Consider the following 115,343-nt stretch of genomic DNA (forward strand, 5'->3'; position numbering starts at 1 on the left):
CGGCGAACAGGCAGCCATTGTAGCGCGTCACGAGGCTGCGAAAGCGATCCCAATCGACCTCGCTGCCGGCGCTTTCCAGCACATGCACCACTTCGAGCGCCCGGAACACCATCTCCTTCTGATCGGCCGGCTCAGGGCGCATCGCCGCGATCGCGAGATGCTCGGCAAGGCCTGGGATCAGCAGCTCATGCGTCAGCAGCGTCGCGGTCTCGGCCGTGCTGAACAGCGTCTCGGTAAACCCCTCGTCGTCGAGCCAGAACAGCGCGCGCCAGTGCAGATCGATGGCGCGGCCGAGGCCGGCGCGCGACATCGCGACGGCATGGATATCACGGTCGAAATCGGACTCCGAGAACAGCTCGACCTTCATGCCGTGGCTGCGGAACGCAGCCTGCCGCAACATCGCGATCGCGCGCGGCGCATCGCTGCGGCGAACCAGGAGATCGTAATCTCCGGTCATCCGCTTCGCCATATAGCTCGCGTCGCGCGCAAACAGCGCGCCGCCCTTGATCAGCAGTGACGCGATGCCGGCTTGCTTCAGCGCGGCACAGGCCTCGACGACGTCGCGCACGCGCGTCGCGTTCGACAACCAGACATGCTTGACGACGCCGCGCATGCGTTTGGTGTCGGCATCGGCGATCCCGGCCTTGTCGGCGGTGGCGACCAGCAGCGGCATGGTGCGATAGACGACCTCGTCCGCCGCATCGAGCGGCTCGGAGGCGCGCCAGGCCTGATAGGCGTCAATCGCCGTCTGGCCCTGGCCGAGCGCGGCCCTGAACAGCGTCAGAAAGCGCGGCTTCAGCGCGGCCGGCAGTTTCGATCTGGTGGCCATCTCAACCGAACGGTTGAGATGCGGGGCCCGCTGCGGCTGGCCCTGTGACATCAGGTGTCGAAACGATCAGCCGCAATCGCGCAAAAAAACGACACCCCATCGTGACGCACTTCCAATTCCCAGCCGGCGGCAAAGGATGCGGGCGCGATCACATCGTGTCAATTGCAAAGGGCAGGCCTCAGGCGCCGCCCTCCTTGCGCTTCGGCCGTGCCGGCCCGTCCACCGGCGGCAGCGATTTGAGATAGTCCGCCATCGCCGCGAGATCCTCGTCCGACAATTGCGAGGTGTTCTTGATCACGCGCGTCATCGCGCCGCCGACGCTGTCGCCGTCGGGCAGTTCGCCGGTCTTGAGGAAATAGGCGATATCCTTGGCGCTCCATTCGCCCAAGCGCTTCTGTGTGATGTTGGGCACCCAGCCCTCGCCTTCCGGATTGGGGCCGCCGGCAAAACGCTCGCCCCGGATGATGCCGCCGAGCGAATTGCGCGGGCTATGGCACTCCGCGCAATGGCCAAGACTGTTGACGAGATAGGCGCCGCGATTCCACTGCGGCGACCTGGTGCCGTCGGCGACGAACGGCTTGCCGTCCATGAACAGGAATTTCCAGATGCCGATGTTGCGGCGGATGTTGAACGGAAATCCCACATCGTGGTCACGCACTTTGCCTGCAACCGCCGGCAGCGTTTTCAGATAGGCGAAGAGATCGAGAACATCGTCGCGCTTGGCATGCTGATAGGACGTGTAGGGAAAGGCCGGAAAATAGTGCTGTCCGTCCGGCGACACGCCGTGCATCACCGCGTTGAGGAAATCAGTGTCGCTCCATCTGCCGATGCCATAGGTCGGATCGGAGGAGATGTTCGGCGCGTAGAACGTTCCGAACGGCGACTTGATCGCGACGCCGCCGCCGAGCCGCGTGCGGTCCGGCTGATCGGGCACGGCGTGGCAGGAGGCGCAGCCGCCGGCGTTGAACACCGCCGCGCCGTTGGCAAGGTTCGCGACATGGGCAGGCGCGGCGCCGGCGGCCGCCACCACGGGCGCGCTGAGCCACCAATAGACACCGCCGGCAACCACCGCGGCGAACAGCGCCACAAAAATTGTTCGTTGCAACATTCCGTCCATCCACGCGTTGGAACGAACTTATGATCGATATCCGCGCGGCTCCAGCCACGAAGAATTTAGCCCGCCTGGGCTCGATACGGGAATAAACTGAAAAGCGGACTGTTGGAAGTTTGCCAGCCCGAACGGGTTTTGCAGGGAGAATGTCATGAACAAGACCGTCATCGCCATGGTCGCACTCGCCACCATGGCTTTTGCAGCCCCCGCCAGCGCCGAAAAGCTGAAAGCAACGCTCGACGGCAAGTCGGAGGTGCCCGCGACCACCAGCAGCGCCACCGGAACCGCCGATCTGGACTATGACGCGGCCAGCAAGAAGCTGTCCTGGAAGCTCAGCTATTCCGGCCTGTCCGGTCCCGCCACCGCCGCCCATTTCCACGGGCCCGCCGAGGCCGGCAAGAACGCCGGCGTCGCGGTCCCGATCCCCGGCGCCGCCAACAGCCCGGTCGAGGGCTCGGCCACGCTGACCGACGCCCAGGCCGCCGACCTGCTCGGCGGCAAGCTCTACGTCAACATCCACACCGCGGCCAATCCGGGTGGCGAGATCCGCGGCCAGGTGATGAAGTAGCGCCTCGGTCGGCCTGACAAAAGGGCGGCTGCCTGCGCGGCCGCCCTTTTGCGCGACCGCGCTCAAGCCGCGTTCAGCGCCTGCGTGAGATCTGCGATCAGGTCCGACGGATTTTCGATGCCGATCGACAGCCGGATCGTTGAATCGAGGACGCCGATTTTTTGGCGGATGTCGGCGGGAACGCCGGAATGGGTCATCGTCGCAGGCAGGCTCGCAAGCGATTCCGTTCCACCGAGACTCACCGCCAGCTTGAGGATTTGCAGCGCGTTGAGGAATTTGACCGCGGCGTCCTTGCCACCGGCAATGTCGAACGAGAACGTCGAGCCCGCCCCCAGGCATTGCCGCGCGAACACGATGCCGGCCGGCGAACCCGGCTCGTGATGGCCGAGATAATGGACCTTCGCCACCTTGGGGTGATCACGCAAATAATCCGCGACGAGGCGGGCATTCGCATCGGCCTTTTCCATGCGCAGGCTCAGTGTCTCGAGCGACCGGTTGATCATCCAGCAGGAATGCGGATCGAGCTGGGTGCCGATGGCGCCGCGGAGCTGCTTGATGCCCTTCATGATGGCCTTCGCGCCGAGCGCGGCGCCCGCGATCAGGTCCGAATGCCCCCCGACATATTTGGTCAGCGAGTACAGGGAAATATCCGCGCCGTGCTCGATCGGTCGCTGAAACACCGGACCTAACAGCGTATTGTCGCAAGCAATGATCGGCGTATGGCCCTGCGCCTTTCCGATCGCGTCGGCGATACGCCGGATCATCGCGACATCAACGAGGCCGTTGGTCGGGTTTGCCGGGGTTTCGATCAGGATCATCGAGACCCGCCCCTTGCCCAGGGCCTCGTCCGAGGCCTGCTTCACCACGGCTTCGTCGACTCCATCGGCGAAGCCGACCGCGCCGATCGACAGACGCGCCAGCGTGTTGGTCAGCAGGGTTTCCGTCCCGCCATAGAGCGGCTGGGAATGCAGAATCACATCGCCGGGGCGAACGAAAGCCAGGATCGTGGTGGCGATCGCCGCCATGCCGGACGAGAACAGCGCACAGCTCTCGGCGCGCTCGTAGATCGCGAGCCTGTCCTCGACGATTTCGCTGTTGGGATGATTGAAGCGCGAATAGACCAGACCCGCACCCATGCCTTCCGGCGGCTCGCGCCGGCCGGCGACAAAATCGAAAAAGTCCTGCCCATCGTCGGCGGTCTTGAACACGAAGGTCGAGGTCAGGAACACCGGCGGCTTGATGGCGCCTTCCGACAGTTGCGGATCGTAGCCATAGGTCAGCATCAGCGTCTCCGGATGCAGCATATGGTTGCCGATGTGAGTCTTCGACGGAAACGGTTTTGCCATGGCGTGTCTCGCTGTTCTTGATTCATGTCTCGCGGCGCCGGAGCTCTCGCGACGATAAAGCAATCAGAAACGGACGCGACGGTTCCGACGGCTCATATCAACTCCGCCGCGGTCGGCATGAAGATAGCTGCTCCAGCGGCGATCCGTCAGGGCGTGCGAACCGAATTTCCAGACGTTGGCGCAACAAAAAAGGCGGCTGCTTTCGCAACCGCCTTTTCTCAACTCTGGTAGCCCGGATGGAGCGCAGCGCAATCCGGGCTACGAAAGCCTCCGCCTCAGCCGTTCTTCACGCGGAAGGTCTCGTGGCAGCCGCCACATTCCTTGCCGACGGCAGGGAAATTCGCCTTGAGCGAGTCGAGATCCTTGATCTTGCCCTTGGCCTCGCTAACGACCTTGGCGAAGCTTGCGATCTTGGCGTCGAAGCCGGCCTTGTCCTCCCAGACCTTCGGCGAGGTCGAGTAATCGCCCTCCGGCTTCATGCCCTTCGCGCTCGCCGGAAACAGGTTCGGCAGCTTCTTGGCGGTGTCCTCGAACTGCGCCAGCGCGGTATCCACCGTGGCCTGATCGTAGGGCTTCTCGCCCTTGACTATCGCCGCGACTGCGCCGGCGTTCTTGCCGTTGCCCTTCATGAGGGTCTGGACCTCCTTGACGGAGTCCTGTTGCGCCCAGACCGCGCCCATACCGAGCAGCAGCACTCCCCCGACAACCAAAACTCGCTTCATTCGCAAAATCCTTTTCGCTGAGACAGGATCGTGCCGACCCCACATTGGGGCCAACACCGGTTGGCCAATTTCATTCCCGGCAAGATTGTCACAGGCTGTGACGGCGGTGGTGCTCGTTGATGGCGATCCATACCCGCTCCGGGGTTGCCGGCATGTCGATGTGGTCGATCTTGTATTCGCGCCAGAGCCCGTCGACGATGGCGTTGACCACCGCCGGACAGGAGCCGATCGCACCGGCCTCGCCCGCGCCCTTCACGCCCAACGGATTGGTCGTGCAGGGAACGTTGGCGGTCTCGAACACGAAGGCCGGTCCATCAGCGGCGCGCGGCAGCGCATAGTCCATGAAGGTCGCGGTGATGAGCTGGCCATCGCCCGCGCCATAGACCACCTGCTCCATCAGCGCCTGGCCGATGCCCTGCATGGCCCCGCCATGCACCTGGCCCGCCAGCAGCAGCGGATTGAGCGTCTTGCCGAAATCGTCAACGATCACGTAGTTGACGATTTTGATGATGCCGGTGGCCGGATCGATCTCGACCTCCGCGACGTGGGTGCCGTTGGGATAGGTGCCGTCGGCACTGGCGAAGGTCGCGCTCGCATTCAGCTTCGACGGATCGGCGCCCGGGCGCTTGGCGAGATCGGCGAACGAGATCGAACGGTCGGTGCCGGCGATCCGCACGATGCCGTCGGTGATCTCGAGATCGCCGGCGCTGGCTTCCAGCGCCTGCGCCGCGATCCCCTTCAGCTTCTCGCCGAGCTCGCGCGTGGCGCGCTCGACACTGACACCGCCTGACGGAATCGACGCCGAGCCGCCGGTGCCGAGGCCGGTGGCAATCATGTCGGTATCGCCCTGGTGGACGTGCACGCGCTCGGGCGCGACGCCGAACTGCTCCGCGACGATCTGCGCGTAAGCCGTCTGGTGGCCCTGTCCGCTCGACTGCGTCCCGATCAGGACAGTGATGTCGCCATTGGGGTCCATCCGCACATTGGCGGTCTCTTCGCCCATGGTGCCGCAGACCTCGACATAACTCGCCAGCCCAATGCCGCGGATCAGGCCGTTCTTTTTGGCCGCCTTGGCGCGCTTTCCGAACTCCTTCCAGTCGCCGATCTCCATCGCGCGCTTGAGATGCGCGGCGAAATCGCCGGAATCGTAGACCTTGCCGGTCGCGGTCTTGTAGGGCAGCGCCTTCGGCTGGATGAAGTTCTTGCGACGCACCGCGTCCGGCGTCATGTCGAGTTTGCGCGCGCACGCGTCCACGAGCCGTTCGATCACGTAGGCAGCCTCGGGCCGCCCCGCGCCGCGATAGGCATCGACGGGCACGCTGTTGGTGAAGACGGTGCGCACGCGGCAGTGGAAGGCCTGGATGTCGTAGAGGCCCGGCAGCATGCCGGCGCCGCCATGCGGAATGTAGGGGCCGAAGGTCGACAGATACGCGCCCATGTCGCCCATCAGGTCGCAATCCATCGCGAGGAATTTGCCGTCTTCAGCCAGCGCCATCTTCGCGGTCGTGACGTTGTCGCGGCCCTGCGCGTCGCCCATGAAATGCTCGGTGCGGTCGGCCGCCCATTTCACCGCCTTCTTCAGCTGTCGCGCGGCGACGGCCAACAGGGCGTATTCCCGGTAGGGAAACAGCTTTGTGCCAAAACCGCCGCCGACGTCGGGGCAGATCACCCGCATCTTGTCGGTGGGGATATTGAGCACGTTCTGGCAGAGGATGTCGCGCAGGCGGTGGCTGCCCTGGCTGCCGACCGTCAGCGTCAGATGGTCTCGCTTGGCGTCGTATTCGCAAACCGCGGCGCGCGCTTCCATGAAGCTTGCGACCACGCGCGGATTGACGATGGAGATTTCAGCGACCGCATGTGCTTTCGCAAACGCAGCCTCGGTCGCCGCCTTGTCGCCGATCGAAACGTCGAACAGCACATTGCCAGCCTTGTCGGGCCACACCTGGGCTGCGCCTTTCTTCACGGCGTTGACGACGCCGGTCACCGAAGGCAGCGGGCTCCATTTGACATCGATCGCCTCGATCGCGTCGCGGGCCTGGTCGATGGTCTCGGCGACCACGAAGGCAACGGAATCGCCGACATGGCGCACCTCGTCCTTGGCAAGGATCGGATAGGGAGGTCCCTTGAACGGATCGGTCTCGAGATTGAACAGGCACGGCAGATCGCCGAGGTCCCCGACTTCGGCCGCGGTCAGAATCAACGCAACGCCGGGAAGCCCGCGGGCGCGGCTCGCATCGATGGTGAATTTGGCATGCGCGTGCGGCGAGCGCAGCATCAGGCAGCGCAGCGCGGCCTGCGGCGCGTAATCGTCGGTATAGCGGCCCTTGCCGCGGATGAGCGCGTCATCCTCCTTGCGCAGCACGCTTTGGCCAACGCCGAACTTGATGGGAGCCGCCATTTTCTTATCCCGTCCTATGGTTGTTTTGCCGGCATATTGCCGTGGAAAAAGTGGCAAGGCAAACGGGTTTAGGCCTGCCCATGCGTCGCAGGCCGGGGAACGGGACGCATTCCCGTCACCAAGGGTTGAACACTGCGCCTCGAATCGCGGCCTCATCTTGAAGAGCCCGCCAAAGGCGGGTGTCTCGAAGGATCGGCCGCACATTGGCAACCCGCCAAGCTACATCCAACCTCGGCCCGATAGATCCGCGGCGCGATTTCGCAGCGCATCGATAGCGCGCTCGGGCGTGAGGTAGTCGATCTCGCCGCGCGTCAAGCCGATATCCATCAGTTCTCTATCGTTCAGGTCCTGCAAGGAGCCGCGTGAGCGCAGGCTCCGCGCCTGAAACGCACGCCAAAATCGCTTGAGCAGGCTCAAGACAACGGAAAGGTCGAGGCCACGCCTTGCGGCGTCACCCTCAATCCCGGGTGAGATGTCAGCTATTTGAGGTGGCATCGTATGCTCCTGCTGTTGTGCCGGCAGGGAGCGTGGCCAAACAAAAGGCCCCGTCCGATGCCGGCGGGGCCTGATGGAAAAGATGTCGACGACGAAATCCTAGCGCGCGACTCCTTCCACGGCCCAGCCGAAGCGGGTCATGTGGTTGAAGTTGACTTTGCGCGAGCACTTGATCATGAGGTGCGAATAGCACGACATTCGCGCAAAATCAAGAGATGCGCGAAGGTCGGCTGCATCCTGGGGGCGAACTGCTCGCGCGCCGGCACTCTCCGAAGCTATGTGGACACGCCCCGAATTCTGCCCGAATGTTCACTTCCACTCGTGGAGATTGTAGTCCGGAGGCATCATGATCAGCTTTCGAATAATCGCTGCCAGCTTTGTCATTACGGTCAGCGCGCCCGCATCCGCCGATCCTCTCCTTCAGCGCCCAGTTTTGAGAATCATTCAGCCAATGCGGATAGCGTTGCCTGACTTTGTTACAGCCGATCCTTCGGAGACTGAACTCGCCCGTTCGCTCTCGCGGGTCATCGCTTCTGACCTCAAGCCAACCGGCGCCTTCGAACTGGTTGATCAGGTGGCGTTTCCCAGAAAGAATTTAAGCGTCGACTTGCCGCCTGAATTTTCCGATTGGCGCAGAGCCAGCACGCACGCATTGGTCGCCGGTCGTATCACCCGCCAACCCGATGACCGCATCAAGGTCGAGTTTCGGCTTTGGGATGTCTCCAGCGGCGCTTACCTTGCGGGCCAGCAGTACATCGGCGACCCCGGCGATATCAGCGGCATTGGCCACATGATTTCCGGCGACATCTACGAGCGCATCACGGACGAGAAACGTACTTTTGAATAGAGTTCTGCGCGTGCTCACCTACCCCCGCACCAGCGACACCAGCCAGCGCCGGCCGAACAGCAAGAGGATCGCGAGCGCGTAGACGAGCGTGCCTCCGACAGCCAACAGTGCCAGCGTCACTTCGTCCCGGAAGTGCATCGAGCCCAACACAGAACCGCCGAACCGCGCGATCAGCCAGAACGCGGCCGCCATGATGGTGCCGGTCAGCAGGAACTTGGCGAGCGACATCAGCCAGGCGCGGTCCAGCACGAGAAAGCCTCGCCGCACGGCGAAGAACAGCACCAGCAGCAGATTGGTCCAGACACCGATCGCCGTTGCCAACGCGAGGCCGACCTGGGCGAGCGATCCCATCAGGGCGACCTTCAGGGCGACGTTGACCGCGATGCCCGTCAGCGATGCGCGCACCGGCGTTGCGGTGTCCTTGCGCGCGTAGAAGGTCGCAACCGCGCTGCGGATCAGCACGAACGGGATCAAACCAATGGCATAGGCCGCGAGCGTGGCACCTGCGGCGGCGGCGTCGGCTTTCGAGAACGCGCCGCGGGCAAACAGCGCGCGCATGATCGCGTCGGGCACGGTGATGAAGGCGGCGACGAATGGGATCGAGAACAGCAGCGTGAAATCGAAGGCGCGGCGCTGCGCCTTCATCGCGCCGTCGTGGTCGTTCGCCGTGATCCGCCGCGACATCTCAGGCAACAGCACGGTGCCGATGGCGATGCCGATGACGCCGATTGGCAACTGGTTGAGGCGGTCGGCATAATACAGCGCGGACAGCGCGCCGGCGGGTAGGAAGGTCGCGATGATGGTGTCGGCGAACAGCGCGACCTGCGTGCCCATCGAGCCCAGCGTCGCCGGTCCCAACGCCCTAAAGAAGCCGCGCACGTCTTCGTCGAGCTTCAAGGGTGCAAAGCGCGGCAGGCCGCCATGGCGCGCGAGATCGCAGGCAAGCAGGAAATATTGCAGGAAGCCCGAGATCAGCACGCCCCAGGCGGCGGCATGGCCCGCGGTCGGAAACCAGACGGCAACCGCCAGCGTCATCATCATGGCAACGTTGAGAAAGATCGACGCGGCCGCGGCGCTGGCGAAGCGCTGCATCACGTTGAGCATGCCGCCATAGAGCGTCACCAGCGTGATCAGCAGCAGATAGGGAAAGGTGATCCGGGTCAGCTCGATCGCGAGCTTGCGCTGCTCGGCGTCCTCGCTGAAGCCGGGCGCGAGTAAGCTCATGGCCTGCGGCATGAACAGCCAGGCCACGATCAGCAGCACGATCTGCGAGGCCAGCAGCAGCGCGAAGATGCGGTCGGCGAACAATTTTGCGGCGCCCACCCCGCGCTCGCCATGAACGTGGGCGTAGGCCGGCACCCAGGCGGCGTTGAAGGCGCCCTCGGCGAAGATCGCGCGAAAATGATTGGGCAGCCGCAGCGCCACGAAAAAGGCGTCGGCCACGGGGCCGGCGCCAAGGATCGCCGCGAGCATGATGTCGCGGGCAAATCCCGTCAGCCGCGAGAGCAGCGTGTATCCGCCAACCGTGAAAATGCGTCCGAGCATGCGTCTGTTTTAGAGCATGGCGCGATTAGGTCTAGGTGCTAGCCGCGAGGAAGGTCTACTCCCTCTCCCGCTTGCGGGAGAGGGTTGGGGAGAGGGTGTCTCCGCAAAGGGACACTCCCCCAGAGGAAAGAACCCTCACCCGCGCCTTCGGCGCGACCTCTCCCGCAAGCGGGAGAGGTTAAACAAAATCAACCCGCGATCGCGCCGCGGACGGCGGCGATGATTCGCTCCTGGTCGGCTTCGGTCAAATAGGCGTGCATCGGCAGGCTGATGACGTCCTGCGACAGGCTCTCGCAGCCCGGCAGGCCGCCGTCGGCGACCGGATACTGCTTGTAGGCGGTCTGCTGGTGCATCGACTTGCCGTAATAGATCGCGGTCGGCACGCCCTGGGCCTTCAGCGCGGCAGCGAAGCCGTCGCGATCGGTGCCTTCAGGGAGACGGATCGTGTACTGCGCCCAGACCGAGGTATTGCCCGGCGCCAGACGCGGCACCGTGACAACGTTGGACAGGCCGCGCGCGTAGCGTTCCGCGACCTTGTTGCGCGCGGCGATCTCGTCGTCAAAGATCTTCAGCTTCTCGATCAGGATCGCGGCCTGCATGGTGTCGATGCGACCGGTCAGGCCGAGGCGGACGTTGTCGTATTTGTCGACGCCCTGCCCGTGCACGCGGATGCTGCGCAGCGTCGCGGCAAGCTCGTCGTCATCGGTGAAGATGGCGCCGCCGTCGCCGAAGCAGCCGAGCGGCTTTGCCGGGAAGAAGCTGGTCGTGGTGGCAAGCCCGAAGGTGCCGAGCTTGCGGCCCTTGTAGCTCGCGCCAAAGCCCTGCGCGGCGTCGTCGATCACGAACAGGCCTTCCGCGTTGGCGATCTCGGCGATCGCATCGTGGTCGGCGGGCTGCCCGAACAAATCGACCGGAATGATCGCAACCGGCTTCAGTCCGGCCTTGCGGGCGGCCGCGATGGCGCGCTTGAGCGACTCCGGGCTCATGTTGAAGGTGGTCTCGTCGACATCGACGTAAACGGGGGTCGCGCCCATCCGTGCCGCCGGCGACGCGGTCGCGATGAAGGTGAACGACGGACACAGCACGGCATCGCCGGGACCGACATTCCTCGCCATCAACACCATCAGAAGCGCATCGGTGCCGCTGGCGCAGCCGATCACGTGCTTGGCGCCGCTGTAAGCCGCGAGTTGCTTTTCGAGCTCGGCGACTTCAGGTCCGTTGACGAACTGGCAATGGTCGAGCACGCGCTTCACAGCGGCATCGAGGGAGTCGCCGAGCCGGCGACGCTGCGAGGCGACGTCGATGAAGGGAATGGGGTCGGAACGCAGATGCTGGTTCATGGCCTGGCTCTTGGCGCCTTGCTGATTTTGATCGGTCGACATGGGAAAGAAATCAGCCGGCAACGCGGCGCGGGCCCGAGCGGGCGGCAGCCTTGGCCGCGGGCCGCGACGGTGTTTCCAAACACTGCGTGGCGATCTCGAGGCTGGCGACGCCTTCGTCGCCTGTCACTGCCGGCGTCTCGCCGTTGCGCACGGCCTTGAGAAACGCAAGCAGCTCGGCGCGGAGCGGCTCGTCATGACCGACCGGCAGATGCCGCATCGAATAGCTACCGTCGGACTTGAAGCCGAAGCACTCGGTGACCTGACGCGTGAGCAGATCGCCCATCACGTATTTGCCGCGGGTCGCGACCGTGACGCTGCGCGCCTTGAACGGCGTCAGCCAGTTGGTGTTGATGTGCGCGAGCACGCCATTGGCGGTGCGGAACTGCAAGAGCGCGATGTCCTCGCGCTCGGCGATCGCGCTCGACAATTGCGGCTGCACTTCGACGATGTCGGATTCGGTGAACCAGCGGATCAGATCGATGTCGTGCACGGCGAGATCGATGACGACGCCGACATTGGACATGCGCGGCGGGAACGGGCCGACGCGCGTGATCGCGATCGACAGAATGTCCTCGCCCGCGATCGCCTGCTTGACGGCGGCGACGGCCGGATTGAAGCGCTCGACATGGCCGACCATCAGCGTGACGCCGGCCTTTTGCGCGGCGGCGACGATCTCGCGGCCCTCCGCGACGGTGGATGCGATCGGCTTCTCGACCAGCACGTGGATGTTCTTGGCGATGCAGGCCAGCGAGACCTCGTGATGCAGATGGGTCGGCGCCGCGATGGTGACGGCATCGACGCCCGCGGCGAACAACTGCTCGATGGTCTCGAAACCCTCGCAGCTCGCAAGCTCGGTGGTGCGGGCCAGGTGCGCCGGCGACGGATCGACCACGCCGACAAGGGTGACGCCGGGAAGACCGCTCAGCACGCGTGCGTGGTTGCTGCCCATCACGCCCGCGCCAATGACGCCGACGCGCAAGCCGGCCTTTGCCGGTGCAGACACTTTGGAACTCATCTGAGCAAACCCCGATTCAACGCAAATCCCCGGCCGCTTCTAGCACGGACGCCACATTTGTGGCGAATGCCGCCCCAACGGGCCGGACACGATTTGATTCAAAAAGTTACACGTTCCCCGGGCCTTAAGCCGCTGAAAGAGTGCGCTCTTTCAGCCCGGGTGACGTGATTCGGAGCCTGCTGGTTACGACCTTTGATAGTCGTCTTCAATCCGGATGATGTCGTCTTCCCCGAGATAGCTTCCAGTCTGGACCTCGATGAGTTCCAGCATGATCTTGCCGGGGTTCTCCATCCGGTGCACCGCGCCCATCGGAATGTAGATGGACTCGTTCTCGTGCACCGTCTTGACGGTCTCGTTGACGGTGACCCGGGCGGCGCCGCGAACCACGATCCAGTGCTCGGCGCGGTGATGATGCTTCTGCAGCGACAGGCGCCCGCCCGGCTTCACCACGATGCGCTTGACCTGATGGCGCTCGCCATTGTCCACGGACTGATAGCTGCCCCAGGGCCGATGCACCTTGAGATGCTCCTCGGTGACCTTCGGCGCGACCGCCTTCAGCTTCGTCACCAGGCGCTTGAGGCCGTTGGCATCCTTCTGGCGCGAGACCAGCACCGCGTCCGCGGTCGCGACCACGACGAGATCGTCGACGCCTTCGAGCGCGACCAGCGCGGAATCGGTGGTGACGTTGCAGTTGCGGGAGTCCTCGAACACGGCGGTGCCGTGCGATGCATTGCCTTGCGAGTCCTTGTCCGACAGCTCCCACACCGCGTGCCATGAGCCGACGTCGGACCAGCCGCAGGACACCGGCACGACGGCTGCGCGCGAGGTCTTCTCCATCACGGCATAGTCGATCGAGATCGCCTTCGCCGCAGCAAACGCTTCCGGCTCGAGCGTGACGAAGCCGAGATCGCGGCCGGCATTGGTGACGGCGTTGGAGATGGTCTCCACGCTCGAAGCATCAACCTTGCGGTATTCGTCGAGCAGGACGCTCGCCGGGAACATGAAGTTGCCGCTGTTCCAGAGATAGCCTGAACTGACATAGTCGGCGGCCTTCACCGCGTCGGGCTTCTCGACGAAGCGCGCGACCGCGTGCACCTCGCCGGAGATCACTTCGCCCGGGCTGATATAGCCGTATTCGGTCGCCGGCCGCTCCGGCTTGACGCCGAAGGTGACGATGCGCCCGGCGCTCGCGGCGGTGAGGCCCTCGCGGCAGGCGGCGACGAAGGCGGCGTTGTCCTGCACCACGTGGTCGGCGGCGAGCGCGAGCACGATCGCGTCACTGGCGCGGTTCTGCGCAAACACCGCGCCCGCGGCGATCGCAGGGCCGGAGTCACGGCGCATCGGCTCGAGGATGACGTCGGCCTCGATGCCGATCTCGGCGAGCTGCTCCAGCACCATGAAGCGGTAGGACGCGTTGGTGATGACGATCGGACGATCGAACAGCGAGGCATCGGAGACGCGCAGCAGCGTGTCCTGGAAGGTCGAGCGCGTGCCGAACAACGGCAGGAATTGCTTGGGGCGCACCTCGCGCGAAGCCGGCCACAGCCGCGTTCCGGCACCGCCGCACATGATCAGGGGGATAATGCGTTTGTCCATCGTCATTTCAAACCTTGAAGTAGTCCCGATACCAGGTGACAAAATTACGAACTCCGAGCGCGATCGGCGTTGACGGTGCAAAGCCGGTGTCGCGCATCAGATCCTCGACATCCGCGAACGTTTCCAAAACGTCTCCCGGCTGCATCGGCAGCAATTCTTTGATCGCCGTCCGACCCAGCTCCTGCTCCAGAAGTCCGACGACATGCATCAGCTCTTCCGGATGGTGGTTGCCGACATTGTAGACCTTAGACGGCGCATTTGCGGCAGCAGGGTCATCCGCGGGCACCAGATCAATGAGCTTTGATACGACACGGGTGACGTCGTCAATATAGGTGAAGTCGCGACGCATTTGGCCATGGTTAAAGAGCCGGATCGGCTTGTTCGCCATGATGGCGTTCACAAACAGAAACAGGGCCATGTCCGGCCGTCCCCACGGGCCGTAGATGGTGAAGAAGCGCAGGCCCGTCACCGGCAGGCGGTAGAGATGGCTGTAGGACTGCGCCATCACCTCGTTCGCCTTCTTGGTCGCGGCGTAGAAGCTCACGGGATGGTCGGTGCGGTCACCGACCGCAAATGGCAGTTTTGTGTTGGCGCCGTAAACGGAGGATGACGAGGCGTAGACGAGATGACGACAACCGTTGTTGCGGCAGCCTTCGAGCACGTTGAGAAAGCCCGCCAGATTGGAATCTGCGTAAGCCTGCGGCTGCTCGATCGAGTAGCGCACACCTGCCTGGGCCGCGAGATGCACGACTTTGGCAAATCGGTGTCGCGAAAACAGCGCAGCCATCGTCTCGCGATTGGCCAGATCGGCCTCGACGAAGGCGAAGCGGGAATCGTCCCCGAGCAGCGCCAGCCGCGCCCGTTTCAGCGCCGGATCGTAATAATCGTTGAGATTGTCGAGCCCGACGACCGGCCGGCCTTCGCCAAGGAGCTGCCGGGCGACGTGAAAACCGATGAACCCGGCGGCGCCCGTGACCAAAATCGCCTGATCCGTCATCCTGTTCCCAAGCGATCTGTTCCCGCGCGGCCCCCAAAAGCCGGCCCGCGGCGCTTCTTTAGCCGGTATCGAGGGGCGCGCAATAGGCCCATAACCGCCCGATAACTGCTATTGCAAGATCGGCGCCAAAACCATACCAAAGCGGCCGAATTCGGCGCCCTGCGTCGGGTTGCCTCGAATCTTCGCAAACCCTGACCATACGGGCGAGATGCGCCGAATCCTGCTGTCGACGGCCAAAATCCTGATTTCCGCAGCGCTGCTCTATCTGGCGCTGCGCAAGGTGGATCTGACCGAACTGTTCTCGCGCTTCACCGCGACCAGCCTGTTCTGGATCGCCATGGCGATCGCGATCACGTTCCTGCAGATCTTCGTCGGCGTGCTGCGCTGGCGCGAGGTCAGCGCCGCATGCGGCGCGCCGCTCGAGCTCGCCCGGGCCATGCGCTACAACGTGATCGGCGCCTTCTTCAACCAGACCCTGCCGTCGGCGATCGGCGGCGATGCGGTGCGGTTGTGGCTGGTCGCGCGCGCCGGTGCCGGCTGGCGTGCGGCCACCTACTCCATCTTCGTCGATCGCGCGATCGGCCTCGTCGCACTCGCGATCGTCATCGTCGCGAGCCTGCCCTGGAGCTACGAGCTCATCACCGATCCGCACGGACGCTCGGCGCTGCTGCTGGTCGATTTCGCCGCGCTCGCGGGCGGGCTCGGCTTCCTGATCTTCGGCGCGCTGAAATGGCCGTGGCTGAAGACCTGGTGGGCCACCCATCACATCCACGCCTGCGCCGTGATCGCCAATCGCGTGATCTTCAACGTCAGGCGCGGCCCCATCATCGCGATCCTGTCGCTGCTCGTTCACGTGCTTGCCGTCGTCATCGCCTGGTGCGTCGTGCAGGCGATCGCAGCGCCCGTCAGCTTCGCCCAGGTCTTCCTGCTGGTGCCGCCGGTGATGCTGATCACCCTGATGCCGATCTCGATCGCAGGCTGGGGCGTGCGCGAGGCGACCATGGGCCTCGCGTTCGGCTTCGCCGGGCTCGCCGCCAATGAGGGCGTCAACATCTCGCTGCTGTTCGGCGCGGTCTCGTTCATCGTCGGCGCGTTCGGCGGCCTGGTCTGGATCCTCAGCGCGGAGAAAGCCGCCCAAGGCTCGGCGCAGCTCGGAGTGCCGGAGTGAGCCCGGCTCCCGACGCCGTTGCCGCCCTGCCCTCGCTGCTTGCTCTCGCGGTCGCCGCGCTTGTCTCGGCGCTCGTCACCTGGACCAGCCGTCCCCTGCTCCAGCGCTACGCGCTGGCGCGCCCCAACGCGCGCTCCTCGCATCGCATCCCGACGCCGCAGGGCGCCGGCATCGCCGTGATATCAGCGACGCTGCTGGTCGCATCCGTGTGGGCAGCCTGGGCGGGCGTCGCAATCCCGACGGCGCTGGTCATTGCCACAATCGTCATCGCGCTGGTCGGCTTCGCCGACGACATCGTGTCGTTGCCGGTGCTGGTGCGGCTGGTCTTGCAGGCCGCCGCGGTCGGTGCGGTGGTGTTCACCGCGCCCGACACCGCGCGCATCGTGCCGGCGCTGCCGCTGGCGCTGGAGCGCGGCCTCATCCTGCTCGCCGGTGTCTGGTTCGTGAACCTCGTCAATTTCATGGACGGGCTCGATCTGATGACGGTCGCGGAGGTGGTGCCGGTCGCAGCAGCGTTGTTGTTGCTGGGGGTTCTCGGCGATCTCTCCTGGCCGGCCGTGCTGATCGCCACCGCGCTGTGCGGCGCCATGCTCGGCTTTGCGCCGTTCAACAAGCCGGTCGCAAGAGTTTTTCTGGGCGATGTCGGCAGCCTGCCGATCGGCCTTTTGCTCGGCTGGTGCCTGCTCGAGCTCGCCTGGCACGGACAGCCCGCCGCGGCGCTGCTGCTGCCCGGCTATTATCTTGCAGATTCCACCATCACGCTGTTTCGCCGCATCGCGCGTCGCGAGCAGTTCTGGTCGGCGCACCGCTCGCATTTCTATCAGCGCGCCACCGACAACGGGTTCACGGTCCCGCAGGTGATCGGCGAGGTGTTCGCGCTCAATCTCCTGCTTGCAGCGCTTGCCGTCCTCACCATTCGCGCCGGTTCGGCGGCGATCACATGGCCCGCGCTTGTCGCAGGCGCGATTGCGATCGCGTTCGTGCTGCGCCGCTTCGCCCGCCCTCAAAAATCCTGAGCCGACAGCGCCAGCCGCAGGCCCTCGTCGAGGGAGATCTGCGGCTGCCAGCCGGTTGCGATCGCCTTGCCGAGGTTGAGCTCGAGCGAGCCGATCAGACTGTCATGCGTATCCTGCCGGCCCATCACGCTGAGCAGCGTCGAGAGCAGGTCCGGCGGCATGCCGAACAGCCGCGAGTTCTTGCCGGCCGCCTTGGCCAGCCGATCGATGAATTCGGGCGTCGAAACCTGTTCCGTGTCGGCCACCAGGAAGATCTCGAAATTGCTGGCGGGATCAGGATGCGCCAGCCGGCGCTGGATGAACGATGACAGGTTCTGCACGGCCAGGAACGCGCGCTGATTGCGGATCGCGGCAAAGGGCAGCGGCATCCCCAGATTCACCGCGCGCGTCAGCAGCGCGAAATTGCCCTTGGCGCCCGCGCCATAGACCAGCGGCGGCCGGATCACCGAAATCTTCATGGCGCTGTCGCGCGCCAGCGTCCGCAAGCCCGCTTCGGCCGCGGCCTTGGACATGCCGTAGAGGCCGCGCGGCGTCAGGATGTCGTCCTCGCTGAAAGGCGCACGGCCCTCATTGCTGCGGCCGTGCACGAGAACGGTGCTGACGAAGATGAACTGGCGCACCCCCGCCGTCGCCGCGGAGCGCGCCAGATGCAGCGTGCCGGCGATGTTGACGTTGCGGTAGAGCTGGACCGCGTGCTCCTCGTGCTTGTGATGCACGCGCGCGGCAAGATGGACCACGGCGTCGACGCCTTCGAGCGCGGCCGTCCAGTCGGTATCGGGCCCGATCGATTCGATCACGACCTCGTCCTCGACCCCCTCCGGGCTGCGCACCGCGCGGCGGACCGACCATCCCTCGCGGGCCAGCGCGGGCACGACATGACGGCCCACGAAGCCGCTCGCTCCCGTCACCAGCACGATCGGTTTCCGCTCGCTCATCGTTGCTCCGCCAAATCGGGGTTGCGCAGCAATTCGTCGATCAGGCCGGCATAGGCGTTCATCGCGACGGTCCGGTCGAACTTTGCAGCGGCCTTCACCGCGCGCGCCGCCATGGCGCCGTCATCGGAACGTGATGCGGTGCGGATCGCCTCGGCAAGCTGGTCCGCGCGGCCCGGCGTCACGACCCAGCCGAGCCCGTTCTCCACCACCGTCAACGCGGCCTCGGCCTCCGGCTCGGAGACCAGCACCACCGGACGGCCGACCGCCAGCAGATTGTAGAACCGGCTCGGCACCGACACGCCCGCAACATCCTTCCGGTACGGAATGATCCAGAGATTGGCGGACGCCAGGAACGCCTCGAGCTCGGCATCCTCGACCCGCGCCACGAAGGTGACATTGGGCAAGTTCGCCTCGGCCTGCAACTGCTTCAGACGTTCGAAGCCGATCCCCCAGCCCGACAGCAGGAAGTGGATGTCCGCCTCGTCCTTCAGAAGCCGCGCCGCCTCGAACACGATCTCCGGATCATGGGTGAAGCCGAGATTGCCCGACAGGCCGACGATGAAGCGCGCGGGGGTGGCCTTGCGGAACGGATTGTCCGATGTGAGCGGGCGTGCCGCGGGCACGAGCGTCGCCCAGTTCGGGATGAAGCGGATCTTGTTCCGCGTCATGCCGGAATAGCTCAGCAGCGGCCGCTCCGCATCGCGGCCGATGGTGATGACGGCATTGAGCGCACGGAACATCAGGCTGTTGGCGAAGCGCATCGTCCGCGTCACGAACGAGGAGGGCCTGAGGAGCCCCGCCATCACGAGAACGTCGGGAAAGAGGTCGTGCATGATCAGCGCGGAGCGCGCGCCCCTCAGCCTTGCTGCCGCGGCAACGGCATAAGGCAGCATGAACGGCGCGGTCACGGTGAGCACGACGTCGCCTGCCCTGAGCTCGCGGATCAGCGCGACGAAGGTGCGGCCTGCGAACAGCAGCTCGGACACCCCGCGCCGCACCAGCGCCGCCTTTCCCGCCATCCGGTTCTTGACGGCCACGATTCGCGGCTTGCCCGGGCCTACCTGCGAGGCCGGCAACGCGCCTGGCGAGCCCGACAGCACGACGACCTCGTGATCCCCGGCGACGCGGCAGGCGATCTCCGCCATGATCGATGCGGTCGTGCTCGGGTCCGGCGGGTAATGCTGGCTCGCGACGACGATCTTGCCTTTTGACTGCATGGTCAGGCCGCGGTCGACCCGAATTCCGGAACCGCGTCCTTCAGGATGGTCCTGATGGTGGCGCGATCGTCGCGCGCGATCGCCTGCTCCAGCGCCGCGATCCATTTGCGCAGCGTCTGCATCGGCGGCTCGTTCGGCTGCGCGGCCATGATGCCGGCGACACCGATCTCGCGGGTCGGCTCCTCGGAGGCGAACAGGATTTCGTGCAGGCGCTCGCCGGGCCGCATGCCGGTGAACACGATCTCGATGTCGTAGCCGGGCTGGAGGCCGGACAGGCGGATCATCCGTTCGGCGAGATCGACGATCTTGACCGGCTGGCCCATGTTGAGCACGTAGACCGAGACGTCGGGACGCTGCGTGCCGAGCGCATGCGTCGCCGCCGTGATGACGAGATCGCAGGCCTCGCGGATGGTCATGAAGTAGCGGACCATGTCGGGATGCGTGACGGTCACAGGGCCGCCGGCCTCGATCTGCGCCTTGAACTTCGGCACCACCGAGCCGTTCGAGGCCAGCACATTGCCGAACCGGACCGAGATCAACCGCATCGGCGGTTTGACGCTACCGCTGCCCGCAGCGAGATCGTGATCGAGCGCCTGGCAATACATCTCGGCGAAACGCTTGGTGAGGCCGAGCATCGACACCGGCTCGATCGCCTTGTCGGTCGAGATCATCACCATGGCTGCCGCGCCGGCGCTGTGCGCGGCGTCGGCCACGTTGATCGAGCCGAAGATGTTGGTCTTGACGCCCTCGCTCCAGTCGCGCTCCAGGATCGGCACGTGCTTGAGGGCTGCGGCATGGAACACGATATCAGGCTTGAACTCGGCCATCAGGCGCATGATGCGCTCGCGGTCGCGGATGTCGGCGATGCGCCCTTCGATCTCGGCTCCCGAGCCGTCCGCAGAGAGCGCCTCGGTGACCGCGTAGAGCGCCGGCTCGGAATTTTCCACGATCAGGAGCCGCGCGGCACCGAAGGCGACGACGCGCTCGCAGATCTCCGAGCCGATCGAGCCGCCGCCGCCGGTGACGATCACCGCCTTGCCCCTGATCAGGGCCTCGAGCCGCGCATAGTCGATGGTCTCGCTCGGCCGCAGCAGCAGATCCTCGACCGCGACGGCGGTGAGGCGCGGCGTATCGCCGCTCTCCAGCGAAGGCATGCGGTTGACGATCACACCGAGCTTGCGCGCCCGCATCAGGATCGATTCCGGATGGGCCTCCGGCTCGAACGCCGACGGCGTCATCACGATGCGCGCGATCGCCTTGTTGCGCTTGGCGAAGTCGGCAACGACGTCCTCGATGTCGTCGATGCCGCCCAGCACCGGCACGTTGCGGATGAACTGGCCGAGATCGGAAGTCGAATGCGACAGGACACCCACCGGCCAGATCCGCTTGATGGCTCCGCTCTCGATGCCGCGCAGCAGCACCTCGGCATCCGCGGCACGGCCGACCAGCAGCGTCGGCGCGGCATCCCCGCCTCGCGCATGACGCCGCACCCGCGTGTAGCGGAAGTAGCGATAGGTCATGCGCAGCGCGCTGAGGAAGGCGATCTCGAGGAACCAGTAGAGGACGATGGTCACCTTGCCGAGGAAGAAGGCGCCGCGGACGTTGGGGGCGACGAAGATGTAGTCGAGCACCAGCAGGGCAACCGTCAGCACGCTTGCCACGCGGATGATGTTCAGCGCGTCAGGCAGCGAGATGAAGCGCCATTTCGTCGTGGTCAGGTTGAACAGGAAGAACACGACCACGCTGAAGGCGAGGAAGTAGGGCAGGATCTGGAACAGCAGCGGCAGGCGGTCGTAGAAGCCCTCGCCGCCCTCGAAACGCAGATAGAACGCGACAAACAGCGCCGCCGTGGTCGCCAGCAGGTCGTGGAGCGCGATCAGAAAATTGCGCAAGGTGAGATGCGAAAAACGCGTCATCCGCCGGCCGATGATAATCCAGTGATTGCAACCTGACCGCGCTGATAGCCCATCTGGCCCGGACTTGCCAGCCGCGCGGTCGTTCAGGAACCGGCTTCCCCCACCTTCGCCGTCCGCTGTTGTGCCCGGATCACCATGCCGCCGGCAACGCCGACGCCGATGACGTACATCCAGCCCTCATGGAAGTCGAACAGATGGGAGTTGAACAGCGAGGTGAAGACGTTCTGCACCACCACCAGCAGTCCGACCCAACAGGCCAGCCCGTCGCCGCGAAACAGCAGCAGATGCAGGATCCAGATCGCGTAGAGAACGACGATGCCGATGATGCCCCATTGCACGGCGACGTTCAGCGTCTGGTTATGCGGATTGCCGATCACCTCGGCGGAGGCCTGGTAATGGCCGCTCGGAGTTGCGACCGCTTCGAACAAGCCGCGCGTCGAGCCTGTGCCATGCCCCTTGATCGGTGCCTCCGCGAAGAAGCCGAGCGATTTCCGCCAGAATTCGAGCCGCAGGCCGAGCGAGGTCGGCTCGCCCTTTTCCACGTAGCGGGTGTAGTCGCTGGCGAAGGTGTCGGCAGTCTTGCGCAAATACGGCGAAGCCTGCCAGGCGAGAGCTGCACCGACGAGCAGCGTGACCGAAATGATCGCGATGCTGCGCCCGCGCAGATGCAGCAGCGCGAACACGCCGAACATGATCGGAACGGTGACGAGCGCGGTGCGCGAGACCACCACGAAGGCCATATTGACGAAGAAGCTCAGCGCCAGCGCGACGAGCAGCCCGGCGAGCCAGTAGCGCTTCTCGCGCAGCAAAGACACGATCGGATAAGCCAGCGCGACCGCGCACAGCGTGAATTCCTGGCTCTGGTTGATGTAGTTCTTGACGAAGATGCCGCGCTCGAGGTGATCGGATTTGAGCGTCAGGTCGGGATAGAAGGCGACCAGCCACGACATCACCGACAACAGCGCGCAAGACACCAGGAAGGCGATGAAGACCCAGTGCCCGCGCGGCGAGCGCTCGAAATGGTAGAGCAGCACGGGCAGCACGAGCAGCTTGACGGTCGGACTGAGTGCATAGAGCCGCGCGCCCCAGGCCGCATCCGACCACAGCGTTCCCACCAGCGCCAGCAGGACCAGCGCGATCGGCGCGGCAGCGATCGGACGCCTCAGCGATTGCAGGAAGGCCCTGATGTCGAGGAACGGCACCATGCAGACCAGGAACGCTGCGTTGAAGATCGCCGCGAGCGAGGTCGACCAGGGCAGCGTGGCCACGGTCAGGATCGCGAACAGGTCGACCGTCTCCCCCCACGCCACAGGGCTGCGAAAGCGCCGCCACAGCATCTGGGCGGTCGTCTCCTGGGCAAGTGCCGTCACTTGCCCCCTCCCCGCGCCCGATGGACCAGCGCGGTGGTGCTGAAACCCTGGAGGATGTCGACCAGCACGACGGTCCCGCCGGCGGCCTCGACGACCTCGTGGCCGACCACCTGCTCGCGGGTGTAGTCGCCGCCCTTCACCAGCGCGCTCGGCTTGATCCGGGTGATCAGACCGATCGGCGTGTCCTCCTCGAAGATGACGACGAGATCGACGGCCTCCAACGCCGCGAGCACTTCCGCGCGTGCGCGCTCGTCCTGCACCGGACGCTCCGCGCCCTTCAGCCGCCGCACCGAGGCGTCGCTGTTGAGGCCGACGATGAGGCGGTCGCAGGCGGCACGCGCCGCGGTGAGTACTTTCACATGGCCGGGATGCAGGATGTCGAAGCAGCCATTGGTGAAGCCGACCCGCAGGTCCTGCCGCTTCCATTCGGCGAGCTGCGCGTCGAGCGTGTCGGGCTCGCGCACGATCTTCTCCTCGGCCGCGAGATAAGCGTGCGGGAGGATCTTTCGGCGCAGCTCGGCCGCGCTGACGCTGGCGGTGCCCTGCTTGCCGACGGCAACAGAGGCCGCCGCACTCGCCATGCGCAGCGCCGTGTCCCAGTCCGCGCCCGTGGCGAGCGAGACCGCAAGCGCGGCGGCGACAGTGTCGCCGGCGCCGGAGACATCGCGCACCTTCACGGGGAAAGCCGGAACATGGACGGCCTCGCCATGGCGCGGCACCAGCGTCATGCCATGCTCGCCTTGCGTGACCAGGATCGCCTCGCAATCGGCGAGCCGCATCACATCCTCGCTGGCATCGACGATGCTTTGCGGTGTGTCGGCGCGGCTCCGCGTCGCCTCCGCAAACTCCTTGCGATTCGGCGTGAGCAGCGTGGCGCCGCGATAGATCGCCCAGTTCAGGCTCTTGGGATCGACGATCACGGGCTTGCCGAGCTTTCGCGCGGCGTCGATGGTGTGGCGGATCACGCGCGCGGTCAGCACGCCCTTGGCGTAGTCCGACAGCAACACGATATCGGCGCGCGCGATCTGCGGCAGGATGGCCTCGATCAGCCTGGTCTCGATGTCCTCGGAGGCCGCGACAGCCTGTTCCCAATCCGCGCGCAGCATGTGCGTGGAGAAATGCTCGGAGACGAAGCGAACCTTTCGCGTGGTCGGCCGCGATGGATCGCACACCAGCACGCTCTCGATGCCGGCATGTTCGGCAAGCGCCGAGGCGAGCCGCTTGCCGGCATCATCCTCGCCGACGAGGCCGACGAAGATGCAGCGCGCGCCGAGCGAGGCGATATTGCGCGCGACATTGCCGGCGCCGCCGATATGGATTTCGCTGCGCTGGGCAACGATCACAGGCGTCGGCGCTTCCGGTGAGATCCGCGACACCTCGCCGTAGACGAACTCGTCCAGCATGATGTCGCCGATGCAGAGCACCGTCCGGCCGCTGATGTCTTGCGCGAGCGCATCGAAATCGAGAATGGGGGTCGCCATGATCCAGAAACCTCAGCGAAAGCGGTCGGGCCGGTCGAGATAATCCCCGACATAGAACTTCACCGCATCCTCGAGCGCGGTGAAGCCGCCGTTATAGCCGGCGCGGTGCAGGCGATCGACCTTGCTCTGGGTGAAGTATTGATAGGCGCCGCGAATGCTCTCGGGCATGTCGACATAGTCGATGTTCGGCTTGCTGCCGAGCGCGGCGTAGGCGGCGAGCATCAAATCCTTGAAGCTGCGCGCCTTGCCGGTTCCGACATTGAAGAGGCCGGACACCGACGGCGTCGCCAGCAGCCACATGACGACGCGCACGACATCGTCGACATAGATGAAATCGCGGCGCTGGTCGCCGTCGGCGATGCCGTCGCGGTGCGATTTGAAGAGTTGCACGACACGGCCGGCCCTGACGTCATCGAAGCGCCGCGCCAGCACGCTCATCATCGAGCCCTTGTGGTATTCGTTCGGGCCGAACACGTTGAAGAATTTCAGGCCGGCCCATTGCGGCGGCAGCATGTCGCCACGCGCGACCCGCTCTGCAACTGCGAGATCGAACAGATGCTTGCTCCAGCCGTAGAGATTCATCGGCCGCAGTTTTTTCAACGCAGGGACCGAGGCATCGTCGTCGAAGCCTGCCTCGCCGTCGCCATAAGTCGCCGCCGACGAGGCGTAGATGAGCGGCACCGCATTCGCCGTGCACCAGTCGAGCAGGCGCATCGACAGGCGAAAATTGGTCTCGATCACGAGATCGCCGTCGGTCGCGGTGGTCTCGGAAATCGCCCCGAGATGGATCACGGCATCGAGCTTGCGGCCCTTCAGCCAGTCGAGCAACTCGGCCGGCGGGACGATATCCACAAGTTGTCGCTTGGCGAGGTTCCGCCATTTGCCGTCGCTGCCGAGCAGGTCGCAGACCACGACGTCGCTGCGGCCGGCCTCGTTCAGCGCGGCCACGACATTCGATCCGATAAAACCGGCCCCGCCGGTCACCAGCAACATTCCGAAATCCCTGCCCGATTTTTTGCGGTCCGGTTCTGCCCTAGCGCATGATCCGGCAAAGTGTAAGCGGTTTTGGGATCGGGCCTCGAGCGGCTTTACCTGCCGGCCCGGAGCGGCTAACCGAACCGCCACAATCCGCGCAGCCTCGGCCCCATTAAACAATGAACATTGATTCGCAATTTAGCGGAGATACAGATCGGAGCGACCCCCGCCCGATCCTGATCATCCCCTATATGTGGATCGGCGATTTCGTCCGGAATCACACCGTGGTCCGGGTCCTGAAGGAGCGTTGGCCCAACCGGCCGGTCGATCTGCTCACCACGTCCTTATGCGCTCCGCTGGTCGATTACATGCCCGGCGTACGCGAGGGCATCGCCTGGGACCTGCCGCGTGGTCGGCTCGCCGTTGCCCGCCAGTTCGCCTTGGGAAAGCTGCTGCGCGAGCGCAATTACGGCACCGCCCTGGTGCTGCCCCGGACCTGGAAGGCGGCCATTGCGCCCGCGCTGGCCGGCATCCCTGAACGAGTCGGCTTCGTTGGCGAATTCCGGTTCGGCCTGCTCAACCGCTGGCGCTGGGGCGAGAAGAAACTGCCCCGCTTCATCGACAAGAACGCGGCGCTGGCCCAGCCCGACGGCGCCCCCTTGCCTCCCGAATGGCCGGTGCCGCAATTGCGCGTCCCGGCCGAGGACATCGTCCGCTGGCGGCAGGCTAATGGCCTCGGCGCCGGCGCCGCCGTGGCGCTGGCCCCCGGCTCAGTCGGCGTCTCAAAGCGTTGGACCTATTATCCAGAGGCCGCCCGCCTGCTGGTCGAGCGCGGGCTTGAGGTCTGGGTTGTCGGCGGCCCCGGCGAAAAGGGCCTCGCCCAGGAGATCGTCGCGGCCGGCGGACCGGGGGTCCGGGATCTCACCGGCAACGATCTGCGCAACGGCGTGCTGGCAATGGCAGCCGCCGGCGTCGCCATCTCCAACGATTCCGGCCTGATGCACATTGCGGCGGCGCTGGGCACGCCGACCATGGGCATCTTCGGCCCGACCAGCCCCTACCTCTGGGCGCCGCTCAACGGCCTCGCCGCGACCGTGGTCCAGGACAAGAGCGTCTTGTCGTGCCAGCCCTGCCAGAGCACGATCTGCAAGATGAACGACCACCGCTGCATGCGGGATATCGCGGCGAGCGAAGTGGTGGGGATTGCGGAGCGGGTGCTGGCGGAGACTGCGGCGAAGGTGGAGAACTGAGCGGCGCAGGCGAACGCGTCAGCGTCACCGCAAGAGGGGCGCCAGCACAATCAAGCATGTGCACGCGTCAGCTCATATTGAGCTGTCAGAGCACCAATCGGAATACTCCATTCCTTGCTGATCAACCGGATCATTTCCAGCGTCAGCGGACGGACGCGATTCAAAATTTCAGACGCCCGATTGCGTCCGATCAGTGCCGCCAGTTCCGTCTGCGACCGCCCCATGGACTCGATTGCGAAATGGAGAACATCGATTGGATCGCCGTGAGTCGTCGCGAAGTGCTTGTCCTCATACTCCTTGATGAGTGAAGACAAAACTTCGAAGCGATCACCGTCAGGCGTACCAGCAAGCGGCTTGGCTTCGAAATAGCGGGATACTTCGCGGATAGCCCAGTCGTAATCCTGTTCGTTGTGGAGAGGCTTTACGTCCATCATCACACGGTCTCCGCGTTGATTCCGTCGTAATCTGCGTGCGTGCCGACGAACTTGATGAGAGCTGTTTTGAACTTGTAGGAAAAATGAACCACAAGGCGATACTTGTTGCCGCCGATGTCGAAGATGGCTCTGTTGTCGCCCACAAAGTCCACGTTGTTTCCAAACGCCATCTTCAGGTCTGCCGGGCCGCTCCAGTCACCTTTGGAAACGATTCCGTACCAGGCCCCAAGGGGGTCTCCGCTTGGGGGTATCGCTCCCAAAAGACCTTGAGCGCCTTTCTCGCAACGACGTTCGTCGTCATAGCATGTTCCCAACATGGGATCAATTCGAATTCCCAAGGCGGGAACTAATTTTGGCCTGCCGCGCCGGCGCTATCGCGTCATCGCCCTTCCACGTCTTTCGAGCTCCACGCGCCTGGGGACGCCGGACACACAGTTGACGGCTTTTGCGATGATGACATCGTGCCAGTGTTTTGCCCGACGAGTCAAAATGACTTCGTAAAATCGGTAAAGCGTGGGGGCGACTGCCAAGCCATTGATTTTGTTGTCCCCGGCTACTGTGCATGGGGTTGTTTTCGACATTTTTGTTTTCGATCGCCGAACCGGCGGCTCAGAGCACCGACCGGTAGACCTCGCCGATCCGCGCCGCTTCCGCATCGAGGCTGAACTGCGCGAGCACCCGCGCCCGCCCCCGCTCGCCCATCGCCGTCGCAGCAGCCACGTCCCGCATCAGCGGCTCGAGCGCCGCGGCGAGTGCTTCCGCATCCCCCGTCGGGATCAGCACGCCACTCACGCCGTCCTCGACCACAAGCTCCGCCGCACCGGCACGCGCGGCAATCAGCGCGCTGCCGGCCGCCATCGCTTCAATCAGCGTCAGGCCAAAGCCTTCGTTGCGGGAGGTGAAGGCGTAAATCGTCAGCCGCTGATACCAGCGCTGCACTTGTTCGATCGGCAGCTCGCCGGTGATGACGATGCGCGATTGCAGGCCGGCCGCCTCGATGCGTTTCTTCAGGTCATTCGCAAAAGCAGTTTGCTCCGGCGTCACCTGACCGACGATGACAGCGGTGAAATCCGGGTAGCGCGGCAGCAGGCGGCACATCGCATCGACGAACACGTCGGTGCCCTTCTGCGCGCGCACGCGGCCGAAGCAGCCGATCGCGTAGCGGCCCGGCAAGCGGCTTTCCGCAAACGCGGCGGCGCGATCTGTCGGCGGTGTGTAGACATCGGTGTCGACGCCGTGCGGGATCACCGTCGCCTTGACCTTCAGAAACGAGGCCGAGATGTCTGACGTCGCGATGATCGCGTCCATGCGCCGGATGAGCCAGCGTGTGATCCAGCTGTGGTGCCGTTGCGCCGCCGAGGTGAAGACGAGCTTGAGCGGCCAGCCGAGGGCGCGCAGCACGACGCCTGCGATCATCTCGTTGTTGCGGCGCGCGTGCCAGATCAGCGGTGCCTTGCGGCGCCATAATTTCATCAGATCGGCGCCGCCGAGCCGCAAAATCCCCTCGGGCGCATCCGAGCCGAACCAGCCTGCGCGACAGCGTTTTGCCAGCCGCGGCGCCACCATCCGGTTGGTCGCGGTGACCCCGGAATAGCGCCTGTGCAGATTTGGCACGATCACTTCGAGATCGCCGGGGGAATTCGCCACGTCACGCTCCGTTTCGGACGTCCCTATACGCAACATTAAGCATAGTGACCAGTTCAGTCGCGCCGATACCCCCTCTTCACCACGCAAGCGCTAGCTTTGAGCGTTGATCGAAGACGGGTGAGATCATGACTGTGCTAGTCACCGGCGGCGCCGGCTATATCGGAAGTCACACGGTTCTGGCGCTGGCGGAAGCCGGCGAAGACGTCGTCGTGATCGACGATCTCTCGACCGGTTTCTCCGCATACCTGCCGGAAGGCGTGCCTCTGTTCATCGGCGACGCCGGCGACGAGAATCTGCTCGAAGGCGTGATCGCCCAGCACAACATCGAGAGCATCATCCATTTCGCAGGCTCCGTCGTCGTGCCGGATTCGATGCGCGATCCGCTCGGCTATTACCGCAACAATTTCACGACCGCACGCAACCTGCTCAACGTCGCCGTGAAGCGCGGCATCAACCGCTTCATCTTTTCCTCGACCGCCGCGGTCTACGGCAATCCTGACCAGGTGCCGGTGCCCGAGCACGCGCCGACGCGGCCGCTCTCGCCCTACGGCTCGTCGAAGCTGATGACCGAGATCATGCTGCACGACGTCGCCGCCGCCTACGGCATGCAGTACGTCACCTTGCGCTATTTCAACGTCGCCGGCGCCGATCCGCAGGCCCGCATCGGCCTTGCCACCGTCGGTGCCACGCATCTGCTCAAGATCGCGGTGGAAGCTGCGACCGGCCAGCGCGCCAAGATCGACGTGTTCGGCACCGACTATCCGACCCAGGACGGCAGCTGCATTCGCGACTTCATCCACGTCACGGATCTGTCGCAGGCCCATCGTTCCGCGCTGGCTTACCTGCGCAACGGCGGCGCCTCGACGACGCTCAATTGCGGCTACGGCCGCGGCTATTCGGTGCTGGAGACCATCGACGCCGTGCGCCGGGTTTCCGGCCGCAGCTTCGCCGTGCAATACGCGCCGCGCCGGCCCGGCGACATCATGACCATGGTCGCCGACACCAGCCGCATCCGCGGCCTGCTCGACTGGAAGCCGCAATACGAAGACCTCGAGACCATCGCCGCCCACGCGCTGGCCTGGGAGGACAAGCTGTTCCGCGAGCGCCACGGCGAGCTCCGCCACGCCGTCTCGGCCTAGATTCCATCGAAGCGCAAGCCCTTAATTGGGCTTGAAAACCCCCGCTTGAGCGGGCACAGAGGCCATTCGATCCCTGACGCGCGCGCAGGCCTTTCCCTGCGCCGTCAATGGACACCGGATGGCTCAGTTTCCAAAGAAAATCACCGACGATCCCTATACGGCAGCGATCCTGATTCGCCGCCTGGTCACGGAACAGGGGATCATCTACTGGCGGCGCTACCTCGTCGCCTTCGCGCTGATGGCACTCGCCGCCGGATCGACCGCGGGTGCGACCTACGTGCTCGGTCAGGTCATCAACCAGGCCTATGTCGACAAGAACATCCCGGGCATCGCGATGTTCTCCGGCATCACGGTGATCCTGCTCTTCATCAAGGGCGTGGCGACCTACGGCCACATGGTGATCCTGACCAAGATCAGTAACGCGATCCTCGCCACCAACCAGCGTCAGTTGTTCGCAAAACTGATGCGCGAGAGCGTCGGCTTCTTCTCCGAGCGGCATTCGTCAGAATTCCTGGCGCGGTTGACGGCCGGCGCCAAGGCAATCACCGACGTCCTCAACATGCTGGTCAACGCGATCGGCCGCGATCTCATGATGCTGCTCGCGATGATCGGCGTGATGGTGTGGCAGGACCCGGTGATGTCGTTCATCGGCCTCGTGGTGGTGCCGCCGGCGATGCTGGTGCTGCGCAAGCTGGTCAAGCGCATCAAGGGCCTCGCCTACAACCAGTTCACCGGCACCGCCGACATCATGGAGACGATGCAGGAATCGCTGCAAGGCATCCGCACGGTGAAGGCGTTCACGCTCGAAGACACCATGCAGAAGCGCATCGACGAGAACATCGCGATCGTCGAGCGCAACGCCAACAAGATGGCCCGCGTCGCCAACCGTTCCAACCCGCTGATGGAAATGCTCGGAGGCTTCGCGGTCGCCGGCTGTCTGCTCTATGGCGGCTACAGCGTGGTCGCGCTCAACGCCACGCCAGGCGCGTTCTTCTCCTTCATGACCGCGTTCCTGATGGCGACCGAGCCGGCCAAGCGGCTGGCGCGGCTCAACATCGACCTCAACAGCCAGCTCGTCGGCGCGCGCATGCTGCTCGAAGTCGTCGACAGCCCGGCGAGCGAGCATTCCGACGACGACAAGCCGGCATTGAAGCTCACCGACGCGCGGATCGAGCTGCGCGACGTCAGCTTCGCCTATCGCGCCAATGAGACCGTGCTCAACCGCATGAGTTTTGTGGCCGAGCCCGGCAAAGTCACCGCGCTGGTCGGTCCCTCCGGCGGCGGCAAGTCGACCGTGCTGGGGCTGCTGCTGCGCTTCTACGATGTGACGCAAGGCGACATCGTGATCGACGGCCAGTCGATCGGCGCGGTCTCACGCAAATCGCTGCGCGCCCAGACCGCCTATGTCGGCCAGGATGTCTACCTGTTCCGCGACACCATCCGCAGCAACATCGCCTTCGGCAAGCCCGGCGCGAGCGGGGACGAGATCATCGACGCCGCGAAGGCGGCCTGCGCACATGATTTCATCATGAGCTTCCCGCTTGGCTACGATACGCCGGTCGGCGAGCATGGCACGCAGCTCTCCGGCGGCCAGCGCCAGCGCATCGCGGTGGCGCGCGCGCTGATCAAGAATGCGCCGATCATCCTGCTGGACGAGGCTACCGCCGCGTTGGACTCCGAGTCCGAGCGGCAGGTGCAGGAGGCGATCGAGCATCTCTGCCAGAACCGCACCACCATCGTGATCGCGCATCGCCTCCACACCATCATGCACGCGGATGCGATCCTGGTGGTCGAGGGCGGCGAGATCGTCGAGCAGGGCCGGCATGACGAGCTGCTGCGCCGCTCCGGCCGCTACGCCTCGTTCTTCCGCCTGCAACATCACGACGCCGGCGCTCTGGCGCCGATCAGCGCAACGGCATAGAGTTCCTCCACCCCACCAAGAGCAGCGAGATCGCTCCATGAACGCCGCCTCCTACGTCATCCCGCTTCCGCCCCAGGCTTCGCTTCCCGTCGTCGGGGAAAGCGGCCGCTATCCCGTGCGCCGTATCTGGTGCGTCGGCCGCAACTATCTCGAGCACATCCGCGAGATGGGCAATGACGAGCGCGCTCCGCCGTTCTTCTTCGCCAAGCACGCAGACATGCTGGTGCCCGATGGCGCCACCATCCCCTACCCGCCGCTGACCAAGGATTTCCATCACGAGGTCGAGCTGATCGTCGCGCTGAAGAGCGGCGGCCTCAACATCCCCGCCGAGAAGGCGCTCGACCATGTCTACGGCTATGCCGTCGGCATCGACCTCACCCGCCGCGACCTCCAGATCGCCTCGCGCAAGAAGGAGCGTCCGTGGGAGATCGGCAAGTCGTTCGACGGCTCCGCGCCCGCCTCCGCGCTGCAGCCGGCCTCGAAGATCGGCCATCCCTCCAAGGGCAAGATCTGGCTCACGGTCAACGGCAAGGAAGCCCAGACCGGCGACCTCGAGCAGATGATCTGGAACGTGCCGGAGACGATCTGGCAGCTTTCACAGCAGGTGAAGCTCGCCGCCGGCGACATCATCATGACGGGCACGCCGGCCGGCGTGTCGCAGCTCCAGGTGGGCGACAAGCTCGAATGCGGCGTCGATGGCGTCGGCACGCTGAAGGTGAGCATCGGCCAGCCTGAATAAGCAGCACGATATCCAGATATCGAAAGGCCCCGGACGTGTCCGGGGCCTTTTGCATTTGGTGCGCGATCGCAAACCGTCGTCGATCTACCAGGCCTTCACCGGCCGGTTGGCATGGCTTGCTTGCGGCACGCCGCGATTAAGCGACATGTGCGAATGGACGCACAGCCAATCATTGCCATCTCCCGAGAATACCATCGTGGCACGCCCCGGACGCGGAAACGTGCTACCGTCGGGATGATAGCCCGTGCTCGTCCACGGCGCGATCACGGTTGCCATCGTGCCGTCGGGAGATGCAAGGATCGAGGTCTGCTCGAGCACGAAGCGAAAGTCGGTTGTCTTCGGCCAGACGTTATTCCACTGCGACGAGACCCATTGATCGATGCCCGGGATGACATCGTTGTGCGTGCCGAAGGCCAGCACGTCCGGGTGGAAGAGCGGCCGCGCCGAGGCGTAGTCGACCTCGCGGACGTAGCCCGCGAAGGTTTCCAGCCAGTCGCGGAAGAACTGCTCTATCCCGGTGTTCGCAAGTGGCAACGGGGCCATTGCCTGCTCCATGTTTGGCCGCTAAATCGCGGTGACCTTGTTGCCATGGACCGAAGCATGCAACAAGATTCGGTCAAGGCCGGACGGCCCGCCGCAGAGACTGCACCGGAAAAACGAGAGGATGTCTCGGATGTCGAACGCGATCACGGAGCTTGAGGGGCTGCTGATGCAGCGCTCGCTCACCGACCCGCAGCTTGTGGCCGCGGCGGAGAAGGCTGCGGACTTCCGCATCCTGCCGGACGCGACCGTCATCAAGATCGGCGGCCAGAGCATGATCGATCGCGGCCGCGCTGCAGTCTATCCGGTCGTCGAGGAGATCGTCGCGGCCCGGAAGGCGCACAAGCTGCTGATCGGAACCGGCGCAGGCACCCGCGCGCGGCATCTGTATTCGATCGCCGCCGGCCTTCGCCTGCCGGCCGGCGTGCTGTCGCAGCTTGGCGCTTCCGTCGCCGATCAGAACGCCGCGATGCTCGGACAGCTCCTCGCCAAGCATGGCATCTCCGCCGTCAGCAGCGCCGGGCTCTCGTCGGTGCCGCTGTTCCTCGCCGAGGTGAACGCGGTGATCTTCGCCGGCATGCCGCCCTATAGCCTGTGGATGCGTCCCGCGGCCGAAGGCGTGATCCCTCCCTACCGCACCGACGCCGGCTGCTTCCTCGTGGCCGAGCAATTCGGCTGCAAGGCGATGATCTATGTGAAGGACGAGAACGGCCTTTACACCGCGAACCCGAAGACGTCGAAGAACGCCACCTTCATCCCGAAGATTTCAGTGACGGAGATGAAGGCCAAGGGCCTTCAGGACTCGATCCTGGAATTCCCGGTGCTCGATCTCCTGAACGCCTCGCGCCACGTCCGCGAGGTGCAGATCATCAACGGCCTCGTCCCCGGCAATCTCACCCGCGCGCTCGCGGGCGAGCATGTCGGCACCATCATCACCGCGAGCTGAGGGGCGAACCGTCATGGCTGATACCAACCAGATCAAGCACGTCGCCTCGCCGCTCGCGCGCCAGACCTTGCTCGACAGCGATCTCACCCGTCCCGTTGCCGGCAACCGTCCGATCAAGCTGCTGCCTTGGCTGCAGGTCATCAAGATCGGCGGCCGCATCATGGATCGCGGGCACGAGGCGATCCTGCCGCTCGTCGACGAGCTGCGCGCGCTGTTGCCGGAGCATCGGATGCTCATCCTCACCGGCGCTGGCATCCGCGCCCGCCATCTCTACAGCGTCGGCCTCGACCTCGGCCTGCCGGTCGGCTCGCTGGCGCCGCTCGCGGCCAGCGAGGCCGGCCAGAACGGCCACATCCTGGCAAGTTTGCTCGCGCCGGAGGGCGTCTCCTATGTCGAGCATCCCACCATCGCGAGCCAGCTCGCGATCCACCTGCAGGCGGCCCGCGCGGTCGTCGGCAGCGCGTTTCCGCCCTACCATCATCATGAATTCCCGACCTCACGCATCCCGCTGCATCGCGCCGACACCGGCGCCTTCCTGCTCGCGGACGCGCTCGGCGCTTCGGGCCTCACGATCGTGGAGGACGTCGACGGCGTCTACACCAGCGATCCCAACGGCGCCGATGGCAAGAAGGCCGAACTCTTGAAGGAGACCAGCTTTGCCGAGCTTGCAAAGCTAAAGGGCACGCTGCCGTTCGACCCCGCACTGCTTGAGGTCATGGCGAACGCGCGGCACATCGCGCGCGTGCAGGTGGTGAACGGTCTCGTGCCGGGCCGGATCAGCGCGGCGTTGCGCGGGGAGCATGTGGGCTCGATCATCAACACGGGTGCCAAGCCGGTTTGACGCAAAGCACCAACAATCACGTCAACGCCGAAAACACGATGAGGCCGAGGATCAGCGCCGTCAGCGAGTACTTCAGCGTGTAGTAGACGTTGCGATTCCACGCCTTTATCTTGCGGCTGCCGAGATGGATCTCGTAGAGCTTGCCGAACACCTTGTTGAGCACGCCGACATGCTCGCCGTCGACGTTCTGGGTCGCCGACGCCTTGACGATGTGATGGCTGACCCAGCGGTTGATCGCGGTCATGAAGCCGTACTTCATCGGGCGCTCGACGTCGCAGAACAGGATCATGCGGTTGACGTCGGTTTCATTCTCCGCGCTGTGAATGAAGGTCTCGTCGAACATGAAGGCCTCACCGTCGCGCCAGACGCATTCGACGCCGTCGACGAGGATGCGGCACTTGTTCGAGTTCGGCGTCACGAGGCCGAGATGATAGCGCAGCGAGCCCGCGAAGGGATCGCGGTGCGCGCCGAGCTTGCCGCCGGGCGGCAGCATCGCGAACATCGCGCCATGCACGCTCGGAATCGAATTGAGCAGCTCAACCGTCTTCGGGCACAGCGTGCGCGCCGACGGCAGGAAGTCGTCGTACCATTTCAGGTAAAACCGCTTCCAGCCGCTCTTGAAGAATGAGTAGAAGCCCCAATCGTTGTTCTTCGCGGCGGCGCGAATGAAGCCTTCGTCGAACAGGCGTACGGCCTCGTAGCGGATGGTCTCCCAGTTCTCGCTCAGCGGTTTCAACTCCGGAAACTGCTCGACCGGGATCACCGGCTTGTTCGGCACCGCCGAGCCCGCATACATCAGCACATTGTAGGGCGCGAGATAGGTCGAGTGGTCGCCGAGCTGGCGCGCGAAGCGCAGCCGCTGTTTGCCGCGGAAATGAACGTAAATCGTAGAGGCAACAAACACATACAAAATGACAAGTTGCGGCGCAAAAAGCTGTTTCAGCATATCCCCAGTCCCCAGAGACTTCGCCGGGGACGTGATCTACTCCGACCTGGGCCGACCGGCAAGATATTCACCGGCCGGTCATAGTCACCCGGGCGAGAGCGCGGGGACGAAACTTGCAGCCGAAAAGTGCTGAATCAGCCGCGCGACAGCGCCTGCAGGCCTTTGAAGGTCAGGCGTTTGGGGTCCTTGACGCCGGCAAGATAGAGCTGGCGGATAAAGGCAACGACAGCGTTGCGGTCGCAATCGGTCAGCGCGACGACGGCGTCGACCGCGATCTTCTGGGCTTCCATTGGGCTCACCTCGGCCTTGCGAGTAACCCCGGCCGAGACAGGCTAGGACTCATCCATTAAATCGGCGTTAACCGCTTTGAAACCATCGCCGATTCAGCCCGGCCGCCGTATACGCGAAACAACGCATTGGCAGTCGCGGTGCGGCCGCAATGTCTAGCGCGCGCTGAGGCTCTTCTTGAGCTGCGCAAAATGCTTCTTCAGCCGCGGCACGGCGAAGTCGGTGAACGCTCGCACCTTGGGCACCGAGAGCCTGCCCTGCGGGCTGATCAGATGCGCCGGCATCTCCGGGTCTTCATCGTTTGCCAGCACGATCTCGAGCTCGCCGCGCGCGACCTGTTCGGCCACCTGGTACGAATACATTCGCGCGACGCCGCGCCCGGCGACTGCGGAGGCAACCGCCGCATAAGTGCTGTTGACGACGAGGCGCGGCGTGAACTGCACGGTGCGGGCGGCCGATGAGCCGGCCTGCGGCGCAAAGGTCCAGGAATTGGGCAGGTGCGCCATTGCCACGATCTGGTGCTTGGCGAGGTCGCCGGGCTCGGTGATACGCGGGTGCTGCTTCAGGTAACGTGGGGCTGCAACCACGACGCGGCTGATCTCGCCGACCCGCATCGCCACCATCGCCGAATCCGCGAGGTGACCGATCCGAAGCGCGACATCGACGCCCTCCTCGATCAGATTGACCGCGCGGTCGAACAGCAGAAGCTTGGCCGACACCGTCGGACAGGCGTCGAGAAACGCATCGAGGATGGGCCGGAGCACCATCTCGCCTGAGACCACAGGCGCCGTGATCGTGAGCAGCCCGCGGGGCGCCGTGCGGGGCCCGGCCGCGATATCGTCGGCCTCCTCCAGTTCAGTGAGCACGCGGCGGCAGATCGCAGCATAGCGCTCGCCCTCCTCGCTCAGCTTGATCGAGCGCGTGGTCCGGTGCAGCAGCTCGGTGCCGACATGCTCCTCCAGGAAGGCGATGGCGCGGCTCACTGCCGCGGGCGAGCGGCCCAGCTTCCGCCCGGCGGCCGCGAGGCTGCCCTCGTCCACCGCAAGGACGAACACCTGCATCGCATCCAGTCGATCCATGCCTTCCCACCGCCCCATCAAATTCCGGTGACAAGCTAGGCGTTCGCCGCGGCCGGGACAACCGGCGCCATGACGCGATCCGCCATTCGTTCGCGTCACGTAACAGTGTCTGCCGGACAACGTGTATTCGCAGCCGGGCTGCTGCGGCCTACGTGTTGACCCAAGCCAGCCGCTGGCCGGCACAAGTCAACAACAGGAGCCCGTCATGGGTATCGAGCAGAAGGTCGCCATCATCACCGGAGCATCGCAGGGCATCGGCGCTGCCCTGGTCCAGGGTTTTCGCAACCGCAATTATCGCGTCGTCGCCACCGCACGCTCCATCAAGCCGTCGGGTGACGACGATGTTCTCGCCGTCCCCGGCGACATCGCCGACCGGGCCACCGCCGAGCGCGTGGTTTCGCAAGCCGTCGCCCGCTTCGGCCGCGTCGACACGCTGGTCAACAACGCCGGCATCTTCGTCGCCAAGCCGTTCACCCAGTACACGCCTGAGGACTACGCGGCGGTGATGGGCACCAACGTCGCCGGCTTCTTCAACATCACGCAGCTCGCGATTGCCGAAATGGAGAAGCAGGGATCTGGCCACGTCGTCCAGATCACGACGACGCTGGTCGATCAGGCCAATTCCAACGTGCCGTCGGTGCTGGCCTCGCTGAGCAAGGGTGGGCTGAGCGCCGCGACCAGGTCGCTCGCGATCGAGTACGCCAAGCGTGGCATCCGTGTGAACGCCGTTTCGCCCGGCATCATCAAGTCGCCGATGCACCCGGTTGCGACGCATGCCCAGCTCAGCGCGCTGCATCCGGTCGGCCATATGGGCGAGATGTCCGACATCGTCGATGCCGTGCTGTATCTCGAAAGTGCCTCCTTCGTCACCGGCGAGATCCTGCATGTCGACGGCGGCCAGAGCGCCGGCCACTGAACCGGGGAGAACGGCGATGCCCATCGTCACCATTCAAGTGACCCGCGAAGGAACGACGCCGGGAGCGGCGTCGGTCACGGCGGAGGAGAAGGCCGCACTGATCAAGGGATCGAGCGAGCTGCTACGCGACGTGCTCGGCAAGCCGCTCGATTCCACTTTCGTCGTGATCGAGGAGGTCGACCTCGACAATTGGGGCTGGGGCGGCCTGCCCGTGCCGGAATTCCGGCGCCGCCGCGCCAGCCAGACAGGATGATCCGCGCGCCGTCATGCGCGCAGGAGGATGACATGCCCAACGCAAATACGAAGCAACATATGGAGGCCCGGCTGCACAAGCAGCCGGGATCGGTGTCACAATCGACGTCACAACGGACCTGGCGCTATGCGGTGGCAGGTTTGTCGGCATCGCTTGTCGGACTTGGACTCGCCCGCTTTTCCTACACGCCGCTGATCCCGGCCCTCATCGCTGCAAAATGGTTCAGCGCATCCGACGTCGTCTATCTCGGCGCGGCTAACCTTGCCGGTTATCTCGCCGGCGCGCTCGCGGCACGCGCCGTGGCCTCGCGCATCGGCGCTGTCCGCGCGTTACGGGCGATGATGCTGCTTGCCACCCTCTCCTTCTTTGCCAGCGCGACGCCGATATCGTTCATCTGGTTCTTCGGCTGGCGCTTCATGTCAGGCCTCACCGGCGGCATCATCATGGTGCTGGCGGCCTCCGTCATTCTGCCGCATACCTCACCCGCGCGGCGCGGCATCGTCGGCGGCGTGATCTTTGCGGGCGTCGGCCTCGGCGTTGCCGCATCAGGCACGCTGGTGCCGCTATTGCTGCAACAGGGCTTGCAACAGAGCTGGTATGGACTTGGCGCGCTCTCCGCCGTGCTCACGCTCGCGAGCTGGTGGAACTGGCCTGCGGAAGCCAGGACGGATGCAACGCCCTCGCATCAGGCGAAATCCCACCGGACTTCACCCGCCGTCCGTGCGTTGCTGATTCAGTACGGCCTCAACGCAGTGGCGCTGGTACCGCACATGGTCTTCATTGTCGATTTCGTAGCACGTGGCCTCGGCCAGGGTATTGCCGCAGGATCACGCTACTGGGTGCTATACGGCCTCGGAGCCATCGTCGGCCCGCTCATCACCGGTCATCTCGGCGACAAGCACGGGTTCGGCCCCGCTTTGCGCGCGGCTTTCCTGATCGAGGCTGCTGCTGTCCTGCTCCCTACCGTCAGCACCGCGCCTCTCTCGCTGATCGTGTCGAGTGTCGTGGTCGGCGGCTTCACACCCGGCATCGTGCCGCTTGTGCTCGGGCGCATCCATGAGCTCGTCCCGCGCTCTACCGAGCAGCAGCGCACGACATGGAGCCGCGCCACCACAAGTTTTGCGCTCTTCCAGGCTGCGGCAGCGTACGGGTTCTCCTGGATCTACGCGCAGACCGGCGGCGACTATCTGGTCCTGTTCGCACTCGGCGGCGGCGCCGTGGTGCTCGCACTCGCGATCGAGGTTGGCCTCTCGCTCTCGACGCGCAAGGCGTAAAAACAGCCGGCGGCGTGATCAGGAATATCGCATCACGCCGTCGTCGATCTTGCCGAAGCGCAGGGAGACGATGTCGAGGGCGTAGTTCTGGTACAGCCGCCACGGTTGCTTCGAGCCCTGCTTCGGCATCTTTGCGACCGAGCGCTGCACGTAGCCCGAGGTGAAGTCGAGCGAGGGCTGCGCGGTGATCTCCGGGTCGTCATTGTGCGGCATGGCTTGCCGGAAATTGTGGCGGTCCATGTAATTGATCAGACGGCAGACATATTCGCAGGTGAGATCGCATTTCAGCGTCCAGGACGCATTGGTATAGCCGAACGCCGAGGCCATGTTCGGGACATCGGCATACATCATGCCCTTGTAGGTCAAGGTATTGGCGAAATCGACGGCGCGGCCGTCGACGCTGACCTCGAGGCCGCCGACGACCTGGAGCACGAGCCCGGTCGCCGTGACGATGATATCAGCGGGTAGCTCGCTGCCATCCTTCAGGCGGATGCCGTCGCGCGTAAAGGTGTCGATCTCGTTGGTGACGACGGACGCGCGCTGCTCCCGGATCGCCTTGAACAAATCGCCGTCAGGCACGAGACACAGCCGCTGGTCCCAGGGATTATAGCGCGGGGTGAAATGGGTGGCGACGTCGTAGTCCGGACCGAGCGCCATCTGGACGCCCTTGAGGACCAGCTCCTTCACCTTCGCAGGCCGGCGGCGGCTGAGCTGGAAGAAGAACATCCCCCACATCACGTTGCGCCAACGGATGACGTGATAGGCCAGCCGCGTCGGCAGATTGCGGCGCAATTTGTTGGCGACGGGATCCTGCGCCGGGCGCGACACTACATAGGTCGGCGAGCGCTGGAGCATGGTGACCTGCGCCGCGGTCTTGGCGGGCTCCGGCACCAGCGTCACCGCGGTCGCGCCCGAGCCGATCACGACGACGCGCTTGCCCGCGTAATCGATATCCTCGGTCCATTTCTGCGGATGCACGATGCGGCCGGCGAAGTCAGCTGCGCCCGCAAACTCCGGCGTGTAGCCGGCCTCGTATTTGTAATAGCCCGAGCACATGAAGAGGAAATTGCAGGTGAAGCGTACCAGCTCGGTCGCGCCCTCGCCTGTCGTGCGCTCTACCTCGACAGTCCAGCGCGCCTCGCTCGTGGACCACGCCGCGCACTTGACGCGATGGCGGAAGCGGACGTGCTTCTCGATGCCATTCTCACTGGCCGTCTCCCGCACATAGTTCAGGATCTGCGGCCCGTCCGCGATCGCCTTCGGATCGGTCCACGGCTTGAAGGAATAACCGAGCGTGAACATGTCGCTGTCGGAGCGGATGCCGGGATAGCGAAACAGGTCCCAGGTCCCGCCGATGCAGTCGCGCCCCTCCAGGATGACGTAACTCTTGCCCGGGCACTTGCTCTGAAGATGATAGCCGGCGCCGATGCCGGACAAACCGGCACCGACGATGAGGACGTCGAAATGTTCTTTGGCTTCGGTCATGGCGTTCTCCCTCCACGCAGGATGGGCGGTGCCGCGCCGAATTGCAACCTTCACGGGGTGGCTGCAACAACCACGCAGGCCGTATCGAAGTACTCGTAATATTCGACAGCCTTGCCGTCCTTGAAGCGCCAGAAATTGATCTTGGGCGTTTCAGCAGTCTTGCCGGTCTTCTTGTTGCTCCAGGCTGTGGAGCCGCGCACGACGACGACGTCTCCCTGCGCGATGTATTCCTCCATCGTGTAGTGCTGCATGGTCCACCCGGCCAGCAGTTCGGTGAAATAGCTGCGGAGCTTCGTGCGATCATCATAATCCGTTGCAAACGCGAGTGGCGCCGCACCACGCGGGACGGAGCCGAACTTGATCTGCGGGCCAATGACGTTGTCGAACCAATAGTCGACGTTTTGCCCCTTGCTGTCGTTCCACTCGCGGTAGGCCTTCTTCAACAGCTCAACATTGGCTTCGCTGGACATCGCATTCCCTCCATCTGCATTCTGGCCATGAACGTGGGAACAGCGGCCGCCCGCTCCGGAAGTGGCAGGCTCTTGTCGGCTCTACCTGGAAGCGTACCACCCGGCAGCCCAACAAAAAAGGCCCCGGATCGCTCCGGGGCCTTGTGTCGCAAGCGCGTGGTGATCAGTACCGATAGTGATCGCTCTTGAACGGACCTTCCTGCTTCACGCCGATGTAGTCGGCCTGGTCCTTGCGCAGCTCGGTGAGCTTGACGCCGATCTTGGCGAGGTGGAGGCGCGCGACCTTCTCGTCGAGCGACTTCGGCAGCACGTAGACTTCCTTCTTGTACTTGCCGTCCTTGTTGTTGGCGTAGAGCTCGATCTGCGCCAGCGTCTGGTTGGTGAAGGAGGCCGACATCACGAAGGACGGATGGCCCATCGCGTTGCCGAGGTTCACGAGGCGGCCTTCCGACAGCATGATGATGCGGTGCTTGTCGGGGAATTCGATCTCGTCGACCTGCGGCTTGATGTTGGTCCACTTCAGGTTACGCAGACCAGCGATCTGGATCTCGTTGTCGAAGTGGCCGATGTTGCAGACGATGGCGCGATCCTTCATCGCGCGCATGTGCTCGATGGTGATGATGTCCTTGTTGCCGGTCGCGGTGACGAAGATGTCGGCGCGCGGAGCGGCGTCTTCCATGGTCACGACCTCGTAGCCTTCCATCGCGGCCTGGAGCGCGCAGATCGGATCGACTTCGGAGACCATCACGCGGCAGCCGGCCTGGCGCAGCGAGGCCGCCGAACCCTTGCCGACGTCGCCGAAGCCCGCGACCATCGCGACCTTGCCGGACATCATCACGTCGGTGCCGCGGCGGATGCCGTCCACCAGCGATTCACGGCAGCCGTAGAGGTTGTCGAACTTCGACTTGGTGACGCTGTCGTTGACGTTGATCGCCGGCCACAGCAGCGTGCCGGCCTTCTGCATGTCATACAGACGATGCACGCCCGTGGTGGTCTCTTCGGAAACGCCCTGGATGCTCTTGGCGATCGCGGCGAAGTAGCCCTTCGGCTTCTCCTTGAGCTGCTTCTTCAGAAGCGCGAAGAAGACTTCCTCTTCTTCAGAACCCGGCTTGTCGAGGAAGGCGGTGTCGCCGTTCTCGGCGCGCAGGCCGAGATGGACGTACATGGTGGCGTCGCCGCCGTCATCGAGGATCATGTTCGGGTGACCGCCGCCGTGCCAGTCGAACAGCTTGGCGGTGTAGTCCCAGTATTCGGCCAGCGTCTCACCCTTGACCGCGAACACCGGAATGCCGGCGGCCGCGATCGCAGCCGCAGCGTGATCCTGCGTCGAATAGATGTTGCACGAGACCCAGCGGATGTCGGCGCCGAGTGCGGCCAGCGTCTCGATCAGCACGCCGGTCTGGATCGTCATGTGCAGGGAGCCTGCGATGCGCGCGCCCTTCAGCGGCTGCTTCGGGCCGTATTCTTCGCGGGTGGCCATCAGGCCGGGCATCTCGGTCTCGGCGAGCGAGAGCTCCTTGCGGCCAAAATCGGCGAGCGAAATGTCCTTGACGATGTAATCGGTGAAGCCGGGCTTCGCGTTCATTGCGAGTGTCCTGTTGTTGAACGGGCATTCCGGCACACCTCGAAGAGGCGTCCCGGAATCGCGACGTGAGGATGAAGAGTTCCGGGTTCGCGCGCGAACCCGGAGTGACGCACGGAAATCAGACGGCGCGCTTGAGCGCTTCGACGAGATCGGTCTTCTCCCAGGAGAAGCCGCCCTCGTTGTCGGGCGTGCGGCCGAAATGGCCGTAGGCCGAGGTGCGCGCGTAGATCGGGCGGTTGAGGTCGAGATGGGAGCGGATGCCGCGCGGGGTGAGATCCATCGCCTTGGCGGCAGCCTTCTCGAGCTCGTCCTCCGTCACCTTACCGGTGCCGTGGGTGTCGATGTAGATCGACAGCGGGCGCGCCACGCCAATGGCGTAGGCGAGCTGCAGCGTGCAGCGGTCGGCAAGACCGGCCGCGACGATGTTCTTGGCAACGTAGCGCGCAGCATAAGCCGCCGAACGGTCGACCTTGGTCGGATCCTTGCCGGAGAACGCGCCGCCGCCGTGCGGAGCCGCGCCGCCATAGGTGTCGACGATGATCTTGCGGCCGGTCAGGCCGGAATCACCGTCGGGACCGCCGATGTAGAACTTGCCGGTCGGGTTGATGTGCCAGATGGTCTTCGGCGTGATCCAGTCCTTCGGCAGCGCCTCGCGCACATAGGGCTCGACGATGTCGCGGATCTGCTTGGACGAGATGTCCTCGACCAGATGCTGGTGCGACACCACGATCTCGCGCACGCCGACGGGCTTGCCGTTCTCGTATTGCACGGTGACCTGGCTCTTGGAGTCCGGGCCGAGCACCTTCTCCTTGCCGGAGTGGCGGGCTTCGGAGATGAGGCGGAGGATCTTGTGGGCGTAGAAGATCGGCGCCGGCATCAGGTCGGGCGTCTCGTTGGTGGCGTAACCGAACATGATGCCCTGGTCGCCCGCGCCCTCTTCCTTGACCTCGCCCGGCTGCAGCGCATCGACGCCCTGCGCGATGTCAGCCGACTGCGGGTGCAGCAGGATCTCGATGTCGGCCTTCTCCCAGTGGAAGCCGTCCTGCTCGTAGCCGATGTCCTTGATCGCAGCGCGCACGACGCTCTCGATCTGGTCGTTGGTGACGGATGCGGGACCGCGGGTCTCACCGGCGATCACGACCTTGTTGGTGGTCGCGAGCGTCTCGCAGGCGGCGCGGATCTGCCAGGGATCGATGCCGGCCTTGGGCCCTTCGCGGTAGAACAGATCGACGATTTCATCGGAGATCCTGTCGCAGACCTTATCGGGATGGCCTTCGGACACGGACTCGCTGGTGAAGAGATAGGACGCGCGCATCAGTAACCCCTTGTTCCGCCGCTATTCCGGCGGGCGTTTGCGATGTTTACCTTCGGATTATGTCAATCACGCCGTCGCGAGATGACGTAGGACTCGTCGTAGAACCAGAGCCCGTTGTACTTTCGCAGCACGTCCCGGGCGGCATCCAGAGTGCGACCGTTTTGAGTCATATCTGTCAACCGGTCGTCCTCGATCTGAGCGACATACACCGCCGCATTCCACGCTGCAAAGGCCGTCGAGGTTCCGATCGTACCGGTCACCTCGTTGGGCAGAGCTTCCATATCATACCTGAAGATCGAACGGTTGTCCGCATAAGCATTAAAATTTAGGTCTCGGCCCAACGATCCGAGCTCGTACTTCACCGCGCGCAATAGCTCATGACGGCTGACCGAGAAAGGGTTTTCTCCAGGCCAGATCGCCTGGATCATTTCCATGCCCGGATCCTGGCCATGGGAGTGGATTCCGATCAGCCGCCCGCCCGGCCGGAGCGCCCGCGCCAGAGGTGCGATGATCCGCTTGGCCCGGAAATTGACCGAGGACAGGGCCCGGTAGGGCTGGGATGCGATGACGAGGTCGAAATTGGCCTCGGTCTGGCCCGGCCGCGGGATGGTCGAATCCAAGAGGAACCGGTGGTCCTCGCGATAGAGCACGAGCACGACAGGCCGCTCGTACAGCGGCATGGCCGTGCGCGGGCTGATCGCGGCGCGCCAGTTCTGCTCCAGGAACGGCCGCAGCTCGGCGATCTGCTGCTCGAACTCGCCCGATGACGCCCCCCGCAGCGGAACCTCGTGCCAGACGGTGGCAGCCGCCGCCGCGGGCGAGGCCGGCGTCAGCCAGGGCGCCTCCGAGTAGAACATGTTGGTGAAGACGAACACCGATGCCGGATGCTCGAAAATGCGGTCCGGCACCTTCTCCAGCGTCAGCCGAAGATCCTCGAGACTGAGCTCCTTGCCGGCCACATAGAAGGGCATGTGCGGGTAGCGCTGGTGGGTCGCGCGCAGCACCCGCGCCAGCACCGTGCCGTCGCCGACGCCGGCGTCGAAGATGCGCAGGGCCGGCGGACGCGGATGGATGCTGGCGAGTTCGAGCGCCACCCGCTCGGCGACCACCCGCTTCTCGCTGCAGGTATGGACGAACAGCAGGTACTTCTGCCGGTTCTCGAAGAAGCGGAAATTGCCGCGCGGATCGCGCTTTTCGGGGGGCACCTGAAGCCCCCGCGACGGGGGCAGGCCGCCGGTCGTCGATGCCGCGATATAGGCCTGGATCCGGTCCAGCGTGTCGATCGTGATGCGCTTTCCCTCGCGCAGGCGATGGACCAGCTTCCCATCGTTCACCGCACGCCGGCCAAAGGTCGATTCCGCCATGTCCGCCTTGCGGCAGAACTCGGTGATCTGGCTGAGGATTTCGTCGTTTTTCATGAGTGGGAAACGAGTGGGCAGAAGGATTGGGAACCCACCTCGTAGCAAAATCTGCCCACCGAGGGAATACCCTCCCGGGCTTTACTCCACGTCCAATGACGAGCGCGTGAACCCCGATGCCCCGCGGGGCAACAAACAAGCACTTTCCTCAAGGGACCCGCCCCCATGCGCTGCCTGCTCGTCGCGCTCTGCCTGCTCGCCACGCCCCTGTGGTCTACCCCCTGCCTCGCGCAGGCGCGCAATCAGCTTGGGCCGCTCTGCACCACCGACACCACGCCGGCGGACAAGATGATCGACGCCTGCAACAAGATCGTCGCGCTGAAGGTGTTCAAGGGCGAGCAGCTCGCGACGATCTACTTCTGGCGCGCGGTGGGCTGGAACAAGAAGGGCGACTATTCGAAGGTCATCGCCGACACGACGGAAGCGATCCGGCTTCAGCCGAGCCAGGCAGCCTACAATCTCAGGGGCTCCGCCTATTACGACAAGGGCGAGTACGACATCGCCATTACCGATTTCGACGATGCGCTGAAGCTCGGGCAACCGACCAGCACGATCTTCCACAACCGCGGCAATGCCTGGCGCGGCAAGGGCGACTACCCGAAGGCGATCGCCGACTACGACGCCACGATCAAGCTGGAGCCGAAATCGACGTTCTCGTTCCAGAACCGCGGCATCGCGAAGGAGGCGCTCGGCGATCTCGACGGGGCGCTGACCGACATCAACCAGGCGATCCGGCTCGATCCGACGCTGCCGCAGCCGCTGATCAACCGCACCGCGATCTGGCGCGTGCGGGGCGATCTCGATCGCGCCATTGCCGACGGCAGCGAGGCGATCCGGCTGGCGAAGGACAAGCCGCCCGTCAACATCATGACGCCGCCCAACAGCGTGCTGATATCAGGCTATATCCACCGCGCGCTCGCTTATGAAGCCAAGGGCGACTACACGCATGCGCGCGACGACTACAAGGCAACGCTGGCGATCGCGGCATCCGATGCCGGCAGCAAGGCCAACCAGGCCACCGCCAAGGTGCGGCTGTCGCTGGTGACGGATGCGCTCGCACCCATCCCGCGCGATGCGCCGTCACCCGTGACGCAACCCGCTACTGCCCCAGCCCCGCAGCAGACGGGCGAGGCACCGGTGCCCTCGCCCGGGCCTGTTGCCCTCGGCAAGCGCACGGCGCTGGTGATCGGCAATGGCGCCTATGCACATGTGAAGGCGCTGCCCAATCCGGCCAACGACGCGCGCGCCGTCGCGAAGAGCCTGCGCGACATCGGCTTCACGGTGTCGGAAGGCGTCGATCTCGACCGCGCATCCATGCAGAGGGTGACGCGCGACTTCCTGCGCGAGGCGGCGCGGGCGCAAGTTGCAGTGGTCTACTATGCCGGTCATGGCGTGCAGGTCGATGGCCGCAACTATCTCATTCCGGTCGACGTCGCGCTCAAGCCGGGCGCGAGCATGACGGACGCGATGATCGACATGGACACGATCATGGCCGGCCTCGACGACCAGATCCGCACCAACATCCTGATCTTCGATGCCTGCCGCAACAATCCGATGGCGCAGCAGGTGGCGTCCGCCGGCAGCAGTCGCGCCATTGAAGGTGCCTCGGGCCTCGCCGCGCCGACAAGCCTCGGCGCAGGCGCGACGCTGGGCGCCGGCACGCTGATCGCTTTCGCCACCGCACCGGGCCAGGTGGCACTCGACGGCGAAGGTGCGAACTCGCCGTTCTCCGCCGCCCTTTCCCGTCATCTCGGTACGCCGGGACTGGAAGTGCAGCAGATGCTGACGCGGGTACGGGCGGAGGTGGTTTCGAGCACGAAGAACAAGCAGGTGCCGTGGTCGAACTCGTCGCTGCTGGGCGAGGTTTATCTGACGGAGAAGTAACGGTGGGTGGGGCCGTCGCCGGTCAGGGGGCGCTGCCAGCCACACACTCGGCGTCATCGCCCGGCCTTGACCGGGCGATCCAGTACTCCGTGACAGTTATGATTCAGTCGATAGGCCGCGGCGTACTGGATTCCCCGCCTTCGCGGGGAATGACAGCAGCTTCGTGGCAAACTCAATTGCCCCACACTTCCTTTGCGATCTCCACAGCGAGGCTCAGCTTCGCCCACTGCTCTTCCTCGGAGAGGATGTTGCCCTCTTCCGTGGAGGCGAAACCACACTGCGGCGACAGCGCGAGCTGCTCCAGCGGGGCGAATTTGGAGGCTTCCTCAAGACGACGCTTGATGTCGTCCTTGTTCTCGAGCTCGCCGAACTTCGAGGTGATGACGCCGACCACGACGACCTTGTTGCCCTTGGGCAGGAAGCGCAGCGGCTCGAAGCCGCCGGCGCGATCGCTGTCGTATTCGAGGAAGTAACCGTCGTAATTGGTGCCGGCGAGCATGGTCTCGGCCACGGGCTCGTAGCCGCCCGAGGAAATCCAGGTCGAGCGGAAATTGCCACGGCAGACATGCGTCGTCACCACCATGTCGGCCGGCTTCTCCGCCAGCGCGTAGTTGATGACCCGCGCGTAGATCTGCTGAAGGCCTTCCGGATTGTCGCCGCGCTCGCGTGCCTTCTGCAATTCGTCCGGCGAGCAGAGATAGGCCCAGACAGTGTCGTCGAACTGAAGATAGCGGCAGCCGGCGTCGTAGAACGCCTTGACGGCCTTGCGATAAGTTTTGCCGAGATCTTCGTAGAACGCATCGAGATCAGGATAGACGTCCTTGGAGATCGCCTTGCGGCCGCCGCGGAAGTGCAGCACGGCCGGCGACGGGATCGTCATTTTGGCAGTGACATGGGCCTGATCCGCGTTCTTCTTGAGAAAGCGGAAATGGTCCAGCATCGGATGGTCGTCGGGGAAATCGAGCTTGCCGATCACGCGCACCGCGTCGTGACGGGTCTGCACGCCCGCGAACTGGATGCCGGCGTCGGGGTGGAACAGCTCGCAGCCAGTGAGCTTGGCCAGGAAGTCGAAATGCCACCAGGAGCGGCGGAATTCGCCGTCGGTCGCAAGCTGGAGGCCGACCGAGGCCTGCTTGTGCACGACCTTCTCGATTTCCATGTCCTCGATCTTGCGCAGATCGTCGGCCGAGATCTCACCCTTCTCCAGTCTGATGCGGGCTTCCTTGATCTTGGCGGGGCGCAAGAGACTGCCGACCTCGTCGGCGCGGAAGGGGGCTCTGGTTCGCTGCATTTCTTGACTCCCGAAGATTTCTTAGTGGGCCGCCGCCCCTGCCACCCCGAGATGACGCTCCAGGACCGATGGGTCGGCCTTCAGCGCGGCGCTCGGGGCGTCGTGGACGATCGTTCCGCGCTCCAATATCACAACGCGGTCGGCGAGCCCCAGAATCTTTTGGGCATTCTGCTCGACGATGATCGAGCAAATACCTCCCGCCCGGGTGATGGCCCCGATCGCCTTCAAGAGCTCCTCGACGATGATGGGGGCAAGGCCCTCGGTCGGCTCGTCCAGCAGCAGGACTTTCGGGTTGAGGGTCAGCGCGCGGCCGATCGCCAGCATCTGCTGCTCGCCGCCGGAGAGCTGGTTGCCGAAATTGCTCCGCCGTTCCTTCAGCCGCGGGAACATCTCGTAGACCTTCGCGACGGTCCAGGGGCCGGGCTGCGCCACCGCGGTCATGTTCTCCTCGACGGTCAGCGAACGGAAGATGTTGCGCTCCTGCGGCACCCAGCCGATGCCGGCCCGCGCCCGCTGGTCGGGTCGGAGCGTGGTGACATCCGTATCGCCGAGCACGACCGTTCCGGAGAAACGGCGGGTGACGCCGACGATGGAGTTGATCAGCGTGGTCTTGCCGGTGCCGTTGCGCCCGAGCAGCGCCAGCACCTGCCCTTCGGCGAGGCGCAGCGACATATTGGGCAGCACCACCGCCTCGCCATAGCCGGCGCGCAGCGAGTCGATCGCGAGCAGGTCAGACATTGACCGCCTCCTCGCCGAGATAGACCGCCTTGACCTGCGGATCGCGCGCGACCTGGTCGGGAGGACCTTCGGTGAGCAGTGCACCCGAGACCAGCACCGAGATGCGATCGGCAAAGGAAAAGACGAGGTCCATGTCGTGTTCGATCAAGAGCACCGTGACGTCGCGCGGCAGGCTGCCTACGACGGCGAGAATGTCGTGGCGCTCGCTTTCGGGCACGCCGGCGGCGGGCTCGTCGAGCAGCAGCACGCGCGGCTTGGCGGCGATCGCGACCGCGATCTCGAGCAGGCGCTGCTTGCCGTAGGGCAGCGTCACGGTCTGCTCGTTCATGACGTCGAGCAGATGGAAGCGCGTCAGGAGGTCGGCGATCTCGCCGTTGACGTCGCTGCGCGTGCCCATGCGCCGCCACCAGTCACCGCCGTGGCCGAGGCGCTCTGAGACGGCAAGGCCAATGGTCTCGAGCGGCGTCAGGTCGGGATAGAGCTGGTTGATCTGGAAGGTGCGCGACAGACCGCGCAGCACGCGCTTGTGCACGGGCAGGTCGGTGATGTCCTGGCCTTCAAGCAGGATGCGGCCGCTATTCGGCTTGAGCACGCCGGTGAGCTGGTTGATGACGGTGGTCTTGCCGGCGCCGTTCGGGCCGATCAGCGCATGGCGGGCGCCCTGCTCGATCTTCAGGGACAGGTCGCGCGTGACGCGCAGTCCGCCAAACTGCTTTTCGAGGTTCCGGGTTTCGAGCACGATGGTCATGCGTCGCTCTCCGGCACGGCGACGGCGGCCTTGCGCCCGGAGACCTGCTTGATCACGAGATTCGGCACGTACAACACCCAACGGTGCAGGCGTTGGCGTCCGACCAGCACCATCACGACGAGAACGAGGCCGATCCAGAACATCCAGTATTGCGGCGTGATGGTCTGAAACAGTTCCTGCAGCATCTTGAAGACGACCGCGCCGATCAGCCCGCCATAGAGATAGCCGGTACCACCGATGACGAGCACCAGCATCAGATCGGCCGAGCGCTCGAAGGCGAACACGTCGAGCGAGGCGATCGCGGTGGTCTGGGTGAACAGCGCGCCCGCAATGCCCGCATAGAATGCCGCGAGCGTATAGATCGCGATCAGGCGGCGGTTGACGGGAATGCCGATCGCAGCGGCGCGCAGCGGATTGTTCTTGATCGCGCGCAGCGACAGGCCGAACGGCGAATGCACCACGCGGCGGGCAAACAGGAACAGCAGGAACAGTACGGCGAGCGAATAGAAGAAGCCGGTCTTGCCGAACATGTCGAACGGAATCTCGCCGAAGATTGGCTGCATCTCGATGCCTTGCAGGCCGTCGGTGCCGCCGGTGATGTTGGAGAATCGCTCGGCGAGCGCCTCCAGCAGCAGGGCAATGCCGAGCGTGACCATCAGCCGGGTGAGGTCGACGCCGCGGATGACGAGGAAGCTGGTGGCAAAGCCCAGTACCATCGCGGCGAGGCCCGCAACGATCAGCGCCAGCACCGGCTCCTTGACGATTCCGTGCAGCGCAAGCAGCCCCGCTGCATAAGCGCCGACGCCGAAGAAGGCGGCATGACCGAGCGAGACGATGCCGGCATAACCGAGGATGAGATCGAGCGACATCGTGAACAGCGCCAGCCGCAGGATGTCGGTCATGATCAGATAGCGATTGGGAAATGCAAAGCCGCAGGCCAGCACGATCAGCCAGAAGACGGCTTCGCTGTAATGCCAGCGCGCCTGGCGCTGGGCGTGATAACCGACGTCGGAAGAAGCGCTCATCGGCAAACTCAACGCGCGGCCGTGCGGCCGAACAGGCCGTTCGGGCGCCAGATCAGGATCACGATCATCATGGTGTAGATCACGAAGGGTCCCATCTTGGGCACGTAATATTTGCCGGCGACGTCGCCGATGCCGAGCAGGAGCGAGGCCAGGAACGGGCCGGTGATCGAAGACGAGCCGCCGACGGTGACCACGATCAGGAAGTAGATCATGAACTTCAGCGGGAAATACGGGTCGAGGCCGAGGATTTCGGCACTCAGCGCGCCGCCGAGGCCGGCAAGGCCACATCCGAATGCGAAAGTGAAGGCGAACACCTGTGGCACGTTGATGCCGAGGCCGCTGGCAGCGCGAGGATCATCGACCGCGGCGCGCAGGCGGCTGCCGAAGCGGGTCTTGGCCAGCACCATCTGGAGGCCGATGGTGAGCAGGCCGCAGATCACGATGATCATCAGGCGATAGCGGCCGATGCCGACGCCGAACACATCGAACTGGCCCTGAAGCGCGGCCGGCAGATTGATGAAGACGCGCGACGAGCCCTGGATGTAATCGACGGCCGCGACCGACATGAAGGTCAGGCCGATGGTGAACAGCACCTGGTCGAGATGGCTGCGCGTGTAGAGGTGGCGGTAGAGCGTGCGCTCGAGTGCGATGCCGATCGCAGCCGACGAGACGAAGGCGAGCGGCAAGGCGGCGAAGAACGGCCAGCCCATCCGGTTCACCAGCACCATGCAGACATAACCGCCGGCCATGGCGAAGGCGCCGTGCGCGAGGTTGACGAAGTTCATCAGGCCGAGCGTGACTGCGAGCCCGCAAGCGAGCACGAACAGCAACATGCCGTAGGCAACGCCATCGAACAGGTTGGTGAGGATAGAGGTCATCGAGAGTGGATCAATCCTGATAGGCGCTCGTCGTTCCGGGGCAGCGCAGGCGCGCCGGCCCCGGAATTTGGTTTCAACAATTTCGAGATCCCGGGTTCGCGCTAATGCGCGCCCCGGGATGCTCCGCTTTCGCGGGTCACTTCTTCGTCTTGCCGAGATCCTTGACGGCTTCGAAGGTCGCGAACTCGACGTTGTAGAGCTCGCCGTCGACCTTCTCGACCTTGCGGATGTAGATGTTCTGCACGATGTCGCGGGTCTCGGGGTCGATCGAGATCGGGCCGCGCGGGCTCTCCCACTTCTGGCCCTTCATCGCCTCGATCAGCTTGTCGCCATTGGTGTCGCCACCGGTCTTCTTCAGCGCTTCGTAGATCAGGTGGATGCCGTCATACCCGCTCACCGCCATGAAGCCGGGACGATTGCCGAAGGCCTTCTTGTAGGCCGCGACGAAGTCCTTGTTCATCTGCGAGGGATGCGCCGCCGAATAAAGATGCGCGGTAACCGTGCCGAGCACAGCGTCACCCATGTTGTTGAGGAGGTCGTCGTCGGTGACGTCGCCCGGCCCGATGACCTTGATGCCGGCCTTGTCGAGGCCGCGCTCAGCATATTGCTTCATGAAGTTGCCGCCCTGGCCGGCCGGCACGAACACGAAGATCGCGTCGGGCTTGGCATCCTTCATGCGCTGGAGGAACGGCGCGAAGTCGGGGTTGGCGAGCGGCGTCTTGACCTCTTCGACCACCTCGCCGCCACCGGCGGTGAAATTCTGTTTGAAGAAGTTCAGCGCGTCATTGCCGGGCGCGTAGTCGGAGGTGAGCGTCGCCACCTTCTTGATGCCGTTCTTCACCGCCCAGTCGGCGATGATGGTCGAGGACTGCGCCAGGGTGAAGCTGGTGCGCACGATATAGGGCGAGCGCTCGGTGATGATGGAGGTGCCGGCCGCCATCACGACTTCCGGAATCTTGGCCTGCGTCGCCAGCGGCGCCGCGGCAAGCGCTGCCGGCGTCACGCCGAAACCGGCGATGAAGTTGACCTTGTCGTTGACGATCAACTCCTGCGCGGCGGTCTTGGTCTTGTCGGGGATCGCAGCGTCATCCTTGAGGATGATCTCGACCTTCTTGCCGGCGACGGTGTCGCCCTTCTGCTGCATGTAGAGCTTGATCGCGTTCTCGATCTGCTTGCCGGTCGAGGCCTGGCCGCCGGTCATCGGCAGGATCAGGCCGACCTTGACGGTGTCCTCGGCCTTGGCCGGCACGACGGCTGCAAGGCCCGCGATGGCGGCCGCTGCTGCAGTGCGTGAAAACATTTTGCGTTCGAACATCAAATGTCCCTCCCCTTTATTCCTGACCTCTTGTGCGTCGGACCAAGTGCCCGGTCCTTGGCTCAATCTTAGCTCACGCACGCGCTGTGTCGCGCGCAACATGGCGTCTTTAGCGCCCTCATTGTCAATCGGACGTTTGGCGACCATTCGGCGCAAGCCGAACGTTCGATTGGCCGATGGCGGAGAGCAGTGTCGCGGTTCGTCGGGGCAACCCGAGCGTCCGGATCTTGTCTGAGTTCTTGGCCGCTTTCATTTGTACGATTGTACAAATAAAATGGACCTGTCAACGAAAAAGCCCTCGCGCTGACCAAGCCAATTTGTCGCGAGCCTGTTCTCGCAGTCTAGAAACGCAGCCGAAAGCGTGGATGGAGGATTTCGTCATTCTTTTGCAGAATTCGGACACGGCAAGGGCTCGGACGGCGCAAAGTCGGTAATTAATTACCTACCTCGAATAAGTCTATTTTACCTTGTTGAAGGCTAGTCTTCCCGGGCCGGCCTGACTGGCGTCCAACGACCGAACGCGCGCATCCATCAATGTTCACGCCCTTCCGCACCCTTCTGATCCTCGTCGCGCTTGCCGCGGGGCTGTCCGGCTGCGGCACCGTCAACGAAAAGCTCTCCGCCGGCATGGGCGACTACGTCCCGCAATGGGCTGGCGGCCTGCCGGCCGACGCTCCTCCACGACCCGGCACGCCGCAATACGACGCCTACCTGAAGGAGCGCGAACGCAAGCGGCTGCTGCCGGCGGCGGATCGTGAAAAGGAAGAGCAGGCGCAGAAGGGCACGACGGGGTCTACGTCGGGCGGCGCGGTGCGCTAGGTCCGCAAGCCACCTCGCCCGCTTGCGGGCGAGGTGAAGCAAATCAATCCATGAACACCACGGTCTTGCGGCCGTTGAGGATGACGCGGTCGTCGAGATGGTAGCGGATCGCACGCGCCAGCACGCGGCGCTCGATGTCGCGGCCCTTGCGGACGAGATCTTCCGGGGTGTCGCGATGGCTGATGCGCTCGACGTCCTGGTCGATGATCGGGCCCTCGTCGAGATCGCGCGTCACGTAATGCGCGGTGGCGCCGATCAGCTTGACGCCGCGCACATGGGCCTGGTGATAGGGTTTTGCGCCCTTGAAACCCGGCAGGAACGAGTGGTGGATGTTGATGCAGCGCCCCGACAGCTTTGCCGAGAGGTCGTCGGACAGAATCTGCATGTAGCGGGCGAGCACCACGAGATCGGTTCCGGTGCTGGCGACGAGATCGAGGATCTGCGCCTCCTGCTCGCGCTTGGTCTCCTTGGTGACAGGCAGATAGTGGAACGGGATGCTGCCGAAATCGAGCCCGTCATAAACCTCGCGCGGATGGTTGGAGACGATCGCGGCGAGCGTCATCGGCAATTCGCCGGTGCGCCAGCGATAGAGGATGTCGACCAGGCAATGGTCCGACTTCGAGACCAGCAGCATCACCTTGCGATGCGCGGCGCGGTCGCGCATCTGCCACTCCATGCCGAAACGCTCGGCGATCGCGGTGAAGCCGGTCTGGAGCGCCGACAATTCCACTGCAAGGTCGGCAGCGGTGAACACCACGCGCATGAAGAACTTCTTGGTCTCGACGTCGTCGAACTGCTGGGCGTCGAGAATGTTCTGTCCATTGTGGGCCAGGAAGGTCGACACCGCCGAGACGATGCCGGGACGATCCGGGCAGGACAGGGTCAGGACATATTGATGGTCGGGCATGGCTCTTGAAAAATGGCTCTTGATGAAGGTTTGTGCATAGGCCTGAGGAACGACCCGCGATTTGCGCCCTGCTCTATCACCGACCCTGCCCTTGCGCCAATCCCGACCGCGGAGTCAGGATGAACGGACCATTGAAATTTTGACCGGAGTACGCCCATGGCCGACCGCTTGAACGGCTTCCGCATCCTGATCCTGGAGACGCGCGAGGAGGCGCAGTTTTCCAAGCTGCTGGCCGAGCAAGGCGCCGAGGTCGTGCAATGCCCGATGTTCACGATCCAGGATGCACCGGACCCCGCCCCGGTCGAGGCCTGGATCCGCCGCGCCATCGACAAGCCTTTCGACGACCTCGTGCTGATGACCGGCGAAGGCCTGCGGCGGATCATGAAGCTCGCGCGCGCAAGCGGGCTCGATCAGCCTCTGGTCGCGGCGCTTGCCAAATCGCGAAAATTCACCCGCGGCCCGAAGCCCGGCAAGGCATTGCGCGAGAACGGGCTGGAGGCGCAGCAGACCACGGAGAAGCCGACCACCGAGGGCGTGATCGAGATGCTGGGCAGGCTCGACCTGAAGGGGCATCGTCTCGGCCTCCAGCTCTATCCGGACAAGGACCACAGCGCGCTCGCGGGGGCGCTCGCCGCGCAAGGCGCCGACGTCGATGCCGTGCTGCCTTACGCCTACGACTCAAAGGCTGCGGATGCCAACATCGTCACCGCCATCGACGACATGGCTGCGGGACGAATCGATTCCATCGCGCTGACCAATCTCGGCCAGGTCCGCCGACTGGTCGAGGCCGCGAAGGCGCACGGCAGCGAGGCGAAGCTGCGCGCAGGTTTCGAGCGCACATTGATTGCCTCGGTTGGACCTGCGGTCTCGGGCGAACTCGCCGCGCACGGCCTGCGCACCGACGTCTCGCCGGCGGATGAAGCCTATTTCATGCGTCCGCTGATCTCGGCAATGGCTGCGGCGCTCGCGGAGCGCAAGCCGAGAACCGCGGCGAGCTAAGAGCCGAACGCGGGGGCGACCTGCGGCGGCTCCGATTGACACACGCATCGTCAGCGCTACGTTGCCGGCACGGAAGAAGAAACAACAGGGCAAGGGAATCGCCGTGATATCCGTCAACGCGTCGTGAGCGCAGCCGCACGGCGTTCAGCACTCGCGCCATTCCGCATCCGCAACTATCGCTTCCAGTGGCCCTCCGACCTGCTCACCTCCTGGGCGTTCGAGATCGAGACGCTGGTGCTCGGCTGGTACATCCTGGTCGAGACCGGCTCGGTGCTGATGCTCACAGTGCTCGCATCGCTCCAGTTCGTCGGGACTCTGGTCGCACCGGTGTTCGGCATGATCGGCGATCGCATGGGCCATCGCGATCTGCTGGTCCTGATGCGTCTTGCCTATACGGTACTGTCGTCGACCATCATGGGTCTGGCGCTGACCGGTCATTTGTCGCCGCTGAGCGTCATGGTCATCGTCGCGATCATGGGCCTGATCCGTCCCTCCGATCTCGGCGTGCGGGGCGCGCTGCTTGCCGAGATCATGCCGGCCGAGCAACTCGTCGGTGCCATCAGCGTTGCGCGCACGACCCAGGACAGCGCGCGCATCGCCGGCGCGTTGACGGGCGCCGGGCTGTTCGCCGTCCTCGGCATCGGCTACGTCTATGTGGCGATCGCCTGCCTCTACTTCGTGGCCGCGCTGCTCATGCTCTGCCTGACCAAACCCAAGCGGACCGTCACCACGAGCGATCTTCCGGCCAACAGCCACGCCGTTTCGCGATTGCTGGGCGATCTGAAGGAAGGGATCGTTTACGCTTGGAGCGGTCCGGGAATGGGCGCGGCGCTGTGCGTCGCCTTCCTGGCCAATCTCACCGCCTTTCCCTTCACCGGCGGACTCTTGCCCTACATCGCGCGCGAGATCTTCCAGACCGACCAGACCGGCCTCGGTTATCTCTCGGCGAGCTTCGCCGTCGGCTCGCTGATCGGCTCGATCACGCTTAGCCTCGTCGGCGGCCTGCGCATTGCAAGGCTTCTGATCGGCGCGACGCTGGCATGGTACGCCATGCTGCTGGTGTTCGTCGAGGTCAGGACCATGCCGGTGGCGATGGCCTGTCTCGTGCTCGCCGGCATCGCCCAGAGCATGTCGATGATTTCGGCGGCCGTGATCCTGATGCGGACGGCGAGCGCACATCTGCGCGGCCGGGTGATGGGCGTGCGGATGATGGTGATCTACGGCCTGCCCCTTGGATTGCTCGCCGCCGGCAGCCTGATCGATATCATCGGCTATTCGGCGACAGGCTCGCTCTACGCCGCCGCGGGCTTCATCGCGATGCTGGCGATAGCGTTCCGCTGGCGCGCCGACCTCTGGCCATTGCACGCTCCCGCCAACGCGCGCTAAAGTCCCGCTCCGATGAAATCGGAACGGGACTTTAGATTCTTGTTTTGACGCGTTTTCTTGACGCGAACCGGTATCCACTTCGCTCGAAAACGCTCTAGTCCCCGTATCCGCGCAACCGCTCGACATCGAGGATCGTGACGCCGCCATATTCGAGCCGCAGCAGACCTTCCTTCTCCAGCCGGTTCAGCGCACGGTTGGCGTTCTGGCGGGACATGCCGGAGAGTGCGCCGATCTCCTCCTGGGTGATCTCCAGATGCGCGGTCGATTCCGGATAGAGGATCGGGTTGAACAGCGAAGCAATGCCGCGGGCGAGCCGTGCGGTGGCATCGAGTGTACGGTTGACCTCGAGCATGCCGATGAACTGGCCGAGCCGCTCGTTGAGCTGGCGCACCAGGAAGCGGTTGAAGCCGACGCTGTTCTCGAACAGCCACATGAACGCGCTGCGCTCCATCAGCGCGACGCGGCTGTTGCGCAGCGCGACCACGTCGTAGCGGCGCGGCTCGTTCTTGAGCACGCTGCCTTCACCAAACCACGCCCCGGCCGTCAGCCCGGCAAGACTGGTCTCCTTGCCGTCACGTGAAACGCCGCCCATCCGGGCCAGGCCGAAGACCATGCCAGCCCAATAATCGAACGTATCGCCGCGCATGAACACGGTCTCGCCGGTGCCGTAGGAGCGTTCCGTGATCCCGGCGCGGGCGACCTCGATCTCCGCTTGTGTGAGCTCGCGCGACCAGGCAGCGACGCGCTTCAGTTGATCCTCTGAAATCATGATCCCGCAGCCAGCCGCACCGTTTTCGTCACTCCATCACCCTGCTGCACTGCAACACGATCATCTCAAGCCTCGTCCGACGAAAGATGAAGGCCACGCCCGTCCGAAAAACTTTGTCGCAGAATTGTCAGGCGGGAGACATTTCAAAATAGCGCTTTCCCCTATTGAGGACCACCTCGGGCGATGCGGCTTTTGATCCCAAACGGGAACGAAAGTGGCGCGGCTCCGGTCGGGACCATCTGCTGCATGGTCTCGCCGGTACGGCCGTACTAGGATTGCCCGGAAGGAACGGACGAAGAGCGCCGCTGAACGCGCCATCACCGGGAGGGATTTGTTTGGTGGCTACCAGTCTCGAAGTGCGCGGCGTGTCCCTGCGATTCGGCGGCGTGCGCGCGCTGACCGATGTCAGCTTCGCGATCAACGAGGGCGAGCTGTTCTCGATCATCGGCCCGAATGGCGCCGGTAAAACCTCGATCGTGAATTGCATTTCAGGCCGCTACAAGCCGACCGAAGGCCAGTTGTTCTATCGGGGCCGCGACATTACCGGCCTGACGCCGAATTCGCGCCCCACGCTCGGCATTGGCCGCACCTTCCAGAATTTGGCGCTGTTCCACCATATGAGCGTGCTCGACAATATCATGGTCGGCCGCCATCATTTGCTGAAGAACAATTTCCTCACGGGCTCGCTGTACTGGTTGACCGGCGCGCGCCAGGAAGAGCTCGCGCACCGCCGCAAGGTCGAGGAGATCATCGACTTCCTCGACCTCCAGTCGGTGCGAAAAGCGCCAGCCGGCACCCTCTCCTATGGCCTGCGCAAGCGCGTCGAGCTGGCCCGCGCCATGGCGCTGGAGCCGCGCCTCATCCTCCTCGACGAGCCGATGGCCGGCATGAATTTCGAGGAGAAGGAGGATATGGCCCGCTACATCGTCGATCTCAACGAGGAGTTCGGGATGACGGTGGTGATGATCGAGCACGACATGGGCGTAGTGATGGACATCTCCCACCGCGTCATGGTGCTGGATTTCGGCCGCAAGATCGCCGAGGGCGATCCCGCCGCCGTGCTCGCCGATCCCCATGTCAGGCGCGCTTACCTGGGTGAAGAGGACGAGGTGCTGGTCGATCCCGACGATGCGCCGCCGGCGCAGGAGAGCGCGGCATGATGGATTATGCGGGCCGCGTCGCACAGGCCGACACCTATCCGAAGATGCTCCGGCTCAACGCGAAGGAGCATGGCAACGAGATCGCGCTGCGCGAGAAGGATCTCGGGCTCTGGCGCATCTTTACCTGGAGTGACTACAACACCCGCGTGCGCGACTTCGCGCTCGGGCTCGTCGAGCTGGGCCTCGGCCGCAACGACGTCATCGGTGTCATCGGCGACAACCGGCCGGACTGGGTTGCCGCGGAGATCGCGACTCACGCGATTGGCGGATTGAGCCTCGGGCTCTATCGCGATGTGCTCGACGAGGAAGCCGCCTATCTCCTCACCTATGGCGAGGCGCAGCTGGTTTTCGCCGAGGACGAGGAACAGGTCGACAAGCTGCTGACGCTCGCCGACCGCGTGCCAAAGCTGAAGCACATCATCTATTCCGACCCGCGCGGGATGCGGAAATATGACGACCCGCGCCTGATGTCGGCAGAAAAGTTCGCCGCGCTCGGCCGTGCGCGCGCGACGCGCGAGCCTGCGCTTTACGATCGGCTCGTGGACGCCACCAAGGGCCAGGATGTCGCGATCCTCTGCACCACGTCAGGCACCACATCGCATCCGAAGCTCGCGATGCTCGCCGCCGGCCGCGTGCTCAGCCATTGCGCGACCTATCTCGCCTTCGACCCCAAGGGACCGGACGATGAATACGTCTCGGTGCTGCCGCTGCCGTGGATCATGGAACAGGTCTATGTGCTTGGCAAAGGCCTCTTGTGCCGGATGAAAATCAACTTCGTCGAAGAGCCCGACACGATGATGAACGATCTGCGCGAGATCGCGCCGACATTCGTGCTGTTCGCGCCGCGTGTCTGGGAATCGATCGCTGCCGATGTCCGCGCCAAGGTCATGGACGCAACGCCGTACAAGCAGTACCTGTTCGACATCGGCATGAGCAGCGGCCTGGCCGCGCTCGCGCAGGGCAAGCGTTCCGGCTTTGCCGACGTTGTGCTGTTCCGCGCGCTGCGCGACCGCCTCGGCTTCACGCGCCTGCGCTCAGCCGCGACCGGCGGTGCGGCGCTTGGCCCTGAGACCTTCAAGTTCTTCCAGGCCATGGGCGTGCCGCTGCGCACGCTCTATGGCCAGACCGAGCTGTTGGGGGCCTACACGCTGCATCCCGAAGGCAAGGTCGATCCCGACACGACCGGCGTACCGATGGCCGACAGCGTCGAGATCCGCATCGACAATGCCGACGTCCACGGCGTCGGCGAGATCGTGGTGCGGCATCCCAACATGTTCCTCGGCTACTACAAAAATCCCGAGGCCAGCGTTGCCGACATCAAGGACGGCTGGATGCTGTCGGGCGACGCGGGCTATTTCAACGACAACAAGCAGCTCGTCGTCATCGACCGCATCAAGGATCTCGCTGAGACTTCACGCGGAGAGCGCTTCTCGCCGCAGTTCATCGAGAACAAGCTGAAGTTTTCGCCCTATATTGCGGAAGCGGTGGTGCTGGGCTCGGGGCGCGACGCGCTCGCGGCGATGATCTGCATCCGCTACTCCATCATCTCGAAATGGGCGGAAAAGAACCGGCTCTCGTTTACGACCTACAGCGACCTCGCCTCGCGACCCGAGGTCTACGCGCTGCTCAAGAAGGAAGTCGAGACCGTCAACGCCACGCTGCCGCCGGCGCAACGCATCTCCCGCTTCCTGCTGCTCTACAAGGAGCTGGACGCCGACGACGGCGAGCTCACCCGCACGCGAAAAGTGCGGCGCAGCGTCATCAACGAGAAATATGAAGGCATCATCGATGCCATCTACCGCGGCGATGCCGACATCCCCGTCGACACCGTGATCCGCTTTCAGGACGGCACCACGCAGAGAGTGCGCACGACGCTGCGGGTGGTGGATCTGGGCGGACACGGGCACATGGCGGAGGCCGCGGAGTGAGTACGCTTCCGATACAGAGCGCGTTGCCGATCGATGCCCCCTCTCCCGCGCAAGCGGGGAGAGGCGAAGGACAGCATATCACATGAACACCGCCTTCCTCATCCAGCTCCTGGTCAACGGCCTCGTGGTCGGCACGCTCTATGGCGTGGTCGCGATGTCGTTCGTGCTGATCTACAAGGCGACGCAGGTCGTCAATTTCGCGCAAGGCGAGCTGCTGCTGGTCGGCGCCTGGGTGTGCTGGACCTTGCTCGCAAAATACCAGGTGCCGTTCTGGATCGGCATGCCGATGACGCTGGTGTTCATGTTTGCGTTCGGCATCGCAATCCAGGTCCTGATCCTGCGGCCGATGATCGGTGAGCCCATTATCTCCGTGATCATGGTGACGATCGGCCTCTCCACGGTGCTCCAGGCGACGCTGAAATGGATGTACGGCGTCAACCCGCAGCCGTTCCCGCGCGTGTTCGAGAGCCAGGCGGTCAGCCTGTTCGGCCTCCAGATCCAGACCGTCTATGTCATGAGCCTCGTGGTCTCCGTCGCGATGATGATCGGCATGGCCTGGTTCTTCCGCGCCTCGAAATACGGTCTCGCCATGCGCGCCACCGCGTTCAACCAGCAGGTCGCACAATCACTCGGCATTTCCGTGAAGAGCGTGTTTGCGATGGCCTGGGCGATCTCGGCGACGGTCTCTGCCGTCGCAGGTGTCGTCGTTGCCGTTGTGAACGGCGTATCCTCCGGCCTTGCTGCCTACGGCATCAAGGTGTTTCCGGCAGCCATCCTCGGCGGGCTCGACTCCGTCGGCGGCGCCGTGCTCGGCGGCATCATCATCGGCCTGCTCGAGAACGTCGCGCAATATGTCGACAGCGAGTATCTGCACTGGGGCAATCTCTACGAGATCGCGCCGTTCTACGTCCTCATCATCGTGCTGATGATCAAGCCCTACGGCCTGTTCGGCACCCACGACATCGAGCGGATCTGATTCATGGCCGGCCCTGCCCTCATCCCCGCTGGTGATTTCCGCACCTCCTACGCGGCCGACACCACGATCTTCCCGACCAATACCGGCCGCAATTTCGCGATCGCGGGCGTTGCGCTGCTGTGCTTCGCGCCGCAGTTCTTCGGCGGCTACTGGCTCAGCATCCTGATCCAGATCGGCATATTCTCGATCGCCGCGCTCGGCCTCAACATCCTGGTCGGCTTTACCGGCCAGATCTCGATCGGGCACGCGGCTTTCTTCCTGCTCGGCGCCTTCACGTCCGCCTATATCTCCAACAAGGCGTCGATACCGGTTTTCTTCGCGATGCCGCTCGCCGGCGTCGTCACCGCGCTGGTCGGATTGGTCTTCGGCATCCCGGCGGCACGGTTGAAGGGGCTCTACCTCGTCATTGCGACGCTTGCCGCGCAATACATCCTGCTCGACTTCTTCTCCCGCGCGGAGTGGTTCACCGGTGGCTCGGTGCCGGCGAGCGCCAATCCGTTCTCGATCTTCGGCTACACGCTGCGCGGCGATAAGCAGTATTTCTACGTCGTGCTGGCCTATGTGCTGGCGAGCTACATCCTCGTCACCAATCTGATGCGCACGCGCGACGGCCGCGCGCTGGTGGCGATCCGCGACCATTATCTCTCCGCCGAGATCATGGGCATCAACCTCACCAAATACCGCACGCTGTCGTTCGGCCTCGCCGCCTTCTTCGCCGGCATCGCCGGTGCGCTGTATGCGCATTACCAGCTCGTGGTCTCCCAGGAGGGCTTCGGCATCGAGCGCTCGATCCTGTTCCTGGCCATGATCATCATCGGCGGCACCGGCTCGATCATGGGCACGCTGATGGGCACTGCCTTCGTGGTGCTGCTGCCCGAGGCGATGGAGTTCATCAGCCACTATCTGAAGGGCGGCGCGATCGACAAGGCGCTGTCGCTCAACACCAACATCACCTTCCTGCGCGAAATCGCGATCGGTGTGATCATCATCGCGTTCTTGATGTTCGAGCCTGACGGTCTCGCGCATCGCTGGCGGCAGATCAAGGCGTACTGGAAACTCTACCCGTTCTCGCACTGAGCGCGGGCTGCTTCACTTAAACAATAAAACAGGAGGAACCGACCCATGAAGACGAAGTCCCTTTTGAGCACCGCGTCGCTCGTTCTCGCCATTGCAGCCTTTTCCGCAAGTGCGCAGGCGCAGATTGCGATCGGCCATCTCGCCGATTATTCCGGCGGCACCTCCGACGTCGGCACGCCCTACGGCCAGGCCGTCGCCGACACCTTCGCCTGGGTCAACAAGAACGGGGGCGTCGGCGGCAAGCAGCTCAACGTCGACACCAACGACTACGGCTACCAGGTGCCGCGCGCGATCGCGCTTTACAAGAAGTGGTCGGCGCCCGACAGCAAGGTTGCGGCGATCATGGGCTGGGGCACCGCGGATACCGAGGCGCTGACAGGCTTCCTTGCGCAGGACAAGATCCCCGATCTCTCCGGCTCCTACGCCGCCGCCCTCACCGATCCCGAAGGCGTCAGCGGCAAGGCCAAGCCCGCGCCCTACAACTTCTTCTACGGCCCGAGCTATTCGGATTCGCTCCGCGCCATGCTGATGTGGGCGGCCGAGGATTGGAAGGCCAAGGGCAAGTCCGGTAAGCCGAAATTCGTGCACATGGGCGCCAATCATCCCTATCCGAACGCGCCGAAGGCCGCAGGCGAAGCCATGGCGCAGGAGCTCGGCTTCGAAGTGCTGCCGCCGCTGGTGTTCGCGCTCGCGCCGGGTGACTACAGCGCGCAGTGCCTGAGCCTGAAATCCTCGGGCGCCAACTACGCTTATCTGGGCAACACCGCCGCTTCCAACATCTCGGTGATGAAGGCCTGCAAGACCGCCGGCGTCGAGATTCAGTTCATGGGCAATGTCTGGGGCATGGACGAGAACGCCGCCAAAACCGCGGCCGATGCCGCCGATGGCGTGATCTTCCCGCTGCGCACCGCCGTGAGTTGGGGCGGCGATGCGCCCGGCATGAAGACGGTGATGGAGATCTCCAAGATGTCCGACCCCACCGGCAAGGTCTACCGCCCCGTGCACTACATCGCCGCTGTCTGCTCGGCGCTGTACATGAAGGAAGCACTCGACTGGGCCGCCAAGAACGGCGGCGCCACGGGCGACAACGTCGTGAAGGGCTTCTACCAGAAGAAGGACTGGGTGCCGGCCGGGATGGAAGGCGTCTGCAATCCCTCGACCTGGACCGACAAGGACCATCGCGGCACACTGAAGGTCGACCTCTACCGCACCAAGATCGCGGGCGCGACCGACGGCGACCTCAACGACCTCATGGCCAAGGGCACGATCAAGCTCGAGAAGGTCAAGACCATCGAGCTGCCGCGCAAGCCGGAGTTGCTGGGCTGGTGAGCTTACAGCTCACCTCACGACGACTGTCATCCCCCGCCTTGTGCGCATGGCGCACTGGAGCGGGGGATCCAGTACGCCGCAGCTTCTCCGTGAAACTCAGGCGCCTCTGGAATACTGGGTCACCCGCCTTCGCGGGTGACGACATCGAGAGAGTAACTAGCCATGAGTGAAACAGCTCATATCGAGCGCCCCACCCCCACCGCCGTGGCACCCGCCGCCCTCCTCGCCGTGCGCAACATCGAGGTCGTCTATGACGACGTCATCCTCGTGTTGCGCGGCCTCAGCCTCGACGTGCCCAAGGGGGCGATCGTGGCATTGCTGGGGGCCAACGGTGCCGGCAAGTCGACGACGCTGAAGGCGATCTCGGGGCTGCTCAAGACCGAGGACGGCGAGGTCACGCGCGGCGAGATCCTGTTCGAAGGCGAGCGCATCAACGGTATCGATCCCGACAAGATCGTCCGCCGCGGCATTTTCCAGGTGATGGAGGGCCGGCGCATCGTCGCCGACATGACGTCGATCGAGAATCTCAAGCTCGGCGCCTTCACCCGCAGGGACCGCGAGGTCGATTCCGACCTCGACATGGTCTTCAATTATTTCCCGCGCCTGAAGGAGCGCACTGGTCTCGCCGGCTATCTTTCCGGCGGCGAGCAGCAGATGCTCGCGATTGGCCGCGCACTGATGGCGCGCCCGAAGATGATCTTGATGGATGAGCCTTCGATGGGCCTGTCACCGCTGCTGGTGAAAGAGGTGTTCTCGATCATCCAGAAGATCAACCGCGACCTTGGCGTCACCATCCTCCTTGTCGAGCAAAACGCGCGTGCCGCTTTGTCGGTCGCGAGCCATGGCTACATCATGGAGCAGGGCAAGGTCGTGCTCGACGGCACCGCGGACGAATTGCGCGACAACGAGGACGTCAAGGAGTTCTACCTCGGCGGCGCAGGCGACCAGCGCAAGAGCTTCAAGAACCTCAAGAGCTTCAAGCGCCGCAAGCGCTGGCTTTAACCTTCCAGAACCTGCTCCGCTTCCGTGACTGCGCAGAGAACATGATAGAACGACGACGCAGGAATGGTGTCGACCAGCGATTTGCCGTCGCGATCGAACTGGTCGTACCAGCCGCCCTTCACGGGATGGCTGAGGTAATGCCGTTCGAGCCGCGCCAGCGCCGTGCGCGCTTCGTCCGCTGCGCCCGCCTCGCCGGATTCGGCCTGCGCGATCCACGCCTTCGCCATCTCGGTTTGCGGCCACAGCCGGCGCGTAGCGCGACGGATGACGCCGGCGGCGTCGCCCTCGTCGGTGAGACAGCCCGTGGCTTCGTCGCGATAACGCAGCGCAGTCGCCAGCAGCTCTGCACGCCGCTGCCCCGTGGGGCAACCCGTGATGCGCTCAAAACCCTTCAGCAGCCAGACCCATTCCGCCTGATGGCCGGGCTCGACGCTGACCGGCTCGATCTTCGACCAGTCCTCCTCGAAATACTCCGTCAGGATGCGCTTCTGCTTGTCGTAGAGATTGGCGAGAAACAGCGCGAAGAACTCGCCGGCGCGGTTCTGGAACGACAGATCGTGGGTCGCGTCGAAGCACGCGATCATCGCCTCGAACAGATGCATGTGCGGGTTCTGCCGGCGCGGCAGCGACACCGGCAGGCCCTCGTGGACGCCGCCATGCGGCGAGCGCAGATGGCCGTCGAGAAAGGCGAGCAGCGCGTCGATCTCCGCGCGAATTTGCGCGTCCTGGTCGAGCGCATAGACAGTCGCGAGCGCAAACAGGATGAAGGCGTGGTCGTAGGCATCGCGCCGCGCGTCCAGCACGGAGCCGTCCGGCGTCAGCCGGTGCACGTAACCGGGCCGGCCGTCGGGCGCCTTGGCTTTGCCAAGCAGATGCTCCAGTCCCTTCAGCGCGATGGCGCGCCCCTCAGGGTACCAGCCCATCTGCGCTGCCTTGGCGTAGCAGTAGATTTGCCGGGCCTGCACGAGCACGCGCCGGGGCGCGGCTCCGTCCGCCGTGCCGTCGCGGTGCAGCCGGTCGACGAAGCCGCCCGCTTCGTGGTCCCAGCCAACGCTCGACCACAGCGGCAGCGCATCCTCAATCATGCGGCGCTTCAGGCGCGCGACGACATCCGCCGCAATCAGTCCTTCGTCCGCCATCGCGTCCTCTTCAAGCCGTGCCCATGGCCGTCTGATACCTATGCCGGCGGCAGCGCGCAACGGATGCCAACCCGGAAAGACCAGCCATGACCGCCCATTACGACGACCGCGAGACGCGCGACCAGACCGCACGCGAGGCCGAGATGTTCGCCCGCCTGCCGGAGGTGCTGCGCAGCGCGATGGCAGCGCCCGCCTATGCGGAGCGGCTGAAAGGTGTCAATCCGGCCGCGGTGACCTCCCGGGCGGCACTGGCAGCCCTCCCCGTGCTGCGCAAGTCGGAACTGCCTGCCCTGCACAAGATCTCGGCGCCGTTCGGCGGCTTCGTGGCAGCGGCTCCCGGATCGTTCGCCCGCCTGTTCACCTCCCCGGGTCCGATCTTCGAACCGGAGGGGCGGCAGGCCGATCCCTGGCGCGGGGCGCGGGCGCTGTTCGCGGCCGGGTTCCGGCCCGATGATATCGTGCTCAACACCTTCAGCTACCACCTCACCCCCGGCGGCTTCATCTTCGACGCCTCGGCGCGCGCGCTCGGCTGCGCCGTGATCCCGGCCGGGCCCGGCAATACCGAGCAGCAATTCGAGCTGATCGAAGCCTACCGGCCGGTCGGCTACAGCGGCACGCCGGACTTCCTGAAGATCCTGCTCGATGCGGCGGCAAGCGCCGGCCGCGACGTCTCCTCGATCAAGCGCGCGCTGGTTTCAGGCGCCGCCTTCCCGCCCTCGCTCCAGGCCGAGATCAAGGCGCGCGGCGTCGACGCCTACCAGGCCTTCGGCACCGCCGATCTCGGCCTCATCGCCTTCGAGACCGCAGCGCGCGACGGCATGGTCGTGAACGAGGATCTGATCCTGGAGATCGTCAAGCCCGGCACCGGCGATCCCGTCGCGCCGGGCGATGTCGGCGAGATCGTGGTGACCTCGCTCGATCCGCATCATCCGTGGATCCGTCTTGCCCTCGGCGACCTCACAGCAGTGCTGCCGGGCCCGAGCAAATGCGGCCGCACCAACATGCGCATCAAGGGCTGGATGGGCCGCGCCGACCAGACCACCAAGGTCAAAGGCATGTTCGTCCGCCCCGAGCAGGTCGCCGAGATCGCCAAGCGCCATGCCGCGCTGGGACGGCTGCGCCTCGTCGTCACGCGCCAGGGCGAGAGTGATGCGATGACGCTGAAGGCGGAAACAGCAGGTGCGAGCGATGCGCTGCGGGAGGAGATCGCCGGCACCTTGCGCGCGGTGACGAAACTCGGCGGCAATGTCGAACTGGTGGGCCCCGGCGCGCTGCCGAACGACGGCAAGGTGATCGCGGACGAGCGATGAAGATCGAGGCGGCTATTTCGTGCCGATCGCCGCCCACGACATCTGGTTGACCCATTCGGTCCGCACGTTCTTCAACCCGGCCTCTTCCATCAGGCTCTGGACCGTCTCGCGCGGCCAGTAATGCGCGATGCGGGGCAGCATCTGGTCGAACACGATCGAGCGGATGTGCCGGAACGAGAATGTCCGCAACAGGTCGAAATAGGCGAGACGCCCGATGCCGAGACGGAGCAGCAGCCAAAGCACCGCGGTCGGATACAGCGAGAGATGGTGCACGAGACCGATCGGCAGGCGCGAGAACAGCGCCTTGCGCAGCGGATCGGCGAAGCGGACGATCCATTCGTTGTTCTCGTAGCCGTAGACCCAGATCAGCACGCGCCCGCCGGGCTTCGTCGCCTTCACCATCTGCCGCAGCGCAAGCTCTGGGCTCTCGAGGTGGTGGATGACACCGATCGAGTATGCGATGTCGAAGCGATCCTCGAAGCCGATGTCGAACGCGCTCTGCTTGAGCACGGTCGCATTGGGAAACGGCGCTAGATTGTGGCGCGCGACCGCGAGCGAGCCGTCATCGACGTCGATCGCGGTGGCTTCGCGCGCGCCGTACTTCAACGGCCACAGCGAATTGCGCCCGGTGCCGCAGCCGACATCGAGCGTGCTCGCGCCCTTCCAGTCGTCCGGCCCAAGGAACGGCGTCCATTTGCGGAACTGCGTCTCGTAATCGGCGCGGATCTCGTTGTAATGGCTCCATTCGTAGCCGAAGCGCTCGGACGAGCCGGTCGGCTTGCTCATGCCGGTGCTGTTCTCGCTCATCAGAATCTTCCGGTTGGGGCGACGTGCGCCTTCAGCCGCGCCAAGCTGTCGCGGATTGCGGGCGGCAATGCCCTGACGACACGCTTGCGCAGGCGGAACCAGGACGGCGACAGATCGGCAATCGCGACACCTTCGGGTACGCGCGTGGCGCGGATCGCCGGATCGAGCGCGGCCTGATGCTCGCGGCGGACATAGAGCACAATGTTGTAGCGATACCAGAACGAGATGCGGTGATCGCTCATGACCTGCGGCCGCACGAAATCGTAGGCGTCGAAGCCATGCCGCGCCAGCCGCTCGCGCCAGAAATCGAGCGGCTGCTCATTGACGTGGTATTCGCCGCCCTGCCCCGGCACCGCCGCGGAGAACAGCAGATATTTGCCTGCGTGCGTCACGAGGTTCTGCACGAACTGATCGGCGAATTGCGCCTCGATGTGCTCCGCGACCTCGAGCGACTGCACGAGATCGAAGCGGCGGGACAGATCGAGCGGCCGCGACAGGTCCGCCGGCGTGAACAGCTCGCGCGGAATCTCCAGATCGTCCTGATTGACGTAGTCGCCGTCGACGCCCCTGATATCGGCGATACCGGACCCTTGCCAGACACTCAGCCAGCCGCCGCCGGCGCAACCGATGTCGGCCACGCTCGCAACCGGCAAGGCGCGCAGCAGCAGCGGAATGATCTTCGAGGCGGCGTAGTGCGACGACACGGACGCGTAGTCCATGAACTTCTCGTCGTACTGGCGCTGCGTCGCTTTCTCCGTCATGCGCGGACCACCTTCAGATAGGCCACGTCGTGCATCGGCCCGTTCAACACCCGCGTCCGCGCGACGCCGGCCGCACGCGACACGGTCGCGACGAGATCCTCGAGCTTGCGCGGAAACCGGCCGCGATCCATGCGGAAGAACATCTCCTTGGCGCGGTCGCGCGGATTGACCGGCAGGATGGCATCGATGATGTGAAACGCACCGCCCGGCCTGACAACGCGCAGCGCCTCCAATGCCATCGCCTGGAGCTGCTCACCGTCGAGATGATGCGTGGTCGCGACCGAGATGACCTGATCGAACGAGGCATCCGGGAACGAGAGTTTCGTCGCGTCCATCGCAATGAACTCACCATTGGCGCGAATCCGTTTTGCGGAGGCGACGTAATCGGGATTGATGTCGATGCCGGTATAATGTCCGGGAATGAGTTTTCGCGTCGCGCCGGTGCCGCAGCCGAGATCGAGCACCCTGGTCTCTGCGCTCAGCGGCACTTCCTCGACGAGCAACTGCGTGTAGCGGCGCACGGTCGGCTGGCCGATGAACTGGTTGAGATCGTAGACGGCGGGCAACTCCAGAACCCGCTCCAGCGCTTTCCGCAACATCCGGTCCTATCCCGTGGCTACAGGGCGGCGAAAGGCCTGAAGGCCGAGCCAGACCCACAGGGCGATGGCATGGTTCGAACGCCTGTTGCGGTGTTGTTGCCACAAATCGGCGACCTCGGCGAGGTCAATGCCAGCGATTTTCTCCAGCGGAATGCGCTGCGGAATCTCCCGGAGCCACGCGGCGAGCGGGATACCGAACCCCTTCTTGGGCCGGGACACCAGATCGGCCGGCACCTTTCGCGCCAGCACCTTCTTCAACAGGTATTTTCCGACGCCATTGCGATATTTGAACGCGGTCGGCAGCCGTGCGGAAAACTCCACGAGATCGTTGTCGAGGAAGATGGCGCGGGTCTCCAGCGAATTCATCATCGCGGCCCGGTCGACCTTGGTCAAAATGCCGTCCTGGAGATAGAACTGGGTGTAGAATTCCAGCGTCTTCTCGACGAGGCCGAGCCCGGGAGACCCATTCCACAACGACAGCGCCTCCTCGTAGAGTTCCTCGGTATGGACGGGCTCACCGAACAGCCGCCCGATCTCGGGCGGCGCGAGTGGGCCGAGCCAGGTGGGGTTCCACAATTCGGGGCCGTAAGACAGCCCCGTCAGCGTCCGCTTGATCTTGAAGTCCAGGCTCATGTTCCGCGTCGACACCGGCAGCTTTCCGGCCACGCTGCGGATGATGCCGTGAAGCATGTTGGGCACGCTGCCCTTGTAGATGGACGCGGCGCGCAACGCATGGAACGGATCGTAGCCGGCGAACAGCTCGTCGGCGCCGTCGCCCGAGAGCGCTACGGTCACCTTCCGCCGCGCGAACTCGCACAACAAATAGGTGGGCAGCAGCGAGGAATCGCCGAGCGGCTCGCCGACCCTGTCGAGCAGCGCCGGAATGACGTCGCGCGCCTGTTCGAGGTCGATTTTCTGCTCGTGGTGCAGGGACTCGAAGATGCCCGCCACCCGGCTCGCATGCGCGGACTCGTCGAACGAGCGCTCGTTGAAGCCGATCGTGAACGTCTCGAGTCGGCCCCTGCCGACGATGTCGGTCGCAGCCGCCAGCACCGCGCTGGAATCGATGCCACCGCTCAGGAAGACCCCGAGCGGCACGTCGCTGATCAGGCGCCGGCGCACCGCCTGCGTCACGAGATGATCGAGCTCGTCGACGAGATCGTCCTCCTTGCGCGATGACATCGCCTCGTCAGGCTGAAGCGAAAATTGCCAGTAGCGCTGCGTGGTAACGTTGCCCGAACGGAGGTCGAAACGCAGCCAGGAGCCGCCCGGCAGTTTCGCCGCATTGCGATAGGGCGTGCGCGGCGCCGGGAAGAAGCCGTAGGCGAACAGCTTTTGCAGGGAGCGGACGTCGAGCGAGGCGTCGAAGCCGGGATGACTTGCCAGCGAACGCAACTCGCTCGAGAACGCGAAGAAGTCCGGCCCCTTCGCATAGAACAGCGGCTTCTCGCCAAACCGATCGCGCGCCAGGAACAACTGGGCCTTCTCGCTGTCCCAGATCGCAAAGGCGAACATGCCATTCAGCCGCCGCGGCAGGTCGTGGCCCCACTCCTCGTATCCGTGCACGAGGACCTCGGTGTCGGAATGGTCCGAAGCAAAACGGTGGCCACACCGTGTCAGCTCGGCGCGGAGCTCGACGTGGTTGTAGATCTCGCCGTTGAAGACGACCGCGATCGTTCCGGTCTCGTTCCACATCGGCTGCGCGCCGCCGCCGATATCGAGAATGGCAAGCCGCCGATGCCCGAGGAAGACGCGATGCGTCTCGTCGGTGTGGTAGCCGAACCCGTCGGGCCCGCGATGCGCAAGCGCATCCGTCATCGCACGGATGTCGCCGATATCCCCTGCACCGCAGAATCCGGCTATCCCGCACATCTCGTCAGATATCCCGTTTGCCGGTGCTCGTGGCCGCCTCGCCCTGGAAATTGATCAGCTCGCGCACGAGATAGGCGCGGGCGCCCTGCGATTCGTAATAGGTGCGCACCAGCATCTCGGCGACGAGGCCGAGCAGGATGCTGATGATGCCGACCAGGAACAGCAGCGCCGCCAGCAGCGGCAGCGGCGTCTGGATCAGCGAGATATGGGCGGCGAAGCGCAGCAGGATCGCCAGCGCGATGGTCGCGAAGGATGCGATGATCGAGATCAGCCCGAAGCCGCCGAACAGGTAGATCGGCTTGGCGAAATAGCGCCGCAGGAACATCACCACCAGAAGATCGAGCACGACCTTGAAGATGCGCTCCAGCCCGTAATTCGACGCACCGAACTGCCGCGCGTGGTGGGCGACGGGAAGCTCGGTGATGCGCGCGCCCTGCCACTCCGCATAGATCGGAATGAAGCGGTGCATCTCGCCGTAGAGACGAACGCCGCTCACCATGCTGCGGCGGTAGACCTTCAGCGTGCAGCCGTAATCATGCAGATTCACGCCGGAGACGCGCGAGATGATGCGGTTGGCGACCCGGCTGACCCAGTTGCGCTTAAGTTCGGAATCCTTGCGCTCCTTGCGCCAGCCGGAGACGACGTCAAAACCTTCGTCAAGCTTGGCCAGCAGCCGCGGAATGTCGGTTGGATCGTTCTGGAGATCAGCATCGATCATCACCACGATATCGTTCGAGGCATGGTCGATGCCCGCCATCAGCGCGGCGGTCTGGCCGTAATTCCTGCGGAAATCGACGATTTTGACCTCGGGATGCGCCTGCGACAGGGAGCGCAGCAACGGCAGCGAGCCATCATGGCTGCCGTCATTGACGAGCACGATCTCGAACTTGTTAGGCAGCCCGCGCAGCACGGCCATCAGCTTCTCCACCAGGATGGGGAGCGACTGCTCTTCGTTGTAGACGGGCACGATGACGGAAAGGCCCGGGGGAGTTTGATCAGTCATAGCCTATCGCGCCCAACCTGTTCCTGATCCCGCGGCGAGACGGCGCGGTAGCAGCGATGGCATCAGCCCTTGGAGAAATACTCGTCAAGGCCCTTGCCTCCGATATACGCGCGTCTGAGCATCAAATAATACCACGGAGTCTCGGTCTTGGAGAACGATCCCTCGTTCGGTGAATAGTGCTGATCGAGCACTTTCTCGAAGACCCGGGCCTGGACGACGATGGCGGCCGTCGGAGTCCACGGCCCCTTCCACTTCATGTAGCCAAGAACGATCATCAGGCAGGACACCGCCACCATCGCCTCGCGCGTCGCGGTCGGCCGTTTCGATAGAACCCAGGGCCACGCCGCATAGATCAAGCCGGCAAAGACAGGCAGCTGGAACAATCCGATGTAGCGCGGAAAGAGTTCCGACCAGAGATAGATCACGCGAAAGACCTGATCGTTCCGCGAAACGAAGAAGCAGATGACCACGACCGCAACCCATCCGAGCAGGATGACGATGGTGTCAGCCACGGGAAGGGACAGACGGTCGAACCACCGCGCCCTGAAGCGATCGACAACCGACCAGACCGAGGCGGCCGCGGCGCGCAGCTTCGGAACGGCAAAGACCAGGATCGCAAGCCCGATCGGCACGGCTATGGCGATGGCTATCGCCACCACAGAGAATCCCATGATCGCCAGCATGCGCTCGCGCATCGCGGTGAGGACGACCGTGAGCACGATCGGGACCAGGCAGGCCGGGCGCAACAGCTCCCTGGGGCGCGCCGCGAGATCGCAGGCGATCATGACGCCGAGCAGGATCGGCGCTTCACTCTGGTGCACGAAGCTTATGGCGATCGGCGCCCAGTAAGCCGCACCGCCACGTCCGGACCAGCGCAGCGCAAACGCGGCGAAGGCAATCATGGCGCAAAGGCAGCGGGGGAACACCGAGAAAGGCGAGAACGCCCCTGTCGGGTTTATCCAGGTGTAGAGACTGAGCCAGAATGTGCGATGCAGGGTGACGAGCGGCGCCGGCGGCGTCGGCGTCTGCTGGTACAGCGACCACGAGATGCTGGGCGGTGGCACGGTCATGTAATACAGCGCCGCAAGTGCGATCGCACCGAACAACGGCAGCACCAGTGGGCCCCTGCCCGCCCAGAACACGATGAGCAGACACAGGCAGCCGAGAGCCGCGCCCGAGAGCGCCATGCCCCAGCGCAGCGCGTTGAACAGAAACTCGGGAAAATCCCTCGAGGGATCGGTCATGCCGAGCGACTGCTGCACCTTCCCGGCGTAGTACATCGAGAGCGACGTGAACGGATAATTGTTGCAATAGGCGGCGCGCATCTTCGCGCGATAGATGTAGTGATCGTTCGCAGAGGCCGCGATGAGATGCTCGACGAGCTTGTCCTGCTGGTCATGCGAGGCCTGCCCGGCCTGCTCGACCCCGCATAGATAAAGATACAGCAGATCCTTGTCGAAGCGGATGTTGTTCTCGGCGATGCGTCCGTTGATCCCGGTCCAGACAACCAGGGACAACAACACTGCGATCAGCGAAGCGAGCGTGAAGCGCCGCGTGGAAGCCACTGCATCTGCCGTCATGGTCCGCGCCGCTGTCCCTCTCGCCCTGGTTGCGGGCGGGACAATATCGACGCTACCCCGCACATTCAACTGACATTCTTTCGCGTGCAAAGACCGTCAGGAACCGGCACGGAACGCGCCGGTTTCCCGGCGGCTGCGGCGCATCGTCACGCATCGAAGCCCGATCGCCCCAGCTACCGGCGGCTCAACGGGGCGTATCCTACCGCAGGCTCAGGGCACGCTCGCGCGCGGCCGTCCAGACCTCGACCGGCAGATTCGGATTGAGTGGACTGGTGTTGGGACGGTAGACCTCCTCGATCGCCTGCGTCGCAAGATGATCGATTGCACGCAAAGCGAGGCCTGCTTGAGCGGCCCAGGCCAGCCAGAGGCAGAACAGCGGAACCGCCGGCATCGCCGCAAATCGCCTCGACAGCTCGCTTGCCGTCATGACCAGAGCAAAGCCATAGGCTAGCGCGGGAAGCGCCAGATGCCGGTCGCGTGCATAGGCGTAGGAGAAGACAGTTCCGCCGATCGCGACGACAGCGAGGATGACGAAGACAACACCGTGCTTGCGATAGGCCGCCATAGTTCCAGCGACGATGACGACCGTAGACGCCGTCTCGATGACGACTTCGCGGTTGATGCCGCCAACGATCTGCCCCCACGCGGTCGCCCGGAACAGAATGGCGGCCACCTGCGCCAGCACGTCATAGGCATAGAGCTGGTAGATCGCGCTCCCGGGAAACATCTGGCGCCTCTCGGCGCCCGTCAAAAATCTGAAGAAATAGCCGCCGTCCTCGTCGAAAGCCGAAAGCCCCATCGAGGGTCCGAGCACGAGCGCGCGCATCGCGAAATAGGAGGCGATGACGGCGGCAAATGCCAGCGTTGCCTTTCCCGGCAACGACCGGGCGAAATAGAGGAGAAAGGCGGTCAACGCCAATCCGTTCTCCTTCGACAGGAGAGCAACCGCGAAGGCGAGCGTGCAGACCACGAGTTTCCGCCCCTCCGTCAGATTCGACGTGATCGCAATGAGGCCGACGACGAAGCAGACGAGAACGATCACGTGCGGAAGCTCACTGAGCCACGTGATCGAGCCCGTTATGAAAGGCGAACCGATCAGAAAGACCGGCAGCAGGAAAACCGCTTCCCGGCGGAGCCCGAGCTGCCGTATCAGGCGCGACGAAAGCCAGAGCAGGACCAGGATGATCGCGAACTGCGTGTAGCGGTACAAGCGAGGATCGAGACCGAAAAACGTGTACTGGATCTTGAGGAGGATTTCGGCCACCGGCCGATAGAAACTGCTCTTGACCATCCACGCCGGTGAAAGCAACAGGCTGGAAAAGCTGTCGCCGCGCAGCTTGTTCAGCCAGATCAGATCGTCGACCGTCTCGAATGGCTGACGCAGCATGATCGCGAAGAGCAGCGCCAGCAGCATCACGGTGCCGGCGCCCATCGCAAATTCGAGCCAGGACGTCAGCGGCCACCGCTTGCGATCCGTCACGTCGAGACCAGGCGCCATTCCATCCCCCAAGGCACCTCGATCAGCAGCGCGGCTGCGACGAAACGTTCATGCCACACGTCCCCGATGACGCCGCCTGCGACGACGCGTTAATTTCCCGCCGATTTGGACAGGCGATAGGGTCCAAGATAAAGGACGTCCAGCCCCGAGCAGAAATAGGTGTGCAGCGCTTCCAGCGGCGCGTTCACGGTCGGCTGCTCGTTGATGTTGAGGCTGGTGTTGATCAGGACCGGCAGCGAGGTTGCCTTCGCGAACTCACCGATCAACCGGCTGTAGAGCGGATTGCTGTCCGCATGGACGCTCTGGATGCGCGCGGTGTTGTCGACATGGACCACCGCCGGCATGGTTTCGGCGACCTTCTGGTTGACCGGAAACGTCACAACCATGAACGGCGCGTCGAACGTATCCTCGAAATATTCAGCCTGACGCTCATACAGCACCGAGGGGCAGAACGGACGGAACTCCTCGCGGTATTTGATCGTGAGGTTGATGCGGTCCTTCATGTTCGCATGCCGCGGGTCGGCCAGGATCGAGCGGTTGCCGAGCGCGCGCGGGCCATACTCCATCCGACCCTGGAACCAGCCTACGGTCTTCTGCTCCGCGAGATCAGTGACGCAGTGAGAGACGGGATCGTCGAGCAACTCGAACCGCGCACCGATCTTGTCCAGCGTCTCCCGGATCGTGTCGTTGGAGTATTCGGGTCCCCAGTACGCATGAGACAGGGGCGAGATCGCATGGCCTGCCTCGGCGCATTTCATCATCGCTGCGCCCAGTGCCACGCCCGCATCGTGCGGCACCGGCGGAACGTAGAGGCGCTTCACGGACGGCTCTGCGGCGATCTCCATGTTCATCTTGCAGTTCAGCCCGACGCCGCCGGCGATGCAGACGTCGCCGCAGCCCGTCTCGGCGATCGCGGAGCGGATCACCTCGGTGGTGACGATCTCGAGCTGCTTCTGGCCGCTCGCGGCGATGTTCGTCATCCGGTGGTCGAGCGGCGCGCCGCGCAGCCGCCGCGGTCCCAGAATCTCCTCCATCTTCTCGGTGAAGATGCGCTCCTGCCGCGTCGAGAAATCGCTGGTGAAAATCTCGGCGTCGCGCCTGCGCTTGTCGAGCCCGGGATCGAGCTCGTAGCTGATGCCGTTGGGACGCAACAGCTTGGCGAACTTGTCGAGATATTCGGGACTGCCATAGGAGGACAGGCCCATGACCTTGTACTCGTCATTGGTCATCTGATAGCCGAGATACTGGGTCAGCATCCCGTAATAGAGACCGAGACTGTTGTTGCGGCCGAAGCGCGTCAGGACGCGGAAGTCGTTGCCGCGCGCATGCGCGACGAGGCCGGAGCTGGAATCGCCGGAGAAGTCGAAGCAGGCGACCGTTGCCTCGGAAAAACCGGAACCGTAGAACGAACTCGCGGCGTGGCAGAGGTGATGGTCGTAGAGCTCGATCTTCGGACTGTGGCCGAACTGGTACTTGAAGTATTCCGTCAGGCGCTGCGTATAGTTCGTGTAGGTCTTCAGCGGTGAGCAGATCCAGTCGACGTCACGCATGGTGATGCCGGCCTGCTTCAGGCAGAACCCGATCGCCCCGCGCGGCAGCTCGCCGCGCGCATGCTTGGCCAGCGTGAATCGCTCCTCTTCGGCAGCCGCGATCAACTCGCCGTCGCGCAACAGCACCGCCGCGCCATCGTGATGGCCGTGCTTGATCCCCGAACTGATTCCGATGACGTACATGTCGTGTCGACCCTTTTGGAGCCTTCTATAGGAACTGAGGGCAATGTAAATCGCGCGCGGCCGGCGCGATCGCGGGCGGAGACAGGCCCAATTCCCGGAGCGAAACGGCCCGAATCCGACGGCATCTTGCGGGGGTGTCCCGCCTTGCTTCCGGGCAGGCCGCGATGTTATGCCCTGCCCATGGCAAAACCGGCCGGACGGCTCCCCGTGAGTATCAAGGGCACCAAATACTCCCGGCTTCGGGCCGGTCAACTGGCGTTGATTCCATGAGCGCCCCGTCTGGCACGCCGAGCTTTGCCGCAGTGGTTCCGCTGCGCGGCGGCTCGAAATCCATCCCCGGCAAGAACATCAAACCGTTTTGCGGCCAGCCGCTCTGCGCCTGGACGCTGCGGGCCCTGCTCGACTGCGGCATGGTCTCGCGCGTCTTCGTATCGACCGACAGCGAGGAGATCGCTGCCGTGGCAAGGTCGATCGATTCCCGGATCCTGATCCATCCCCGCCCCACCCATCTGGCGGCCGACAACTCGACCACCGAAGAGGCGATCTACGACCTGATCGACAGCTCCGACATCACGGAACGATATCTCGTCACCGCGCAGGCGACGAGCCCGCAGACGACACGCGGCGACGTTGCCGACGCCATCTCTCATTTCGTGGCGAACGGGGCGGATTCGCTCGTCACCTGCGTCAGGACCAAGCGGTTCTTCTGGAATGACGACGCCACGCCGATCAACTATGATCCGGCCAAGCGCCCGTTGCGCCAGCAATGGAACGGCACGCTGATGGAGAACGGCGCGTTCTACATTTCGACCGTGGAGCGGCTGCGTGAGCGTAGCGCGCGCCTTCATGGCAAGATCGCCGTCCACGAGATGGACGAGAGCACCAGCATCGAGCTCGACGAGCTCTCCGATTGGGAGGCTCTCGAAGCCACGTTCCGCAGGACCATCGCAGGATGATCATCGACAGAGACCTTCAGAGCTATCTGGTGCACGAGGACGCCTCCATCCAGGAGGCGGCGAGCAAGGTCGCGGCAAACCGGCGCGAGATCGTGTTCTGCGTCGACGGCAGCGGCCGGCTGCTCGGCAGCCTCTCGAACGGAGACATCATCCGCTGGATCGGTGCAGGTGCCGCGTCCGGCGTGCAGGCCGCGGTCGGTGACCTCTGCAACCGCCGCGTCCGCAGCGCCGTCGCCGGCGATCGCGAGACCGCCAACCGGCTGCTGCGCGACGTGCTCTACGTGCCGCTGGTCGACGCCGAGCGCCACGTCGTCGGCGTTGCCCGCCAGCGCCATCCCGGCGAAGGGATCAGGATCGGCGGCCGCACCGTCGCGGAGGAGAATCCGACCTTCCTGATCGCGGAGATCGGCAACAACCACAATGGCAGCCTGGAAGCCGCCTTCGCCCTGATCAAGGCAGCGGCGGAGGCCGGCGCCGACGCGGCCAAATTCCAGATGCGCGACATGACCGGCCTCTACGGCAAGCGGGCGAAGGGACAGAGCGAGGACCTCGGCACCGAATACGTGCTCGACCTGCTCGACCGCTTTCAGCTCAGCGACGAGGACCTTTATCGCTGCTTCGACTACTCGGCCTCGCTCGGAATGGAGCCGCTCTGCACCGCCTTCGACATCAACAGCGCTGACAAATGCCGCGCCTACGGACTGAAGGCGATCAAGACCGCGTCTGCCGACCTCACCAATCACGAGTTGCTCCAGCACATCGTCGACCAGCGAATCCCGATCATCTGCTCGACCGGCATGTCGACCGAGGACGAGATCCGCGAGACGGTGAAGCTGCTCCAGACGTCGGGGGCGGAGTACGTCATGCTCCACTGCAACTCGACCTATCCGGCGCCATTCCGCGACATCAACCTGAAATACATGGTGCGGCTCCAGGAGCTCTGCGAGAGCGTGGTCGGATATTCCGGGCACGAGCGCGACGTCTTCGTGTCGGTCGCGGCGGTGGCGATGGGCGGGCGCCTGATCGAGAAGCACTTTACGCTGGCGCGCGACCAGGAGGGCAACGACCACAAGGTCAGCCTGCTGCCGGATGAGTTCAAGCGTATGGTCGAGGGCGTGCGCCAGGTCGAGGACTCCCTCGGCAGCGCCCTGCCCCGCATCCTCAGCCAGGGCGAGAAGGCCAACCGCATCAGCCTCGGCAAGTCGATCTTCGCCGTCGACGCGATCGCGGCCGGCGCGACGATCACGCGAGAGATGGTCGAGATCCGCAGCCCGGGCCAGGGACTGTCACCGAACCGCATCGACGAGGTGATCGGACGCAAGGCGCCGCGCGCGATCCCGGCCCAGACGCCACTCTATCCATCCGACATCTCGGAGTTCGGCGAGCTCTCGGCCGGCGGGCAGATCAATTTCAAGCGCCCCTGGGGCGTGCCGGTGCGCCATCGCGACGCGGACAAGCTGATCGCGGCGATCAATCCGGACTTCGTCGAGTTTCACCTGAGCTATCGCGACCTCGGCATCAACGATGCCGACTTCCTCGCCGACAGCTATTCCTGCGGCCTGGTCGTGCACGCGCCGGAGCTGTTCGAGAACGACCACGTGCTCGATCTGACGATCCCGGACGACGACTATCGCACGCGCTCGATCGCGGAGATGAAGCGCGTCATCGCCAAGACCAAGGCGCTGGCACAACGCTTCCGCAATGACGGCCCGGTCGGCATCATCTGCAACGTCGGCGGCTTCTCGTCGACGCGCTTCCTGACCGCGGAGGAACGTGCGGTTCGCGAAGCCCATCTGCGTGCCAGCGTCCGCGAACTCGCCGATCCCGCAGTCGAGCTGTGGCCGCAGACCATGCCGCCGTATCCCTGGCATTTCGGCGGCCAGCGCTATCACAATCTGTTCGTGTCCAGCGACGACATCGTGCGCAGCTGCCGCGAGCTCGGGTTGCGCATCTGCTTCGACACCTCGCATTCCCAGCTCGCCTGCACCGAAAACAGCTGGTCGTTCGACGAGTTCATGGAGGCGATCGGCTCGCTCGTCGCCCATGTTCACATGGGCGATGCCCGCGGCGTCGACGGCGAAGGCCTCCAGATCGGCGAAGGCGAGATCGATTTCGGCAACGTGTTCCGGGTGCTGAACCGGCAGGCGCCACAGGCCTCGTTCATCCCGGAAATCTGGCAGGGCCACGAGAACGACGGCGAAGGATTTCGTATCGCGCTCCAGCGGCTCGCGACTTTCGAGAGCCGCTGAAAATTCGCGACACATTCATGCCCGGCCGTCAGGTCCTGGATCAACTTGCACCCGGCACTGGAACGACTTAATGCTGGGTAGGGCTGAGGGCGCGTACGGGAAGTTCGATGGATAATCTGACGCCAACTACCGCACCGGACGCAGCGGGCGTCCTGGGGTATGTCGGATCGCTGATCCGACCCTGGCGTTGGCTGATCGGCATCGCCTGCCTGCTCGCGTTCGGCCTGACGCTGGGATTTTTCAGGTCCGGCGACGTGCCGGCATGGACCGGAAAGACGATCGTCAGGATCGGCCTGGTCCCCGGGGCCGAATATCTGCTTCAGGACAACGGCGCCCCGCTCGCACCGATCGAGTCGGCGCGTAATTTGGTTGCCCGCGTGTCGGATCCGATCTTCGTGACCAAGGTCATGGCGGGCGCGAAGTTCGAGCCGGCGACCGCGGCCTTGTCGAGAAAGCTCGCCGCATCAAGCCTGAGGGCGGTGGCGCTGGAAGGCGACCGCAACGTCTCGGTGGAGGTTTCGGCTGGCTCGAGCGCGGACGTCGAAGCGGTCTTCCGGTCACTCGCCGACGAGATCACCAGCATACATGACGCGATCGGCCAGAAGCGTCTCGATGCGCTGCGCGCCAATCTGGCGGACATGCAGCGCAGGGTGGACTTCATCGAGAAATCCATCGTCGAGCTCGGCCCGCGCATGCTGAGCGTGACGCGCGAAGGACGCGATCAGTCCGGCCCGTCGGTTCTCGTGCCGAATCTGGCGGGGGCAGCCGAGTTCTGGAACAAGCTGAGAGACCGCGTTCAGCGTAACACCAACCTGCTCGAACTCACCGAGAAGACGGTCATCTACATCGAGCCGGACAGCTATCCGCGAACGGAACGCTCGATCGGACCGGAGCGAGCCGCAATTCTGGCAGGCCTGGCCATGCTGATCGCCATGGTCGTCCTCGTCATAGTCACGGCCCCGGCGCGGCGATATCCAAATTAGATATAATCTCCGAACTAAGTACGAACGAATCATAGATAGTTACGTAGTTTTCTTTACCTTTCACGCCGGGGGAAGGGCCTTTGACCGCGGTATTGACCGATCAGATTGGAGTGATCGCCTGCGGGCTCGCCTTCCTGCTCTGCTGTCTATACCTGTCCGCGTACCGACCGATCATCTTCATCTCGTTCATCTTCATCATCTTCACACTGGTCTGGCGCACATGCTCGATGATGTTCATCGATCTCGCCGGGCCGGTCTATTCATCCCAGACTTTTCTCTATGTCGGCCCGGGAACGGTCACGTGCGTGCACGTGCTGGCCTATTTCGTCACGCTGTTGCCGTTCTTCCTGCTGTTGCGTCCATCCACCGTTCTGGGCTGGATGGGGGAAGCCGATCAACGTCCCGCCGCACCCGGCGTGCTGACGCTTTCGGACCTGACCTTCATCGTCTCGGTCCTCTTCCTGGCATGGCTCTTCGTCGACCTGATCCGCCACGGCACGATTCCGCTGCTCTCGCACATGGAGCGCTTCGTCTATACCGCTGAGCATGCGGGCTCCGCGCATCGCTGGCTGATCTCGTACGGCAATTTCCTGACGTTCTGGTGGGGCGTGATGTTCGCGGCGGAGCGATTGCGCAACCGCCGGCTGGACATTCGCTATCTCGCGCTGCTGGTCGTGCTCGTGGTCTACATGTTCCTGACCGGCAACCGGTTCTCGGCCTTCTACAGCTTCGGCAGCTTCTTCCTGACGCCGATCGCGGCGGTCATCGCCGTCACCGCCGGGCCAGACACGAAGTCCGCCTTCGCCTATCTGCGGCGCTTCCTCGGGCGGCGGGAGCTCATTGGCCTCGGCGCCACCGCAGCGCTGCTGGTCGTCGCCGCCGTGTTCGGGATCTACAACAATCTCACCAATGTCCGGGGCTATCAGGGCTCCGAAATCAGGGCGCAGTTCATCGAACGCACGCTTGTGCAACCAGGCGAGCTCGGTTGGCTGTCGCATCAACGCGTGTTCGAGCTCGGACAGTGGGAGCCGTATCGCGTCTTCGATTTCCTGTTTCAGTTGCCGATTGCCCCGGACAAGAATACGACGCCGCAATACCTGATGCTGACGACGATCGGCGAGCCGCGGACGCACGAGCACATTTCGGTCGGCTTCCAGTTCGCCGGAGGATTTCCCGAGATATTCTTCGAGCTGTTCGGGCCCGTTCTTGCCTGGCCGTTCCTCGCCGCAACCGCCTTCCTCGCGGCCAGCCTGACGGCTCTCGTCGTCAAGGGAACGATCCAGGGCCGCTACGCCTCGACGTTCTTTGCCATGTACACGCTGTACGGATTCTACGTGATGTACATCGGCGGCATGCTGAATTTCGTCACCGTTTCCAGCTACTGGATCAAGATCACCGCACTTCTGCTCGCCCTGATGCTCGAGGCCCGTCTCGCCCGCTCCGGCTTGTCGCTGCTGCCTTGGGCGCTGTTTCCAATGAGAAAAATCCGGTTCTGGCCCCGGGTTCCCGCGACTTTGAAACGGCTGTGACCGACGTCCCCGCGATCCTGACCGGGACCGAACAACCGCAGATAGAGACCGGACCTTCTACGCCTTGCAACGAGGGCTAAGTCTCGGTAAGAGACCGGAAAACGGGCCTACGGGTCGACAGGATGAGCATGACGGTAAATGGCGCCGGGACGGCCGCGGCGGACGCATCCCGCGGACGGAAATTGCGGGAGTTTGTCGGCCGGTTTCTGGTTCCGAGGTCGCCTGTCCTGCTCTCGCCGTGGCGGTATTTCATACTGCTGCCGCCGATTTTTGCACTGCGGTTCCATAGCCGCCGACTTTATTGGCGGTTGACCGGCCATGGTCTCAAGCAGCTCGTCAAGGGCGGCGGCGTCGAGAGCGGGTTCGTCGCCGAGCAGGTGCTGCCGTACAATCTCGGCAATATCAACATCATCAACCGCGGGCGGACCGAGCGTGTCATCGCCCTGCTCCGCTCTATTCGCGGCCTCAAGCTCCGCGCTTTGAACACGCTGGTCGTCGGCCCGCGCAACGAGGCCGAACTGATGCTGCTGTCGGATTACGGTTTCGACCCGGCCAAACTGACCGCGATCGACCTGTTCTCCTACGCCCCGACCGTGCGCCTGATGGACATGCACGATCTGAAGTTCGGCAACGACCAGTTCGACGCTTTCTACAGCGCATTCGTGATCACCTACAGCGACGACATTCCGAAGGCGGTCGCCGAGACGATCCGCGTCGCGAAGGATGGCGCACTGATCATCTTCGCCTACGAGCATCTCGCCAAGGGCGCGGGCAACCTCTTCGGCAAGAACAACCTTGCCAATGGTCCCGACGATTTGCTCGAAATCTTCGGCGACACTGCAGGTCACGTCTACTGGAAAGAGGACTTCGAGAGCGAAGGCCGCTTCACGTCATCGGTGATATTTCGCATCAACAAGCGCGGCAGCGCCGGCAAATAGCCGGCTGGGGGAGATCGGGACATGCAATCGCTTCGCAAGATCGCTTCGAGGGCGCGCGTTCAGACCCGCGTCGCGATGTTCGGCAACAATCATTCGCTCGGCGTCAATCTGCGTTACGCGGCCTACGCCAACAGCGCGAAGCGGAGCTGGAAGCCGTTCACGAAGGCGACCCCCGAGCAGCTCGCCACCGCCAACCGCTTCAAGCAGGATGGCTTCGCCGCACTGCCGCCGCCCTCCAAGATGACGCCCGAGCGGCTCCAGGAGATCAAGGCGACGGTGGATCGCAAGTTCGCCGAGCAGAACGACGGCTTCGTGGTCAATTACGGCATGAACCGCATGATCGACGGCCTCGAGCTCATTCCGGAGATCATCGATTTCATCGACGAGGATCTGGAGACCGCGGTCGAGAATTATTACGGCAGCCACTTCAAGATCTTTGCGGTCTCGTTCTACCGGACCAGGCCGACCCCGGACAAGGCGGACTCCAGCTTCCTGTGGCACCTCGACAATTGCCCGAGGCAGGAGATCAAGCTGATGGTCTATCTCGACGACGTGGTCGCCGAGACCGGCGCCCTCAGCGTCAAGGACAAGCCCTTCAGCGCCGGCCTGCGCAAGGAAGGTTTCTTCGACCGCCGCCGGATCAACCAGTTCGTCTCGCGGCTCGACGACAAGGATTCGACCAGACTGCTCGAAGGTCCCGTCGGCACGCGTCTGTTGTTCGAGAACGGCGGATGTATTCACAAGGCGACCTCGCCCAAGCGCGACCATCGCGACGTCGTGACCTTCGTCCTGATTCCCTCGGACATGCATTGGCGCCCGCACTTCGCGCGGAACCGCAATTTGCTGAGCACGAATGCGGGCATCTGCATTGATCCGTTCCGGGATCGGCCCGAGCATGTCGGATACCAGTTCTAGGGTCGAAGCGCCCTCGCTGCGGCGTCCGGCTGTCTTCTTCGATCGCGACGGCGTGCTCAACCACGATTCGGGCTACGCGTTCGAGTCGCACACGATCGAATGGATCGAGGGCGCCCAGGAAGCGGTCAAGGCGGTCAATGACGCGGGCTATTTCGCTTTCGTCATTACCAATCAATCCGGCGTCGCCCGCGGCTATTACGAGGAGCACCACGTCGTTGCGCTGCACCGCTGGATGGCGGAGCAATTGGCGCTGATCGGCGCGCATATCGACGCCTTCGAATACTGCCCCGATCACCCGGATGGCACCGTCGCGCGCTATTGCCGCAACAGCGACAGGCGCAAGCCGGCGCCCGGCATGATCACCGACCTCGCACAGCGTTTCCCGGTCGACATGACGCGCAGCATGGTGATCGGAGACCGGGACAGCGACATGGAGGCGGCGCGGGCCGCCGGCATCGCAGGCCACCTGTTCGAAGGCGGAAATCTGGAGACTTTCGTGAGGCAACGCCTCGCCCTGTCCGGGAACGCTTAAACGCGCACCGAAAAGCGCTGCATCCCCCGGCATTTGGCCGATGCGAACGCTGTTCTGTTGCACGCGAGCGCCAGTGTGCTATAGCGCCATCTCTTTGCGAATACTGGCTTAATCGCCTTTTGGGGTCCGGCATGGCAGATCTGAGGGACGCCCGCGTCCTCGTTACCGGCAGCGACGGCTTCATCGGTTCGCATGTCGTCGAGGAGCTGGTGAAAGCCGGGGCCCGCGTCAAGGCGATCGTCTACTACAACTCCTTCAATTCCTGGGGCTGGCTGGACACGGTGCCGGCCGAGATCATGACATCGGTCGAGGTCGTGGCCGGCGACATCCGCGATCCGCACTTCATGATCGCGGCCGCCAGCGGCTGCACCGACGTGCTGCACCTGGCGGCCCTGATCGCGATTCCCTTCTCCTATGTCGCGCCCGAATCCTACGTCGAGACCAACGTCCGCGGCACGGTGAACGTGCTCCAGGCGGCGCGGCAGGCCGGCGTACGGCGCTTCGTGCAGACCTCGACCAGCGAAGTCTACGGCTCGGCGCAGTTCGTGCCGATCAAGGAGAACCATCCGCTGGTCGGCCAATCGCCCTACTCGGCCTCGAAGATCGCGTCCGACCAGATGGCATTGTCGTTCCAGGCCTCGTTCGACATGCCGGTCGTCGTCATCAGGCCGTTCAACACCTACGGTCCCAGGCAATCCGCGCGCGCGGTCATTCCGACCATCATCAGCCAGATCGCGACGGGCAAGCGCAAGATCCGCCTCGGCGCGGTCAGCCCGACGCGTGACTTTTCCTACGCCACCGACACCGCGCGCGGGCTGATCGCGGGCCTCACCGCGCCGGCGGAGCAGACCGTCGGCCAGACCATCAATCTCGGCAGCGGCTTCGAGATCTCGGTCGGTGCGACCGTCGAGATGATCGCCGACGTGATGGGCGTGAAGATCGAGATCGAAACCGACGAGGCGCGCTTGCGTCCGGCCAACAGCGAGGTCGAGCGGCTCTGGGCCGACAATTCCAAGGCGCGCCAGCAGCTCGGCTGGGCACCGGAGTTCGGCGGGCTCGAAGGCATGCGCCGCGGCATCGAGCAGACCGCGAGCTGGTTCACCAACCCCGCCAATCTCAGCCGTTACAAGGCGGACGTCTACAATGTCTGAGGCAAAATTGGCTGCGACCAGATCCGAATCTTCCGCCTTCGATCCCACGGCCGTAGTCGACGCCGTCCGGCGCGCCGCAGGCACGCCCAACGGCATCCTCGGCCTGCACGAACCGGTCTTCGCCGGCAACGAGGTCCGCTATCTCGAAGAGTGCATCAAGAGCACCTTCGTCTCCTCGGTTGGCCCGTTCGTCGACCGCTTCGAGCGCATGCTGGAAGAGGTGACGGGCGCCAAACGCGCGGTCGCCGTCGTCAACGGCACCGCGGCGCTGCACGCCTGCTTCCGCCTCGCCGGCGTCGAGCCGGGCGACGAGGTGATGTCGCCCGCGCTGACCTTCATCGCGACCACCAACGCGATCGCCTATTGCGGCGCAGTGCCCCACTTCGTCGACAGCTCATTGGTCACGCTCGGCATGGATGCGCGCGCCCTCGCCCTGCGGCTCGCGGCGATTGCCGAGCGGACGCCCAAGGGCACCATCAATCGCGAAACCGGGCGCCGCATCGCCGCGATCACGCCGATGCACACCTTCGGACATCCGGTCGAGCTGGACGAGATCGCAGCGATCGCCCGGGAGTGGGGCATTGCGCTGGTGGAAGACGCCGCGGAATCCCTGGGATCGACCTACAAGGGCCACGCCGTCGGCTCGCAGGCCCGGCTCGCGGCGCTGAGCTTCAACGGCAACAAGATCGTCACCACCGGCGGCGGCGGAGCCATCCTCACCAACGACGAGGAACTGGGGCGCCGCGCCAAGCATCTCACCACCACCGCGAAGCTGCCGCACAAATGGGCCTTCGTGCATGACGAGATCGGCTTCAACTACCGCCTGCCCAATCTGAACGCCGCGCTCGGCTGCGCACAGCTCGAGCAGCTCGACGGATTCCTGGCGAGCAAACGCAAGCTCGCGGCCGCCTATGAGCGCGTCTTTGCCGACGTCGCCGGTGTGCGCTTCTCGCGCGAGCCCGAGAGCACCACGAGCAATTACTGGCTGAACGCAATCCTGCTCGACGAGGCCAACGCCGAACGGCGCGACGACGTACTCGCGGCACTGAACGAAGCCGGCTTCGGCGCGCGTCCGGCCTGGACGTTGATGCACCGGCTGCCGATGTTCGCACAAAACCCGCACGGCGATCTCGGCACGGCCGAATCGATCGAGCGCCGCCTGATCAACCTTCCTTCCAGTGCCAGCATCCGGGCCCGCGATGAGTGAACCAAGCCGCAAGATCTGTTTCGTCACGGGCAGCCGCGCCGATTTCGGCCTGATCATCTGGCCGATGCGGGCGATCCGCGAAACGCCCGGGCTGAGGCTTCAGCTGATTGCCACCGGCATGCATCTGTCGCCCGAGTTCGGCTACACCATCAACAACATCCGCGACGAAGGCTTCGACGTCGACGAGAGCGTCGAGACTCTGCTCTCGAGCGATTCAGGCGTCGGCGTCTCCAAGTCGGTCGGGCTCGGCGTGATCGGATTTGCCGACGCCTTCGCCCGGCTGAAACCGGACCTCGTCGTCGTGCTGGGCGATCGCTACGAGACTTTTGCGGCTGCGCAGGCCGCGATGTTCATGCGGCTGCCGATGGCGCATCTGTTCGGCGGCGACGTCACCGAGGGCGCGATCGACGAAGCCATCCGTCACGCCATCACCAAGATGTCGCATCTGCATTTTGCCACCAACGCCGACTCGGCGCGGCGGCTGACCCGGCTCGGCGAGGATCCTGCGCGCGTCTTCACCGTCGGCTCGCCCGGCATCGATTCGATCAAGCGTCTCAAGCTGATGGATCGCGAGACCATCGGCCATGAGGTCGGGATGAAGCTCGGCAAGCGCAACGTGCTGGTCACGTTCCACCCCGTCACGGTCGAGATGGACCGTTCGGTCGGCGCGCTGGATGAGCTGTTTGCTTCGCTCACCGCGCTCGATCCCGAGTTCAGCCTGTTCTTCACGCTTGCGAACGCCGATGCCGAAGGCCGCGCGCTCAACGAGCGGATCAAGGCCTTCGTCGCGGGCCGACCGAACGCCATCGCGGTCGCCTCGCTCGGACAGCTTCGCTACATCAGCCTGATGAACCAGGCCGATGCCGTCGTCGGCAATTCATCGAGCGGCATCTACGAAGCGCCCTCGCTCAACGTTCCGACCGTCGACATCGGCGACCGGCAGAAGGGACGCGAGCGCGCCGCCTCCGTGTTCCACGCCGCGCCCGATCGCGCGTCCATTTCGACGGCGATCGCCAGCGCGCTCGCGCGCGGACGGCAGCCGACAGTCAGCCCCTACGGCGACGGCGAGACCAGCCGCCGCGTCGCCGACAAGATCGCGTCGATTCCCGATTTCAACGCGCTGCTGAAAAAGGGCTTCTACGACGGCGAGGCTGCGACATGACGCGTACGCTCATCATCGCCGAAGCCGGCGTCAACCACTCCGGCAGTCTCGAGACCGCCCTCGCCTTGATCGACGCGGCCGCCGATGCCGGCGCCGACATCGTCAAGTTCCAGACCTTCAACGCGAGTTCGCTCGCGGGCAAGAGCGCGCGCAAGGCAGATTACCAGCAGCGCACCACGGACGCCGCCGAGAGCCAGCAGGCGATGCTCAAGCGGCTCGAATTGCCGCATTCGGCGCATCCGCCGCTGATCGCCCGCGCCAAGGAGCGCGGCATCGAATTCCTGTCGACGCCGTTCGACCATCAATCGCTCAATTTCCTGCTCACGCTCGGCCTGCCCCGGATCAAGATCGGCTCGGGCGATTTGACCAACGCGCCGCTGCTGCACGCGATCGCGCGCGCGGACAAGCCGCTGATCCTGTCGACCGGCATGGCGACGTTGATCGAGGTCGAGGAGGCGCTGGGCGTGCTCGCACACGGCTACGGCCGCGGCAACACGCCACCGAGTCTTACCTCATTCCGCGCCGCTTGGCGCGACGGCGACGCCCGCGCCCGACTGTCCGAGCGCGTCAGCCTGCTTCACTGCACGACCGAATATCCCTGCCCGCCCGAGGACGTGAATCTCGCGGCGATGCAGACGATGCGGACCGCCTTTCAGCTGCCGGTCGGCTACTCCGACCACACCGACGGCATTGAGATCTCGCTCGCGGCCGTGGCGATGGGTGCCACCGTCATCGAGAAGCATCTCACGCTTGACCGCAAGGCCGAAGGGCCGGATCACGCAGCTTCGATCGAGCCCGGCGATTTCAAACGCATGGTCTCCGCCATCCGCCGCATCGAGCAGGCACGCGGCGACGGCATCAAGACGCCCAAGAATTCCGAGATCAAGAACATCGACATTGCCCGCAAGAGCATCGTCGCCGCGCGCGCGTTGAAGGCAGGCGACGTGCTCACGCCCGAGGACCTCACCTGCAAGCGGCCTGGCTCCGGCCGGCCGCCGATCGAATATTGGTCGCTGGTCGGCACCACGGTCACCCGTCCCTATGACGAGGAAGACCCGCTATGAGGATCGGCTATTTCGGCGACGGCGTCTGGGCCCAACGCGCCTTCGCCCGGCTGATCGACGATCCCCGCTACACCATCGCCTTCGTCGCGGTGCGCGCATCGCGCCCGGATTCGACGCTTGTCGCGCTTGCGGAAGCGAAGGGCATCCCGGTGCTGAGCCCCAAGGCCGTCAACGCGCCGGAGAGCCTTGCCGAGTTCGCGGCATTTGCAGCCGAGCTTCACGTCTCGATGTCTTATGACCAGATTCTCCGCGAGGCAGTCCTGGCGCTGCCGCCGCGCGGCACGCTCAACTGCCATGCCGGCGCGCTGCCGTTCTATCGCGGCCGCAATCCGCTGACCTGGGCGCTGATCAACGGCGAGACCGAGTTCGGCATCACGGTTCACTGGGTCGATCTCGGCATCGACACCGGCGACATCGTGCGGCAGATCAAGGTGCCGATTTCCGCAACCGACAGCTATGCGACGCTGCTCAAGACGGCCGAGACGCTTTGCGCCGACACACTGGTCGATGCGATCTCCGACGTCTACCAAGGCATCGACAAGCGCATCGTGCAGTCGACGATCGATCCGGTCGGCCTTTATTGCTGCCGGCGCCGGGAGGGCGACGAGGAGATCGACTGGACGTCCGGCAGCGCGGCGCTCGAACGCTTCGTCCGTGCACTGGTGCCGCCCGGCCCCGGCGCGCGCACGATCTGGAAAGATAAATCCTACGCCATCCTTGCCGCCGAGCTGATCCCGGGCGCGAAATCCTATATCGGCGCCCCCGGCGAGGTGATCGGCCGGGACAGTGCCGGCATCCTAGTCAAGACCGGCGACAATTTCATTCGGATCACGCGCTGGGCGCCGGTCGGAACCGACGGCTCCGTTGCCGCGGCCCTCGTTCCGGATGCCACCCGTGGCAGCCGGCTCGGTCGAAATCTCCGGGCCGAACTGGCAAAGGCCGAGGCGAAACTGGCGGCTCTGGAGGCCAAATTGAGCCAAGGCCGCGGGGATTGACGTCCCTCTTCGCAGCCGCGATATAGCTGCTTTCTGATCGGGCGAGCGCCGATAAATGCGCGATTGCCCGCGAGGTCCATCACCATGAAGTCCTGGCAAAAAGCCATCGTTGGAACGGAAGCCACGGTGAGCGAGGCCATCGCCGCCATTGAAAGCGGCAGCATCCAGATTGCGCTGGTCCTCGACGACGGCAGGCTCAGCGGCATCGTCACCGACGGCGACATCAGACGCGGGCTGTTGCGTGGTATCCCGCTGAGCGGCCGCGCGATCGACGTGATGAACCCGTCTCCGGTGTCGGCGTCCGTCGTCCTGCCCCGCGACGAACGCCTGCGCCTGATGCGGCAGAAATCGATCAAGCAGCTTCCGCTGATCGACGCCGATAGCAAGGTCATCGGCGTCGAAACCTTCGACGAGCTGCTGGAAGCGCCACAATACGAAAACCCCGTGTTGATCATGGCCGGCGGTCTCGGCGAGCGCCTCGGCGCGCTGACGCGCGAGGTGCCGAAGCCGATGCTTCATGTCGGCGGCCGGCCGCTGCTCGAAACCATCGTGCGCAGTTTCGTGCAGCAGGGGTTTCGGAACATCTTCATCTCGGTGAACTATAAAGCCGAGCTGATCCAGAATCATTTCGGTGACGGCTCCACCTTCGGCGCGACAATCCGCTACATCCAGGAAACCGAGCGTCTCGGCACCGCGGGCGCCCTCGGCCTGTTTCCTTCGACGCCCGATCTGCCCCTCGTCGTGACCAATGGCGACATTCTCACGACCATCAATTACGGCGCGTTGGTCGACTTCCATAACGCAACGCCGGCGGAAGCCACGATGGCGGTGCGCGAGCACAAGGTTCATGTCCCCTACGGCGTCGTCACCGCGTCGGAAGGATATCTCCAGGTCATCCGGGAAAAGCCAACCGAGAGCTGGTTCGTGAGCGCCGGGATCTACGTGATCGGTCCCAACGTGTTCCGGCTCGTCGACCGCGGCGCCAAGGTCGACATGCCGACGGTGCTGGAGCGTGTCGTCGCGAGCGAGGGCCGCGTCGCAGTGTATCCGATCCGGGAGTACTGGCTCGACATCGGCCGCGTCGAGGATTTCGAGCAGGCCCATGCCGAGTTTCACGAGGTCTTCCAGTGAGCGCTCGCACCGCGGTGGTCGCAGGCCTGGGTTCGATCGGAACCCGCCATGCCCGCATCCTCGCGGAGCTCGGCCTTGCGGTCACGACCGTCAGCCGCCGCGGCGGCGGTGATTGCGGCAGCCTCGGTGACGCGCTGTCGCGCGGTCAGGTTGATTATGTCGTCATCGCCACCGAGACGGCACAACACGTCGATGCGTTGCGCGAGCTTGCGGACACGGGCTTTCGTGGCACCGTTCTGGTGGAAAAGCCGATGCTCGCAAGGTCCGAGCCGCTGCCCGCCTTCCCCTTTGCGAAACTGCTGGTCGCCTACAATCTGCGCTTCCATCCGGTGATGGCCGCGCTCGCCCGTCACATCGAGGGACGCTCCGCGATCACGGTGTCAGCCTATGTCGGACAGGACATCAGGGATTGGCGGCCCGGTCGCGACCATCGCGACACCGCATCCTCCACGGTTGCCGCAGGCGGCGGCGTGCTGCGTGACCTCAGCCACGAGCTTGACTATCTGCTCTGGCTGTTCGGGCCGTGGCAGCGTGTCGCCGCGCTCGGCGGCGCCTCCGGCGCACGCGATCTCGAGGTCGACGACCACCTCGCACTGCTGATGGAAATGGCGCGGGCGCAGGTCGTGCAGGTTCACCTCGATTATCTCGACCGCGCCGGTCTGCGCCGGATCCGCATCAACCTCGCCGACGAGACGATCGAGGCCGACATGGTCGGCGGCAGCCTGATCGTCAATGGCGTCGCCACGCCCTACGCGAGCGACCGTGACACCAGTTATCGGGCGATGCACCAGGCTGTACTGGCCAGCGATGGCCCGGTCTGCTCGCTCGCCGAAGGCATCGCCGTCGTGGATTTGATCGACGCCAGCGAGCGCGCGCTGAATTCGAAGAGCTGGGTTTTCGCATGAGCCTGATCTGCACCATATGTGCCCGCGGCGGCTCCAAAGGCGTCGTCGGCAAGAACAGCCGCCTCCTGCTGGGGCGGCCGATGCTGGCATGGACGATCGAGCAAGCGAAGCAGACCGGCCTCTTCACGGCGATCGCGTTCAGCAGCGACTCCGATGCCTTGCTCGATGAAGCGCTGCGCTCCGGCGCCGACATCGCCGTCAAGCGCCCGGACGAGATGGCGACCGACGCCGCGCCGAAAATTCCGGCGATCCGCCACTGTCTCGAACAGGCGATGCTGCGCACGGGGCACACGCCCGACATCTTCGTCGACCTCGACGTCACCTCGCCGCTGCGGCTCGCCTCCGATATCACCGGCGCGGTGGATTTGTTGCGGACCTCCGGCGCACCCAACGTCATCACCGGCGCGCCCGCCCGCCGCTCGCCCTATTTCAACCTCGTCGAAGAGCGCAAGGACGGCAGCGTCGGCCTGTCGAAGACCGCCGATCCGCCGATCGTGCGGCGGCAGGACAGCCCCCGCTGCTTCGACATGAACGCCTCGATCTACGTCTGGCGCGTCGCGTCATTCCTCGATAAGCCGGCGGTGTTCTATCCGGACACCCGCCTGTTCGAGATGCCGGAAGAACGTTCGGTCGACATCGATTCCGAGGTCGACTTCGCACTGGTCGAGCTCCTGCTGCGTCAACGTCAGGGACTTCAGGGAACATCATCATGACGAGCTTCAAGGCGCTGTTCGATCTCAAGGGGCGTACCGCCGTGGTCACCGGCGGCTGCGGCATTCTCGGCCGCCGCTTCGCCGACGGCCTTGCCGAATTCGGCGCCGATGTCGCCATCGTCGATCTCGACCAGGCGACCGCCGACGACGTTGCCGGCGATCTCGCCGCACGCCATTCCGTTCGTGCCAAGGGCTTTGGCTGCGACATCACCAATCCCGAGGCGGTGCGCGCCACGGCCGAGGCGATCGAGACCGGGCTCGGCACCGTGTCGATCCTGCTCAACAATGCCGCCAGCAAGACCCGCGACATCGACGCCTTCTTCGCGCCGGTCGAGAAATTCTCCCAGGAGACGTGGCGCGAGATCATGTCGGTGAACCTCGACGGCATGTTTACCGTCGCGCAGGTGTTCGGCGGCCGGATGGCCGAACTCGGCTATGGCAGCATCGTGCAGACCGCCTCGATCTACGGCCTGATGGCCCCTGATCAGCGCATCTACGAAGGCTCCGAATATCTCGGCCGCGCGATCAACACGCCGGCGGTTTACACGGCCTCGAAGGCGGGCGTGATCGGACTGACGAAGCACCTCGCCACCTACTGGGCCGCGAAGGGTGTGCGCGTCAACACGCTGACGCCGGGCGGCGTCGAAAGCGGGCAGAACGAGACCTTCAAGCAGCGTTACGGCAATCGCGTTCCGCTTGGGCGAATGGCGCGCGCCGACGAGATGGTCGGCGCCATGCTGTTCCTGGTTTCGGACGCGGCAGCCTACGTGACGGGCCAGAACATCGCGGTCGATGGTGGCCTGAGCGCCTGGTGAGCGACCTGCGATGCTGAAGCGCCTCGTTCACAACACCGTGGTTTCCGCGATCGTCTTCGGGCTGGTCGCGGTTCTCGGCGTGATCGTGATTCCGATCATCATCCGGACCTGGGGCGTCGCGGAATTCGGGCTGATCGTGCTGACGCGCCTGTTCCTGTCGTCGGGCCTGATCGGCGTGATCGACTTCGGCCTGTCCGAGGTCACCACGCAGGTCGTGGCGCGCGCGCGCGAGCACCGCGACCTCAAGCTCGGCGGCAGCCAGATCCTGCTCCTGTTGCTGGTCTCGCTGCTGCTCGGCGGGGTGCTGACCCTGTTCATCTGGTTCACCACCCCGTGGATCGTCGCGCAGTTCAAGATCGAGCCGGGTCACGTCGCAAGCTTCACCAGCATGCTGCTCGCAACGGCACTGTGTAATCTGGTGCTGTTCCCTGCCCTGGTCGCCGAAGGCGTCGTCAAGGGTTTCGAACGCTACGGCTCGCTGCGGATCTGCGAATTCCTGACCACCGCACTCTACGTCGCCGCCACGGTCTACGCCGCACAGTCCGGGCAACCTTACGAGTACGTCGCCTATTACTTCCTCGCGAGCACTCTGCTGCGCGCCGTCATCCTGTTCGGCGCGGCGATCGCAGCGCTCAGCCGCACTTCGGTCAGACTGTCGCTGCCGGCACGTTCCGTCAGCCGCGAGGTCATGACCCGCTGCATCCTGGTGATGCAGGGCAAACTGGTCGGCGGCATCATCGCGCCGATCCAGCCGTTCCTGATCGGCATGTATATCGGTCCTCAAAGCGTCGGCATCTACGACACGCTGGTCCGCATCCCCCGCCTCGCCAAGGTGGTCGCCAGCCTTCTTACTTCCGCGCTGTTGCCGGTTGTGAGCCGGCTCGACCAGCGCAACGACCCGAAGCAGTTCAACCGCTTCGGCGAGACTGGAATCATTCTACTTCCGATCCTCACCATGCCGCCTTTCGTCGCAGCCGCGGTGATGTCGCGCGAGATCATGCAGATCTGGATCGGCCCGCAGATCATGTCCTACGCCCCCTGGATGGGCGTGATGTTCATCGTGACGATGAGCGTCCAGTACCTGATTTTCGGCAACACGCTGTTCATGACGCGAACCAAGACCCAGGCACGCCTCAACATGCTGTTGATGATCCACATCGTGATCTGGGCGGCCGTCACCGCGGTGACGGCGCATCTGTTTGCCGAGCGCGCGTTCATTCTCGGCCAGGTGGTTGGAACCGTCGTGATCCTGCCCTGGCAGATCTCGACCTTCATCCGGGAACTCGACGCCGACCCGAAGCGCTTCTGGCGCATCCTGTCGGTGCATTGGGCGGTGCTTCTCGTCGCAGCGCTGCTGCTCGCCGCGGCCCTGCACGTCATGCCCGAGCCCGGCCTGATCGGCCTGGCGCTGTTGATGACGGCATTTTGCGCCGCGACATGGGCGGCACAATATTTCCTGGTCCTGGGCCGGGAACAGCGCAAACAGATCAGCGGCTTGAGGCGATCGCTGTTCGGCGACAGGGCGTCTCCAGCAGCACTTTAGGGTAGAAAAGGGTATGACTTGGAGCTAAAGACGTGGGGTTAAACAGGCCTTGTTTTCCCGTTGTCGAGCGAGCCCCAATGACGACCATCGATGCCGGTGTCCAGACGCCAAAGAAGCAGAAGCAGAGCCAGCTCCGTCGCCTGCTCTGGCACGTCAATCGGACCGATCTCGGCTGGGTGACCAAGACCGCGATCGCAAGCATGCAGCCGGGCGCGCGCACCAAGCGCCGCGCCGTTCTCGAACAGCTGCCGACCGCGCCGGAGTGGAGCGCGGCAAGCCGTCAGCTCGACCATGACGGCTATGTCGATGTCAGCTCGCTGGTCGATCGCTCGCTCGCACAAGCAGTTCTCGACGTCGGCCAGTCCAAGGTTGCGCGGCTCGACGAGCTGTCGGCGAAGCAGCAGCTCGGGCACAAATCGTTCTGGGTCAGCCTGCTCGACGAGGATCTCGTCAACGGCGCGTTTGCGACCGACCATCCCTTCGTGCGCTACGCCTTGCAGCCGGGCATGCTCCGCATCATCGGCGACTACATGCACGACCTGCCGCAACTCTCCGACGTGCTGCTGACCCTGTCGCGCCCGACCGAGAACAAGGCGCTGAGCTATTCGCAGCTCTGGCATCTCGATCACGACGACAAGCGGGTCTGCAAGCTCTTCATCTACCTCACCGACGTGCGCGACACCGCCGACGGCCCGTTCACCTTCATTCCGGCGCCGCCGTCGCGGTCGTTCCGCAACACCATCAAGAGCCACATGAGCGACGACAAGGTGTTCGCCAAGGTGGACCGCTCCGCCGTGAAGGAGCTGGTGGCACCGCGGCTGACCTCGTTCATCGTCAACACCGCGCGCTGCCTGCACATGGGCAGCCGGATCCTGTCGGAGCGTACGCGCCTGCTCTACACGGCGACCTATATCCAGCCGCCGCGCATGTATCCCGAGCCGGCACCGCGCTTCCGCGCGGCCGGCCCGCTCTCGGATGTCGAGCGGGCGGTGATGCGCCTCTGATCCGCTAAGGGGCAGGAAGCCGATCATGCGTGTCGGACTGGTGGTCGACCACCCCAAGCGCGATTTGCCGGGGGCCGTGCTGCTCGCCTATCAACTCGCCTCGCGCGGGGTCTCGGTCGCAATCGTGCCGATGTACGAGCAGGCGGTCGACGTGCCCCGGCTCGGTCTCGACGCGCTGGTCGTCAACTATGCGCGCGACGCCAATCTCGATTTGATGCGCAGTTTCGCCAGAGCCGGCCTGCCGCTCTATGTGCTCGACACCGAAGGCGGCGTGCTCGCCGACCGCGGCGGCAACTCGCCGCCGGCGATGGCCGCCTATATCGGCAAGAGCGGCTATGCCGATATCCTCTCCGGCTATTTCTTCTGGGGCAGCAGCCTGCACAACGCGTTCCGCGACGCAGCTGCCATGAAGCCGGAGCAACTGCATCTCACCGGCTGTCCGCGTTTCGATTTCGCAGCGCCGCACTGGCGCGCGCTGCTCGACGGCGAGCCGCGCGGCTATCTGCTGGTCAACGCCAACTTTCCGCTGGTCAATTCGCGCTTCAGCAACAAGCCTGGCGCCGAACGCGAGGCCATGGTGCGGGCGGGCTGGGACGGCGACTATATCGACCGTTTCCTTGCCGATCTGAAGCAGGTCTTCGCCGGCTATCTCGAGGCGATCCGCAAGCTCGCGGCGGCACGCCCGGACCGGGCCATCCTGATCCGGCCGCATCCGTTCGAGAGCGAGCAGGTCTATCGCGACGTGGTCGCCGGTCACGCCAATGTCGTCGTCGACGGCAGCGGGAGCGTGCTCGATCGCATCCGCAACGCCGCCGCCATCATCCATCTCAACTGCGGCACCGCGGTCGAATCCGTCATGCTCGGCAAGCTGCCGGTTCAGCTCGAATACCTCAACACGCCAATAACGGCAGGCCACGCCTCGCTGCCGGCCCGCGTGAGCCGCCCTGTCGAGTCCTTCGACGCGCTGCTCGCGGTGGTCGACAATGTCGATGCGGAGACCAGGGCCTTCGACTTCGCCGGCGTGCATACCGCCGACGTCGAGGCCTTCTTCCACCACAATGACGGGCTCGCGGCCGAGCGCGTGGCCGAGGTACTCACCCGCCAAAGCCAACGCCGCGGCTACGTGTCGCTCGCAACTGCGCTGAACGGCACCCGCGCCCATGCAAGCCTTGGACAAATCGCCAAGGGCGCCGCCAGCCTGGTCCTGGGATCCGCAGTGACGGAAAACCTCCGTGCCCGCGTCAATCCGGCGCGGCGCGACAAGCGGATCGCTCCCGGCGCCGTCGCGTACCTGCTGGAGCGCATTGCGCAGCACGATGATGCCGCGCCGGCGAGCTTCAAGGCGGCGCGGGCACGCTGTGCAACCACGGGCCTGCCCCTCGCCAGCATCGCCATCGAGAAATCTCCGACACGGGCATGAACGCGCCCCTGCTCCAGCCCGGCAGCGCAAGCGGATCGTCGCAGCATCCGCGGATGCTGCCGTCCGACTGGAAATATTCGGTGCTGCTGGTGCTCGCGGTCCTGGCCGCCTACGGTCCGATGGCGCTGATCAACGACATACTGTGGGACGATTGGGTCGTCCGCGCCCATGCGCAGGCGGGCACGCTCTGGGAATTGTCGAAGCAGGCCGGAAGCCGCGAAGTCTACCCGCTGCTCAACTGGTTCGCGACGTCGCCGCCGCGTGCGACGGTCATGATGGAGCTGGTGCTGTTCTGCGTCATGGCTCCGATGATCTACGCCATCATCCGCCGCGCCACGGCTTGGTCCGCACAGGAAGCGTTCTGGGCGGCGCTGCTCACAGCCCTTGTGCCACTCAACCAGGCCCGTTTCGTCCTGGTCACACTGACCTATGCATGCTCGTCGTTCTGCTTCGTGCTCGCGCTTGTGCTTCTGTTGCGCGACCTCGAGACACCATCGCTCAAACGCCGCGCGGCATCGGTGCTGCTGCTGGCGATGGCTTTCACCACCAATTCGTTCCTCGTGCTGGCGTGGCTGCCGCCTGCGATCGTGGCGTTCGATGCCTGGCGACGATCGGACACCTCGTCCTCGCGGTCGCAGCGCTTCGGTGCAATGATCCGCGCCGTGGCGCGGCGAGCGGAACTGTTGCTGCTGCCGCCGGTCTATTGGGCCGCGAAGAAGATCCTCGAGCCGACTTACGGCATCTATGCCAACTACAACAAGTTCGAGGTCGATCCGGTCTCGGCGCTGATCCGGACCTTCAGGGTGGTCTTCGAGCAGTTCGAGAACGTCGATTATTTGCTGCCTCCGCGCGCGGACCTGCCGCAGCTTTGCATCGAAGCCGCGATCGCCATTGTGCTGCTCGGCGGACTGGCGATGGTCTGGCGCCTGCCGCTCCGCCTCCCCCGCGACGGATCCGGCGCCTCGCGCTGGTGGGTCCACGGGCTGATGCTCGTCATTGCAGCGGCGCTCGTCATCTCCTCACTGTTTCCCTATGTGCTCGTTGGCAAGCCTCCCCGCTTCAACGGGCTCTGGGAGACGCGCAACCAGACCACGCTGATGCTGGTGAGCGGCTTTGTCATTGTCGCCGTGTTGCGGCTGGTCCTGCCCCGCGTGCTTCTTCCTGTTACGGCAGCCGCGATCTGTGCCGGGTTCCTGGTGCTCGACATGTCGGTCACCCACCGCCTGCTGGCCGACGCGATGGAGGCGCGCGCGATCTCCGCACAGTTCAGGCAGCAGCCGTCGCCGCCGGGGACGATGATGTTCGTGCGCGAGAACGACCGCGACTATCGCACCATGGGGCGCTTCCTGCCGTTCTACGAATTGTCCTATCTGGTCAATTCGCGCGACCTGGGCTTCTCGCGCATGGCCCTGTCCAATCGCGAAATTCTCGAGCCGGCCACCGGCACCTATCCGGTCGCGGTCAGCCCCGTGGTGATCGAGGCCTTGGGCAAGCTCTGCGAGACCCACCGGCAGCATCCGCAATTCGGCTTCGCCGACTTCGTGCCCAACGGCCAGATCGAGACGGTCAATCTCGTTTCGGCACGGCCTCGCCCCGGCGCGCTCGAGATTCTCGGCGATGCCATCCGGATTGCAGGCGGCGACGCCCCGGACCCGTCGGAACTGGTCCGGATCGAGCGCAGCACAGCCCCGGTCGGGGGAGCATGCTCGTCGCCCTGCTGTCGCGGCTGAGCAGACCTGGAACTTGTTGCTGGCGCGAAAACGCGGGTTTTCCGGAGCGAAATCGCCCCGGCGGTTGTGATATGGGTCAAGTTGCGATATTGGGCCGCTTGTTCCAGGGCGCGATCCGCTACATCGTCTGACGCCGACGCCCGCCATCTCGCAAAGCACCCTCGCCCTCATGTCCGCCGACAAGACGATCCTGATCACGACGCTTGCGGAATACCAGACCCGGTTCTGGATTCCGGTGGCGCAACGTCTGCGCGCGGCAGGACACGCGGTCGAGCTGCTCGCCTTCGACGATCGCAGCGCCGAAATGTCCGGGGCCGCGGGCGTGCCGTGCACGAACATGTACCGGGACGGCCTCAAGGCCAGCCCCTCACCCGACGACCGGCAGGCTTTCGACGCGCGCATCCAGGCCTACGGCCTCGACGGCTCCAACTTTTTGTTCAGCCACGAGCGCTTCACCTTCGGCATCCGCGACACCGCGGCACTACGTCGGCGCTTCATGATCTACACCAATGCCATGGAGACGCTGCTCGACCGGCTGGAGAGCCAGGGCAAACGCGTCGAGTTGGTGCAGGAGCTCGGCGGCTTCCTTTCCGTGATCACGAGCTTCTATGCCGCGAAGCGCCGCGGCATCCGCAACTGGTTCATCGAGCCGTCGTTCTTCCGTGGACGGATGTATTTCACGCCCGACAGTTTCGGCGCACCCGAGATGATGGCAAAGCCCGCCGACTCGGTGTCGTCCGACGTCAAATCCTATCTCGATGCCACGCTGAACCAGCGCGCGATCGTGATCCCGAAGAAGGATGCGCATCACTACTCGGCCGCCTTCAAGAAGGTGGTGAATTTGCGCAACTCGCGACGCCTCGCCGAAAAGCTGTGGGACCAGTTCGCGCTCGGCAAACATCAGGAGTTCGGACACAATCTCAGGCACGCTCGGGTGCACGCGATGATGGCCGTCAACGCGGCGCGGCTGCGCAAGCTCTACCGTCCGATCCCCGAGACGCCGTTCGTCTACTATCCCTTCCACGTCCCCGCCGACATGGCGCTGACGCTGCGCGCGCCCGATTATCTCGACCAGGTCGCAACCGTCGACTTCCTGCTGCGGACGATCCCGGATTCGCATGTGCTCGTCGTCAAGGAGCATCCCGCGCAGATCGGCGCGATCTCGGCAGATCGCCTGTTCGAGCTGGCACGGCGTTTCGACAATCTTGTGCTGCTGCCGCCGCAGACCAACAATTACGCCGTCCTCAACCGGGCCGATGCCGTGATCTCCGTCAACAGCAAGTCGGGTGCCGAAGCGCTGCTGCTCGGCAAGCCGGTCGTGGTGATGGGCGATGCGTTCTATCGTACCTGCCCGCTGGTCTATTCGACCGACCGTCTCGCCGACGTGCCGCAGCGCTTGCGCGAGGCGCTGCGGGCCGGGCCGTTCGATCCCGCCGGCGGAGCACCCTATTTCGAAGCCGCGTGGCGGCGCTCGTTCCCCGGCGAGCTCTACATCGGCGACCCCACCCTGCTCGACACTTTCACGGCCTCCTTGCAGGCCGCGCTCGCCGAGCCTGCGGCCGCTCACTGAACGGATCACGCGATGCCCCTCGTCTCCATCATCATGCCGTCCTGGAACGTCGAGAGCTGCATCGAGGAAACCATCCATTCGGTGCAGGCCCAGACTTTCGACGACTGGGAGCTGCTGATTGCCGATGACTGCTCGACGGATCGCACGCCCGCGATCATCGCGGAGATCGGCACGCGCGATCCCCGCGTCAAGCTGATCCGGATGGCGAAGAACGGCGGCCCGGCGCTGGCGCGTCAGGCCTCGATCGACCAGGCGCAGGGCCGCTATCTCGCCTTCCTCGACAGCGACGATCTGTGGCTACCGGCCAAGCTCGAACGCCAACTTGCCTTTGCCCGCGAGAAGCGTGCCGCCCTGAGCTACACCGCGTTCCGCCGCATCGACGAGGCCAACACCATGTCGGGGCGGCTGATCGGGGTGCCGGCATCACTGAGCTACAATCAGCTGCTGAAGAACACCGCGATCGCGACGCTGACGGCTTTGGTCGACCGCGAGATTTCGGGGCCCGTCGCGATGACGAACGAGGGCTATGACGATTTCTGCCTGTGGCTCTCCATCCTCAAGCGCGGCCACATCGCGTACGGCCTCAACGAGGATTTGGCGCGCTACCGTGTGAGGGGCTCGTCCGTCTCCAGCCGTCCGGCGCGCTCCGCCAAATGGGTCTGGAACATCTATCGCAACGTCGAGAAGCTGCCGCCGCTCAAATCAGCCTGGTGCTTCGGCCATTGGGCCGCGCGCGCCTGGCTGAAGCGGCGCGAATTCTAGCAGCAAGCGACGTTTTGAGCTGGCGCGCTGGCAAGCGCCGGGCGACCACCTGCAATAGCCGGAAATCAACATTGCGACCCGGTTCGGTTGTCACTAGTCTGCCCGAATCGAAGGGGGCTTTGCGTGTACAATCAGGACGTTATGCCGTTGGCGGCGCACCCCTTCGCCACGCGCAGAGCCAACCTTGCCTGGGCGCTGAGCAGCCTGTTTCCTGCGATCTTTCTGCTCGGTCTGTTTGCGCTGACTTTCCGCAGTGCGCCCGAGCACGATGATTTCTGCTTCTCGGATCTGTACGCGCGGCACGGGTTCATCCAGACCATCTCGATCATCTATCATTCGCTGTCGGGCCGGGTGGTGGCCCTGTTCCTGAGCCAGATTCCAACAGCGATCTCCGAGGCTGCGAATGTCAGCCTGCTATCGGCCTATTCGCTGACGCTGATCGCGTGTGCCGGCCTGTTCCTGTTCGCCTCGGCTGTCGCGACGATCCGTGCATGGCCCCGCGCCGGCGCGCTGCAAGTGACCTTTCTCACCCTGGCGTTTGCGAGCACCGTGGTCGGTGCGGCGCCGAGCCTGCGCGAACTGCTTTACTGGCTGGCGGGCCTGACGTGCTACGTTCCGCCTGCGCTCCTCACCATTCTGATCCTTGGCGAGTGCGTTCGGGCGCTCGACACCGATACGGAATTCTCCCTGCCACTGACCATCGCCATGGCCCTGGGCGGAGTGGTCGCCGCGATGTGCAATGAGTTCACCGGCCTCTGGCTGCTGCTGATCCTCGCCGCATCCCTGCTCGCGCGTCACCTGTTCGGTCAGCCGCGCCAGATCGCGCATCATGGCCTGATCGCCATAACGATCGCTGTCGGCTTTGTCGTGGTGGCGTCGGCCAGCGGCAACAGCACGCGCATGGAGCAGCTGCCGAATGCCGGTCACTTCCTGCCGTCGCTGTTCAACGGCTTCCGCGATTCACTGATCGGGCTCGGCCGGTTTTTCCGCGAGCCCGCAATCATCGTCTCGCTGATCACCGCGGGCGCCATCGCCTTGATCGAGCCGGAGCCGGCCAGGCCGGCATCCGCCAACGACAAGATGCTGGCGTTCGGCATCGCCGCCGTCTGCCTCGCCTGCTGCTACTTCGAATATTCCGCGCATCAATATGCGACGGGATTCCGACTGGTCGAACGCGCGCAGAACCAGGCGTTGATCCTGCTTCTGTTCGGATCGATGCTGAGTATCAGGCTGCTTGTCCGGGCTTACCGCCTGCCATTACGCGCGCGGCTTTCGGCAAGCGGTGGCCTCCTCGGTCCGGTGGCCCTGCCGGCGGGCCTTGGACTTCTCATGATCGCCTCGCTCGGCCTCAGCTCGACGTCGTCGCTGCTGTGCAGGCAGTGGCAGGACCTCGATCCCTACTGGCAGGAAAGCCTCGCCCGGCACGTCCTCCTGACGACCAGCCAGGAGGCGGTGGTCGCCGTCCCCCGGCACACATGGACGCCGTCCCTGCTGATGACATCCGACGTCACGGCCGATCCCGACCGATTGCCGAACGACTGCATCGCCAGATATTATCACAAGTCAGCGATCCACGTCGCCGATTCCCCGCGTTGACCAATTGCCCTTTGCCAGAGACATGAACGTGAAAACAATCAGCGTGATCACGCCCTGCTACAACGAAGAGCTGAACGTCAGGGATTGCTACGAGGCGATCCGGAAGATCTTCGACACCGAGCTCAAGGGCTACCAGCGCGAGCACATCTTCTGCGACAACGCCTCCGACGATCGCACCGTTGAGATCCTGCGCGAGATCGCGGCGCAGGATCCGGCGGTCAAGGTCATCGTCAATGCACGCAATTTCGGGCCGCTGCGCAACACCTATAACGGGGTGATGGCGAGCAAGGGCGACGCCGTTCTGCTGTTCATGCCGGCGGATATGCAAGACCCGCCCGACCTGCTGCCCCAATTCGTCAAGCTGTGGGAGGCCGGCAACGAGATCGTCTACGGTATCCGCGCGGTGCGCGAGGAAAGCCGCCTGATGCGCGGGCTCCGCGATGCCTACTACCGCGTGCTGACCAGGTTTTCCGAGCTCAAGGTGCCTCCTGGTGTCGGCGACTTCCAGCTCGTCGACCGGCGCGTCGTCGAGGCCATGCGTCACGTCCGTGACGCCTATCCGTTCATGCGGATGATGACGTTCGAGTGCGGCGGCCGCATGGTCGGCGTGCCCTACACCTGGCGCGAGCGCAAGAAGGGGTTTTCGAAGAACCGCGCCAGCGCCCTGATCGACCAGGGCCTCAACGGGCTGGTCTCCTTTACCACGGCGCCGGTCCGCTTCGGCTTGCTCGCGGGCTTCCTGATCTCGGCCTTGAGTATTGCCTACGCCATCGTCAATTTCATCATCGGCCTGGTGCTCTATCAGAAGCTCGCTGAGCCCGGCATCCTCACCCTGATCGTCGCCATGTTCTTCTTCGGCGGCGTGCAATTGTTCTTCATGGGGATGATCGGCGAATACGTGCTCGCGATCTACGGACAGGTGCGCGAAAAGCCCGTGGTGTTCGAGCGCGAGCGGGTGAATTTCGATCCGCCACCGTCCCCGGGCGCTTGAGGGCTAGCGCTTCGCCAGCGACTGCTCGATCCTGGCGACGATGGCCGGCACGGACAGACCGGCGGCATCGAGCAGGGCTTCGCGCGATCCTGCGCTCGACGTCTTGCCGCCCTGCTCCGGAATCCCGATACCCGTGATCGGCGCGCGCTTGACGTCGCCGGCGAACGCGCCCGCCACGAAGCTGAACAGGCCGCCGCGCAAGATATGTTCTTCGAGCGTCACGACGAGCGACGCGTCACGCACGGCGTCGCGGATCGCGGCCTCGTCGAGCGGCTTCAGGCAGGAGATACTGACCACACCGACGTCCCGGCCTCGCCCGGCAAGCTCGCCGGCCGCCTCGACCGCGCGCGAAGCGATCGGTCCTGAGGCGAGAATGACGACATCCCGTCCCTCGCGCAGGACCCGCGGCTTGCGAATGTCGGTAATGGCGGCAGGGCCGAGATTCGGCTCACCCTGCCGGCTGAGCCGCAGGTAAGACGGCTTGCCGCTTCCCGCGATCAGGCGCGTGGCGGCACGGACTTCCATGGGGTCGCAGGGCACGAACACCTCGATGCCCGGCAGCATCGACATGATGCCGGCATCTTCCAGCGCGTGATGGGTGTAGCCTTGGCTGCCATAGGCATAGCCGGCGCCCACCGCCACGACCTTGACGTCGGCACCGTGGTAGCAGACGTCGTTGCGCAGCTGCTCGAGGCAGCGCAAGGTCGGGAAATTGCCGATCGAATAGATGAACACCGTCTTGCCCGACAGCGCGATGCCGGCGGCAATGCCCGCCATGTTCTGCTCGGCGACACCGACATTGAGATAGCGATCGGGGAATTTCGCCGCGAACGGCTCCAGCACGGAATAGCCGAGATCGCCGCAGAGCAGCCAGAGATCGGGGTTCTCGCTCGCGGCCTGCGAGAGGCTCTCGATGAACGTCGTCCTCATGCGCCGACCTCCGCCAGCGCCTGCGCCAGCAGTTCATCCGAGGGCGAACGGTAGTGCCATTCGAGCTTGTTCTCCATGAAGCTCACGCCCTTGCCCTTGACGGTGTGGGCGATCACCACGGTCGGCCGACCCGACGTTACAGGCACGGCCCCCAGCACGCGCTCGAGCGCAACGACATCGTGTCCGTCGATCTCCTCGACATGCCATCCGAACGCCTTCCATTTGTCCACGAACGGATCGAGGTTCAGCACCTCGGCGACCGAGCCAAAGCTCTGGATCTTGTTGAAGTCGACGATGACGCAGAGATTGTCGAGCTTGTGATGGGGCGCAAACAGGATGCCTTCCCAGTTGGAGCCCTCATCGCATTCGCCGTCGCTGAGCAGGCAGAACACGCGGCTGCCGGCCCCTGCGGTTCGCGCGGCGAGCGCCATGCCGATCGCGATCGGAAGGCCATGGCCGAGCGAGCCGGTCGAGACCTCCACCCCTGGGACGGCGTGGCTGACATGCCCGGTGAAGATCGATCCGTCACGGCAATAGGTGTCAAGCTCAGAAAGCGAAAAGAAGCCGCATTCGGCGAGCGTGGCATACATGATCGCCGTGGCGTGGCCCTTGCTGAGCACGAAACGATCGCGGTTCGGGCTTTGCGGCTCTGCCGGATCGAGCCGCAGGATCCGCGTGTACAGCACCGCCAGGATGTCGGCCATCGAGAGGCAGCCGCCGATATGCGAGGCTTTTGCGGCGTGCACCATCCGCAGCGCGTGCGCGCGAATGCGCCGCGCAAACTCCTTCGGTTCAGGACGATTTGCGGGAATTGTCATGCCAGTTCACCGTTTCGCGTAGTCCGTCGTCCAACGACACTTCGGGCTTCCAGCCCAATGCGAGCATGCGCGAAACGTCCGCGGCCAGGATCATAACCTGATCGGGACGGTACGCCAACTCGCCGAAGCCCAGCGCCGCACCGGGGTCGACGAGATCGCGCAGCCGCGTCACCGTCTCGCGCAGCGGCGGCGCCTCCGGGCTGCCGACGTTGAAAATGCCGCCCGCTGCATCGTGCGTCACCGCGAGCCGGAAGGCGCTCGCCGCGTCGCGTGCGTGCAAAAATCCCCAGCGCTGCTCGCAAGCCGTCAGCGCCATGTGCTGTCCCGAGCGCAGGTTCCGGATCATGCTCGGGATCAGCCAGTAATCCGCATCCTTCGGGCCGTAGGTCGAGAAGATTCGCAGCCATGCCGCACGCAGCCCCCGCTCCTCGGCGAGGCGCAGCGCCATCGACCCGGCGGCAAGCTTGGCCATGCCGTAGAGCGTCGTCGGCCGCGGCACGTCGTCCTCGCGAATCGCGCGATCACAGGGGCCGTATTCGGCCTGCGATCCGGCGCCGACGAAGATTTTGGCGCCGGCCGCGGCGGCCAGTTCGACGAGGGCGACCGTGTCAGGCACGTTGGCCGCCTGAACCGGGCTGTTGCGGTCACTGCCCGCGACGCCGCGCCAGGCCATGTGGATGACCGCCTCCGGCGCAAAAGCCTCGAGAGCCGTCCCCAGCCCGTCCAGATGCTCCAGAGCGCCCGGAATCACCTGCAGGCGGTCGACTGCCCCCGCGAGGCGCCAGGAGGCGCTTTCCGGCCGCAACAGGACAGCCACCTCGTGCCCCCGCGCCACGAGGTCCGCAACGAGATAGGAGCCCAGAAAGCCGCTCGCGCCAGTGACGAAAACACGCATTCGCCCCGGGTAGATCAGCCGCCCCAGCCCGTCAATGTCCCGCCTCGGGATTTGCCCCGGCCTGGGCCTCTGGAGCGCCATCTGAGCTTGATTATCCGGCCCATGCAGCTAAACGGAGGGCCAGATTTGACGTTCGACGACACAGGGGTAGATGCATGAGCGACTTCAGGCTGGCCATGGTTTCCGCGGGCTTCGAGCACGGCGGCAACGTCACCCATCGTCACTTCGACGGCCATCCCGACCTGCTCGTCTACCCCTTCGAGTCGCAGCTCGGAAACCGCAACTTCAACGACTTCCTCGCCTCGGTCGAGCGCGTCCAGTACCGCTATCCCGAATTTCCGGAAGGGCTGACGGCGGTCGAGCTCTACGAGCAAATGATCGACGAGGAGCTCAAGACGTTCCTGCGCAAGCGCAACGGCTCCAAGTTCCGCGACGCCGACTGCGTGCTGGATGAAAAGAACCGCGTCGCCGAATTCGTCCGCCTGTGCGGCGAGGCGCCGATCCCGCGCCGCAAGGTCATCGAGGCCTTCTTCCGTTCGACCTTCACGGCCTGGGAGAACTATTACACCAAGCCGCGTGCCGGCATGGTCCATGTCGGCTACTCCCCCGCCATCGGCATCGACGCCGACCGCATGGTGCGCGACCTCCCGAACGTGCGCATCCTGCACATCGTCCGCAACCCGTTCTCGGCCTATCGCGACACCAAGCGCCGTCCGTTCCCGCAGCCGCTGTCGAAGTACCTGATCACCTGGAACATCTATCACTCGACGGTCGAGATGTTCGCCAAGATGTATCCCGAGAACGTGCGCATCTTCCGCTACGAGGACCTCGTGGACGACAAGCGCAAATTCATGACGGAAGCAGCCAACTTCATCGGCGTGCCCTTCGCCGACAGCATGCTCTATCCGAGCTGGAACGGCGTCGAGATCAAGGACTCGATCGCGCCCTGGGGCACCGTGCTCAAGAGCACCAAGGACTACAACCAGGCCGTCATCCAGGAGCTCTCGGACGACGAGCGCAAGCAGATCGCGCAGGGCACCGCGGCGCTGGCCCGCCATTTCGGCTACGACCAGATCGACTATCTGGGCCCGCTCTATCGTGCTGGGTAAGATCGCGTTCTTCGAAGCCAACGACCGCCCCGACATCGCCGCCGATCGCGCGGCCATCCTGCCCGCGCTGCGGCAACAGCTGCAATCATCCGGCCGCGGCGCCGTCGTGACACCGATGCTCGGCGGCACGCTCGGCATCTGCTTCGATGCCGGGATTGCGGGCGAGAAACGGTTTCTGAAGACGCATCTGCCTGGTACGGCCGCCCGCGCGAGCCTCACCAGGGAGGCCGATATCCTCGCGCGTCTTTACGGCAGCACGATCGTGCTTGACCGTTTCGAGGTCCCGCTGGCGGACGGATCGAGCCGGCTCTGCGTCCTGATGCCCGCGCTCGCACCGCTGGCCGCCCCGATCAAGCCTGCGGATGCCGCTGCCATGGCGCGAGAATGCAGCGAACGGCTCGACGACTGGCGGCCGGACGATCTCCCTTCGTTCGAGCGTTATCTGTCTACCGCTGCGCGCGCGCTAAGCACCCTTTCGGAGCGAGGCCTGCTGGACCAGACAAGCGTCGTCGAGGTGAGCCGGCTGATTGGACTGTTCGAGGATGGCTTCGCGGATCTGCCCGCAGCGCTCTGCCACGGTGATTTCGGACCGAAGAACATCATGCTCGCCGGCACCGATCCGCGCGTCATCGACTGGGAAGACGCCTTCCTCGGCATCGCGGGTTACGACTATCTCTACTGGCTGACCTTCATGGAGAACCGGCCGTTCCTGCAATCGGCAGCGTTCGGCCGCACCGGTCTTCCGCCCGAGATCGAGCGCGCGATCCTCGCCCTCGTCGTGCTGCTCAAATCCCATCTCGCAGTGTGCTCGGGTGCCTATCTGAAGCACGCGGTGTCCCCGCAGGCCCGCATCGCCGAGATTCTGGAACTGCCGCGCTAGGCGCGTCCTTCACCCGATTTCCAAAGCGTACCTTTCCGCCGCCAATGACCCGTTGATTTATATCGTACTACGATATATCTCCGGCGGGCTGACCGGTGCCCCCGGCCATGCTCCGTCATCATGCCAATTACGCCACTTCCGATCGGACCAAGATGCCACGCTCCATTCCCGCCAACTCCCTGCCGCGCCTCGGCGACTTCACGACGGACCGGCGCGTGCTGATGCTGGTCGCCATGGCCGTTGTCGTCGGCGCCGGCGGCGCGGCGACGGCGTGGCTGTTGCTGCATGCCATCGCGATCGTCACCAATGCGGTCTGGCTGCAAACCTTGAGCACGCAGACGCTCTCGATGTCCGGCGTGAAACCCGGCGTCTGGATGGTCGCAGCGCCGGCCCTCGGCGGCCTCGTCATCGGCCTGATGGCGCGCTTTGGCTCGGAGAAGATTCGCGGCCACGGCATTCCCGAGGCGATCGAGGCGATCCTCATCGGCGGCAGCCGCCTCCAGCCGAAAGTCGCCGTCCTCAAGCCGCTGTCGTCGGCCATCTCGATCGGCACCGGCGGACCGTTCGGCGCCGAGGGCCCGATCATCATGACCGGCGGCGCCGTCGGCTCCCTCTTCGCGCAATGCTTCCATCTGACCGCCGCCGAGCGCAAGGCGATGCTGGTAGCCGGTGCGACCGCGGGCATGACGGCCATCTTCGGAACTCCCGTCGCCGCCGTCATGCTTGCCGTCGAACTCCTCCTGTTCGAGCTGAAACCGCGCAGCCTGATTCCCGTGATCGCCGCCTGCGTGGTCTCGTCGGCGCTGCGGCCCTGGCTGATCGGCAGCGGCGTGCTGTTTCCGTTCGCCGGCCAGCTCGATCTGCCGTGGTGGGGGCCATTTGCCTGTGTCGGCATAGGCGTTGCGGCAGGACTGCAATCGGGATTGCTGACCACGCTGCTGTACAAGGCCGAGGACTTCTTCGGCCATTTGCCGATTCACTGGATGTGGTGGCCGGCGATCGGCGGGCTGTTCGTCGGTGCCGGCGGCCTGATCGAGCCGCGCGCGCTCGGCGTCGGCTACGATATCATCGGCGACCTGCTCAACGACCACATTGCGGTGTCGGCCACAGTCATGATCCTGCTCGTGAAGTCCGCAATCTGGATCGTCGCGCTGGCATCGGGCACCTCCGGCGGCGTCCTCGCACCGCTTCTCATTTTCGGCGGTTGCGCCGGATGGCTCGAAGGACAATTGCTGCCGGGCTCACATGGCGCATGGGCACTGATCGGCATGGCCGCGATGATGGGCGGCACGATGCGCTCGCCACTGACCGCGATCCTGTTCGCCGTCGAGCTGACCGGCGATTTTGCGATGCTCGGACCGCTGCTGATCGCGACGAGTGCCGCCTATGCGCTGACCGTGCTGCTGCTCAAGCGTTCGATCCTCACCGAAAAAATCGCCCGGCGCGGCCAGCACGTCGTGCGCGAATACGGCATCGACCCGTTCGACCTGCTTCGCGTCCACGAAGTGATGGTGAAGGATGTCGATACTCTGCCGGCAGCGATGACCGTCGGCGAGGCGGTATCATTCTTCTCGGGCGAGGAACGGCGTCACAAGTCCTATCCTCTGATCGATGCCGGCGGACAGGTCTCGGGTCTCGTCGGCCGCTCGGACGTCCTGCGATGGCGCGCGGAAAGCGCCGACGGCCGCGACACCCTGTTCGACTGCGCGTCGGACCGCTCGCTCACACTCGGCTATCCGGACGAGCCCGTCTCGCACGTTGCCGACCGGATGGTTCTGGCAGATGTCGGGCGCGTGCCGATCGTGGAGCGCGCGACCGGGCATCTCGTCGGCCTGGTTGCCCGCAAGGATCTCCTGCGCATTCGCGCCACCGCAAGATCGGTCGAGACCCGGCGATCCGCCTTCTTCGGTCCCGGCCGCCACGAGCCGTCACGTCACGCGACGGTCCTCGACGACGTGCCGACGACCTGATCGAGCTGCTCGAGCGAGAAGTTGCGCAGGTCTTTGCCGTCGCGCAGCGCCTGGTACCAATCGACAGTCAGACGCAGGCCCTGCGCCAGATCGAGCTGCGGCGTCCAGCCGAGCTCGCTGTGCGCCTTGGTGCAATCGAGCCTGAGATAGGCGGCTTCGTGCGGATGCGGACCCGCATCGGCGGTCCAGCGCGCACCGTCGCCCCACAGCGCGATCAACTGTTCGACCACAGTTCCCACCGGCACTTCGCTTGCAGCATCGGGCCCGAAATTCCAGCCGCCGGTGAAGCGCTCATCGCCCGCCAGCCGCTCGACCAGCCTGAGATAGCCGAGCACCGGATCGAGCGCGTGCTGCCACGGCCGCACCGAATTGGGATTGCGAATACGCAGCGCCTCGCCCGCCGAGAACGCCTGCATCGCATCGGGCACCAGCCGGTCGCGTGCGAAATCGCCGCCGCCGAACACATTGCCGGCGCGCGCCGTCGCAATGCGCGCCGCGCCCGGCACGTTGAAGAAGCTGCGGCGATAGGAATGCGTCGCGAGCTCCGCGCAGGCCTTGCTGTTGCTGTAGGGATCGTCGCCGCCGAGACGGTCGCTCTCGCGGAAGGCGGCGCCCGAGCCGTTGTTCTCGTAGCATTTGTCGGTGGTGACGATCAGCATTGCCTGAAGCGCGCGCAGCTGCCGCGCCGCCTCCAGCACATGCACCGTGCCCATCACGTTGGTCGCAAATGTCTCGACCGGCTCCTCATAGGACGGGCGCACGAGCGCCTGTGCCGCCATGTGGATGACGATGTCGGGCTCGGCCTCCGCCATCGCGGCGCGCAAAGCGCCGAGATCGCGGATGTCGCCGATGCGGTGCTTGATGTCGTCGGCGATCCGCGCCGTCACGAACAGAGAAGATCGATGCGTCGGCTCGAGCGCATAGCCGTAGACGTCGGCTCCCATCCGGCGCAGCAGCAGCGAGGCCCAGGCCCCCTTGAAGCCGGTATGCCCTGTCAGAAAAACCCGCTTCCCGCGCCAGAATGCGGGGTCCGTCACCAGACCCTCCACTTGGCGCGGTTGCCAGTCCATTCGCCCTCGAGGAAAGTGCGATCGCGCAGCGAATCCATCGGGTGCCAGAAGCCGGGATGCACATAGGCGCGCAGATCGTCACCGCGCACGAGCTGCTCCATCGGCTCGCGTTCCCAGATCGTCTTGTCGCCGGCGATCAGCTCGCCGACCGACGGCGACAGCAGGAAGAAGCCGCCGTTGATCCAGCCGCCGTCATCGTTGGGCTTCTCCTCGAAATTGACCACCCGGTCGCCCTCGATCGCGACGGCGCCGAATCGTTTCGCGGGCCGCACCACCGAGACGGTGGCCCTGCGTCCATGCGCCTTGTGGAAGGCGATCTCGGCGGCGAGGTCGATGTCGGCGACGCCGTCGCCATAGGTCAGCGCAAAGAAGGGCTCGTTCGCGACGTAAGGCAGCACCCGCTTCAGCCGGCCGCCGGTCTGGGTGTCCTCGCCGGTATCGACCAGCGTGACCCGCCAAGGCTCGGCCGTTTCGCGATGCACTTCCATCCGGTTCTCGGCGAGATGGAAGGTGACGTCGGACATGTGCAGGAAGTAGTTCGCGAAATATTCCTTGATCATGAAGCCCCGGTAGCCGAGGCAGATCACGAAATCATTGAAGCCGTAATGGCTGTAGATCTTCATGATGTGCCACAGGATGGGCCGGCCGCCGATCTCGACCATCGGCTTCGGCCGCGTGCTGGTTTCCTCGGCGATTCGGGTTCCCAGACCTCCAGCGAGAATTACGACTTTCATTCAGTTGGCTCCAAACGGGGACACCCATCCCTGTCCATACCCGACGGCTTCTATACGAACCGGAAACAGTTGGAAAAATCGTCCGGACGCAACCTGAGGAAATATCAAGAGGTAATATATTACTCCGCGCAAGCCTATTGGCCTTTCCGCCCGCAGCCGATACCACTTTCGCGGCCGCGCCTGGCGAGACCGCCCCAAGATCCAGCTGGAACCGATAATGCCGTTTGAAAGCTACAAGAACAGCCGCATCCTCGTCACCGGAGGCGCCGGCTTCATCGGATCGCACATCTGCGAACGGCTGCTCGATGCCGGGGCCGAAGTGGTTTCCGCGGACAATTACTTCACAGGCAGCCGGCGCAACATCTCCCATCTGATCTCGAATCCGCTGTTCGAGGCGGTCAGGCACGACGTCACCTTCCCGCTCTACATCGAGGTCGACGCGATCTTCAACCTGGCCTGCCCGGCCTCGCCGATCCACTACCAGCGCGACCCCGTGCAGACCACCAAGACCTCGGTGCACGGCGCCATCAACATGCTCGGCCTCGCCAAGCGGCTCAAGGCACGAATCTTCCAGGCCTCGACCAGCGAGGTCTATGGCGATCCCTTGATCCATCCCCAGACCGAGGATTACTGGGGCAACGTCAACCCGATCGGCATCCGCTCCTGCTACGACGAGGGCAAGCGCTGCGCCGAGACGCTGTTCTTCGACTATTGGCGCCAGCACGGCCTGCCGATCAAGGTCGCGCGCATTTTCAACACCTACGGCCCGCGCATGCAGCCCAATGACGGCCGCGTGGTGTCGTCCTTCATCGTCCAGGCACTCCAGGGCGAGCCGATCACCGTGTTCGGCGACGGCGGGCAGACCCGCTCGTTCTGCTATGTCGACGATCTCGTCGAGGCCATCCTGCGGCTGATGGTGACGAACGAAGACGTCACCGGCCCGATCAACCTCGGCAACAATTCCGAGTTCACCATCCGCGAGCTCGCCGAGAAGGTCATCGAGCTCACCGGCTCGCGCTCCAGGCTGGTGTTCAAGCCGCTGCCGCAGGACGACCCGCGCCAGCGCCAGCCCGATCTCACCAAGGCCAAGGCCGTCCTGAACTGGCAGCCGAAGGTCGCGCTCGAGGA

102 protein-coding genes and 1 pseudogene (2 of these 103 cut by a window edge) are annotated in these 115,343 nt (G+C 64.5%); 52 read left to right on the plus strand and 51 right to left on the minus strand.

Annotated features, from left to right (window positions below; all coding sequences use genetic code 11):
• Together AB7532_RS24615 and AB7532_RS24620 are read right to left on the minus strand one after the other, a co-directional pair.
• Positions 1-880, minus strand: partial view of a nucleotidyltransferase family protein gene (locus AB7532_RS24615; protein WP_441237277.1) — the 5' portion only. The gene continues 761 nt to the left of window position 1, outside the view; 880 of the gene's 1,641 nt are visible here — the first part of the coding sequence; its start codon is at positions 878-880; the stop codon falls past the left edge of the window.
• Positions 881-1,007: 127 nt separating this feature from the next.
• The gene (locus tag AB7532_RS24620) at positions 1,008-1,937 is read right to left on the minus strand and encodes a c-type cytochrome (RefSeq protein WP_441237278.1); all 930 of its coding nucleotides are present in this window, start codon (positions 1,935-1,937) and stop codon (positions 1,008-1,010) included.
• A 154-nt stretch (positions 1,938-2,091) separates the two neighbouring features.
• Here AB7532_RS24620 and AB7532_RS24625 point away from each other — a divergent pair, with 154 nt between their 5' ends.
• Positions 2,092-2,508, plus strand: coding sequence for a CHRD domain-containing protein (locus tag AB7532_RS24625; protein WP_441237279.1), 417 nt, complete (start codon positions 2,092-2,094; stop codon positions 2,506-2,508).
• Between the two features lie 62 nt (positions 2,509-2,570).
• On the opposite strand, the gene AB7532_RS24630 is transcribed toward AB7532_RS24625, so the two are convergent.
• The 4 genes from AB7532_RS24630 to AB7532_RS24645 form a co-directional block, all read right to left on the minus strand.
• Complete coding sequence (locus tag AB7532_RS24630; RefSeq protein ID WP_441237280.1) at positions 2,571-3,854, minus strand: cystathionine gamma-synthase family protein; 1,284 nt, start codon at positions 3,852-3,854, stop codon at positions 2,571-2,573.
• A gap of 275 nt (positions 3,855-4,129) precedes the next feature.
• Positions 4,130-4,576, minus strand: a complete 447-nt coding sequence (locus AB7532_RS24635; protein WP_441237281.1) for a c-type cytochrome — start codon at positions 4,574-4,576, stop codon at positions 4,130-4,132.
• 88 nt (positions 4,577-4,664) lie between these two features.
• A complete protein-coding gene (locus AB7532_RS24640) occupies positions 4,665-6,974 on the minus strand; it encodes a xanthine dehydrogenase family protein molybdopterin-binding subunit (protein WP_441237282.1) in 2,310 nt (769 codons plus the stop codon).
• A gap of 219 nt (positions 6,975-7,193) precedes the next feature.
• On the minus strand, positions 7,194-7,469 hold the full coding sequence (locus AB7532_RS24645; protein WP_441237283.1) for a DUF1127 domain-containing protein: 276 nt from the start codon (positions 7,467-7,469) through the stop codon (positions 7,194-7,196).
• 346 nt (positions 7,470-7,815) lie between these two features.
• On the opposite strand from AB7532_RS24645, the gene AB7532_RS24650 reads away from it, so the two are divergent.
• A complete protein-coding gene (locus tag AB7532_RS24650) occupies positions 7,816-8,316 on the plus strand; it encodes a hypothetical protein (protein WP_441237284.1) in 501 nt (166 codons plus the stop codon).
• An 18-nt stretch (positions 8,317-8,334) separates the two neighbouring features.
• On the opposite strand, the gene murJ is transcribed toward AB7532_RS24650, so the two are convergent.
• From murJ to AB7532_RS24675, 5 genes are all read right to left on the minus strand, one after another.
• On the minus strand, positions 8,335-9,861 hold the full coding sequence (gene murJ / locus AB7532_RS24655) for a murein biosynthesis integral membrane protein MurJ (RefSeq protein ID WP_441237285.1): 1,527 nt from the start codon (positions 9,859-9,861) through the stop codon (positions 8,335-8,337).
• Positions 9,862-10,049: 188 nt separating this feature from the next.
• Positions 10,050-11,201: a DegT/DnrJ/EryC1/StrS family aminotransferase gene (locus tag AB7532_RS24660; RefSeq protein WP_441239349.1), complete on the minus strand. Its 1,152-nt coding sequence runs from the start codon at positions 11,199-11,201 to the stop codon at positions 10,050-10,052.
• Positions 11,202-11,253: 52 nt separating this feature from the next.
• Complete coding sequence (locus AB7532_RS24665; protein WP_441237286.1) at positions 11,254-12,258, minus strand: Gfo/Idh/MocA family oxidoreductase; 1,005 nt, start codon at positions 12,256-12,258, stop codon at positions 11,254-11,256.
• A 183-nt stretch (positions 12,259-12,441) separates the two neighbouring features.
• Positions 12,442-13,854: a mannose-1-phosphate guanylyltransferase/mannose-6-phosphate isomerase gene (locus tag AB7532_RS24670; RefSeq protein WP_441237287.1), complete on the minus strand. Its 1,413-nt coding sequence runs from the start codon at positions 13,852-13,854 to the stop codon at positions 12,442-12,444.
• A 7-nt stretch (positions 13,855-13,861) separates the two neighbouring features.
• Positions 13,862-14,851 carry an SDR family NAD(P)-dependent oxidoreductase gene (locus tag AB7532_RS24675; protein WP_441237288.1) on the minus strand — a complete coding sequence of 330 codons (990 nt, stop codon included), beginning with the start codon at positions 14,849-14,851 and terminating at the stop codon, positions 13,862-13,864.
• A gap of 208 nt (positions 14,852-15,059) precedes the next feature.
• On the opposite strand from AB7532_RS24675, the gene AB7532_RS24680 reads away from it, so the two are divergent.
• Positions 15,060-16,019 (plus strand): lysylphosphatidylglycerol synthase transmembrane domain-containing protein, encoded by a 960-nt coding sequence (locus AB7532_RS24680; protein WP_441237289.1) that lies wholly within the window; start codon positions 15,060-15,062, stop codon positions 16,017-16,019.
• Complete coding sequence (locus AB7532_RS24685) at positions 16,016-17,035, plus strand: MraY family glycosyltransferase (protein ID WP_441237290.1); 1,020 nt, start codon at positions 16,016-16,018, stop codon at positions 17,033-17,035. The genes AB7532_RS24680 and AB7532_RS24685 overlap by 4 nt, the downstream gene beginning before the upstream one ends.
• Here the strand turns inward: AB7532_RS24685 and AB7532_RS24690 are convergent.
• The 6 genes from AB7532_RS24690 to rfaD form a co-directional block, all read right to left on the minus strand.
• Positions 17,023-17,970: an NAD-dependent epimerase/dehydratase family protein gene (locus tag AB7532_RS24690; RefSeq protein ID WP_441237291.1), complete on the minus strand. Its 948-nt coding sequence runs from the start codon at positions 17,968-17,970 to the stop codon at positions 17,023-17,025. The two genes, AB7532_RS24685 and AB7532_RS24690, sit on opposite strands and share 13 nt — an antisense overlap.
• Positions 17,967-19,187 carry a glycosyltransferase family 4 protein gene (locus AB7532_RS24695; protein ID WP_441237292.1) on the minus strand — a complete coding sequence of 407 codons (1,221 nt, stop codon included), beginning with the start codon at positions 19,185-19,187 and terminating at the stop codon, positions 17,967-17,969. Before AB7532_RS24695 ends, AB7532_RS24690 begins: the two co-directional genes overlap by 4 nt.
• Positions 19,188-19,189: 2 nt before the next feature.
• Positions 19,190-21,103, minus strand: coding sequence for an SDR family NAD(P)-dependent oxidoreductase (locus AB7532_RS24700; protein WP_441237293.1), 1,914 nt, complete (start codon positions 21,101-21,103; stop codon positions 19,190-19,192).
• 83 nt (positions 21,104-21,186) lie between these two features.
• Complete coding sequence (locus tag AB7532_RS24705) at positions 21,187-22,473, minus strand: O-antigen ligase family protein (RefSeq protein ID WP_441237294.1); 1,287 nt, start codon at positions 22,471-22,473, stop codon at positions 21,187-21,189.
• Complete coding sequence (gene rfaE1, locus AB7532_RS24710; RefSeq protein WP_441237295.1) at positions 22,470-23,954, minus strand: D-glycero-beta-D-manno-heptose-7-phosphate kinase; 1,485 nt, start codon at positions 23,952-23,954, stop codon at positions 22,470-22,472. The genes AB7532_RS24705 and rfaE1 overlap by 4 nt, the downstream gene beginning before the upstream one ends.
• A 12-nt stretch (positions 23,955-23,966) precedes the next feature.
• Positions 23,967-24,947, minus strand: coding sequence for an ADP-glyceromanno-heptose 6-epimerase (gene rfaD / locus AB7532_RS24715; RefSeq protein WP_441237296.1), 981 nt, complete (start codon positions 24,945-24,947; stop codon positions 23,967-23,969).
• A 161-nt stretch (positions 24,948-25,108) separates the two neighbouring features.
• Between rfaD and waaF the strand changes: the two genes are divergently transcribed.
• The gene (gene waaF, locus AB7532_RS24720) at positions 25,109-26,179 is read left to right on the plus strand and encodes a lipopolysaccharide heptosyltransferase II (RefSeq protein ID WP_441237297.1); all 1,071 of its coding nucleotides are present in this window, start codon (positions 25,109-25,111) and stop codon (positions 26,177-26,179) included.
• A gap of 50 nt (positions 26,180-26,229) precedes the next feature.
• Here waaF and AB7532_RS24725 read toward each other — a convergent pair whose 3' ends face one another.
• From AB7532_RS24725 to AB7532_RS24735, 3 genes and pseudogenes are all read right to left on the minus strand, one after another.
• On the minus strand, positions 26,230-26,613 hold the full coding sequence (locus AB7532_RS24725; protein ID WP_441237298.1) for a helix-turn-helix domain-containing protein: 384 nt from the start codon (positions 26,611-26,613) through the stop codon (positions 26,230-26,232).
• Positions 26,613-26,914 (minus strand): annotated as a pseudogene (locus tag AB7532_RS24730) (type II toxin-antitoxin system HigB family toxin). Before AB7532_RS24730 ends, AB7532_RS24725 begins: the two are co-directional and overlap by 1 nt.
• A gap of 308 nt (positions 26,915-27,222) precedes the next feature.
• Positions 27,223-28,260 carry a glycosyltransferase family 4 protein gene (locus AB7532_RS24735; RefSeq protein WP_441237299.1) on the minus strand — a complete coding sequence of 346 codons (1,038 nt, stop codon included), beginning with the start codon at positions 28,258-28,260 and terminating at the stop codon, positions 27,223-27,225.
• A 125-nt stretch (positions 28,261-28,385) separates the two neighbouring features.
• Between AB7532_RS24735 and galE the strand changes: the two genes are divergently transcribed.
• The 3 genes from galE to AB7532_RS24750 all read left to right on the plus strand — a co-directional run bounded on the left by galE (position 28,386) and on the right by AB7532_RS24750 (position 32,059).
• Positions 28,386-29,399 (plus strand): UDP-glucose 4-epimerase GalE, encoded by a 1,014-nt coding sequence (gene galE, locus AB7532_RS24740; RefSeq protein WP_441237300.1) that lies wholly within the window; start codon positions 28,386-28,388, stop codon positions 29,397-29,399.
• Positions 29,400-29,517: 118 nt separating this feature from the next.
• Complete coding sequence (locus tag AB7532_RS24745) at positions 29,518-31,320, plus strand: ABC transporter ATP-binding protein (protein WP_441237301.1); 1,803 nt, start codon at positions 29,518-29,520, stop codon at positions 31,318-31,320.
• 37 nt (positions 31,321-31,357) lie between these two features.
• Positions 31,358-32,059: a fumarylacetoacetate hydrolase family protein gene (locus AB7532_RS24750; protein ID WP_441237302.1), complete on the plus strand. Its 702-nt coding sequence runs from the start codon at positions 31,358-31,360 to the stop codon at positions 32,057-32,059.
• 84 nt (positions 32,060-32,143) lie between these two features.
• Here AB7532_RS24750 and AB7532_RS24755 read toward each other — a convergent pair whose 3' ends face one another.
• Positions 32,144-32,602: a YybH family protein gene (locus AB7532_RS24755; RefSeq protein WP_441237303.1), complete on the minus strand. Its 459-nt coding sequence runs from the start codon at positions 32,600-32,602 to the stop codon at positions 32,144-32,146.
• Positions 32,603-32,732: 130 nt separating this feature from the next.
• Here AB7532_RS24755 and AB7532_RS24760 point away from each other — a divergent pair, with 130 nt between their 5' ends.
• Both AB7532_RS24760 and AB7532_RS24765 read left to right on the plus strand, forming a co-directional pair.
• Positions 32,733-33,545: an amino acid kinase family protein gene (locus AB7532_RS24760; protein ID WP_441237304.1), complete on the plus strand. Its 813-nt coding sequence runs from the start codon at positions 32,733-32,735 to the stop codon at positions 33,543-33,545.
• Positions 33,546-33,558: 13 nt separating this feature from the next.
• A complete protein-coding gene (locus AB7532_RS24765; protein WP_441237305.1) occupies positions 33,559-34,386 on the plus strand; it encodes an amino acid kinase family protein in 828 nt (275 codons plus the stop codon).
• Positions 34,387-34,402: 16 nt separating this feature from the next.
• On the opposite strand, the gene AB7532_RS24770 is transcribed toward AB7532_RS24765, so the two are convergent.
• The 3 genes from AB7532_RS24770 to AB7532_RS24780 all read right to left on the minus strand — a co-directional run bounded on the left by AB7532_RS24770 (position 34,403) and on the right by AB7532_RS24780 (position 36,699).
• Positions 34,403-35,332 carry an aspartyl/asparaginyl beta-hydroxylase domain-containing protein gene (locus tag AB7532_RS24770; protein WP_441237306.1) on the minus strand — a complete coding sequence of 310 codons (930 nt, stop codon included), beginning with the start codon at positions 35,330-35,332 and terminating at the stop codon, positions 34,403-34,405.
• Between the two features lie 134 nt (positions 35,333-35,466).
• A complete protein-coding gene (locus AB7532_RS24775) occupies positions 35,467-35,622 on the minus strand; it encodes a hypothetical protein (protein WP_441237307.1) in 156 nt (51 codons plus the stop codon).
• A 153-nt stretch (positions 35,623-35,775) separates the two neighbouring features.
• Positions 35,776-36,699, minus strand: coding sequence for a LysR family transcriptional regulator (locus tag AB7532_RS24780; RefSeq protein ID WP_441237308.1), 924 nt, complete (start codon positions 36,697-36,699; stop codon positions 35,776-35,778).
• 205 nt (positions 36,700-36,904) lie between these two features.
• On the opposite strand from AB7532_RS24780, the gene AB7532_RS24785 reads away from it, so the two are divergent.
• Genes AB7532_RS24785 through AB7532_RS24795 form a run of 3 tightly spaced genes read left to right on the plus strand, consistent with a single transcriptional unit; the run spans position 36,905 to position 39,142 of the window.
• Entirely contained in the window at positions 36,905-37,615 is a 711-nt protein-coding gene (locus AB7532_RS24785; RefSeq protein WP_441237309.1) for an SDR family NAD(P)-dependent oxidoreductase, read from the plus strand.
• A 16-nt stretch (positions 37,616-37,631) separates the two neighbouring features.
• Positions 37,632-37,868, plus strand: coding sequence for a tautomerase family protein (locus AB7532_RS24790; protein WP_441237310.1), 237 nt, complete (start codon positions 37,632-37,634; stop codon positions 37,866-37,868).
• A gap of 32 nt (positions 37,869-37,900) precedes the next feature.
• On the plus strand, positions 37,901-39,142 hold the full coding sequence (locus AB7532_RS24795) for a YbfB/YjiJ family MFS transporter (protein ID WP_441237311.1): 1,242 nt from the start codon (positions 37,901-37,903) through the stop codon (positions 39,140-39,142).
• 18 nt (positions 39,143-39,160) lie between these two features.
• Here AB7532_RS24795 and AB7532_RS24800 read toward each other — a convergent pair whose 3' ends face one another.
• From AB7532_RS24800 to AB7532_RS24820, 5 genes are all read right to left on the minus strand, one after another.
• Positions 39,161-40,627 carry a flavin-containing monooxygenase gene (locus tag AB7532_RS24800; protein ID WP_441237312.1) on the minus strand — a complete coding sequence of 489 codons (1,467 nt, stop codon included), beginning with the start codon at positions 40,625-40,627 and terminating at the stop codon, positions 39,161-39,163.
• A 50-nt stretch (positions 40,628-40,677) separates the two neighbouring features.
• On the minus strand, positions 40,678-41,097 hold the full coding sequence (locus AB7532_RS24805; protein WP_441237313.1) for a nuclear transport factor 2 family protein: 420 nt from the start codon (positions 41,095-41,097) through the stop codon (positions 40,678-40,680).
• Between the two features lie 163 nt (positions 41,098-41,260).
• Entirely contained in the window at positions 41,261-42,682 is a 1,422-nt protein-coding gene (ahcY, locus tag AB7532_RS24810; protein WP_441237314.1) for an adenosylhomocysteinase, read from the minus strand.
• Between the two features lie 118 nt (positions 42,683-42,800).
• Positions 42,801-43,997: a methionine adenosyltransferase gene (gene metK / locus AB7532_RS24815; protein ID WP_441237315.1), complete on the minus strand. Its 1,197-nt coding sequence runs from the start codon at positions 43,995-43,997 to the stop codon at positions 42,801-42,803.
• Positions 43,998-44,059: 62 nt separating this feature from the next.
• Positions 44,060-45,415, minus strand: coding sequence for a hypothetical protein (locus tag AB7532_RS24820; protein WP_441239350.1), 1,356 nt, complete (start codon positions 45,413-45,415; stop codon positions 44,060-44,062).
• Between the two features lie 165 nt (positions 45,416-45,580).
• Between AB7532_RS24820 and AB7532_RS24825 the strand changes: the two genes are divergently transcribed.
• On the plus strand, positions 45,581-47,299 hold the full coding sequence (locus tag AB7532_RS24825) for a caspase family protein (RefSeq protein ID WP_441237316.1): 1,719 nt from the start codon (positions 45,581-45,583) through the stop codon (positions 47,297-47,299).
• A 172-nt stretch (positions 47,300-47,471) separates the two neighbouring features.
• On the opposite strand, the gene AB7532_RS24830 is transcribed toward AB7532_RS24825, so the two are convergent.
• From AB7532_RS24830 to AB7532_RS24855, 6 genes are all read right to left on the minus strand, one after another.
• On the minus strand, positions 47,472-48,590 hold the full coding sequence (locus tag AB7532_RS24830; protein WP_441237317.1) for a cobalamin-independent methionine synthase II family protein: 1,119 nt from the start codon (positions 48,588-48,590) through the stop codon (positions 47,472-47,474).
• Positions 48,591-48,611: 21 nt separating this feature from the next.
• Positions 48,612-49,328: an ABC transporter ATP-binding protein gene (locus AB7532_RS24835; protein WP_441237318.1), complete on the minus strand. Its 717-nt coding sequence runs from the start codon at positions 49,326-49,328 to the stop codon at positions 48,612-48,614.
• A complete protein-coding gene (locus tag AB7532_RS24840) occupies positions 49,321-50,076 on the minus strand; it encodes an ABC transporter ATP-binding protein (protein WP_441237319.1) in 756 nt (251 codons plus the stop codon). The genes AB7532_RS24835 and AB7532_RS24840 overlap by 8 nt, the downstream gene beginning before the upstream one ends.
• Positions 50,073-51,101, minus strand: a complete 1,029-nt coding sequence (locus tag AB7532_RS24845; RefSeq protein ID WP_441237320.1) for a branched-chain amino acid ABC transporter permease — start codon at positions 51,099-51,101, stop codon at positions 50,073-50,075. Before AB7532_RS24845 ends, AB7532_RS24840 begins: the two co-directional genes overlap by 4 nt.
• Positions 51,102-51,109: 8 nt before the next feature.
• Positions 51,110-51,979, minus strand: a complete 870-nt coding sequence (locus AB7532_RS24850) for a branched-chain amino acid ABC transporter permease (protein ID WP_270161696.1) — start codon at positions 51,977-51,979, stop codon at positions 51,110-51,112.
• Positions 51,980-52,115: 136 nt separating this feature from the next.
• Positions 52,116-53,294: an ABC transporter substrate-binding protein gene (locus AB7532_RS24855; protein WP_441237321.1), complete on the minus strand. Its 1,179-nt coding sequence runs from the start codon at positions 53,292-53,294 to the stop codon at positions 52,116-52,118.
• Positions 53,295-53,828: 534 nt separating this feature from the next.
• Here AB7532_RS24855 and AB7532_RS24860 point away from each other — a divergent pair.
• Positions 53,829-54,113: a hypothetical protein gene (locus tag AB7532_RS24860; protein WP_441237322.1), complete on the plus strand. Its 285-nt coding sequence runs from the start codon at positions 53,829-53,831 to the stop codon at positions 54,111-54,113.
• A 43-nt stretch (positions 54,114-54,156) separates the two neighbouring features.
• On the opposite strand, the gene purU is transcribed toward AB7532_RS24860, so the two are convergent.
• Positions 54,157-55,020, minus strand: coding sequence for a formyltetrahydrofolate deformylase (purU, locus tag AB7532_RS24865; RefSeq protein WP_441237323.1), 864 nt, complete (start codon positions 55,018-55,020; stop codon positions 54,157-54,159).
• 156 nt (positions 55,021-55,176) lie between these two features.
• Between purU and AB7532_RS24870 the strand changes: the two genes are divergently transcribed.
• Together AB7532_RS24870 and AB7532_RS24875 are read left to right on the plus strand one after the other, a co-directional pair.
• On the plus strand, positions 55,177-56,019 hold the full coding sequence (locus AB7532_RS24870; protein ID WP_441237324.1) for a uroporphyrinogen-III synthase: 843 nt from the start codon (positions 55,177-55,179) through the stop codon (positions 56,017-56,019).
• Positions 56,020-56,142: 123 nt separating this feature from the next.
• Positions 56,143-57,405 carry an MFS transporter gene (locus AB7532_RS24875; protein ID WP_441237325.1) on the plus strand — a complete coding sequence of 421 codons (1,263 nt, stop codon included), beginning with the start codon at positions 56,143-56,145 and terminating at the stop codon, positions 57,403-57,405.
• 94 nt (positions 57,406-57,499) lie between these two features.
• On the opposite strand, the gene AB7532_RS24880 is transcribed toward AB7532_RS24875, so the two are convergent.
• Entirely contained in the window at positions 57,500-58,174 is a 675-nt protein-coding gene (locus tag AB7532_RS24880; RefSeq protein ID WP_441237326.1) for a Crp/Fnr family transcriptional regulator, read from the minus strand.
• Between the two features lie 338 nt (positions 58,175-58,512).
• On the opposite strand from AB7532_RS24880, the gene AB7532_RS24885 reads away from it, so the two are divergent.
• The 6 genes from AB7532_RS24885 to AB7532_RS24910 all read left to right on the plus strand — a co-directional run bounded on the left by AB7532_RS24885 (position 58,513) and on the right by AB7532_RS24910 (position 65,646).
• Positions 58,513-59,334: an ABC transporter ATP-binding protein gene (locus AB7532_RS24885; protein WP_441237327.1), complete on the plus strand. Its 822-nt coding sequence runs from the start codon at positions 58,513-58,515 to the stop codon at positions 59,332-59,334.
• Positions 59,331-61,262 (plus strand): long-chain fatty acid--CoA ligase, encoded by a 1,932-nt coding sequence (locus tag AB7532_RS24890; protein WP_441237328.1) that lies wholly within the window; start codon positions 59,331-59,333, stop codon positions 61,260-61,262. The genes AB7532_RS24885 and AB7532_RS24890 overlap by 4 nt, the downstream gene beginning before the upstream one ends.
• An 82-nt stretch (positions 61,263-61,344) precedes the next feature.
• Positions 61,345-62,238 (plus strand): branched-chain amino acid ABC transporter permease, encoded by an 894-nt coding sequence (locus tag AB7532_RS24895; protein WP_441237329.1) that lies wholly within the window; start codon positions 61,345-61,347, stop codon positions 62,236-62,238.
• A gap of 3 nt (positions 62,239-62,241) precedes the next feature.
• Positions 62,242-63,315 carry a branched-chain amino acid ABC transporter permease gene (locus tag AB7532_RS24900; protein ID WP_441237330.1) on the plus strand — a complete coding sequence of 358 codons (1,074 nt, stop codon included), beginning with the start codon at positions 62,242-62,244 and terminating at the stop codon, positions 63,313-63,315.
• Between the two features lie 45 nt (positions 63,316-63,360).
• Positions 63,361-64,644, plus strand: a complete 1,284-nt coding sequence (locus tag AB7532_RS24905) for an ABC transporter substrate-binding protein (protein WP_441237331.1) — start codon at positions 63,361-63,363, stop codon at positions 64,642-64,644.
• A 162-nt stretch (positions 64,645-64,806) separates the two neighbouring features.
• On the plus strand, positions 64,807-65,646 hold the full coding sequence (locus AB7532_RS24910) for an ABC transporter ATP-binding protein (protein WP_441237332.1): 840 nt from the start codon (positions 64,807-64,809) through the stop codon (positions 65,644-65,646).
• Here the strand turns inward: AB7532_RS24910 and AB7532_RS24915 are convergent.
• Positions 65,643-66,785: an AGE family epimerase/isomerase gene (locus AB7532_RS24915; RefSeq protein WP_441237333.1), complete on the minus strand. Its 1,143-nt coding sequence runs from the start codon at positions 66,783-66,785 to the stop codon at positions 65,643-65,645. The genes AB7532_RS24910 and AB7532_RS24915 overlap by 4 nt on opposite strands.
• 86 nt (positions 66,786-66,871) lie before the next feature.
• Between AB7532_RS24915 and AB7532_RS24920 the strand changes: the two genes are divergently transcribed.
• A complete protein-coding gene (locus AB7532_RS24920; RefSeq protein WP_441237334.1) occupies positions 66,872-68,095 on the plus strand; it encodes a phenylacetate--CoA ligase family protein in 1,224 nt (407 codons plus the stop codon).
• Positions 68,096-68,107: 12 nt separating this feature from the next.
• On the opposite strand, the gene AB7532_RS24925 is transcribed toward AB7532_RS24920, so the two are convergent.
• The 8 genes from AB7532_RS24925 to AB7532_RS24960 form a co-directional block, all read right to left on the minus strand.
• Positions 68,108-68,902 carry a class I SAM-dependent methyltransferase gene (locus AB7532_RS24925; RefSeq protein WP_441237335.1) on the minus strand — a complete coding sequence of 265 codons (795 nt, stop codon included), beginning with the start codon at positions 68,900-68,902 and terminating at the stop codon, positions 68,108-68,110.
• On the minus strand, positions 68,902-69,663 hold the full coding sequence (locus AB7532_RS24930) for a methyltransferase domain-containing protein (protein ID WP_441237336.1): 762 nt from the start codon (positions 69,661-69,663) through the stop codon (positions 68,902-68,904). The genes AB7532_RS24925 and AB7532_RS24930 overlap by 1 nt, the downstream gene beginning before the upstream one ends.
• Positions 69,660-70,262, minus strand: a complete 603-nt coding sequence (locus tag AB7532_RS24935; RefSeq protein ID WP_441237337.1) for a class I SAM-dependent methyltransferase — start codon at positions 70,260-70,262, stop codon at positions 69,660-69,662. The genes AB7532_RS24930 and AB7532_RS24935 overlap by 4 nt, the downstream gene beginning before the upstream one ends.
• A gap of 6 nt (positions 70,263-70,268) precedes the next feature.
• The gene (gene asnB, locus AB7532_RS24940) at positions 70,269-72,134 is read right to left on the minus strand and encodes an asparagine synthase (glutamine-hydrolyzing) (RefSeq protein ID WP_441237338.1); all 1,866 of its coding nucleotides are present in this window, start codon (positions 72,132-72,134) and stop codon (positions 70,269-70,271) included.
• Positions 72,135-72,138: 4 nt separating this feature from the next.
• Positions 72,139-73,137: a glycosyltransferase family 2 protein gene (locus AB7532_RS24945; RefSeq protein ID WP_441237339.1), complete on the minus strand. Its 999-nt coding sequence runs from the start codon at positions 73,135-73,137 to the stop codon at positions 72,139-72,141.
• 62 nt (positions 73,138-73,199) lie between these two features.
• Entirely contained in the window at positions 73,200-74,717 is a 1,518-nt protein-coding gene (locus tag AB7532_RS24950; protein WP_441237340.1) for a hypothetical protein, read from the minus strand.
• Between the two features lie 199 nt (positions 74,718-74,916).
• Entirely contained in the window at positions 74,917-76,215 is a 1,299-nt protein-coding gene (locus AB7532_RS24955) for a hypothetical protein (RefSeq protein ID WP_441237341.1), read from the minus strand.
• A gap of 89 nt (positions 76,216-76,304) precedes the next feature.
• Positions 76,305-77,948 (minus strand): carbamoyltransferase family protein, encoded by a 1,644-nt coding sequence (locus AB7532_RS24960; protein ID WP_441237342.1) that lies wholly within the window; start codon positions 77,946-77,948, stop codon positions 76,305-76,307.
• Between the two features lie 266 nt (positions 77,949-78,214).
• Between AB7532_RS24960 and AB7532_RS24965 the strand changes: the two genes are divergently transcribed.
• The 24 genes from AB7532_RS24965 (at position 78,215) to AB7532_RS25080 (ending at position 105,809) form a co-directional block, all read left to right on the plus strand.
• Positions 78,215-78,904, plus strand: coding sequence for an acylneuraminate cytidylyltransferase family protein (locus AB7532_RS24965; RefSeq protein ID WP_441237343.1), 690 nt, complete (start codon positions 78,215-78,217; stop codon positions 78,902-78,904).
• Positions 78,901-81,153, plus strand: a complete 2,253-nt coding sequence (locus AB7532_RS24970; RefSeq protein ID WP_441237344.1) for an N-acetylneuraminate synthase family protein — start codon at positions 78,901-78,903, stop codon at positions 81,151-81,153. Before AB7532_RS24965 ends, AB7532_RS24970 begins: the two co-directional genes overlap by 4 nt.
• A gap of 107 nt (positions 81,154-81,260) precedes the next feature.
• Positions 81,261-82,136: a hypothetical protein gene (locus tag AB7532_RS24975; protein WP_441237345.1), complete on the plus strand. Its 876-nt coding sequence runs from the start codon at positions 81,261-81,263 to the stop codon at positions 82,134-82,136.
• Positions 82,137-82,216: 80 nt separating this feature from the next.
• Positions 82,217-83,665 carry a DUF6418 domain-containing protein gene (locus AB7532_RS24980; protein WP_441237346.1) on the plus strand — a complete coding sequence of 483 codons (1,449 nt, stop codon included), beginning with the start codon at positions 82,217-82,219 and terminating at the stop codon, positions 83,663-83,665.
• A gap of 308 nt (positions 83,666-83,973) precedes the next feature.
• A complete protein-coding gene (locus tag AB7532_RS24985) occupies positions 83,974-84,603 on the plus strand; it encodes a class I SAM-dependent methyltransferase (RefSeq protein WP_441237347.1) in 630 nt (209 codons plus the stop codon).
• Positions 84,604-84,624: 21 nt separating this feature from the next.
• Positions 84,625-85,518 (plus strand): hypothetical protein, encoded by an 894-nt coding sequence (locus AB7532_RS24990; protein WP_441237348.1) that lies wholly within the window; start codon positions 84,625-84,627, stop codon positions 85,516-85,518.
• Complete coding sequence (locus AB7532_RS24995) at positions 85,499-86,050, plus strand: HAD family hydrolase (RefSeq protein WP_441237349.1); 552 nt, start codon at positions 85,499-85,501, stop codon at positions 86,048-86,050. Before AB7532_RS24990 ends, AB7532_RS24995 begins: the two co-directional genes overlap by 20 nt.
• Before the next feature lie 131 nt (positions 86,051-86,181).
• Entirely contained in the window at positions 86,182-87,201 is a 1,020-nt protein-coding gene (locus AB7532_RS25000; RefSeq protein ID WP_441237350.1) for an NAD-dependent 4,6-dehydratase LegB, read from the plus strand.
• Positions 87,194-88,408 (plus strand): LegC family aminotransferase, encoded by a 1,215-nt coding sequence (locus tag AB7532_RS25005; RefSeq protein ID WP_441237351.1) that lies wholly within the window; start codon positions 87,194-87,196, stop codon positions 88,406-88,408. The genes AB7532_RS25000 and AB7532_RS25005 overlap by 8 nt, the downstream gene beginning before the upstream one ends.
• Positions 88,401-89,570 carry a UDP-N-acetylglucosamine 2-epimerase gene (gene neuC, locus AB7532_RS25010; protein ID WP_441237352.1) on the plus strand — a complete coding sequence of 390 codons (1,170 nt, stop codon included), beginning with the start codon at positions 88,401-88,403 and terminating at the stop codon, positions 89,568-89,570. The genes AB7532_RS25005 and neuC overlap by 8 nt, the downstream gene beginning before the upstream one ends.
• Positions 89,567-90,634, plus strand: a complete 1,068-nt coding sequence (gene neuB / locus AB7532_RS25015) for an N-acetylneuraminate synthase (RefSeq protein WP_441237353.1) — start codon at positions 89,567-89,569, stop codon at positions 90,632-90,634. The genes neuC and neuB overlap by 4 nt, the downstream gene beginning before the upstream one ends.
• A complete protein-coding gene (locus AB7532_RS25020; protein ID WP_441237354.1) occupies positions 90,631-91,629 on the plus strand; it encodes a methionyl-tRNA formyltransferase in 999 nt (332 codons plus the stop codon). The genes neuB and AB7532_RS25020 overlap by 4 nt, the downstream gene beginning before the upstream one ends.
• 84 nt (positions 91,630-91,713) lie before the next feature.
• Complete coding sequence (locus AB7532_RS25025; RefSeq protein WP_441237355.1) at positions 91,714-92,760, plus strand: nucleotidyltransferase family protein; 1,047 nt, start codon at positions 91,714-91,716, stop codon at positions 92,758-92,760.
• On the plus strand, positions 92,757-93,665 hold the full coding sequence (locus AB7532_RS25030; protein ID WP_441237356.1) for a Gfo/Idh/MocA family protein: 909 nt from the start codon (positions 92,757-92,759) through the stop codon (positions 93,663-93,665). Before AB7532_RS25025 ends, AB7532_RS25030 begins: the two co-directional genes overlap by 4 nt.
• Positions 93,662-94,378 (plus strand): acylneuraminate cytidylyltransferase family protein, encoded by a 717-nt coding sequence (locus tag AB7532_RS25035; RefSeq protein WP_441237357.1) that lies wholly within the window; start codon positions 93,662-93,664, stop codon positions 94,376-94,378. Before AB7532_RS25030 ends, AB7532_RS25035 begins: the two co-directional genes overlap by 4 nt.
• Positions 94,375-95,193 (plus strand): SDR family oxidoreductase, encoded by an 819-nt coding sequence (locus AB7532_RS25040; RefSeq protein WP_441237358.1) that lies wholly within the window; start codon positions 94,375-94,377, stop codon positions 95,191-95,193. Before AB7532_RS25035 ends, AB7532_RS25040 begins: the two co-directional genes overlap by 4 nt.
• Before the next feature lie 10 nt (positions 95,194-95,203).
• Positions 95,204-96,736, plus strand: coding sequence for an oligosaccharide flippase family protein (locus AB7532_RS25045; protein WP_441237359.1), 1,533 nt, complete (start codon positions 95,204-95,206; stop codon positions 96,734-96,736).
• Between the two features lie 77 nt (positions 96,737-96,813).
• Positions 96,814-97,740, plus strand: a complete 927-nt coding sequence (locus tag AB7532_RS25050) for a hypothetical protein (RefSeq protein ID WP_441237360.1) — start codon at positions 96,814-96,816, stop codon at positions 97,738-97,740.
• A gap of 25 nt (positions 97,741-97,765) precedes the next feature.
• Positions 97,766-99,160 carry a surface carbohydrate biosynthesis protein gene (locus AB7532_RS25055; RefSeq protein ID WP_441237361.1) on the plus strand — a complete coding sequence of 465 codons (1,395 nt, stop codon included), beginning with the start codon at positions 97,766-97,768 and terminating at the stop codon, positions 99,158-99,160.
• Positions 99,157-100,890, plus strand: coding sequence for a hypothetical protein (locus AB7532_RS25060; protein ID WP_441237362.1), 1,734 nt, complete (start codon positions 99,157-99,159; stop codon positions 100,888-100,890). Before AB7532_RS25055 ends, AB7532_RS25060 begins: the two co-directional genes overlap by 4 nt.
• Before the next feature lie 169 nt (positions 100,891-101,059).
• On the plus strand, positions 101,060-102,460 hold the full coding sequence (locus tag AB7532_RS25065) for a capsular polysaccharide export protein, LipB/KpsS family (protein ID WP_441237363.1): 1,401 nt from the start codon (positions 101,060-101,062) through the stop codon (positions 102,458-102,460).
• A 12-nt stretch (positions 102,461-102,472) separates the two neighbouring features.
• Positions 102,473-103,222, plus strand: a complete 750-nt coding sequence (locus tag AB7532_RS25070; RefSeq protein WP_441237364.1) for a glycosyltransferase family 2 protein — start codon at positions 102,473-102,475, stop codon at positions 103,220-103,222.
• Between the two features lie 141 nt (positions 103,223-103,363).
• Entirely contained in the window at positions 103,364-104,818 is a 1,455-nt protein-coding gene (locus AB7532_RS25075) for a DUF6056 family protein (RefSeq protein ID WP_441239351.1), read from the plus strand.
• A 22-nt stretch (positions 104,819-104,840) separates the two neighbouring features.
• Positions 104,841-105,809 (plus strand): glycosyltransferase family 2 protein, encoded by a 969-nt coding sequence (locus AB7532_RS25080; protein ID WP_441237365.1) that lies wholly within the window; start codon positions 104,841-104,843, stop codon positions 105,807-105,809.
• 3 nt (positions 105,810-105,812) lie between these two features.
• Here AB7532_RS25080 and AB7532_RS25085 read toward each other — a convergent pair whose 3' ends face one another.
• From AB7532_RS25085 to AB7532_RS25095, 3 genes are read right to left on the minus strand one after another with little or no spacing between them, the layout of a single operon-like run.
• A complete protein-coding gene (locus tag AB7532_RS25085) occupies positions 105,813-106,739 on the minus strand; it encodes a transketolase family protein (RefSeq protein WP_441237366.1) in 927 nt (308 codons plus the stop codon).
• Positions 106,736-107,557, minus strand: coding sequence for a transketolase (locus AB7532_RS25090; protein ID WP_441237367.1), 822 nt, complete (start codon positions 107,555-107,557; stop codon positions 106,736-106,738). Before AB7532_RS25090 ends, AB7532_RS25085 begins: the two co-directional genes overlap by 4 nt.
• Positions 107,532-108,452 (minus strand): NAD-dependent epimerase/dehydratase family protein, encoded by a 921-nt coding sequence (locus AB7532_RS25095; protein ID WP_441237368.1) that lies wholly within the window; start codon positions 108,450-108,452, stop codon positions 107,532-107,534. The genes AB7532_RS25090 and AB7532_RS25095 overlap by 26 nt, the downstream gene beginning before the upstream one ends.
• 155 nt (positions 108,453-108,607) lie before the next feature.
• Between AB7532_RS25095 and AB7532_RS25100 the strand changes: the two genes are divergently transcribed.
• The 3 genes from AB7532_RS25100 (at position 108,608) to AB7532_RS25110 (ending at position 112,411) form a co-directional block, all read left to right on the plus strand.
• Entirely contained in the window at positions 108,608-109,561 is a 954-nt protein-coding gene (locus tag AB7532_RS25100) for a sulfotransferase (RefSeq protein WP_441237369.1), read from the plus strand.
• On the plus strand, positions 109,551-110,441 hold the full coding sequence (locus AB7532_RS25105) for a phosphotransferase family protein (RefSeq protein WP_441237370.1): 891 nt from the start codon (positions 109,551-109,553) through the stop codon (positions 110,439-110,441). Before AB7532_RS25100 ends, AB7532_RS25105 begins: the two co-directional genes overlap by 11 nt.
• Positions 110,442-110,593: 152 nt before the next feature.
• Positions 110,594-112,411 (plus strand): chloride channel protein, encoded by a 1,818-nt coding sequence (locus AB7532_RS25110; RefSeq protein WP_441237371.1) that lies wholly within the window; start codon positions 110,594-110,596, stop codon positions 112,409-112,411.
• Here the strand turns inward: AB7532_RS25110 and rfbG are convergent.
• Both rfbG and rfbF read right to left on the minus strand, forming a co-directional pair.
• A complete protein-coding gene (gene rfbG, locus AB7532_RS25115; RefSeq protein WP_441237372.1) occupies positions 112,375-113,448 on the minus strand; it encodes a CDP-glucose 4,6-dehydratase in 1,074 nt (357 codons plus the stop codon). The genes AB7532_RS25110 and rfbG overlap by 37 nt on opposite strands.
• Positions 113,445-114,215 (minus strand): glucose-1-phosphate cytidylyltransferase, encoded by a 771-nt coding sequence (gene rfbF, locus AB7532_RS25120; protein WP_441237373.1) that lies wholly within the window; start codon positions 114,213-114,215, stop codon positions 113,445-113,447. Before rfbF ends, rfbG begins: the two co-directional genes overlap by 4 nt.
• Positions 114,216-114,432: 217 nt before the next feature.
• Between rfbF and AB7532_RS25125 the strand changes: the two genes are divergently transcribed.
• On the plus strand, positions 114,433-115,343 hold the 5' portion of the coding sequence (locus AB7532_RS25125) for a UDP-glucuronic acid decarboxylase family protein (protein WP_441237374.1). Its footprint extends 52 nt past the window's final position; only the first 911 of its 963 coding nucleotides appear in the window; the start codon lies at positions 114,433-114,435; its stop codon lies beyond the right edge, outside the window.

It is taken from the genome of Bradyrhizobium sp. 930_D9_N1_4 (assembly GCF_052076015.1).
In the GTDB taxonomy this organism is placed as follows: Bacteria; Pseudomonadota; Alphaproteobacteria; order Rhizobiales; family Xanthobacteraceae; genus Bradyrhizobium.

Coding starts and splice junctions, on each gene's coding strand:
- AB7532_RS24620 (WP_441237278.1), bottom strand. CDS start 1,937: ATGTTGCAACGAACAATTTTTGTGGCGCTGTTCGCCGCGGTGGTTGCC.
- AB7532_RS24625 (WP_441237279.1), top strand. CDS start 2,092: ATGAACAAGACCGTCATCGCCATGGTCGCACTCGCCACCATGGCTTTT.
- AB7532_RS24630 (WP_441237280.1), bottom strand. CDS start 3,854: ATGGCAAAACCGTTTCCGTCGAAGACTCACATCGGCAACCATATGCTG.
- AB7532_RS24635 (WP_441237281.1), bottom strand. CDS start 4,576: ATGAAGCGAGTTTTGGTTGTCGGGGGAGTGCTGCTGCTCGGTATGGGC.
- AB7532_RS24640 (WP_441237282.1), bottom strand. CDS start 6,974: ATGGCGGCTCCCATCAAGTTCGGCGTTGGCCAAAGCGTGCTGCGCAAG.
- AB7532_RS24645 (WP_441237283.1), bottom strand. CDS start 7,469: ATGCCACCTCAAATAGCTGACATCTCACCCGGGATTGAGGGTGACGCC.
- AB7532_RS24650 (WP_441237284.1), top strand. CDS start 7,816: ATGATCAGCTTTCGAATAATCGCTGCCAGCTTTGTCATTACGGTCAGC.
- murJ (WP_441237285.1), bottom strand. CDS start 9,861: ATGCTCGGACGCATTTTCACGGTTGGCGGATACACGCTGCTCTCGCGG.
- AB7532_RS24660 (WP_441239349.1), bottom strand. CDS start 11,201: ATGAACCAGCATCTGCGTTCCGACCCCATTCCCTTCATCGACGTCGCC.
- AB7532_RS24665 (WP_441237286.1), bottom strand. CDS start 12,258: ATGAGTTCCAAAGTGTCTGCACCGGCAAAGGCCGGCTTGCGCGTCGGC.
- AB7532_RS24670 (WP_441237287.1), bottom strand. CDS start 13,854: ATGGACAAACGCATTATCCCCCTGATCATGTGCGGCGGTGCCGGAACG.
- AB7532_RS24675 (WP_441237288.1), bottom strand. CDS start 14,851: ATGACGGATCAGGCGATTTTGGTCACGGGCGCCGCCGGGTTCATCGGT.
- AB7532_RS24680 (WP_441237289.1), top strand. CDS start 15,060: ATGCGCCGAATCCTGCTGTCGACGGCCAAAATCCTGATTTCCGCAGCG.
- AB7532_RS24690 (WP_441237291.1), bottom strand. CDS start 17,970: ATGAGCGAGCGGAAACCGATCGTGCTGGTGACGGGAGCGAGCGGCTTC.
- AB7532_RS24695 (WP_441237292.1), bottom strand. CDS start 19,187: ATGCAGTCAAAAGGCAAGATCGTCGTCGCGAGCCAGCATTACCCGCCG.
- AB7532_RS24700 (WP_441237293.1), bottom strand. CDS start 21,103: ATGACGCGTTTTTCGCATCTCACCTTGCGCAATTTTCTGATCGCGCTC.
- rfaE1 (WP_441237295.1), bottom strand. CDS start 23,954: ATGGCGACCCCCATTCTCGATTTCGATGCGCTCGCGCAAGACATCAGC.
- rfaD (WP_441237296.1), bottom strand. CDS start 24,947: ATGTTGCTGGTGACCGGCGGGGCCGGTTTTATCGGATCGAATGTCGTG.
- waaF (WP_441237297.1), top strand. CDS start 25,109: ATGAACATTGATTCGCAATTTAGCGGAGATACAGATCGGAGCGACCCC.
- AB7532_RS24725 (WP_441237298.1), bottom strand. CDS start 26,613: ATGATGGACGTAAAGCCTCTCCACAACGAACAGGATTACGACTGGGCT.
- galE (WP_441237300.1), top strand. CDS start 28,386: ATGACTGTGCTAGTCACCGGCGGCGCCGGCTATATCGGAAGTCACACG.
- AB7532_RS24745 (WP_441237301.1), top strand. CDS start 29,518: ATGGCTCAGTTTCCAAAGAAAATCACCGACGATCCCTATACGGCAGCG.
- AB7532_RS24750 (WP_441237302.1), top strand. CDS start 31,358: ATGAACGCCGCCTCCTACGTCATCCCGCTTCCGCCCCAGGCTTCGCTT.
- AB7532_RS24755 (WP_441237303.1), bottom strand. CDS start 32,602: ATGGCCCCGTTGCCACTTGCGAACACCGGGATAGAGCAGTTCTTCCGC.
- AB7532_RS24760 (WP_441237304.1), top strand. CDS start 32,733: ATGTCGAACGCGATCACGGAGCTTGAGGGGCTGCTGATGCAGCGCTCG.
- AB7532_RS24765 (WP_441237305.1), top strand. CDS start 33,559: ATGGCTGATACCAACCAGATCAAGCACGTCGCCTCGCCGCTCGCGCGC.
- AB7532_RS24770 (WP_441237306.1), bottom strand. CDS start 35,332: ATGCTGAAACAGCTTTTTGCGCCGCAACTTGTCATTTTGTATGTGTTT.
- AB7532_RS24775 (WP_441237307.1), bottom strand. CDS start 35,622: ATGGAAGCCCAGAAGATCGCGGTCGACGCCGTCGTCGCGCTGACCGAT.
- AB7532_RS24780 (WP_441237308.1), bottom strand. CDS start 36,699: ATGGATCGACTGGATGCGATGCAGGTGTTCGTCCTTGCGGTGGACGAG.
- AB7532_RS24785 (WP_441237309.1), top strand. CDS start 36,905: ATGGGTATCGAGCAGAAGGTCGCCATCATCACCGGAGCATCGCAGGGC.
- AB7532_RS24790 (WP_441237310.1), top strand. CDS start 37,632: ATGCCCATCGTCACCATTCAAGTGACCCGCGAAGGAACGACGCCGGGA.
- AB7532_RS24795 (WP_441237311.1), top strand. CDS start 37,901: ATGCCCAACGCAAATACGAAGCAACATATGGAGGCCCGGCTGCACAAG.
- AB7532_RS24800 (WP_441237312.1), bottom strand. CDS start 40,627: ATGACCGAAGCCAAAGAACATTTCGACGTCCTCATCGTCGGTGCCGGT.
- AB7532_RS24805 (WP_441237313.1), bottom strand. CDS start 41,097: ATGTCCAGCGAAGCCAATGTTGAGCTGTTGAAGAAGGCCTACCGCGAG.
- ahcY (WP_441237314.1), bottom strand. CDS start 42,682: ATGAACGCGAAGCCCGGCTTCACCGATTACATCGTCAAGGACATTTCG.
- metK (WP_441237315.1), bottom strand. CDS start 43,997: ATGCGCGCGTCCTATCTCTTCACCAGCGAGTCCGTGTCCGAAGGCCAT.
- AB7532_RS24820 (WP_441239350.1), bottom strand. CDS start 45,415: ATGAAAAACGACGAAATCCTCAGCCAGATCACCGAGTTCTGCCGCAAG.
- AB7532_RS24825 (WP_441237316.1), top strand. CDS start 45,581: ATGCGCTGCCTGCTCGTCGCGCTCTGCCTGCTCGCCACGCCCCTGTGG.
- AB7532_RS24830 (WP_441237317.1), bottom strand. CDS start 48,590: ATGCAGCGAACCAGAGCCCCCTTCCGCGCCGACGAGGTCGGCAGTCTC.
- AB7532_RS24835 (WP_441237318.1), bottom strand. CDS start 49,328: ATGTCTGACCTGCTCGCGATCGACTCGCTGCGCGCCGGCTATGGCGAG.
- AB7532_RS24840 (WP_441237319.1), bottom strand. CDS start 50,076: ATGACCATCGTGCTCGAAACCCGGAACCTCGAAAAGCAGTTTGGCGGA.
- AB7532_RS24845 (WP_441237320.1), bottom strand. CDS start 51,101: ATGAGCGCTTCTTCCGACGTCGGTTATCACGCCCAGCGCCAGGCGCGC.
- AB7532_RS24850 (WP_270161696.1), bottom strand. CDS start 51,979: ATGACCTCTATCCTCACCAACCTGTTCGATGGCGTTGCCTACGGCATG.
- AB7532_RS24855 (WP_441237321.1), bottom strand. CDS start 53,294: ATGTTCGAACGCAAAATGTTTTCACGCACTGCAGCAGCGGCCGCCATC.
- AB7532_RS24860 (WP_441237322.1), top strand. CDS start 53,829: ATGTTCACGCCCTTCCGCACCCTTCTGATCCTCGTCGCGCTTGCCGCG.
- purU (WP_441237323.1), bottom strand. CDS start 55,020: ATGCCCGACCATCAATATGTCCTGACCCTGTCCTGCCCGGATCGTCCC.
- AB7532_RS24870 (WP_441237324.1), top strand. CDS start 55,177: ATGGCCGACCGCTTGAACGGCTTCCGCATCCTGATCCTGGAGACGCGC.
- AB7532_RS24880 (WP_441237326.1), bottom strand. CDS start 58,174: ATGATTTCAGAGGATCAACTGAAGCGCGTCGCTGCCTGGTCGCGCGAG.
- AB7532_RS24890 (WP_441237328.1), top strand. CDS start 59,331: ATGATGGATTATGCGGGCCGCGTCGCACAGGCCGACACCTATCCGAAG.
- AB7532_RS24895 (WP_441237329.1), top strand. CDS start 61,345: ATGAACACCGCCTTCCTCATCCAGCTCCTGGTCAACGGCCTCGTGGTC.
- AB7532_RS24900 (WP_441237330.1), top strand. CDS start 62,242: ATGGCCGGCCCTGCCCTCATCCCCGCTGGTGATTTCCGCACCTCCTAC.
- AB7532_RS24905 (WP_441237331.1), top strand. CDS start 63,361: ATGAAGACGAAGTCCCTTTTGAGCACCGCGTCGCTCGTTCTCGCCATT.
- AB7532_RS24910 (WP_441237332.1), top strand. CDS start 64,807: ATGAGTGAAACAGCTCATATCGAGCGCCCCACCCCCACCGCCGTGGCA.
- AB7532_RS24915 (WP_441237333.1), bottom strand. CDS start 66,785: ATGGCGGACGAAGGACTGATTGCGGCGGATGTCGTCGCGCGCCTGAAG.
- AB7532_RS24920 (WP_441237334.1), top strand. CDS start 66,872: ATGACCGCCCATTACGACGACCGCGAGACGCGCGACCAGACCGCACGC.
- AB7532_RS24925 (WP_441237335.1), bottom strand. CDS start 68,902: ATGAGCGAGAACAGCACCGGCATGAGCAAGCCGACCGGCTCGTCCGAG.
- AB7532_RS24930 (WP_441237336.1), bottom strand. CDS start 69,663: ATGACGGAGAAAGCGACGCAGCGCCAGTACGACGAGAAGTTCATGGAC.
- AB7532_RS24935 (WP_441237337.1), bottom strand. CDS start 70,262: ATGTTGCGGAAAGCGCTGGAGCGGGTTCTGGAGTTGCCCGCCGTCTAC.
- asnB (WP_441237338.1), bottom strand. CDS start 72,134: ATGTGCGGGATAGCCGGATTCTGCGGTGCAGGGGATATCGGCGACATC.
- AB7532_RS24945 (WP_441237339.1), bottom strand. CDS start 73,137: ATGACTGATCAAACTCCCCCGGGCCTTTCCGTCATCGTGCCCGTCTAC.
- AB7532_RS24950 (WP_441237340.1), bottom strand. CDS start 74,717: ATGACGGCAGATGCAGTGGCTTCCACGCGGCGCTTCACGCTCGCTTCG.
- AB7532_RS24955 (WP_441237341.1), bottom strand. CDS start 76,215: ATGGCGCCTGGTCTCGACGTGACGGATCGCAAGCGGTGGCCGCTGACG.
- AB7532_RS24960 (WP_441237342.1), bottom strand. CDS start 77,948: ATGTACGTCATCGGAATCAGTTCGGGGATCAAGCACGGCCATCACGAT.
- AB7532_RS24965 (WP_441237343.1), top strand. CDS start 78,215: ATGAGCGCCCCGTCTGGCACGCCGAGCTTTGCCGCAGTGGTTCCGCTG.
- AB7532_RS24970 (WP_441237344.1), top strand. CDS start 78,901: ATGATCATCGACAGAGACCTTCAGAGCTATCTGGTGCACGAGGACGCC.
- AB7532_RS24975 (WP_441237345.1), top strand. CDS start 81,261: ATGGATAATCTGACGCCAACTACCGCACCGGACGCAGCGGGCGTCCTG.
- AB7532_RS24990 (WP_441237348.1), top strand. CDS start 84,625: ATGCAATCGCTTCGCAAGATCGCTTCGAGGGCGCGCGTTCAGACCCGC.
- AB7532_RS24995 (WP_441237349.1), top strand. CDS start 85,499: ATGTCGGATACCAGTTCTAGGGTCGAAGCGCCCTCGCTGCGGCGTCCG.
- AB7532_RS25000 (WP_441237350.1), top strand. CDS start 86,182: ATGGCAGATCTGAGGGACGCCCGCGTCCTCGTTACCGGCAGCGACGGC.
- AB7532_RS25005 (WP_441237351.1), top strand. CDS start 87,194: ATGTCTGAGGCAAAATTGGCTGCGACCAGATCCGAATCTTCCGCCTTC.
- neuC (WP_441237352.1), top strand. CDS start 88,401: ATGAGTGAACCAAGCCGCAAGATCTGTTTCGTCACGGGCAGCCGCGCC.
- neuB (WP_441237353.1), top strand. CDS start 89,567: ATGACGCGTACGCTCATCATCGCCGAAGCCGGCGTCAACCACTCCGGC.
- AB7532_RS25020 (WP_441237354.1), top strand. CDS start 90,631: ATGAGGATCGGCTATTTCGGCGACGGCGTCTGGGCCCAACGCGCCTTC.
- AB7532_RS25025 (WP_441237355.1), top strand. CDS start 91,714: ATGAAGTCCTGGCAAAAAGCCATCGTTGGAACGGAAGCCACGGTGAGC.
- AB7532_RS25035 (WP_441237357.1), top strand. CDS start 93,662: ATGAGCCTGATCTGCACCATATGTGCCCGCGGCGGCTCCAAAGGCGTC.
- AB7532_RS25040 (WP_441237358.1), top strand. CDS start 94,375: ATGACGAGCTTCAAGGCGCTGTTCGATCTCAAGGGGCGTACCGCCGTG.
- AB7532_RS25045 (WP_441237359.1), top strand. CDS start 95,204: ATGCTGAAGCGCCTCGTTCACAACACCGTGGTTTCCGCGATCGTCTTC.
- AB7532_RS25050 (WP_441237360.1), top strand. CDS start 96,814: ATGACGACCATCGATGCCGGTGTCCAGACGCCAAAGAAGCAGAAGCAG.
- AB7532_RS25055 (WP_441237361.1), top strand. CDS start 97,766: ATGCGTGTCGGACTGGTGGTCGACCACCCCAAGCGCGATTTGCCGGGG.
- AB7532_RS25060 (WP_441237362.1), top strand. CDS start 99,157: ATGAACGCGCCCCTGCTCCAGCCCGGCAGCGCAAGCGGATCGTCGCAG.
- AB7532_RS25065 (WP_441237363.1), top strand. CDS start 101,060: ATGTCCGCCGACAAGACGATCCTGATCACGACGCTTGCGGAATACCAG.
- AB7532_RS25070 (WP_441237364.1), top strand. CDS start 102,473: ATGCCCCTCGTCTCCATCATCATGCCGTCCTGGAACGTCGAGAGCTGC.
- AB7532_RS25075 (WP_441239351.1), top strand. CDS start 103,364: ATGCCGTTGGCGGCGCACCCCTTCGCCACGCGCAGAGCCAACCTTGCC.
- AB7532_RS25080 (WP_441237365.1), top strand. CDS start 104,841: ATGAACGTGAAAACAATCAGCGTGATCACGCCCTGCTACAACGAAGAG.
- AB7532_RS25085 (WP_441237366.1), bottom strand. CDS start 106,739: ATGAGGACGACGTTCATCGAGAGCCTCTCGCAGGCCGCGAGCGAGAAC.
- AB7532_RS25090 (WP_441237367.1), bottom strand. CDS start 107,557: ATGACAATTCCCGCAAATCGTCCTGAACCGAAGGAGTTTGCGCGGCGC.
- AB7532_RS25095 (WP_441237368.1), bottom strand. CDS start 108,452: ATGCGTGTTTTCGTCACTGGCGCGAGCGGCTTTCTGGGCTCCTATCTC.
- AB7532_RS25100 (WP_441237369.1), top strand. CDS start 108,608: ATGAGCGACTTCAGGCTGGCCATGGTTTCCGCGGGCTTCGAGCACGGC.
- AB7532_RS25110 (WP_441237371.1), top strand. CDS start 110,594: ATGCCACGCTCCATTCCCGCCAACTCCCTGCCGCGCCTCGGCGACTTC.
- rfbF (WP_441237373.1), bottom strand. CDS start 114,215: ATGAAAGTCGTAATTCTCGCTGGAGGTCTGGGAACCCGAATCGCCGAG.